Source organism: Kitasatospora sp. NPDC088346 (assembly GCF_044740765.1).
Taxonomy (GTDB): domain Bacteria; phylum Actinomycetota; class Actinomycetes; order Streptomycetales; family Streptomycetaceae; genus Kitasatospora.
This window is the reverse complement of the sequence record NZ_JBIURH010000016.1, coordinates 1-110511: the sequence shown is the minus strand read 5'-3', so window position 1 is coordinate 110511 and position 110511 is coordinate 1. Positions and strand designations below refer to the sequence as shown.

Here is a 110511-nt window from a genome sequence, read left to right as displayed (position 1 = left end):
GTGCTCATACGGGCCTCCGGGGGTCGTCCGGTCACGGCTACCCAGGTTCGGGTGCCGTACGACCCCGGGAGGCGAGGCTTCAGCCGTAAGGCCCTGTGTCCCGCCCGTCCGGCCGCTCCCGGCGCTCCGGAACGCCCCCGGGGTGCCGGGACGTGCGGGCTGCGGGAGTCTGGACGAAACGGCACCGGTTGTCGGACGGAAGGAGTGCGCTGTGGCGGAAGAAACGGACGACGCCAGGGGCGACGACGTCTATCAGCCGGACGGCAGCGAGGTCACGGACGACACGGGCGTGCTCGACGCCGAGGACACCCTGCTCGACCGGGGCGCGGACCCCTACGACGAGGGCTGGTCGCCACCCGAGCGACCACTGGCCGTGGAGCGGTTCGGCACCACCGGCAACGAACAGGCCGAGGGCCAGACCCTGGACCGGCGGCTCGCGGAGGAACTGCCCGACCCCGCCCTCGGCGACCTGACCGAGACCACCGACGGACTCGGGGACGCCTCCGACACCGACGGGGAACTCGTGGACGACGAGGTCGGCGACAGCCGGGCCGGACGGCTGGTCGCGCCGGACGGTCGCCGGGGCGGCATGTTCGCCTCGGACATCGGGATCGACGGCGCCGCCGCCTCGGCGGAGGAGGCCGCCGTCCACGTCGTGCGGGACGGCGAGGACCGGGCCCGCTGACCGGGCCCGCCCGCCCCGCCGGGCACGGCGGCTCGCCCCGGACCTGCCCGGGTTTCCCCGCCCGAGGCGGGAGAATGCCGGAGTGACGCCATCCGACGAGGCCCCCCGCCTGACCGGCCGGACCGCCTGCGCCGGCGCGAACAGGACCCCGCTGCGGGAGTTCCTGCGGACCGAGACCGGCAGCGCCGCCGTCCTGCTGGCCGCCACCCTGGCCGCGCTGGTCTGGGCGAACGCGGCGGCCGACGCGTACGAGACGTTCTGGGAGACGCACCTGTCGGTGACCCTCGGGTCGGCCGGGGTGTCCCTGGACCTGCGCGAGTGGGTCAACAGCGGCCTGATGACCTTCTTCTTCCTGGTGGTCGGCCTGGAGGCGCGTCGCGAGTTCGACATGGGGGAGCTGCGCGAACGCCGCCGCTTCGCGCTGCCGATGGTCGCGGGCCTGAGCGGGATGCTCGTCCCGGTGCTGGTCTACCTCGCCGTCACCGCCGGCCACGGCTCCGGGCACGGCTGGGGCGCCGCGATGTCCACCGACACCGCCTTCGCCCTCGGACTGCTCGCGCTGTTCGGCAGACGCCTCCCCGACGGGCTGCGGATCTTCGTGCTCACCGTGGCCGTGGTCGACGACTTCGTGGCACTGGGCGTCATCGCGGTCTTCTACAGCGGGCACATCTCGCTCCCGGCCCTGGCGGTGGCGGCCGGCATCCTCGGGGTGATCCTGCTGGTCCGGGCCGGCGGCGTCCGCCGGGGCGCCGTCTACGCGCTGCTCGCGGCGGCGATGTGGGTCGCCCTGCTGAAGTCGGGGGTCGACCCGGTGGTGACCGGCCTGGTGATGGGCCTGATGACCTACGCCTACCCCGCGGCCCGCAGCGACCTGGAGCGCGCCAGCGGCCTCTTCCGGCTGTTCCGCGAACAGCCCACCCCCGAACTGGAGCGCTCGCTGCGCGCCGGGCTGGCCACCGCGATCTCGCCCAACGAGCGGCTCCAGCGGATGTACCACCCCTGGACCAGCTACGTCATCGTGCCGCTCTTCGCCCTCGCCAACGCGGGCATCACGCTGGACGGCGACCAGCTGGCGGACGCCTTCGCCTCGCCGCTCACCCTCGGCATCCTGCTCGGCTACACGCTCGGCAAGCCGGTCGGCATCGTCGGGGCCTCCCTGCTGACCACCGCCCTGAGCCGGGGGCGGCTGCGGCCGCCGGTCGGCTGGGGCTCCATCGCGGCCGGCGGGACCATCGCCGGCGTCGGGTTCACGGTGTCGCTGCTGATCGCGACCCTGGCCTTCGAGGGCGACCGGCTGACCGAGGCGAAGGTCGGCATCCTCAGCGCGGTCGTCTGCTCCGCCGCGCTGACCTGGGCGGTGACCGGCGTGATCGGGCTGCTGCCGCGCCGCCGGAAGATCCGGGCGCTGCTCGGCACCGCCGAGGGCCTGATCGACCTGGCCGTCCCGGTCGACGTGGCGCGCGACCACATCCGCGGCCCCCTCCAGGCCCCGGTCACGCTGGTGGAGTACGGCGACTTCGAGTGCCCGTACTGCGGCCAGGCGGAGCCGGTGGTGCGGCAGCTGCTCGCCGGGTTCGCCGACATCCGCTACGTCTGGCGCCACCTCCCGCTGCACGACGTCCACCCGCGGGCCCAGCTCGCCGCGCAGGCCGCCGAGGCGGCGGGGCTGCAGGGCGGCTACTGGGAGATGCACGACCTGCTGCTGAGCCGTCAGGAGGCGCTGCGGCTGGACGACCTGCTCGGCCACGCCGCGCAGATCGGGATCGACGTCGCGCGCTTCCGCCGGGACCTGCACGCGCACTCCTCCGCCGTCCGGGTCGCGGAGGACCTGGAGTCCGCGGACCTCAGCGGGGTCGCCGGGACGCCCACCTTCTTCGTCAACGGCAGGCGCCACCACGGCGCCTACGACCTCGCGACGCTCTCGGCCGCCGTCCGTGAGGCCGGGGCGCGGGCCGCCACCGCACCCTGAGGGGCCGTCGCCGGCCGTTGTCCTGGCATGCACGCGGACGTCACGGGCCCCACACGCCGGGGTCATCCGGGCGCACCAGGGTGGGCGCTTCGCCTCCCCGAGCAACGGAGCTGACGGACGACCATGCGACGCATCCACCGATCCGCCGTGGCCCTGGCCGCCGGTGTCCTGCTGGCCGGCGCGGCCGCCGCCCCCGCCCAGGCCGGACCGGACCGGGACCGCGGTGCCCACGGCGTCTCCGCCACCACCAAGACGCCCTACCGGCCGCAGCAGGACGTCCGTGACTACCAGCGCCCGCCGGCCGGCTTCACCGCGGTCCTCACCGAGACCGCCTCCCGGCACGGCTCCCGGGCGCTGTCCGACAGCGAGGACGGCGACCTGCTGCTGCGGCTGTGGCGGCGGGCCGCCGACGAGGGCGGCCTCACCGCACCGGGCCGCGACTTCGGCCCGGACGTGCAGGCCTTCCTGGACGCCAACGCCGCGGTGGGGTACGGCCAGCTGACCGGCCGCGGCCGGCGCGAGATGGCGGACACGGCCGCGCGGATGGAGCGGCGGCTGCCGGGCCTGTTCCACCGGATCGCCCAGGACGCGCCGAACCCCGCCGGCCGGGAACGGATCGACGTGGTCAGCTCCGGCCAGAAGCGCGCGGCCGACAGCGCCGGCGCCTTCACCGGCGGCCTGGTCGGCGCCGACCCGGCCCTGGCACCGGCCGTGCTGCCGGCCCGCACCGACCCCGGCCTGCTCTACTTCCACAAGGCCGCCGCCAACGCGGACTACCGCGACTACGTCGACCACGACCCGCGGCTCGCCGCGACCCTGGCCGCGATCCGGGACCAGGACCGCACCCACCGGACCGCCCGAAGGGCCCTGGAGCGGGTCTTCACCCCGGCGTTCGTCGAGCGGATCGCCGCCGGCGAGGTCGAGGCCGGTACCGACGAGGTGCGGGCCGCGCAGGCGCTGCACGCCCTGTACAGCGCGGCGCCGGGCCTGAGCGACGAGGGTGACTGGCACTTCGGCCGCTACCTCGGGGCCGAGGAGGCCGACTGGTTCGGCTACCTCGACGACGCCGAGGAGTTCTACACCAAGGGCCCGGGCTTCGCCGGCGCCGACATCACCTACCGGATGGCCGGTGTCCTCCTCGACGACTTCTTCGCCAGGATCGAGGCCGAGCGCGCCGGGACCGGCACCCTGGGCGCCGAACTGCGCTTCACCCACGCCGAGGAGATCATCCCGCTCGCCGCGCTGATGCAGCTGCCCGGCAGCACCGAGCAGGCCCGCCCCGAACGCCCGTACCGCTACGCCGACAACCCGTGGCGCGGCGCCTCGGTGTCGCCGATGGGCGCCAACATCCAGTGGGACCTGTTCCGCAAGGGCGACCGCTACCTGGTGCGGATGGTCTACGACGAGCGGGAGACCGCCTTCCGGCCCGGCTGCCGGCCGGTCGCCCGGGGCAGCTACTTCTACGACCTGGACGAGCTGGAGCGCTGCTTCGGCCGCACCGCGTAGGCACCGGCCGCGGTGCCGGGGATCGCCGAACGCGGCGGTGATGTCGGTGGGGGTGGGTACCGTGGGACACGCGGTGCCAGCACCATCGGCAGGAGGCAGCGAGTGAGTTTCCCGTACCAGGGCCCCAGCGCGGACCCGGCGGCCTGGGTCGCCCGATACTTCCCCCGGCCGCTGCTCGCGGCCCTCGAACAGCGCGGCGGCATCCCGCACACCGTGCGCACGCTGATCACCCGGCAACTGGCCGTCCGCACCCCCGAGCAGCTCCGGGACCGGATCGAGCGCCGCTGGTTCCAGCGGTTCTCCGGCACCGCCGGGCCGGCCCTGCTCGACGGCGCCGACACCATCGCCGCCCGCCTGGTGGAGGAGCCCGGCTGCGAGGTGTCCGTGCGCTGCGAGGACGGCTGGCTGCTGGACGAGGACGCGAACTGCACCTGGTGCCGGCCCAGCGGCACCGAGTTCTACCTGGAGGACCCGGACGCGGGCCGCCGTTCGTCGCCCGAGACGGTGACCCGGATGGCCGGTGAGATCAGGGCCCGGATGCGCCAGGGACGGCGCTCGCTCAGGGCGGCCACCGAGCGCGCCCGCGCCGAGCGGGCCGGCGAGCAGGACCGGCCCTGAGCGGCGCTGTGGCGATCGGGTGCCGCGGCCGCCGAAACGGTTCGAACGGGGTGCGGGCGGGGGAGTGATGCCGGAGCCGTGGTCGAACAGTGGCCGGGGCCGGCGCGCGAGCCGCGCCGCGGTATGGAATGTAGGGACTGGCACAGATGGCAACAGGCAAGGTGAAGTGGTTCAACGCCGACAAGGGCTTCGGTTTCATCGAGCAGGATGATGGAGGCCCGGACGTCTTCGTCCACTTCTCCGCGATCCAGGCCACCGGATTCCGGCAGCTCGACGAGGGAGCCGACGTGGAGTACCAGGTCACGCAGGGTCCCAAGGGCCCGCAGGCCGAGACCGTCGTCGTCCGCTAGGACAGGGCCGAGGGTCCGGACGTGGCCCGGGCGCGCCGGGCGGGGCCCCGCACACCGGTCACCCCGGGGTGCGGGGCCCTTGCGGTCCCGGCCGGCCGGGCGCATGGTGGGAGGTAGCTGGTCAGCAGCCTCCGCGACGGCGGGGACGGCCCGGTGGCCAACAGACGTGCGGACCACCGAGATCGATTGAGGGCTCCGCAGGACGGAGCCGAGGCCGGACGGAGGGCGAGAGCCCCGGAGCGCCGGCAGGGACCGCGGGTACGGCCCCGACGAATGTACCTCCGCAGAGTCGGAGAGGACCGGGGGCCCGGCCGTGAGCGCCGGGCCTTCGGCGTACCCGGGCTTCCGTCGTGCCGCAGTCGTGCGCCGTGCCGCCGTCGTGCCCTCGCGGGAGGCGACGCGCCGGGCGGCGGCTCGCCGTGGTGGGGCGGACCGCCGGTCCGTAGGATCCAGCGCATGCCCGCCTACGCCCTGGCCTTCGCCTTCCTGGTGGCCTTCGCCGTCGGCGTCCGGAGCGACCGGCGCCGCTTCGGCAACGCGGTGCTGCTGGGCCTGGCCGTGCTCTTCCTCGCCGTCGGGGTGCTCGGCGCGCTCGCCGGGCTGCCCGCCGCCGTGACGGACGCCGCCGCCGCCGCGATTCCGCCCGCCGCCGCCCTCGGCCTGCTCGCGGTGGCCGTCTACCTGGTCGCCAACGGCGTCACCGTGGTCCGCCAGGAGGGCGCCCGCACCTCCAACCTGTTCTCGCTGGCGCTCGGCCTCGCCATCCTCGGCCTGATCGCCCTGCTGCTCGCCGCCGAACACCTGGACTCCCGGGCGCTGCGCGCCGCGGCCGGCGGGGTGCTGCTGATCGCGGGCTACCTGGCCTTCCTGTTCCTCTGCTACCTCGGGTACGCGGCTCTGTACGGCAGTCTCACCGTGCGCCGGGACGTCGACTTCGTCGTGGTGCTCGGCGCCGGACTGCTCGACGGCGACCAGGTGCCCCCGCTGCTGGCGAACCGGCTGGACCGGGCCTGGGGCCTGTACCAGGTCCAGGCGGCGCGCGGCCGGCCGCCGACGATGATCGTCTCGGGCGGCAAGGGTACCGACGAGCGCATCCCGGAGTCCCAGGCGATGGCGGACCACCTGGTCGCCCGGGGCTGTCCACCGGGCCGGATCGAGCAGGAGAATCGTTCCCGCACGACGGAGGAGAACCTGGCCTTCAGCCGGGAACTGATGGAGCGCCACGGGCCTGGCTACCGATGCGCCGTCGTCACCAGCACCTTCCACGTCTTCCGCTCCGCCGTGCTCGCCCGCCGCGCGGGGGTGCCCGGCCAGGTGCTCGGCGCGCACACGGCGGCGTACTACTGGCCGAGCGCCGTGATCCGCGAGTTCGTGGCGGTCCTCGCGCTGTACGCGCCGCTCAACGCGGGCGTGGTCGCCCTGCTCGGGATCCTCGGCGCGGTGGCCGGCTGGAGCGCGCCGGTGCCCTGACGGGCGGGTCCTGCGGCGGGCCTCACTTGGCGTGCGGCTGCTTGAGCTTGCGCCAGACGGTCTCCAGGGCCTGGATGTCCTCCTGGTCGAGCAGGTCGGTGAAGACCGGGCGCAGCAGTTCCCGGCGGGTGGCGTCCGCCTCGGCGAACGCGGCGCGGCCCTGCTCGGTCAGGGCGATCCGGACCGACCGGGCGTCGGAGGGCGAGGGGGAGCGGACGACCAGGCCGCGGGCCGCCAGCGCGTCGACGACCCGGGAGACCTGGCTGCGGCTGAGCATGGTGCGGGCGCCGAGATCGGAGGCGGCCACCGGCGCGGCCTGGCCGTCGAGCCAGAGCAGCACCTCGAACCAGGAGATCGGCAGGCCGTGCAGGCGGGTCAGCTCGCGGTCCAGGTGGGCGGCGAGCGTGGTCCCGGCCCAGATCAGGCCGTAGAAGGCGTGGTCCTGCTCCGAGAGGGGGCCCAGGGTCAGGTCGGCGCGCGTCATGCCGGTCATCGTACCGGCTTGCGTGCACGTACACGCAGTCGTAGTGTGTGTGTACACGCAACTGGCATTCCCCGTTGCGCCCCGAGGAGAGGTACCGCCATGTCCGCCACCCCGCACCAGCAGCAGAAGACCGTCCTGATCACCGGCTGCTCCTCCGGCATCGGCCTGGCCGCCGCCGTCGACGCGGCCCGGGCCGGCTGGCTGGTCGTCGCGACCATGCGGGACGTCTCGCGGGCCGGTGCCCTGGAACGGGCCGCCGCCGAGGCCGGCGTCGCCGGGTCCGTCCTGGTCCGGCAGCTGGACGTCACCGACGCCGCCTCCGTCGACGCCTGTCTGGCCGGCGTGATCGCCGAGCACGGGCGACTGGACGCGGTGGTCAACAACGCCGGCGCGGGCCACGTCGGCACCGTGGAGCAGGAGACCATGGCGGAGATCCGCGACGTCCTGGAGGTCAACTTCTTCGGCGTGGTGGCCGTCAGCCGGGCCGCCATGCCGCACCTGCGCGCCACCGGCGGCCGCCTGATCGCCGTGAGCAGCGTCGGCGGCGTGGTCGGCCAGCCGTTCAACGAGGCCTACTGCGCGGCCAAGTTCGCCGTCGAGGGCTTCCTGGAGGCGCTCGCACCGGTCGCCGCCACCGTCGGCGTCACCGTCACGCTGGTCGAACCCGGCGCCGTGGCGAGCGAGTTCGTCGCCAGCCAGGGCATCGACCTGGAGGCCGAGCTGCGTGCCGCCGGCCCGTACGCCCCCGCCCTGAAGAGCTACGCCCAGCGCACCCTGAAGGCCTTCTCCACCGCCGCCCAGACGTCCGCCGGCGCCGCCGCCACGATCACCGAGGCGCTCGACACCGACCGGCCGGTGCTGCGGATGCAGACCTCCGACGCGGCCCGGGCGTTCGTCGGCGCCAAGCTCGCCGACCTGGACGGCTCGGCGGTGCTGGCCACCACCGGCGGCTGGGTGGCCTGACCCGTCCCCGGGGCGGCCCGGGCGGCCGACCCGGACGACCTTGTGACGCGCCGTCGCGGAAGGATACGGTCGAGACCGGTCCGGCCCGCCCACCCGCGGGCACCGGAGGGCCGGGTGAGACGGCGGCTGCCCGGTCCGAAGGGCGCCGGCCAGAACGGGGTCGTGGGGGCCATGGAGACGCTGGGCGGGGAGGATCCGCGGCAGATCGGCGAGTACCGGTTGCTGCGGCGGCTGGGCGCCGGCGGTATGGGCCAGGTCTTCCTGGGACGGACCGCGGGCGGCCGCACGGTCGCCGTGAAGACCGTCCATCGGGAGTACGCCGCCGACCACGAGTTCCGGGTGCGCTTCCGTCAGGAGGTGAACGCCGCCCGCCGGGTCGGCGGCCGGTGGACGGCCCCGGTCCTGGACGCGGACACCGAGGGCGACCAGCCGTGGGTCGCCACCGGCTACATCCCCGGGCCCTCGCTGCACGCCGCGGTGGCGGAGTCCGGCCCGCTTCCGGGGTCGGCCGTCCGGGTGCTCGGCGCCGGCCTGGTCGAGGCGCTGGCCGCGGTGCACGGGCTCGGCCTGGTGCACCGGGACGTCAAACCGTCCAACGTGCTGCTCGCCCTGGACGGTCCGCGCCTGATCGACTTCGGCATCGCCCGCTCGCTCGACGCGGCCACCGCGCTCACCCGGTCCGGGTTCGTGATCGGCTCGCCCGGCTACCTCTCGCCCGAGCAGGCGCAGGGACTGGCCGCCGGACCGCCGAGCGACGTGTTCTCGCTCGGCGCGGTGCTCGCCTTCGCGGCCGGCGGGGCCGCCCCCTTCGGCGCCGGGACCAGTGCCCCCGTGCTGCTCTACCGGGTGGTGCACGAGGCGCCGGACCTCGGCCGCCTCGACTCGCTCGACGCCGGCCTGCGGAAGCTGATTCAGGCCTGTCTGGCCAAGGAGCCCGGCGACCGCCCGACGCCCGGGCAACTGCGCGACGCGCTCGCGGCCGGAGCGGACGGGGGAGCCGTGCGCGCCGGCGGGGACTGGCTGCCGCCGGCCGTGGCCGGCTCGCTGGCCCGGCTGGCGGTCGAACTGCTGGACCTGGACGGCGAGGACGGCGCCCCCGCGCCCGGGCCGGGTGCCGCGCCGCCGGTCGGTGCGCCCGCCGGCCGGTTCGGCCCGCCCGCACCGTGGTCGGCGGCGCCCCCGCCGACGATGACGGCCGCGCCCTCGCCGGGCCCGCCGCCCGCCGAACCGACGTCGCCCACCACCGCCCCGGCGCGCGGCCCGCGGCGCGGGCTGCTGGTGGGCGCTGCCCTCGCGGTGGTGGCGGTCGCGGGCCTGACGGCCTGGCTGGTGAACGCCTGGGGCTCGGCCGACAGCGGTGGTACGGGAGCCGGGGCCGGGCCGACGTCCCGCTCGTCCGCCCCCGCGGCGGCGCCCGTCGGCGAACCGGCCAGCGGCGGGCCCGCCACCGCCGGGGCGAGCGGCGGCGCGTCGCAGCAGCCGTCCGGTCTGGTCCCCGCCGGTTACCTGGGCACCTGGAGCGGTACCCTCGGTGCCCCCGCGTTCCTGGGCAAGGCCGACTTCCGGATCACCATCGGGCAGGGCGCCAAGGGCGACCCGGTGGGCAGCATCCACAACAACACCGGCCCCGGCACGGCGTACTGCGACAGCCTGGCGCTGCTGGTCTCGGCCGACTCCGGGCGGCTGGTGCTCAAGACCGCGCCGACCACCGGGCTCAGCGGCTGCGTCGCAATCCCGTCCGCGCAGGTCTACACCCGCAACGCGGACGGCAGCCTGCACCTGGAGGTCGACGGTCTCACCGGGAACCTGGCCGGCGAGCACTGAGCGTGCTCGGCCGGCCAGTCCGGGCCGGCGTCAGGCCTGGGCGGTCGGGTGTCGGGCCTGCGGGCCGGCGTCAGGCCTGCGCGGCGGGTGGGTCGAGCGCGGCGCGGCGGCGGCCGTCGGTGAAGAACGCCTGGACGGCTTCGGCGTCGGCGGGCCCGTCCATCGGCAGGGTGGCGCCGAACGGCGCGTTCCAGAAGGCACCTTCGCGCCGGGTCCACGGGCCGACGTAGGCGTACGGCGTGGGGGAGTGGGAATCCCCGGGGGAGACACCGTAGTTGACCGCGTCCACCGTGATGCCGAGGTCGAAGTGCTCGGGCCAGAGCACCGGTTCCTGGTCGGGGGCGAACCGGCGCAGCGCGGCGTCCCCCGCCGCGAACCGGGCGAGGAGGTGTTCCGTCGCGTCCGGGTCCAGGGCCAGCCCCTCCTGCGCACCGGCCCCCGAGCCGTCGCTGTAGAGCCCGGTCGGGGGACCGGCCTCGATGCCGAGCTCGCCGGCCAGCGCGGCGCAGCTGGCGCCGCGCAGCGACAGGCGCCGTTCGCCGGCGACCAGGTCGGTGCCGTGGACGGCGAGGGCCGGTTCGGCCACGGTGGCGAACCCGCCGGGGACGACCCGCAGGCGGATCGTGCCGCTCGTCCGGTACTGGGGGCCGGCCAGGAGCAGTTCGGCGACGGCGTGCAGGGAGCGCCGGGTGAATTCGAGCGCTGCGGTGTCCACGGCTCCTCCGAGCGGGGTCGGTCTCGACGGTCGCGGCCCGCCGGATCGAGGGGCCGGGCCGCCGTCGGCCAGCCTACGTGGCCGCCCCCGCCGGAACGGGCGACGGCTCGCGGCGGGCGGTCGTCCGGGAGACGGTCCGGCCGCCGGGTCGCGGTGCGACGGCCGGGGAAACGCGACGGCCGGTCCCGCCTCCGGAGAGAGGCGGGACCGGCCGTCGTCGGGTCAGCGCGCCGCGGGAGCCGAGGCGGCCGGCGAGGTGCCGACGGTCTTCAGCGGCCACTCGCGGTGGAAGACCGGGAACGGGATGCGCTTCTCCGCCACCGGGGTGCCGAAGATCTTCAGGTGGGCCAGCAGCGCGCCGGTCAGGTCGACGCCGCCGTACAGCGCCCAGTTGCCCTCGACCTTCGGCGCCGCGCCGCCGGTCTCCAGCGTCAGCGAGCCGTCGACCTGGCTGCGCAGGTACGGCTCGACGGTCGCCTCGACGCCCACCGCGTCGTACAGGCCCACGCTCACGTCGGCGCCGAGGCCGGCCTTGACGGCGGCGCGGCCCGCGAGGTGGGCGCGCAGCGGCGAGACCTTGGTGTCGGCGGCGTCGGTGGCGGACCGCCAACCCTTGCCACCGGCGTAGTCGGCGTGGACGCTCCAGTTGCCGGTGAACTCCTGCTCGGCGTCGACCGTGACCTTGCCGTCCGCACTGACCTCCAGGAAGGCGGTCAGGCCGAGGTTGACCACGACCGGCAGCCCGGCGACGGTCAGGACCGGGCTGGCGTGCAGCTCGGCGACGGGCACCCGGATCGGGGTGCCGGTCGTCTTCTCCAGCTCGCCGCTGAGCTTCCACTGGCCGTGGGCGCCGAGGTCGAAGCCGATGGACGCCGTGCGGGGCTCGCCCTTGCCCGCGCCGTGGTAGGCGAAGTGCACCGCAGGGTGCAGTTCGAGGGAGGCCGAGGCGCTGGCGTTCACCCCGCCGGGCAGGGCGATCGGCGCGTTGACGTCGAGTCCGAGGGTGCCGGAGGCGTCCGCCTTGGTGGTGCCCGCCTCCTGGCCGAAGGTCAGCTTGAGGTCCTTGACCAGCGGCGTGACCTTGATGGTGTGCGGGTCGACGGGGACCTGCCCGTCGGCCTCGGCGCCGCCGAGCAGCTCGTTGAGGGTCGCCGGGCGGGTGGCGACCTCGACCGTGCCCGGAGTGGCGGGGTGCACCTCGGTGACGGCGAGCAGCGCACCCTTCGGTGCGGCCTCGGTCGGCGGGCTCGCGATGAGCTGGCCGACCTGGACCTGGCCGGTGCCCGGGGCGGTGGCGGACGAGGACGGTGCGGCGGCGGACGACGCCGGCAGCGACGCGGACGGCGAGGCGGCCGAGGCAGACGCCTTGGGGGCGGCCGAGCCGGGCGCCTTCGAGGTGCCCGGGGTGCCCGGGGTGCCCGGGGTGCCCGGGGTGCTGGGGGTCGCCGCGCTCGCGGATGCGGACGTGGACCCGGTGGGGGCGGCCGTCCCGCTGAGCACGGCCTTGCCGGTGCCGGGGTCGTAGGAGGTGAGCCGGACGTTCCCGGTGGCGGGAGCGACCTGCGGGGCCCCGGCCCCGGGGGTGCCTATCGCGACCTGCTGGGCGTCCGGCTGAGCGGCCGTCACCACCAGCGAGCCCGAGACGGCGCGGGCCGCTTCGCCGGGCCGGGCGGCGGTCGCCGAGGCGACGGCGGCCGAGTCCCCCGGGGGTGCGGTCGCCGGAGCCGAGCAGGCGCAACCGCCGATCAGCAGTGCCGCGGCGATCGCGGGCAGGACGAACGTACGTGTGGAGTTGTTCAAAGAGTCCCCTTCGGAGCGGCGGACGAGGACACGACCGCCCGATATGCATGGCGGCAGGTCGAGGTGTCGTCGCTGCCGCCCGCGTCATGTTACTGACGAGTCATCATTTTGTCGAAGACATGCAAACGCAGGCCGGACGGGCTTCCGGCCTGCGGGGGAAGGGGATGCCGCCCCGCCGTGCGGGGGAGCGTGGGCCGTGGGGGCGGATGCGTGGATCCGGCTCAGCCGTCGAGCAGGGAACGGGCGAGCGCGGTCATCGCGGCGCGGGTCTTCGACTGCTGGCGGGCGGGCGGTTCGAGGCCCCGGTCGACCAGGGCGCGGATCAGCATCGCCTGCGCGCCGGAGGCCTCGGCGGGGGAGGTCCGCAGGGAGAGTTCGAGGAAGGTCGGCCCGTCGTCGACGGTCCACAGCTCCGCGGTGACCGGGTGGACCAGGTCCCGCCGCGAGGGCTTCCACTGGACGGAGTCGATCGTGCCGAGCGCGGTGAGGCCGTCGAGCTCCTCGTCCTCGGTGACCGCGCAGGCCAGCAGGGCGCGCTGCTCCTTGGTCAGCCGGGGCTGGGCCGCGTGGCCGTCGTGGCCGGGCGTGGGCCGGTCGAAGCTGCCGTCCAGCTTGAGGGAGGCGGCCCAGACCCGGTTGCGGCCGGTCCAGTCCTCCTCGATCTTGAACTCCTGGTCGCCCTCCGCCCAGTTCGTACGGAACCGGGTGGGCAGGGTGTCCGGGTCGCACGGCCGGAGCTTCGCCGTCAGGTCGTCCTCGTCGTCGCCGTCGTCCCCACCGTCCGCGGCGGCCCGGAGCCGGATCACCACCCCGGCGTCGAGCAGCGGCAGCTCGACATCCTCGCCGCCGCGCCGGCGCGGCCTGTCCCAGAAGATGACGGTGCGGTGGTTCCCGTCGTCGGGATCCAGTTTGAGGGCCTTGCAGGCGTCCTCGGCGGCCTCGCCCGACAGGCTGACCTTGATCTCGACGTCCGGGCTTCCGTTGGTCTGCGACATGGTCCTGTTATCACACGGCCGGTGGGGGGCCGCATCCGCTGCGGGCCGCGCGGGGCCCGCAGCGGATCAGGCCGGTCCGGCCGGACCCTGCCGCTTCGCGAGCTCGGCGAGCAGCGGTCGCAGGGCGGCCGGCACCTGGGGTTCCGTCATCTCGACGGTGCGGTCCCCGGCCGGCCAGTGCACGGTCAGCCGCAGGCGCGGCATCGTCGCGGCCGGGCCGGAGCGCGCCGCAGGCGACCCTTCGAGCGCCTCCAGCGCGCGAAGGGCCTCGGCCGCCCCGGGCTCGGGAAGTTCGTCGGTGTCCAGGGAGGACGTGGTGCGCAGGCCGGTGAAGCCTCCACTGCGTTCCAGCGACACACGCACCACGGTCACTCCTTCGTCGTGCCGGCGGGACCTACCAGAAGCCCTGCTGGCGGGCGGCCGAGCGGACCACCTGGGCGGACTCCGCGGGCACCTGCTTGCCGTCGGCCAGGATCCGCGCCTGCGCGGCGGCCACCACGGCCGCGTCGCTGAACACCGCGGTCGGCCACAGGTTCTGCAGCGCCTGGTACATGATCAGGGTACCCGCGTCGAGGCCGATCTCCCGGCAGATCAGGTAGAACCACCGGTTGGGGATGCCGGACATCAGGTGCGGGTCCGCCGGCTCGAAGTACCCGCTCATGTCCCGGGGCTGAGGGTCGCGACCCATGATCGGATTGTCGTACGCGGAACCGGGTTCGGCCATGCTGCGCAGCGCCTCACCGGCCAGACTGTCCGCCATCACGTCGTCACCGATCAGCCAGTTGTGACTGTCCGCGTCCCGGTGGTTGGCCCAGGCGTCGATGGCCGAGCCGATCATGTCGCTGAACGACTCGTTGAGCGCGCCGGACTGGTCGTCCGAGTAGTTCAGGCCTGCGGTGAACTGCGTCACGCCGTGCGTCAGCTCGTGCCCGGACACGTCGAATCCACAGGTCATGTCCTTGAACACCACGTTGTCGCCGTTGCCGAAGACCATGACCTGTGCGTCGCCGTCCCAGAAGGCGTTGGCGAAGTCGTTGTCGAAGTTGACGTTGCCGACGATGTTCAGGCCCGCGTTGTCGATCGAGTTCCGGCCGAGCTGCTGCCGGTAGAACTCCCGGACGGCGCCGAGGTGGTCGTAGGCCTGGTCGGCGTTCTGCCCGGCCACCGCCGGGTCACCCTCGCCGCGGATCAGCCGCACGTCGTACGTCGACTGGTGCTCGTCGTCGTAGATCAGGCGGCCGGCGCTCCCGGCGGGCGGCGTGGTGAGACCCGCCGCGGCCAGCACCCTCGGCGCCGCCACCAACTGCGCCGTTCCCGGCACGTCCGGGGTCTGCAGCCGCCTCGCCCTGCGGAACTGGGCCGACACGACGGCCGTCCGCTGGGCGGGCGTGGGTTCCAGGGACTCCCGGCCCTGCACGCGGGCGATGTGGTCGAGCACATGGGGCGGAACGAACGAACAGTAGTGCTTCATGACGGGTCCTTCGGATCGACGCTCGCCGGACCTCGCGGGCACACCGAGGCGCCCGCACTGGCCCTGCCGAGCCCTCGCTTCTCTCCCCTCACCGAGTCATTCTTCTCCTCGCCCCGGGTCCTTCCAAGGGGCAGAACGACCCCGTGCCCCCTGGGTAGATCCGGCCCCGGCCACGCCGGCCGCCCCGTCCTCGGCCCCGACCGCGCCCCCGCCGTACCCGGCCCGGCTCAGACGCCGAGGAGCCCGGCGAAGTCGTACCCGAGCCGGGCCAGCGTCGTCAGGTCGCCGAGGTCGGTGACGGCACCGACCGGGATGGCGGTGTGCTCCCGGTGCGCGGGGGTGGCCGCCGCCGGGCCCGCGGCGAGGGCGGCGGTGGCGGCGAGCAGGGCCGCGGTGACGGCCGTACTGACAGTGGTTCGGACCAGAATGCGCATCGGGGCCTCCGGAGACGGGGTCATGCCGGCCTGATAACCGCCGGCGGGCGCCGCGGTTACGGTCCGCTGGGCCGGGCGGTTACGGCCCGATGGGCCTGGCGGGGTCGTCCGCACACGGCCGGGCCGCCGCCGACATGCCCCTTATCGGTGGCCCTGCGGTGGAATCGGCCCCTGGGGGACGAGTTGTCCGAGGCTGCCGCTAGCGTTCCGATCACATCGCGGCGAGGGTGTCTCGACTCCCCTCCGGCGTGCGGACATTCCTGATGACGGCAAGAGCGACGGCAAGAGCAAGAGGTGGGGACCGATGGGCTGGCTGGCTGCGGGCGAGGGGTACGAAGTCTCCCTGGTGGAGGGCCGGGTGACGGCACGGTCGACGGGCGGCCGCTCGGCCGGACGGCAGTTGAAGACGCTGCCGAAGACGGTGCGTGAACACCCCGAGGTGGACCGGCTGCGCCGGTTCGCCGAGTGGCTGGACCGTCATGCGGCCGCCTGCGTCGCCCAGGTGGACACCTGGATGGTCTCCTCGCTGCCCGTCCCGACCGGGCTGGTGGCCCGGGTCTGGCCGGACGAGGCCTGGCAGACCGCGCTGCGCGACCTCGCGGTCGTCGGCGACGACCCCGACGAGGTCGGCTTCCTGCGGGACGCGACGCCCTCCGGCGAGCTCCGGCTGGTCAACCTGGACGGCGAGACGGTGCGCATCTCCCCCGCGACGGTGACCCTGCCCCACCCCGTCCTGCTGCCCGACCTGGAGGACCTGCGCGAGTTCGCCGCCGAGCTCGGCGTCGTGCAGCGGGTCGACCAGATCCACCGCGCCACCTGGCACCGGCCCCAGGGCCTGGCGGCCAACGCCTACGAGGTGTCGGAGTTCTCCGGGGGCAGCTTCCCCTCGCGGTTCCGCCTGGCCGCCCGGGCCACCGCGCTCGGCTACCGGGTGTCCGGCGGCTACGCCACCTGCCGGGTCCGGGACGCGGGCCGCACCACCGAGGCGGCGGTGTGGATCGGCGAACCGTACTGGGACGGCGACTCGGAGACCGGCAGCCTCGTCTGGCGCGACCCGGACGGCCGCGCGCTCGCGCTGCCCGAGGTCGGGCCGGTCGCCTGGTCGGAGGGGATGCGGATGGCCGCGGCGCTGCACGCCGGCCGCACGGTCGAGGAAGGCCGCGGCGCATGAGCGACACGATGACGGCGGACACGCCGGACCAGGACAACGGTGACCGGGCGACAGGAGCGACGGACGTGCAGATGACCGAGGCGGAAGCCGCAGACCTGCTGGGGGCCGGCGGAGTCCTGCCCCCGGGCACGACGGGCGCGGGGGAGCGGGCCGTCCCGCTCACCGCCCGCACCTACCGCCACCCCGCCCTGGACGGCCGGGTCGTCGTGCGGCTGGTCCCCGGCGAGCTCGGCCCGGCCGAGGACCTCGCCGCGGGCTTCCTCGGCCTGCAGCCCGCCGAGCACACCGACGGCCCCGACGCGGCCCCGGTCGAGGTCGGCCTCGGACTGCGCCAGGCCCTCGGCTTCCCCGAGTGGGTGCTGGTGCACCACCCGGCCGACGGCCACCACGCCCTCGGCATCGTGCCCGAGCTCGACCGGGTCGCCAACCTGGCCAAGTCCAAGCCCAAGGCGGCCCTCGACGCCTACCTGGAGATCGCCGACCGCCTGGCCGCGGCCGTCCCGCACTTCCTGCCGACCTTCCTCGAACAGGCCGGCCGGGTCTTCCTCGGCGTGGAGAACGCCACCTACGCCGCGCAGCTGTTCACCCGGGCCCGCAAGGCCGAGGCCCAGCACGGCCTGCGGGTCGACGAGGACCGCCTCGACGCGGTGTTCCTGGAGTACGCGCTGGCCGGCGCCCTGCCCGTCAAGGTGCTCTCCGGGTACGCCAAGGAACTCGCCGCCCGCGTCCCCGCCGCCGAGGCGTTCCGCCGCTTCCGCACCCTCTGCGTCCGCCGCACCGCCGGCGGCCTGCAGCCGTCCGCCCAGATGGCCGCGGACCTGCGCAAGCTCGCCCGCGCCGCCGGCACCGACCCGGACACCGCCGAGGGCGAGTACCTGGCCGAACTGCTCGGCCTGCCCGCCACCCTGCGCGCGGCCCTGGGCTGGTGGAAGGGCCACCGGCAGGCCCTCGCCTCGCTGGCCCGCCGCGACCCCGCGATACGCGGGGTGCTGCTCGACCTGATGCCCGCCGCCGACGACCGCGACCTGCCCGGCCTCTGGCTGGACCTCCTGGAGGAGTGCGGCGCCACCGCCGGCCTGGCCGACCCGGGCCTGCCGGCGCAGGAACGCCCGGCCGACGGCGCGGCCGGCTGGCTGGAGCGCTTCCTCGCCTGGCGCGGCGCCCGCTGGGGCGCCCGCACCCGGATCCCCGCCCTCTACCTCCTCGTCGAGCGGACGGCCGCGCAGCTGCGCGCCGAGTTCGCCGGCACCGAGCGGGCCGTCCCCGTCACCGAGGCCGACGTCGACCTGCTCGACCTGCTGCTCTCCCTCGACGTCCCGGTCGCCGACCCCGGCGACAGCACCTCGCTGCGCCTGGAGCAGTGGGCCGGCGAGGAAACCCGCCGCGACCTGCTCGCACTGGCCGCCGACACCCGGTTCCGCCGGGCGTTCCACAACGGCGCCCACCGCATCGGCGGCAGCCAGGACGGCATCCGGGCACTGCGGACGCTCGCGCAGTCGCCGGGCGGACGCCCGATGCTGGCCGGCTGGATGACGGAGGTGGCCCGCGGCTCCCGCGCCACCGGCCTGCCCGGCCTGCCCGACGCGATCGGCCGGCTCACCTGGCTGCCCGGCGAGGTCCTGGCGCTCGCCGAGGAGGACGTGCGCGGCGCGGCCGCCCTCGACCTCCCCGAGGTGCTCGCCCGCACCCTGCGCGACGGCGTCCTCGACGAGCTCGGCTGGCCCGCCTGGGACGAGGCGGCCGCCGCGCTGGTCGCGCCCAAGGACGTCGACGACATCGTCGTCTCGGACGCCTGGCCGCACCTGATCGTCGCCGGCCCCACCCAGGCCCGGGTGATCGGCGCCGAGGGCACCGTCCTCACCCACGACCTGCGGATCCCGGCCAACGACACCGCCGGCAGCCCCGGGTACCACTTCGTGGACGGCGAACTGCTCGTCTACTGGTACTCGCGCCAGCGCGGCCACAGCGCCGCCGGCTACTGGCACACCGCCGCCGACCGGATCTTCTCCATGCCCGACGGCACCCGCACCCGCGGCACCGACGTCAACTGGCTCGGCACCATGCGCGACTTCAGCCTGCCGCTGCCCGGCGGCGGCCGGACCACCGGCGGCGGCACCGTGCACCCCGGCGACACCGCCGTGCCCACCGAACGTGCGGTGATCAGCGACGGCACCTCCTTCTGGGTCTGGGCCGACGCCGAGCCGCGCAACACCTGGCACGAGTACGACCCGGCCACCGGCACCACCGGCCGCGCCGCCCTGCCCGGCTTCCTCGCCGACGCCCTCAAGCACGCGCCCGCCGGCAGCACCTTCGGCTCCGGCTGGCTGCGGCCCACCGCCGCCACCGAGGCCGGCCCGGCCGACACACCGGTCAACGGCCTCTACGGCTGGCGGACCGTCAACCTTCCCGACGGCTCCCAGCGCGGCGAGGACCTCGCCGGCAACGCCGTCACCGTGCCGTCCGGCGCCAGCACCCCGGTCCGACGGGTGCTGTTCCCCGGTGGCGACCGCGCCCAGGCGGTCTCCCAGGACAGCTACCGCATCAGCCTGTACGACGAGGACCACGTCGTCACCGCCACCGCCCGCACCGACCACGCCCCGGGCACCTTCGCCGAGGGCAGCCTCGCCCTGCCGCCGCTGCGCTACTGGCACCTCCTGCAGCCCCGCGACCCGCAGGGCTCCCGGGCGCTGCGCCGGATCGACCGGGACACCACGGCCGCCCTGATCAAGGCCGCCGCCGCAGCCGACGCCAAGAAGCCCCAGGAACTGCTGGACGCCGTCCGCGCCCTGCTCCCCGAGGTCGGCCACGACGCGCTGGTCGCCGGCATCGCCGGCATCGTCCGCTTCGCCACCGCCCAGCAGCTGGCGCTGGACGCCGTCGCCGAGCGGTTGGAGAAGCAGCTCTCCGGCACCGGAACGGAGCCGGAGGAGGAGCCGGAGGGCCCCACCGACCAGCAGATCCGGGACGCCCTGAACGGCCTCGGCTACCACCGCGGCTGGTACGGCGCCGAGCACAGCCACGACGTCCTGCGCCAGACCCGTGCCCTCGCCCGGGCCGTCCGCGGCGAGGTCGAGCCGACCCCCGCGGGCACCGTGCACGTGGACGCGCCGGCCCTGCCCGGCGAGCGGCTGAACTGGATCGACCTCGGGTCGCTCGCCCCCGCCACCGCCTTCCGCGTCGCGGTCGCCACCACCGCTCCCGAGGAGCGCGGGGCCCTGCACGCCCTCGCCCTGGAACTCGACGCCCTCGGCCTGGCCACCGCCACCGGCAGCGCCCACTGGCGGCAGTCACGTGTCCACCTGGACGGCAGCCACCTGCTCGACACCGACGGCAGCCGGCGCAGCGCCTACGTCGACGCGCTGCTCCCGCAGGGCGACGGCGCGTTCGTGGCCGTCGTGGCCGTCGACACCGCCGACAACGGGGACGCCGAGTGCACGGTCCTGCACCACGACCCGTCCGGCCGCTTCGTGGTCCCGGCCCCGTACGCCCTGCGGTCCACCGGCCCGATCCCCGCCGGCCCGACCCACGACCTGCTGCCCGCCGTGCTCGCCCGGCTGGCCGACCACGGGCCCGCACCCTGGTTCCCGGCCGCCGCCGAGGAGTTCGCCCGGCTCACCGGCGTCACCGAGACCATGGCCCGCCTCGTCGTCGCCGGCCTTCCGGCGGTCGACTCCTACGAGCGCAACTTCCTGGCCCCCGAGGTGCGCACCCTGCTCGGCGTCAAGGTCGCGGACGCCGCCGTCGCCAAGGAGGAACTGCGCGGCCTCGCGGCCGACACCCGGCGCGCCGTCGTCGCGGCCCTGCTGCCCGCCGAGCCGGACCGGCTCTGGACCGAGGGCCCCGACGTGGCGGCCGCCGCCGAGGTGTGGATCGCCAAGGTCGGCCGGCGGGTGGCCGTCCCCGAGGCGCTGCTCGCCGAGGCCGTCCGCGCGGTGCGCACCGACTGGGCGCCGGCCGTCTCGCTGGCTGCCGTCCTCGACCCGGCCGGCACCCCGGAACTGACCCGTGACCTCGCCTGGCAGGTCAAGGGCGACCGGGTGGTGCCCGAGGAGCAGGGGGTCACCGGTTTCACCGCCAGGACCCTGGTCGGCGCCGTCGCCCTCACCGCCTGGCTCGCCCACCGGCTCCCCGCCGGCGACCCGATGCGCGCCGCCCTGCCGTCCGCCCTGGCCGCCGTCCACGACCGCCTGGCCAACCCCGCGCTGATGCTCGACCTCGGCCGGTACGTCAACCTGCCGGAGTTCCGCAAGGTCGCCGGTGCCCCGACCGAGCTCGGCGAGGGCTACGAGCGGTACGGCGCGGTCATCATGGCCACCCACGACGACCAGCCCGCCCCCGGCATCCGCACCGCGCTGCTCGACAGCGCCGGACAGGACCCGTACCTGCCGGCACTGCGGCTCGACGACCAGGAGCCGTTCCCGGCGGAGACGGCGCTGACGGCAGCCCGGGACCCGCGCCTGGCGGCCGCGCTCGCCGACCCCGGCGACCCGGTGGCCGGGGAGCGCGGCAAGGACGGCACCTGGTGGCCGCAGGACCCGTCCCGGTCCGCGCCCGACCTCGTCCGGGCCGTGTCCGAGCAGCACGGCCTCGGTGCCGACGCCGCCACCGTCTACCTGATGCTGCTGGCGATGCCCGACCCGACCGACCGCAACACCGCACGGTGGACCGGCTGGCGCCCGGCCCGGCTCAAGGCCGCCCGGGCCGAACTCGCGGCCACCGACCTGGTCGTCGAGGCCACCCGCAGCCGCGCCGGCCGCTCGCTCTTCCTGCCGGGCGGCTGGACGGAGCTCAGGACCCCGCACCTGCCCCTGGAGACCTGGAAGCTCCCGCTGTTCGACCTGCTCAGCGGCCAGAACACGCTGCTCGGCGTGGCCGTCCCGATCGAACCCGCCGCCGCGCTCTACCGCAGGGCGTGGGCACGGCTCGGCGAAGGCGACCTCCCCCGCTTCCAGGAGTTGAGGACGCGGCGCGGCCGGCGCCGCTGACCCCGCGGCCGGGCCGGGTGCCGCCGCGCACCCGGCCCGCCGCACCGCGCGCCCGCCGCACCTCGTACGCCCGCCGCACCGCGCGCCCGCCGCACCGCGCGCCCGCCGTACCTCGTACGCCCGCAGTCGCTCGCGTTCTCGTCGAGACCACCCACGGTCGGCCCAGGCCGACCCCCATCGGAGGAACCCCCGGATGACCCCGACCACCGACCAGACCACGGCCCCCCAGGCCCCGCCGGCCCGGCAGATCCTGCCCGCCGAGGAGCGCCACGCCGAGGAGCTCGCCTTCCTCGCCGCCCTCGACGACGGCCCCCGCCCGCCCGGCTGGGCGCTCACCCCGAGCGCCGTGGTCACCTTCGTCTGCGGCAGCGGCGGCGAGAGCCTCGCCCTCCCGGCCCGCCGGCGGGCCGCCGGCAAGCTGCCCGCGAAGCTGGTGATCGCCCCGAAGTTCGTCGGCGAACGCGCCCTGGTCGAACGCTGCGTCGTCACCCTCGCGGGCGAGCGCGGCCTGCTGCTCGTCGGCGAGCCCGGCACCGCCAAGTCGATGCTCTCCGAGCTGCTGTCCGCCGCCGTCAGCGGCACCAGCGACCTCACCGTGCAGGGCACCGCCGGTACCACCGAGGACGCCTTCCGCTACGGCTGGAACTACGCCCTGCTGCTGGCCCAGGGCCCGACCCCGCAGGCCCTGGTCGCCTCCCCGGTGCTCACCGCCATGCGTACCGGCCGGGTCGCCCGGATCGAGGAGATCACCCGCTGCCTGCCCGAGGTGCAGGACGCCCTGGTCTCCATCCTGTCCGACCGCAGGGTGAACGTCCCCGAACTCGCCGGCACCCCGGACGCCTCGGTCGCCGCGGCCCCGGGCTTCACCGTCCTCGCCACCGCCAACCTCCGCGACCGCGGCGTCTCGGAGATGTCCGCCGCCCTCAAGCGCCGCTTCAACTTCGAGACCGTTCACCCGATCGCCGACGCCGAGGCCGAGATGACGCTGGTCCGCGGCCAGGCCACCGCCGCCGTCCAGCGCGCCGGTGCCGCCTTCGCCGTCGACGACGCCGTCCTCGACGTCCTGGTCACCGTCTTCCGGGACCTGCGCACCGGCCGCTCCGCCGAGGGCTGGGACCTCGAACGCCCGGGCACCGTGATGTCCACCGCCGAGGCCGTCCACGTGGCCTCCTCGCTCGGCCTCGCCTCCGCCTACCTCGCCGGCGGTGACGTGCTCGACCTCGTCCCCGGGCACCTGCTCGGCGCCGTGCGCAAGGACGACCCGGCCGACCACGCCCGCCTGCTCGGCTACTGGGACGGCCCGGTCCGCCGCCGCGCCGAGGACGGCTCCGCCATGTGGCGCCGCCTCTGGGACCTGCGGGAGAACCTGCGGTGACCGACACCCCGACGACGGCGGGCACCGCCGCACCCACCGACCCCGCACCCGACGACGCCGCACCCACCGACCCCGCACCCACCGACGCCGTGACCACCGACCCCGCACCCACTGACCCCGCGCCCGACGACCCGCGTGCCGTGCTGGAGGCGCTCGCCGGTTCGGCACGCCCCTACCTGATCGGCGTGCGGCACCACAGCCCCGCCCTGGCCGCCGCCGTGCCCGCGCTGCTGGACGCCGCCGGCGCCCAGGTGGTCTGCGTCGAGCTGCCGACCGACTTCCAGCACTGGCTCCCGCACCTGGCCGACCCGCAGACCCTCGCCCCGGTGGCCCTCGCCGGGGCCGGCGAGGACGGGCGGCTCGGCTTCTACCCGTTCGCCGACTTCTCGCCCGAGCTCGCCGCCGTCCGCTGGGCGCGCGAGCACGGCGCCCGGGTGGTCTGCTGCGACCTGCCGATGGCCGACCCGCGCTGGTCCGCCACCGGCCCCGACACCGCGCCCGCCGCGCCCGCCGACGAGTCCGGCAGGCCCGGCACGCCCGCCGACGGGCGTGCCGGAACCGCCTTCGCCGACGCCCTGGCCGCCGCCGGGACCGGCCGCGACGGCGACGACCTGTGGGACCGCTCCGTCGAGGTGCGCGCCCCCGGCTGCCCGCCGGAGGCCGTCCGGCGGGCCGCCCTCGGCGTCGGCTGGGCGCTGCGCCGCGACGCGGCCGGGCGCGGTGGCGTCCCCGCCACCGACCTCGCCCGCGAGGCGCACATGCGCGCGGTGATCGCCGAGGCCGGCGCCGACGGCTCCCGGGTCGCCGCCGTCGTCGGGTCCTTCCACGCGTCCGCCCTGCTCACCGAGGCAGCCGAGGCGGCAGGGGCACCGCAGACCGTCGCCGCCGCCACCGTCGAACCGGCCGGGACCGCCGGGACGGCGATCGCCACCTCGCTCGTCCCGTACACCTTCGGCCTGCTCGACTCCCGGTCCGGTTACCCGGCCGGGATCCGCGACCCGAAGTGGCAGCAGGCCGTCCTCACCGCCGGCGGCGACCCCGAGCAGGTCCGCGCGGCGGCCGCCCGGGCCGTCACCGACCTGTGCCGGGAGATGCGTGCCGCCGGACACACCGCGGGCACCGGCGAGGCCACCGAGACCCTCCGCCTGGCCTGCGACCTCGCCCGGCTGCGCGACCTCCCGGCGCCCGGCCGCGGCGAGGTGCTCGAAGCGGTCACCACCGTGCTCGGACAGGGCGAACCGCTCGGCCGCGGCCGGGCCCTCGCCCAGGCCCTCGAAACCGTGCTGGTCGGCACCGACCGCGGCCGCACCGCCCCCGGCACCCCCCGCTCGGGCCTCGGCCCCGGCGTCGAGGCCGAACTCACCGCGCTGCGCCTGCCCTGCCCGGACGAACCCGACTCCAGGGAACTGCGCCTCGACCCGCTGCGTTCCGCCCTCGACGCCCGCCGCGAGACCCTGCTGCAACGCCTCCAGGTCTGCGGCATCGGCTACGGCGAAGCCGTCGAGGTCACCGCCGCCGGCGACGCGACCGCGCTCACCACCCGCTGGCGCCTGGCCTGGACCCCGTCGGTCGCGGCCCGCCTCGACCTGGCCGGGGTCCGCGGGGTCACCGCGGCGCTCGCCGCCGCCGGCACCCTGCGGGAGACCGCCCGCCGCGAGCGCGCGGACGGCGGCCCCACCAGCAGCCAGCTCCTCGACGGCCTGCGCGCCGCCGCCCGCTGCGACCTGCCCGACCTGGTGGCCGACCGGCTCGCCGAGGCGGAGACCGTCCTGCCGTCCAGCGCCACCCTCCCCGAACTGCTCACCGCCCTCGACCTGATGGAGGCCCTGCGCCGCTCCCACCTGCCCGGCACCACCCCCGCCGGCCGCGAACAGGCCGCCGAACTGGCCGTCACCCTGCTCGAAGCCGCCGTCCGCGCGCTGCCCGGCCTCGCCGGCAGTGACGACCCGCAGGACGCCGCGGCCCTGGTCGCCCTCGCCACCCGCGCCGGCGAGCACCGCCTCGGCCTGCGGATGGACGACGCCCTCGGCACCCTCGCCCGCACCGGCTCCCCGCTCGTCCAGGGCGCCGCGCTGGCGGCCCGCGTCCTGCTCGACCTCGACGGTGCCGACACCCTCGGAGCCCGGGTCGCCGGCTGGGTCGACACGGCCACCCACCCCGAGGCCCGGCACCGGCTCGGCCGGCTGCTGACCGGCCTGCTCACGGCGGGCGGTCCGCTGCTGCAGTCCGCCCCCGACGCCCTCGGCCCGCTGCTCGACCGCGTCGACACCCTCCCCGACCGGGAGTTCCTGGACCGCCTCCCGGCGTTGCGCGGCGGCTTCGACGCCCTCGCACCCGCCGGGCGGGACCGCCTCCTGCGGACCGTCACCGACCGCCTCGGCGACCGGCTCGACCTCACCCTGGCCGCGCCACCCGAGCTGATCGCGCTCTGGACGGCGGCCGACGCGGCCGCCACGGCGGCCCTGGCGGCCCTGCGGCTGCCCGGCCTCACCGCCGCGGCGCCCACCGGGCCGGAGCCCGCTCCCGCCCCTGCACCGGCGGCGGCGGCCGACTCCGGACCCACCGTCCCCGCACCGCGGCCCGCGCACCGCCTCGCCCCCGCCGACCGCTGGCGCCTGCTCCTCGGCCGGGAACCCGAACGGCTCCCCGCCGACGCCCGCCGCTACGCCCACGCCCTCGACGAGCTCTACGGCGCCGGCCGCGGCGAAGGCGCCAACGACCTCGCCGGCGCCACCGGCGGCGACACCGGCGGCCAGGGCGCCTCCTTCCCCAGCGCCCGCGAATGGGCCGACGAACTCGACGCCCTGTTCGGCGCGGACGTCCGCGAGGAGGTGCTCGGCCGGGCCGTCGACGCCGGCCGCACCGACGTCCTCACCGAACTCGACCCCGACTCCGTGCGCCCCTCCGTCGACCTGCTGACCTCGGTGCTCAACCTCGCCGGAGGCATGCCCGAACAGCGCCTGGCCCGGCTGCGCCCCCTGGTGCGCCGCCTCGTCGAGGAACTCTCCCGCGAGCTCGCGACCCGGCTGCGCCCCGCCCTGACCGGCCTCGCCAGTCCGCGACCCACCCGCAGGCCCGGCGGCCGGCTCGACCTGCCGCGCACCCTGCGTGCCAACCTCGCCCACACCCGGCAGCTGCCCGACGGCCGGACGGTCGTCGTCCCGGAGCAGCCGGTGTTCAGCACCCGCTCCCGGAAGGAGGCCGACTGGCGGCTGATCCTGGTCGTGGACGTCTCGGGCTCGATGGAGGCCTCCGTCATCTGGTCCGCCCTCACCGCGGCGGTCCTCGGCGGCGTGCCGACCCTGTCCACCCACTTCCTGGCGTTCTCCACCCAGGTCATCGACCTGACCGACCGGGTGCCCGACCCGCTCTCCCTGCTGCTGGAGGTCAAGGTCGGGGGCGGCACCCACATCGCCGCCGGCCTCGCCCGGGCACGCTCGCTGGTGACGGTGCCGAGCCGCACCCTCGTCGTGGTCGTCAGCGACTTCGAGGAGGGCTACCCGCTGGGCGGCCTGCTCTCCGAGGTGCGCTCGCTGGCCGCCTCCGGCGTGCACCTGATGGGCTGCGCGGCCCTGGACGACACCGGGGCGCCCCGCTACTCGGTGCCCGTCGCGCAGCAGCTCGTCGCGGCCGGCATGCCCGTCGCCGCCCTCAGCCCCCTCGCCCTCGCCCGCTGGGTCGGCGACCGCCTCCGCGGAGAAACCCGATGACACCACCCACCACCCGCCTGCCCCCCGCGGCGCCGGACACCGTCGCGGCCGCCGTCGAGGGCCTCACCTCCCGGCTGCGCAAGAAGCTGGACGCCGCCGTCGAGCAGTACGCGGCGCTGCCCGTCACCGCCGCCGGTGACGGCACGACGGTCACCGTCGCCTGCGGCGAGGACGCCGTGGTCACCCTCACCCCCGGGCCGTCCGGCGCCGTCACCGACCACGAACAGGCACAGTGCAGCTGCCTGTTGGCACCGCGCTGCCTGCACCGGGCCGCCGTGCTGAGCGCCTGCCCGGTCGCCGACCCGGCGGCCGCCCCGGACACCGGCAGCGGCACCGACGCGCCCGCCGCCACCGACACCGGTACGGACCGGGGCACCGACCCGGGTACGGCCGCCGCCGAGCCGGCGGCCGAGACCCCCGCCGAGGCGGCCCGGCCGCTCACCGCGGCCCAGGTCCGCGCCGCGGCCGGACTCTGGTCGGCCACCGCCGCCGTGCTCGCCGCCGGCGTCCCGGCCGCCGGCGCCGTCCCGCAGGCCGAGCTGCTGCGGGCCGCCCACACCGCACGCCTCGCCGACCTGCACCGGGCCGAGGCGGCCGCCCTGCGGGTGGTCCGCGGCCTGCGCGGGGCGCGCGCCCGCCACGACGGCCACCGGTCGGCCGACCTGGTCGCGGCGCTGCGCGAACTCCTGCTCACCACGGGGCTGCTGACGGCCACCGAGGCGGGCTCCGCACCCTCCGACCCCGGCCTGCTCGGGACGGCCCGGCGGGCCTACCGGAGCGGCGGCTCGCTCCGCGTCCACGGTGTCTTCCGGGAGCCGGTGATCAGCGCGACCGGGTACGGCGGCGTGGTCACCCACCTGATCACCGAGGAGGGGAGCTGGTACTCCGTCGCCGACGTCAAGCCCGGCGGTCCGGCCCGGGCCCGGGGTGCCGGCACGGCGACCGTCACCGTGGGCGCCGCCGTGCTCAACCACGCAGAACTCTCCCGCGCCGGGCTGCTGATCGCCGGTGCCACCGTCTCCGAGGACGGCCGCCTGGGCTCCGGCAAGGGCGTCCGGGCGAGCGTCGCCAAGGGGCTGGACTGGACGTCCGGGCCGCTGGCCGCGCTGTTCGCCGTCCCCCTGGCGCGGGCCGCCGCCGACCGGCTCGCCGACGGGCCGGCCGCCGACCCCGAGCAGACCGGCCGCGTCCGGCGCCCGCTCGGCTGCGACCTCGTCGTCCTCGGCGTCGCCGCCGACTGCGTGCTCGCCCGCGAGGTGGACCCCGCCACCTCCACGCCCCACGGGCCGCTGATCCGCCTCGCGGCGGCCAACGGGCACCCGGACTTGGCGCACACCGGCAACCTCCGGCAGCTCGCGGCCCACCCCGGCGTCCGGATCCGGGTGCTGGCCCGGATCGACCCGGACCGCGCCGCCACCCTGTACCCGCTCGCGGTCGGGCCCGTCCCCGGCGCCGAGCGGACCCTGCGCCTGCCCGCCGAGTGGCGGGGCCACGCCGACCTCGGCTACGACACCCTCCAGGGCGCCCACTTCCCCCCGGCCGATGCCGGCGAAACTGTCGCCCCGCCGTACGGAGCCGCGGCCGACCCGCTCGCCGACTCCCCGCTGTGGCGGGTGCGCCGCCTGGTGGAGCTGGCCGTCACCGGAGGCCGCCGGGCCGCCGCCGAGGCCGCCCGCAGCGGGGATCCCCGCACCGACGCCGCCGCGCTGCGCCGCACCGGCTTCCACGGCGCGGCCGACCTGGCCACCGCCCTGGCCGGCGAGGCGGACCGCCGCCACCGCGACGTGTTCGGCCGGCTCGGCGACCCCGGCGCGGACCGGTACGCCTCCGCCTGGCTCGCGGCGGCCGTCCACCTCACCAGCGCCGAACGGGGCGTGGTGCGGGCCACCTGGGAGGCGTGAAAGCGCCGCCCGCGCTGCTCCTGCCCGTCCGCGCCGTCCGCGCCGTCCGCGCTGCCCGCGCCGCCCCGCCCCGGCCGGACGGCGCGGGCCCGCGGGCGGGTCGTGCCCGCGCGGCGGGCCACGGCGGTGGGACCGTGGAGTCATGTGCGGTCGATACGTCTCCACCACCGGTCCGCAGGACCTGGTCGAGCTCTTCGGGGTGACCCGGTGGGATCCGACCGAGGTCCTGGAACCCGACTACAACGTCGCCCCCACGAAGGACGTCTGGGCGGTCCTGGAACGGTCGGACCGGGAGACCGGCACCGTCCACCGGCAGCTGCGGGCGCTGCGCTGGGGCCTGGTGCCGTCCTGGGCGAAGTCCCCGGACGTCGGGTCCCGGCTGATCAACGCACGGGCGGAGACCGTCGCCGACAAGCCGTCGTTCCGCAAGGCCTTCGGCGCCCGCCGCTGCCTGCTGCCCGCCGACGGCTTCTACGAGTGGGCCGCCGTCCCCGCTCCACCCGGCGGTAAGGCCCGCAAGCAGCCGTACTTCATCGCCCCCGCCGACGGCTCCCTGATGGCGATGGCCGGCCTGTACGAGTTCTGGCGCGACGACTCCCGGCCCGACGGCGACCCGCAGGCCTGGTGGACGACCTGCACCGTCATCACCACCGACGCCACCGACGCGGCCGGCCGCGTCCACCCCCGGATGCCGCTCGCCATCGACCCCGGCGACATCGACGCCTGGCTCGACCCCGCGCACACCGACCCCGCCGGGCTGCGCGCGCTGCTCCACACCCCGGCCGGCGGCGAGCTCACCGCCACCGCCGTCACCACCGCCGTCAACAACGTGGCCAACAACGGCCCGCACCTCCTGGACCCGGCCCCGGACCCGGCCTGACGACGCCCGTCGCCGCGGGCCGGTCCGACCGCAGCGACCGGTCCGGACCTAGGGTGGGGTGATGAGAACCGGATACCGCCCCGTCCCCGCCCGGCAGGCCGCGCCGGAGGACGTCGACGCCATGGTGGACGCCCTGACGACCGCGTTCTTCGACGACCCGCTGTGGGGGCCGGCCTTCCCGGACGCCGGACGGCGCGCGGTGCAGGCGGCGGCGATGTGGCGGCTGTACGTGACCTCGGCGCTCCGGTACCCGTGGACGCTGGTGACGCCCGCCGTGGAGTCCGTCGCCGTGCTGATCCCGCCGGGCGGCACCGAGCTGGCGCCCGAGGACGAGGAGGCGCTGGAGCCGCTCCTGACGGAGGTCGCCGGTCCGGAGGTGGCCCGGGCGATCGGGGTCGTCTGCGAGCAGCTCGAAGCCGCGCGGCCGACCGGGCCGCACTTCTACCTCACCCTGCTCGGAACCCACCGGGACCACCGCGGCAAGGGCCTCGGCATGGGCCTGCTGGCGGAGGCGCTCACCAGGGTCGACGCCCTCGGCGCCCCGTGCTACCTGGAGTCGTCCAACCCCGCGAACGACGTCCGCTACGGCCGGCACGGCTTCGTCCCGCACGGCCGGGTCGCCCTCGCCTCCGGCCACGCCGTGACGACCATGTGGCGTCCGGCCCGCTGACCGCGCCCCCGCGGCGGGGAGCCGTCCGGCCCGTTGCTGGAGCGGGACTCGACCCCGGCTCGGGGGCCGCTGGAGCGCACCGTCCGGGGCACCGGCGACGTGGCAGGCTCTGTACCATGAATCGGTCGAATCACATCCCGGGCCCCGACGTGACCGTCCGTGGACTGCGGATCCCGAGCCTGTTGAGCACCCTGATCGCCCAGGGCCGGTGGCGCCACCCCGGCGACGACACGATGTCCCGGCTGATCCCCTGGTTCGAGGACCCGCTCGACTTCCTGACCAGCCTGGAGCGGATCGAGCGGGAGTCGGTCGCGCTGGACCGGATCGCCGACCACGAACCGGCCCAGCTGTTCCGCGAGGTGCGGGGAACCACCCGGGACACCCCCGTCGAACTGCCCTGGCTGGACGTCGAGCAGGCCGTGCTCATCGCGGTCTGCCGCTTCGCCGGCGACGACGTGGCCCTCGCCCTGGACTACCGCACCGACGCCGTCGACCCGCGCGTGGTGGGGACCGACATCTGGACCGACCCGCAGCTGTACGAGTGGCGCACGGTCGCGCCCACGTTCTCGGCCTTCGCCGCCGCGCTCAACCTGGCCGCCTGACGGGCCGTTCGGCAGGCGGCCGGCCCGCGGTCGGCGTGCGGCGGGCCCGCCGCACCGGCCCGGACGAAGCCCTCGACCGGACCGACCGCGGGGCGGCGGCGCGCGGCTGCCCGCGCAGCCGTCCTGACGCCCCGTCGTCCCGCAGGCGCCCCGCCATCCCGGGCACCGCCCGCGCGTCGGCCGACCCCGGCCGGATCGTCACTGGTAGTAGTTGTCCGCAGGCGGTGGGTTCCGGGTGCGGCCGTACGGCGGTGCCGGGGCGCTCCGCCCGGGCGGCGGGTCGAGCGGGCAGGAGCGGATCATGGGTGGCGGACGACGTACGGGCGCCGGGGCGCGGGAGTGCCGGTCCGGGATGTTCCGTCTGGAGGGCTACCTGGCCTGGGAGGCGGAGGTCGCCGCCGCCCGGCGCGAGGCGGCCGGCTTCGTCGAGCGCTTCCCGTGGCTGTCCACCGGCCAGCGCGAGGCGGTCCGGGAGGCCTACGAGGCCGAGCGGCTCGGCTTCGCGGAGGGTGTCTTCGAGCGGGCCGCGAAGCGCTCCCGCGGGGTGGCGGAGTTCTACCGGCGGCGCTGTCTGACGATCTGTACCCGCTGGGCCGGGGCCTGCGTCGCGGTGATGGCCGGCACGGCCCTGCTGGCGGCGCTCCCGGTGCTGCTGCGCGGATGACGCGGTCCGGCGCCGACCCCCGCGGAGGGGGCGGCGCCGGACCGTACAGGACCGGACCTAGTGGTGGCCGCTGCCGATCTTGCGGGCCTCCTCCGCGGTCGGCTTGGCGATCTGCCCGGACGAGCCGAAGTAGCCCACCGACAGGCGGTGCCTGACCCAGGCGAGCCGGTTCGGCTTCCCGTTGGGGCCGGTCGGCTCCGGCACCGGCGCGGGTGCCGGCTGGTCGTGCGCGGTGAGCCGGTGCATCTGGTCCTGCGCCAGCGGGGCGTGCACCTCGATGAACTCGCCGTGCGGAAGCCGCTTGATGACGCCGCTCTCCCGGCCGTGCAGGACCTTCTCCCGGTCCCGGCGCTGGAGGCCGAGGCACCAGCGCTTGGCCACGAAGAACACGATCACCGGGACGATGAAGAAGCCGACCCGCACGGCGTTGGTGATCGAGTTGATCGACAGGTGGAAGTGGGTGGCGATCAGGTCGTTGCCACCGCCGATCAGCAGGACCACGTACTCCGAGACCCACGCCGCGCCGAACGCGGTGCGCACCGGCGCGTTGCGCGGCCGGTCCGCGATGTGGTGCTCGCGCTTGTCGCCGGTGACCCAGGCCTCGAAGAACGGGTACGTCCAGATGGCGACCAGGACCAGCGGGAAGACCATCAGCGGGACGAACACCCCGAGGTTGAGGGTGTGGCCGCCCCACACCGAGATCTCCCAGCCGGGCATCACCCGCACCAGGCCCTCGGAGTAGCCCATGTACCAGTCGGGCTGGGCGTCGGTGGACACCTGGTCCGGCCGGTACGGCCCGTACGCCCAGATCGGGTTGACGGTGGCGATCGCGGACATCACCGCGACGATCCCGAAGACCAGGAAGAAGAAGCCGCCCGCCTTGGCCATGTAGATCGGCATCAGCGGCATGCCGATGACGTTCTTCTGCGTCCGTCCGGCCCCCGCGAACTGCGTGTGCTTGTGGTAGAAGACCAGGATCAGGTGCGCGGTGAGCAGTCCGACCATGATGCCCGGGATCAGCAGGATGTGTACCGTGAACAGCCGGGGGATGATCACCGTCCCGGGGAACTGCCCGCCGAAGATGAACATCTGCAGGTACGTGCCCACGACCGGCACGGACAGCACCGCGCCCTCCATGAACCGGATGCCGGTGCCCGACAGCAGGTCGTCGGGGAGCGAGTAGCCCATGAAGCCGTCGAACATGCCGAGGATCAGCAGCAGCGCACCGAAGATCCAGTTCAGTTCACGCGGCTTGCGGAAGGCACCCGTGAAGAAGACCCGCATCATGTGCACGAGCATCGACGCCACGAAGACGATCGCCGCCCAGTGGTGGATCTGCCGGATCAGCAGCCCGCCGCGGATGTCGAAGCTGATGTTCACGGTGGAGGCGTAGGCGTCCGACATCCGGACGCCGTTCAGCGGCCCGTAGGCGCCCTCGTAGACGACCTCGCTCATGCTGGGCTTGAAGAAGAACGTCAGCCACACGCCCGTCAGCAGGATGATGACGAAGGTGTAGAGCGCGATCTCGCCGAGCATGAACGACCAGTGGTCCGGAAAGACCTTGCGCAGGTTCGCCTTGGCCAGCCCGTAGATGCCCAGGCGCCCGTCCGTCCAGTCCGCGAGCGCCTCCGCGCGGTTGGCCGGCTGCGCCCGGGTCGACGCCGGGGCGGCGGGCGGGGACGACTTCCGGTCAGCGCGCATGGCGGCCCCCTCGCGGTGCGACGGGACGGTGCGCGGCCGGGCCCGGGCGGTGTGGCCGGGCCGGCCGCGAAGCCGGTCGTCGACGGTGGGCATCTGTGGTCATCGAAGCGCCTCTCCGGAAGGAAGGGCACCGCGCGAGGCGCCGTCCTTCGGCCCGGCGTGCTCGGGGTGCCCGCGTCGATGGCGGCCGTCGTGGAGCGGCGGCCGCCTGCGCGCCGGACGTCCGCCACGTTCGCTCGGCCACCGGCGCGACCCCGTCCCCCCGGTTGCCCGGAGTGACGGTTCGGTTACTCCTCTCATGCTGTCGTGTCGTCGTGGCGCACGCACGCTCATCAGGCCGTGTCGACCACCTCCACACCCTCGACCCCCCTCGGGCCGGCCGTCGGGGCCGGCGGCGGGAGCACCCCGACGACCCCGGCCCGGGACCGCCGGCCGCCGGCATCCGCGAAATCCGTACGACCGCTGTCCGACGCCTCTGGCATACTCCGCAGATTCGGGGCCGGGCGAAGATCCGTGTCGTCCGCCGCCCCGGGGATCGTGGAAGGAAGACGGGGATGGATCCGAGGAACGTGCTGCGGCGGTGGCCGCTGGTCGGGCGCGAGGCCCAACTGGGAGAGTTCGAGGCGGTCCTGCGGGACCCGCGCCGGGCGGGGTTCCTGGTCTTCGGGCCGGCCGGCGTCGGCAAGTCCCGGCTGGCGGAGGAGTGCGCCGACCTGGCGGCCGCGGCCGGGCACCCCGTCGGACGGGCCCTGGCCACCGCCGCGGCGGCCTCGGTGCCGCTGGGCGCCATCGCCCACCTGCTCCCCGCCGGCGCCGACCTCTCGGACCCGGTCGCCGGATTCGCCGAGGTCGCCCGGCTGCTGTCCGCCCGCCCGCCGGGCACCCCACCGCGCCGGACGGTGCTGCTGGTCGACGACGTCCACCTGCTCGACGCCACCTCGGCCGTGCTGCTGCGCCAGCTGATGGACGCCGGGGTGGTCCTGCTGCTCGGCTCCGTCCGCGCGGGCGAGGCCGGCGGTGAGGCCGTCGCCGCGCTCGGACACGGCGACGCCGTCCACCAGACGGACCTGGCCGCCTTCGGACTCCGGGAGGTCGAAACCCTGCTGGAGCAGGTGCTGCGGGGCGCCGTCGGACGCAACTCCGCCGGCCAGCTGTTCGCCGCGAGCGGCGGGAACCCGCTCTACCTGCGGGAGTTGGTGGTCGGTGCGGTCACCACCGGGGCGCTCACCAGCGACGGCGAGATCTGGGAGCTCGCCGCGGGCCGCCTGCCCGGCACCCGCCGGCTGACCGACCTGATCCGGGCCCGCCTCGCGGTCGCCCCGCCGGCCGGCCGGTGCGTCCTCGACGTCCTCGCCCTGTGCGAGCCGCTCTCGCTGGCCAGGCTCACCGCGGAGGCCGGCGAGGAGACCCTCGACGGGCTGGAACGCTCCGGGCTGCTCGTCGTCACCCAGGAACGCCGCCGCACCGCCGTACGGCTCGCCCACCCCCTCTACGGCGAGGTGCTGCGCGCCGAGATGACCGCGCTGCGCCGCCGCGAGACCCTCCTGCGGCACGTCGCCCTCACCGAGCGCAGCGGCGCCCGCCGCCGCGAGGACGCCCTCCACCTGGCCACCCACCAGCTGGCCGCCACCGGCACCGCGGACCCCGCGCTGCTCGTGCACGCCGCCGTGCTGGCCGCGCACGCCCGGGAGTACCCGCGCGCGCTGGGCCTGCTGCGGGCGGTGCCGAGGGAGCAGCACGGTTTCGCGATCCGGCTGCTGCTCGGGCGGACCCTGTACGAGGCGGGGGACTTCGAGGAGGCGGAGGCGGAACTGGCCGCCGCCGACGCGCTCGCCGCCGACGAGCAGGACGTGCTGACCGCCGTCCTGATCCGCACCCAGAACCTCGTCTGGGGGCTCGGCGCGCCGTACGCGAGGGTCCTGGCGGTCATCGACGCGGCCCGCGACCGGGTCCGCAGCCCCTTCGGCGTGCGGGCCCTGGTCGTCAACGAGGCCGGTACCGCCTTCGCGGCGGGGGAGTTCGCGCGCAGCCTCTCCCTCTGCGCCGACCTCGAACCCGGGCCGGCGCAGGCGCCGGACGACCGGCTGTGGCTGATGGCGGCGACGGCCCGGTCCGCGGCGCTCGCGTTCCTGGGCCGCGGCGAGGAGGCCGTGGACTGGGCCCGCCGGGTGCTCGCCGCCCACCCGGCCGCCGGCACCGACACCGAGGCGTACGCCGTGGCCACGCACGAGGCGGCCCACCTGTCCGTCCTGGCCCTCGCACTGACCGAGTGCGGGCAACTCGCCGAGGCCCGTGCGGTGGGCGAACGGGCGTACGCGGGCCTCGCCGACGCCGGGGTGTACACCGAACGCCGGCTGCTCGCCTTCCACCTGGGCCGCGGCGCCTGGCTGGCCGGGCACCCCGCCCGGGCCCGCCGCTGGTTCGCGGAGGTCGCCCGGGCGTCGCGCCCGCACACCGCGGTCGCCCTGCCGATGGCCCTGGCCGGGATCGCCGGCTGCGCCGCGCTCCAGGGCGACCTGGCGGCCGCCGAGGCGGCGCTCGCGGAACGCGCGGACCTGCCGGGCGCGACGGTCATGCCCGAGGAGCAGCTCGGCGAGGCCTGGCTGCACGTCGCCCGGGGAGAGTTGACCCGCGCCCGCGCGCTGCTCGCCGAGGCCGCCGAGGAGGCCCGCACGCGCGGGCAGGTCTCCTTCGAGGCCGTCCTGCTGACCGACCTGGCCCGGCTCGGGCAGGCCCGGGAGGTCGCCGACCGGCTGGCGGAGATCGCGGCCGGGTGCAACGGGCCGTTCAACGCGGCGCGCGCCGAACTGGCCGGTGCGCTGGCCGCGCAGGACCCGGACCGGCTGCTCGCCGTCTCGGCGGACCTGGCGGCGATCGGCGCGGACCTGCCCGCGGCCGAGGCCGCCACGGCCGCCGCCGTCCTGCTGCGGGAGGACGGACAGGCCCGCCGGGCCACGGCCGCGGCGGTCCGTGCCGAGGAGCTGGCGGCGCGCTGCGAGGGGGCCAGGACGCCGGCCCTGCGGCTCGGCGAGGAGGCCGCCCGGCTGACCGGGAGGGAGCAGGAGATCGCCCTGCTCGCCTCCCGGGGCATGCTCAGCAAGGACATCGCCGCCCGGCTGACCATCTCCGTCCGGACGGTCGACAACCACCTGCAGCGCATCTACGCCAAACTCGGCGTCACCACGCGCCGGGAGCTCACCGGCCGCTTCGGCTGAGACCGGACCGGGCTGCGCCCGGGGCGCCGGTCGTGTCCGACCCGCCCGGCTCGCCCGGGTCGCCCGTTGCGGCGGCCGGGCGCAGGGCGAGCAGCCCGTACAGGCCGCCGGACACCACCAGCCCCACCGCGAACGAGACGTCGGCCCCGTCCATGGCCCGCGCCACCGGCCCGGTGTAGAGCGTGGTCGACAGGAACGGGAGCATCGCCGCCAGCCCGACCAGGTAGCAGGACAGCCCGCGCCAGGCCCAGCGGCCGTAGCTGCCGCGGTCGTCGAAGATGTCCTCGATCGAGTACCGGCCCCGGCGGACGGCGTAGTAGTCGACCAGGTTGATCGCCGTCCATGGGACCAGCACGTACAGCATCAGCAGGATGAAGGTGTTGAAGCTGCCGAGGTAGTCCTCGGGCAGGACGAGCGCCATCCCGAGCACCACCGCACCGACCGCGAGCACGGCGCCCGCCCGCAGCACGGCCGTCGGCCGCCGGCGCCGGAACGCGTCCACGCCGCTCACCGCCGTCAGCATCGCCCCGTACGTGTTCACGCCCATCACCCCGACCAGGGCCAGCGAGGACACCAGGACGGCCGCCGTGCCGAACCCGGGCAGCATGCCGTCGCCCGCCCGGAGCAGCGCGGTGACGGCGTCGGTGCCCGGCAGCCGGCTGCCGAGGAAGGCACCCAGCGACATCAGCCAGACCGCGGAGGAGGCGGCGCCCGCGTACGTCCACCCGATCACCCGGCGGGCGTCGGCGTCCGCGGGCAGGTAGCGCGAGTAGTCCGACACGTAGACGGCGTAGCTGATCTGGTAGCCGGCCGCGGCCGCGAAGGTGGCCAGGAACGCCGTCCACTGACTGCCGGCCGGCGCCACGTCGACCGGCGCGTCCCACCAGTGGACGACGGCGCCCACCGTCAGCACCCCGAACACCGCGATCAGGATCCAGCTCAACGCCCGCTGCACGGCGTGCAGCAGATCGTGCCCGACCAGGGCCAGCACCACCGCGACCACGGACAGCACGGGGTACCAGAGCGCCGGACCGCCACCGGCGACCTGGCCGAGCCCCTGGGCGGCCAGCACGACGTTGAAGACGTTGAACCCCAGGTAGACGAAGACCACCGCGGCGAACGGCAGCACGGCGCCGCGCACCCCGAACTGCGCCCGGGACTGGATCATCTGCGGCAGCCCCAGCCGGGGCCCCTGATTGGCGTGCACCGCCATGAACACCGTGCCGAAGCAACCGCCCAGGACGACGGCCGCCACCGACCGGCCCACCCCCAGGCCGAGCGACGGACCGATGAAGCCGATGACCAGCGTGGTCAGCACGAAGTTCCCGGAGAACCAGAACGGCCCCTGGTGCCAGACCCGGCCGCGGCGCTCCTCGGGCGGGACGAAGTCGATGGAACGGGTTTCGAGCACGGACGGGGTCGCGCGGCCGTGGCGGGCGGCGGGTGGGTGGTGCACAGGACATCCTCAGGTGTGGGTAAGGGGGACGCCGGCCGGTCACCGGCAGGCGTACGTGAACGTGGTGGCGGAGCGCACCCGGCCCGGCGACAGGACCTCCAACTCGGCGGTGGCGGTCACCGTCCCGGGCCCGTCGAACGACCAGCGCAGGGTGACCTCGGTCTGCCGCACCCCCCGCTCGACCGTCTGCCGCAGCGGGCCGGAGACCCCGCCGTCGCTGCGCAGCCAGCGGTACTCGACGGTGCCGGCGCCGCCGTCCGTCAGCAGGGTCGCCGACACCGTGACGGTGCGGTCGCAGCCCGGCCCGCCGGCGTCGGAGCGGACGGCGACACCGGTCACCGCGAGCGGCGGGTGGGTGCGCTGCCAGAGCAGGCCGCCGAGAACGGCGGCGGCCAGGGCGGCGGCCAGGGCGGCAGGGCGCAGCCGCCGGCGGGCCCCGCGCCCGCGCGGCGCGGGCACCGGTGCGCCGCGGCCGGCACCCGGTGCGCCCCAGACCGCGTCGTCGAGCAGGGTGGCACTGGTGGCCTCCTCGACGGGCTCCCGGTCGCCCCGGAACTGACGGATCGTCACTTCTTCGTGGAGGCGGTCGATCCGGACGGTCGGCTCCTCGGAGCGTCCGTGGGCCTGGCGCGGGTCGGGTCGTGCGGACATGGCTCCCCCCAGGGGCGGCGAGGTCTAGAGAACGGGGCTGCAGTCGTCGGAACGCAGCACCTTGTACGTCCCGTTGCCGGCGGCCGACGCCGGGACGGTCGTCACCTGGACCCCCCAGTAGAGGGAGGTGTCGGCCGAGCCGAAGGCGTGGCTGTAGGTGCCGCTGAACGCCGTCCGCCCCTGGGGCAGCGTGATCCGGTCCGTGGCCACGGTGGTGCCCGGGCCCGGGCTGCTGCCGTGGAACCAGGTGAGGACCAGCGTCCCGGCGGCCGCGCCGTCGGACTTCACGCTCACCACGCCCTGGGCGCCGTACCGGCCGGAGCAGCCGAACTGGGACACCGACAGCGCGAGCACCCGCAGCGCGGCGGGCGCCGGAGCGGTCGGCGTGGTCACCGGGGCGGACGGCCCCGCGGTGGGGGGCGGCGCCACCGGCGTGGCCGCCGCCGTCGGCACCGCGGGGCCCGGAGGGGCGCCGCCGCCGGGTGCCGCGGGACCGGGCACCGGGGCCCCGGGGACGGCCGCCCCACCCGCACCCGGAGCCCCGCCGGGAGCGGACGGGCCACCGGCACCGACCGGGGCTCCCGGCTCCGCGCCCGGGGCCGGGGCGTCGGCGGGCCCCGCGGTGCCCGGCGGCTGCTCCCCGGGCTGCGGGTCGGCCGCCGGCTGATCGGTGGGCTGCGCGTCCGGCGTGCCGGACTGCGGGGCCGCCCGGGACGGCTCGTTGCCGGCCTCGGCGGCCGGCCCGGAGCGTTCGGAGGCGAGCGCGGACACCGTCAGCGCCCCCGCCACCAGCAGCGTCGCGGCGGCCAGCGCCACCGGCCCGCGCCGGAGGCCCCGGCCCCGGCCGCCCGGGTGGTCGCCCCGCGGACCGTCGGAGGGCCGACCGTCGGAGGGCGCGGTCAGGGTGGTGGAGGCGAGCGCGGTCGAGCCGGACGCCCCGCCCGTCCCGGAGGAGCCCAGCAGCAGCGGGAGCGCGGTGAGCAACGCGGCCATCCGCCGGTGCCCGCGCACCTCCCAGTCCTCGCCGTACGCGGCGGTCGCGGCCGCCTCCAGCTCCGCCGCGAACGCGGCCGCGCCGCGCGGCCGTTCGGCCGGACGCTTGGCCAGGCCACGGCGGATCAGCGGGCGCAGCGCCTCCGGTGCCCGGTCGTCCGGGATCGGCGCCTCGACGTGCTGGACCGCCAACTCCAGGGCGGTCGTGCCGGTGTAGGGCTTGGCGCCGGTCAGGCACTCGAAGAAGACGGCGGTCGCCGCGTACACGTCGGTCAGCGGGGTCACCGGCTGCCCGGCCCACTGCTCGGGGGCCATGTACGGCGGCGTGCCCGTCACCGCGCCCGCCGAACCGCTGGCCACCGCGATGCCGAAGTCCACCAGCTTGGAGGCGCCGTCGACACCCACCAGCACGTTCTCGGGCTTGTAGTCCCGGTGGACCACACCGGCGGCGTGTGCGGCGGCCAGGCCCAGCAGCGAGCCCTTGAGCACGGTGAGTGCCGCCTCGGCGCCGGTCGGGCCCTCCTGGTGGAGCAGCGCGCGCAGGGCGACGCCGTCCACCAACTCCATGACGATGGCGGCCCGTTCGTCCTGCTCGACGTAGTCGTACAGCCGCGTCACGTGCGGCGACCTGATGCCCGTCAGCAGCGCGGCCTCGGCCCGGAACGCGTCCGGCGCGCCGTTCGTCAGGTACTTGATCGCGACCAGGCCGCCGGAGGCGTCGTGTGCCGCCTCCACCACCCGCCCGCACGCTCCCCGTCCCAGCTCCCGCCGGGTCGTGTAACCGGGCACCTCCCAGTGCGCGTTCCCGCTCATCGCCTCTGTCGTCCGTTCTTCGTCTTCGTCTTCGTGTTCGTCTTCGTGTTCGTGGTGCTCGTCGCCGCGGTGGCCGCCGCGCGGTACGGCGTCACAGCTGCAGGCGCACGGTGCCGGTGGTGATCTCGACGTCGTCGACCAGGAACGGGTGACGGTTGCCGGCACCCTCGGCGGCGAGGAAGGTCAGCGTCAGTGTCTGCGGCCCGGCGGAGACCGGTCCGTTCGCCACGGTCAGCTCCCGGCGCACGTAGTCGTCGCTCCAGTCCTTGTTGGTGAAGGAGTCCGACGCGTACGTGACCCCGTCCTCGGAGGTGAGGGACACCAGCAGCTCGCGGAAGCCCCGGTCGGCCGCCCGGGCGTCCTCGACGCGCAGCCAGTACGAGACGCGGACGGACGTGAAGGCGGGCACCGTGAACGTCCTGGACACCGTGTCGGCGCCGACGCCGTGCCCGCCCAGCGCGGCCTTCCAGGTGCCGGAGTGCGCCGGGGCCGACGGCCCATCGCCGATCGGCCGGTAGCCGGGGGTGGTCGAGGTCTGGTGCCATCCGGTGGCGCCCAGCTCGAACCCTCCGTTGGCCGGCGGGTCGGTCCGTGCGTGCGCGGACGGGGCCAGGGCCGGCTGTCCCAGCGCCACGACGGCGGCCACGGCGCCGAGGTGTCCCGTCCATCGTCGGTTCTTCATCGGTTCTCCTGTGGGGTGTGCGGGTGCGGCGCGGGCCGGGTGCCGCGCGCCGGTCACAGCAGATCAAGATCGCCCGGGCCCGGTCGTGAGTAGCCGCTACTCATCCCCGCGGGCACCGCCGCGCGGCAGACTCCCGACACCGACCCCTGTCCGAGCCCACTGCGCCCAGCGAGGTACCCGCCGATGACCCACGCCCCCACCGCGACCACCCGGATCGCCTGCCTGCAGATCCCCCTCGCGGTGGGCTCGCCTGACGCCAACCGCGCCCGCGCGGCCCGCGCGATCACGGCCGCGGCCCGGCTGGGCGCCCGGATCGTCGTCCTGCCGGAGCTCACCAACAGCGGCTACCGGCTGGCCGGGCCCGCCGAGGCCGCCGCGCTGGCCGAACCGCTGGACGGCCCGACCGTCACGCAGTGGCGGCACCTGGCCGCACGCCACGGCCTGCTGGTCGTCGGCGGCCTGTGCGAACGCGACCCGGCCGGGCAGCTGCGCAACTCCGCGGTGGCGGTGGACGCCACGGGCCTGCTCGCGGTCTACCGCAAGGCCCACCTGTGGGACCTGGAGAGCACGATCTTCGTGCCCGGCGACGAGGCCCCGCCCGTCGTGGAGACGGTGCACGGACGGATCGCGCTGATGGTCTGCTACGACCTCGAATTCCCGGAGTGGGTCCGGATCCCCGCCCTGAACGGCGCGGACCTGCTCTGCGCGCCGGTGAACTGGCCGGTGCTGTCGCCCGTCGCCGAGGGGACGCCGATGGAGGTGGTCCGGGTGCGTGCGGCGGCGGCCGCCAACCGGATCTTCGTGGCCGCCTGCGACCGGACGGGGAGCGAGCGGGGCACGGAGTGGGTCGGCGGCTCGGTCGTCGTGGACCCGGACGGCATGCCGGTGGCCGGGCCGCCGTACGACGGCGGCCCGGCACTGCTGCTGGCGGACTGCGCGCTGGGGCAGTCCCGTTCCAAGGCCCTCGGCCCGCGCAACGACGTGCACCGGGACCGCCGGCCGGCGCTCTACCGGGCCTGCCGGGCGGACACCGGCTGACCGTCAGTCGTCGCCGCCGTCCGCGCAACCCGTCCGAGGACCGCCCGGATGGGCGACGGTGCAGGTGTCCGCGCCCGGCCCGCCGTTCAGGACGTCGCCCTCGACGGCGGCCCCGTACAGCTGGTCACGGCCGTCCTCGCCGAGGAGGGTGTCCCGGCCGCTGCCGCCCAGGAGGGTGTCGTCCCCGGGCCCGCCGCGCAGGACGTCGTCGCCCGCACCGCCGACGATCACGTCCGCGTCCCGGCCACCCTGGAGGACGTCGTCGCCGGCGTCGCCGAACAGGTTGCTCCGGAGGGCGGTGGCGTTGGAGATCCGGTCCGATCCGGTACCGCCGATCACGGTGATCCAGTGCAGCGAGCTGCCGCCCGGGGTCCCATCGGGCCGGTCGATCAGGACGGTGTCGTCACCGTCCCGGGTGTCGATCCGGATGCCCTGCACCCGATGGTCGGGGTTGTAGCACCTGACGACCGGACCGATCGGCGGGAGGCAGCCGTGCCCGGTGCGGACGAGACCCGATCCGCTGGTACGGATGGTCACGGTGCCCGGGGGGCCGAACCCCCACGACGTGTGGTCGAACACCTGGACGTCGTCGTTCCGGCCCGGCCCGGCCGTGAAGGAGAGCACCCCGTCGGGGTCCACCTCCACGAACGCGGAGGCGAGCACCGGGTCGCCGACCGGAGGTGCCGTCGCGGGTGCCGTCGGAGCTGTCGTTGCGGGGTCCGTGACGGCGGCCTGCGCCGTGGCGCCGCAGAGTGCGGCCTGGGCGAGGACGACGGCCGCGGCCGCCGTCGCGGCCACGGCGGCTCCGGAGCCCGTGCGGTGGAGAGTCATCGTAGGTCTTCCTGGGTGGTCGGTTCGTACCGGTGGTCGTCGAGAACGGCGAAGCGGTCGCCGGCCCGGGAGGTGTCAGCGGTCCCGGCCCGACGGCCGCCAGGAGCAGCGGCGGCGCCGCAAGGGCGGGAGGGGCCAACGGTCAACGCCCGGTGGGGAGATCGGGTCCGGCCGGGATGACGGCGATGCCGGCCGTGGCGTGCGCGTACAGCCGCCCGCCGTCCATGCCCACCAGCTGGGCCTGCGCGGTCGCCAGCGTCCGCCCCAGGTGCACGACCTGCGCGCTGCAGTGCAGCATGCCGAGGCCGACCGGCACGGGCCGGACGAAGTTCACGTTCAGCTGCACCGTCGAGATGCCGGCACCCGGCGGGAGCAGCGTGAGCACCGACGCGCCGAGCACGGAGTCCAGCAGCGTGGCGAGGTAGCCGCCGTGGACCGTCCCGTTGATGTTGCCGAGACCCGGGTCGGTCTCACCGGCCGCCGTGGCATGACCCGGCCGGACGGCGGTCAGCGAGAATCCGAGCGTGGTGGAGATCGCGGGCGGCGCGATCCGGCCGTCGACCACGGCTTGCAGCAGCTCCTCTCCGGACAGGGCCGCCGGGCCGGCAGCCGGCGCGGACGATTCCGGGGAGGAGGATGTTCGGGGGTTGGGTACCGTCATGCCTGAATCCTCGGTACCGCCGGGAGCCGCGCCATGAGTAGCCGCTACTCACCTTTCCGGCCGGTGCCGGGGCGGCCCGGCCGAGCGGACGCGCAGTCACTGCCCGGAGGCCGCGATCTCCCGTCGGCTCTCACGCCGTGCCGTGTGGACCGCCGTCCGCCGGGTCGGCGGCGACGGGCTGCGGACCCGTGCCGGGTGGCCCGTCGGCGGCTTCGGTGTCCTCGGTGTCCTCGGTGTCCTCGGTGCCCGCGGTGCCCTCGGGCCGGTCGGGTCCGTGGACGGCGACCAGGCCCGGGGCGGCGCCGTCGCCGTACGTCATCAGCCCCAGGACGGGGGGCGTGGTGCCGGGGAGCGTCAACCCCCGGTGGCGCCAGCGGTCGAGGAGCGCGTGGTAGATCGGCTCGCTCGTGCAGGTGGTGGCGCCGGGGCAGGTGGGAGCAGGATCGTGGGTGTCCATCTCTCTCCTCTGGGTGCGATTCCGGCTGACTGCGGGGCTTCGGGGCGGTTCGGCGTCGGGCCCGTCGGTGGGGGCGGCGGGAGAGTCGTCGGTGCTCGACCGATCGGTACCCGTGCTCGCAGGATCGTTTCTTCACTCGTCCCGCCCGGGGCCACGCCCGTCCCGTCCGCGCCTGTCCCGCGCGCGCCCACGCCCACGTCTGTCCCGGCCACCCGGCGGGTCCTCGGAACGCGGCGACGGCAGGACGGCCTCCGGGGCGGGGGCCGGTTCGGAGGCCGCCCGCATGCTCATGACGTCGCGGACCAGGCCGTTCCAGTCCTCGGCGAGGTCGGTGTACTCGGCGGACATCTCCGCGATGACCAGTTCGGCCTGGGAGAGGTCGCTGCGGGTCTGCGAGAGCAGACCGATGAGGGAGTGGACGCGCAGTTCGAGCGCTTCCTGCTCGCGCACGCGCCGGTCCAGGAAGGCGAGTTGGCCGGCCAGGGCCTCGCGCTGGATCGTCACCTCGCGCTGTTCCGAGGCCACCACGGCGAGGTGCCCGGAGAGCCGGTCGCTCGTCGTACTGATCCAGCGGTTGACCCGGACCAGGGCTATCTCCGTGACGATCACGCCTGCGAGCAGGCACCCCGCCAGGGCCGGCACCCAGGGCCGGCACCAGCCGCCGACGATGCAGAGCGCAAGGCCGGCAAAGGGAACGGAAAGCCTAGTGATCGGAGCTGCGAACTTTGCCACGCTGACTTTTCACCTCCAGAACGGCACGCTGTCATCCCGCCGCCTCTTTCCGGCTCTCCTGCTGCAGGCTGATCGCTTGCGCGATGGTGGCGAGGAGGAACCGGCGGATGACGGGGTCGGTGATACCCCAGGCGTCGGCTGCTTCCTCGGGGCTGATGGGGTGTGAGCGTACTCGCACGGGAAGATTGTTGGCGGATTCTGCAGAGATAACGCCCCCGCGCACCAGAAGGTCGCGAAGCTCGACCCTGACGGCATCGGCGATGCGTTCGAACTGGGTCGGATGGGGAAGCGTCTCGCCCTTGAGCATGCGGCCCACCGCCGACTGGCTCATGCCCACGTCCTCGGCCAGGGCCTTCCGCCCCCCGGCCCCCGGCCGCAGGTCGTAGCCCGCCCGCTCCGCGGCCGCGTGCACCGCGTCGCCGAACCGGAGGGCGGTCGAGGTCTGCTCCGGGTCCTTGCCCATGCTGGATGCCATGGGGGAAGGCTACCGCGCTGCATGTTCAGGACATGCAGGCGTGCACGCCTGCATGATGATGATCGCCGGTATATACAGGATGATTTGACGCAATATCGGACCGGAATACCTTGCATGCATGCAAGTGCTGCTGTTAGCGTCTCCGATCACCCTGACGAGGGCTTCACGCCGTACGAGGGAGGCAGTCCTGACATCCTGTGAAGTCGACGATCTGATGTCGACCCTGATCGATCACGCCCGGGCGGGCGACCCGGTGGCCTGGAGCGAGTTCTACCTCCGGTACCGCGGCCCGCTGGTGACCTACCTTCTGCGGCGCACGAGAGGCGACCGCGCGCTGGCCGAGGATCTGACCCAGGAGACGTTCGTCCGCGCGATGCGCGCCATTCGCGGTTATCGATGGACCGGGACCGATTTCTCTGCATGGCTGATCACTATTGCTCGAAATCTTCTCAACGATCACTCCAGGCGAGCCATGAACACCGAGATTCCGGTATTCGAGATCCCCGAGCGGGATTCCGGCGTGAGCGTCGAAGGTCTCGTCATCTCTGCGTTCGAATCCGCCGAGAGCGCGGCCCGGCTCGAATTCGCCATGACAAAGCTCACCCGGGCGCAGCGGGAGGCGATCAGGATGCGGTACTGGGACGGCCTCACCGCGCGTCAGATCTCCCAGCGCACGGGCAAGGGCGTGGGGGCGATCAAGACGCTCGGCTACCGGGCCAGGGAACGGCTGCGGCAGGAGCTCACCGAATCCCACTGAACGGCGCACTCCGTGCCGGCCGGCGCCGCTGTCGGTGGTGCGGGGGATGCTGGTCGGCGAGGGCAACGGGAAGAGGGGTGCGCGATGGGGTTCGTCGGTGAGGTCTGGCGGCTGGTCCGGCTCCGGGAGCCGGGGCCCGGCGAGCCGGGATCCGAACCGGGTTCCGCGCAGGGGTCGGAGCCGGTGGGCGAGATCGTGATCGACGATACCGACTTCCCGTGGCTGCACGGCCGGTTCGTGCCGGGTCCCGCGTACCCGGCGGTCGAGCCGCTGTTCGTCCGGTCGGCCGCGCTGTCCGAGGCGGAGGACTGGGAGGCGTTCGACGAGGTCTACCGGCGGATCCGGGCCGCCGTGTCGCTCGGTTCACCGGCCGGGCCGGTGCCCGAGTTCCTGCTGCACATCGAGGGCGACCGCGCCTGGTTCCGGTGGAGCGACGAGCCGTTCGGTGACGACCCGGAATGACCTGCGGGGCGCCGGCCGGCCCGGTCGGGTCCGCCGCGCCCGGTGCCCCGCCGCGCCGCCGTTCGGCGTGTCGGGTGCCGCCCGGTTCCGAGCCCGGCATTGTGGGCGGTATGCGTACTTATGTCCGTTGCGTTCAGTCGGTGCGATGACCGGCCTCCGCCCGGGGCGGCGTGACGTCCTGTCAGGGCTGTGTCTCCTGGCCGCCACGGCCGTCGGCGCGGTCAGGGCGGGGGGACCGGCCGCGGCACGCGGGCCGTCACCGACCGCCCCCGCGCCGGCCGAAGACGCCGGGGAGCAGGCCGGATCCGAGCAGGCCGGATCCGAACAGGTGGGTTCCGAGCAGGTCGGATCCGCGCTGCGCGAGATGCGCGGGATGTGGATCGCCTCGGTGGAGAACCTCGACTGGCCCGCCGCGTCCGGGCTGTCCGCCGACCGGCTGCGCGCGGACTTCGCCGACCTCCTCGACCGGGCCGGGTCGATCGGCCTGAACGCCGTGTTCGTGCAGATCCGGCCCGCGGCCGACGCGTTCTGGCCGTCCCCGTTCGAGCCGTGGTCCCAGTGGCTGACGGGCGTTCAGGGCGTCGACCCCGGTTGGGACCCGCTGGACTTCATGGTGGAGGCCGCCCACCGGCGCGGTCTGGCGTTCCACGCCTGGTTCAACCCGTACCGGGTCTCGACGCAGGCCGATCCCGCCCGGCTGGCCGCCGACCATCCGGCCCGGCTGAACCCGCACTGGGTGGTGCCCTACGGCGGCCGGCTCTACTACGACCCGGGCCTGCCGGAGGTCCGCCGGTTCGTGCAGCGGGCGATGCTGGACGCCGTCACCCGGTACGAGCTCGACGGCGTCCACTTCGACGACTACTTCTACCCCTACCCGGTGGCCGGCGAGGACTTCCCGGACGACGCCGCGTACGCCGCGCACGGCGCCGGCTTCCCGGACCGGGCGGCCTGGCGCCGCAACAACGTGGACCTGCTGGTCTCCGAGATGCGCGAACAGGTGCTCGCGGCCCGCCCCGAAGCCGCCTTCGGGGTCAGCCCGTTCGGCGTGTGGCGCAACGCGCGCACCGACCCGGAGGGCTCCGACACCGCCGCCCTCCAGTCCTTCGACGCGCTGCACGCGGACACCCTGCACTGGATCCGCAGCGGCTGGCTCGACTACGTGGCCCCGCAGTTGTACTGGCCGATCGGCTTCGCCGCCGCGGACTACGCCACCCTGGCGCCCTGGTGGGCGGCCCGGACGGAAGGTACCGACACCCTGCTGTGGACCGGCCAGGCCGCGTACCGGGTCGGCGCGCCCACGCCCCCGGGCTGGCAGGACCCGGCGGAACTGTCGCGCCACCTGGCGCTCGACGCCGGACTGCCGCAGATCGGCGGCACCATCATGTTCAGCGCCCGGCACGTGCTGGCCGACCCGCTCGGCGCGATCAGCCTGCTGGCGGCCGAGCACTGGGCCCGTCCCGCGCTGACGCCCGTGCCGCCGCGTCTCGGCGGTGCTGCCGCGGCGCCGCCGGCCCCGGTGGTGAGCGTCACGGGCAGCGGCCCGGACGGGCTCCACCTCGCCTTCCGTGGCGCGGCGGGCAGCACGCCGTTCCGGTACGCCGTGTACGCCCGGGCGGTACCGGACCCCTCGACGGGCGCGTTCGCGGCGGGGGGCGCGGTCGGCCCGGTCGCCGTCGTGCCCGGCCCGGTGGGCCGGTTCACCGTCGCGGACGTCGGCGACGCCTGGCGCTACGCGGTCACGGCCGTGGACCGCGTCGGGCGGGAGAGCCCGGCCGGCCCGGTGGTCCGCGTGGCGGGCTGATCCGGCATCCGGCGCCCGGTGCCCGGCACCGTGCGGCCACCGTGCGGGCGGGTTCGGTGCGGCTTCGGTGCGGCTTCGGTGGCCGGGGCGCCGGTGTGGGAGGCGCCCCGGCCCCTGGGGGAGGGTGCCGGCCGTGCGCGCGCACGGCCGACCTGCTCGACAGCCCGTCATCGGGGGGTGGCGGAGCTGTCGTGATCAGGGATGCTAGACCCGGCCCAGCCCGAGGGGAAGCCCTTTGACCTGCGGTTTCTGCGGCCGCGAACATGTCAGCGCGAGCGGGTGGCCGGACGGGGACCGAAGGGGGCGGCCCCCGTCCCGCCCCGGTCCGCCCCCGACCGGGCGGTGGGCCGGGCCCGTGACGAGTGCGGAGAGGAAGAACCCATGACCGCCGCGTACGAGACCATCCGCACCAGGCTGGACGGCAACGTCCTGTCCGCCACCTTCGACGCCCCGCCGATCAACCTCATCGGCCCCGAGGTCGTCCGCGACCTGGTCGGCCTGCTCGACGAGCTCTCCCGTCCGGGCGCCGCGCGGGTGGTGGTCTTCGACAGCGCGGATCCCGACTTCTTCCTCCCGCACGTGGACCTGACCAAGGTGGCCGAGTACACCGCCGAGGCCGCGAAGGGCGCCGGCCCGGGGGACGCCTCGCTGGGCATGGTGTTCCGCAGGCTGAGCGAGAGCCCGGCCGTCACGGTGGCCAAGCTGCGCGGCCGCGCGCGGGGGGCGGGCAGCGAGTTCCTCCTCGCGTGCGACATGCGCTTCGCCGCCCGCGAGAGCGCCGTCCTGGGCCAGCCCGAGGTCGCCATCGGTGCCCCGCCCGGTGCGGGTGCGATCCAGCACCTCACCCGTCTGCTCGGCCGGGGTCGGGCCCTCGAAGCCGTGCTGACCTCGGCCGACTTCGACGCCGAACTCGCCGAGCGCTACGGATGGGTCAACCGCGCGGTGCCCGACGCCGAGCTCGACGGCTTCGTGGCCGGCCTCGCCGCGCGGATGGGGGAGTTCCCCCGCGATGCGCTGGTCGCGGCCAAGGCGGCCGTCAACGCCGTCAGCCTGCCGTCGTCGGCCGAGGTGCGGGCGGACGCCGCGCTGTTCCAGCAGTTCGTCCGGGGCGAGCCGATGCGGCGACGCACGGCGGAGCTGTTCGAGCGGGGTCTGCAGACCCGGGGCCGTACCGAACTCGACCTCGGTGCGGTGGTGGGGCGCCTGGAGGCCGTCGACTGACGCGGAGACGGGGGTCGATCAGGACGGGCCGGCCGTGGTGGCGGGGCTCGGCCGTCCGCGCAGGACGCCTATCTTGTCGATGCGGTGTTCCGGGTTGCCGTTGCCGTCGCGCCAGGTGTTGCCGGCCGCGTTGTCCTCCGGGGTGGCGCAGGTGGATATCGTGATCATCGCCTGGGTGGGCTGCGCGCCCGGCGTGCCGGGGACGGCGGCGCGCTGTTCGGCGAGCGACTGCTCGGACCGGAAGGAGGTCGTCCTGGTCCCGGTGATCTCGTACTCGTAGACCAGGCCGCCCGACGTCACCCGGACCACGTCACCGACCCGCAGCGACGGCAGGTCGTGCAGCGGGCCGCCCGCGGAGAGCCGGTGCGCCGTGACGAGGTAGTTGCCGACCTCGCCGGGGCCGACTCCGCCCCGGTCGCCGTACGGGCTGGCGGCCACTCCGCGGTTCTGGATCTCGGTGCCCGGCCGGTCGTCGGTGGTCCCGGCGTACGGCACGACCGGCAGGTCCTTCAGGCCGATCGCGGGTATCGCCAGCGAGGCGGTCTCGGTCCTGGGGCTGATCCGGCCGGGGCCCGGGACCGGCGTGGCCGGCGTCGTCGCGGTCGGTGAGGGGGTGCCCGGCGAAGCAGGGCCCGGCGACGGGGTGCCCGGGGAGGTGGTGGCCGGAGCCGCTGTGGGGGCGGAGGACCCGCTGCCGGCCGCGGCCGAGGAGGGGGCCCCCGCCGCCCGGCTGCCGTCCGAGGAGGCGGAGCAGCCCGCGAGTGCGGCGAGGACGGCGGCGGCGGACGCCGCGGCGAGGGCGGTGGCAACCCTGGGGGATCTGCGCATCGAACAGCCTGGGGGGTGTGGGGGGAGGGGGCGCGCCGCCGTACGGGTGGTGAGCGGCGCGCGGTGCGCCGACGGCGGTGACTTTCCAGCGTACGACGGCGGATCCCCCACGGCTCGGACGCCTGTTCCCGTACCGGTGGGTGCTACTGCACGTCGAACTCGTTGCCCTCCGGGTCGGCCATGGTGACCCACTGCCCGGACGGCTCCCTGACCTGCCGCAGCACCGTGGCGCCCAGGGCTTCGAGGCGGGAGACCTCGGCGTCCCGGCGCTCGGGGCCGGCGTGCAGGTCGAGGTGGAGCCGGTTCTTGACCTGCTTGGCCTCGGGGGCGGCCTGGAACAGGATCCGCCGGCCGAGTCCCATGCCGCTCGCCTCGTCCACCCGGTCCGCCGGGTGCCTGATCGCGGCCAGGTCCTTCCAGGCCTTCCGCCCGTCGACCAGGGTCAGCGCGTCCTGGGTGATCGCACCGGCGCCGAGCAGGTGCTCGATCAGGTCGACGTGTTCCTCCACCGCGTAGCCCAGGGCTGCCGCCCAGAACGCGGCCTGGGCGTGCGGATCGGCGGAGTCGATGACGAGTTTCCAGTCGAGAGTCATGTCACCGGTGATAGCGGCGCGGCGGCGCCACGGCAACCGGAGCCGCGCCGCACCCGAGGCCGGCACCCGGAGGCCGGGCCCGAGCCCGCACCGGAGGCCCGCAGCCGTGCCCGAGCCCGGCCTCGCCTCCTCCGGTCGCCCCGGAGTAAAGAAATCTTGACATCGTGTCGACGTTGCTTAACACTCATCCATGTCAGGTTTTCTTTACATGGGAAGGATGGCCGTGGCCGTCGAAGAGAAACGCGCGTGGATCATGATGGTGGTCGCCGTCGCCGCCTACGGCGGCTACCTGGCCGCCGTGCTCGGTGGCACCGGCGGTGCGCCGCTCGCCGAGGCGCCGTACGTGACGGCCCTGGTCGGATCGGTCGTCGCCGCGATCGTCGCGTCGATCGTCCTCAACATCCTGGTGGCGGTCCTCGGGCCGAAGGAGGCCCACACCAAGGACCAGCGGGACCGCGAGATCCACCGCTCCGGCGAGTACATCGGGCAGTCGTTCCTCGTCATCGGCAGCGTGACCGCCCTGCTGCTGGCGATGGCCGACGCCGACCAGTTCTGGATCGCCAACGCGATCTACCTGGGCTTCACCCTCTCGGCGGTCCTCGGCTCGGCCGCGAAGATCGGCGCCTACCGCGTCGGGTTCCACCCGTGGTGAAGCCGACCAAGGTCACCAACACCATCCGTGCGCTGCGCTTCGCCCACGGGGAGATGACCCAGGCCGAGCTCGCCCGCCGGATCGGCGTGACCCGCCAGACCGTCATCGCCATCGAGCAGGGCCGCTACTCGCCCTCCCTGGAGATGGCCTTCCAGATCGCCCACGTCTTCGCCGTACCGCTCGACGACGTGTTCCAGTACCCCGCCCCCGAAGGAGAAACCCCGTGAAGGCCATCGTCCACGACGTCTACGGACCGCCCTCGGTCCTCCGCCTCGACGAGGTCGAGCGCCCGGCGCCCGGCCCGGGCGAGGTGCTCGTCCGGATCCTGGGGGCCGGCCTCGACCAGGGCGTCTGGCACCTCACCGCCGGCATGCCGTACCTGGTGCGGACGCTGGGCTTCGGCCTGCGGGCACCCAAGGTCCGCATCCGCGGCCTGGACCTGGCCGGCCGGGTGGAGGCGGTCGGCCGTGACGTCACCCGCTTCCAGGTGGGGGACGAGGTGTACGGCACCTGCGACGGCTCCTTCGCCGAGTACGCGTGCACCACCGAGGACCGGCTCGCGCTGAAGCCGGCCAACCTCGACTTCCCCCGGGCGGCCGCCGTCCCGGTCTCCGCCTGCACCGCCCTCCAGGGCCTGCGCGACGCCGGACGGCTGCGGGAGGGGCAGACCGTGCTCGTCCTCGGCGCGGGCGGCGGCGTCGGCACGTACGCCGTCCAGCTCGCCAAGGCGCTGGGCGCCGCCCGGGTCACCGGTGTGTGCAGCACCGCCAAGACGGAGCTGGTCCGCTCGATCGGCGCCGACGAGGTCATCGACCACACCCGGGAGGACCCGGCCTCCGGTGCGCGGCGCTACGACCTGGTGATCGACACCGGCGGCAACCGACCGCTGCGGACGCTGCGCCGCGCCCTCACCCCGCGCGGCACCCTGGTCATCGTCGGCGGCGAGGGCGGCGGCCGGTGGATCGGCGGTTTCGACCGGCCGATGCGGGCGGCCCTGCTGGCCCCGTTCACCGGCCACCGGTTCCCGCTGCTCGCGGGCAAGCCGCGCCACCAGGACCTGCGGGTGCTGGCCGAGCACATCGAGGCGGGCCGGGTGACCCCGGTGGTCGAGCGCTGCTACCCGCTGGCCGAGGTGCCGCAGGCGCTGGCCCACCTGCGGGAGGGCACCGTCCGGGGCAAGCTGGCCGTCACGGTGCAGGCGGACTGACACCCGGTCAGGACGAGTCCGGGCCCTCGGTGGCGGGGTCCGGCCCCTCACCCGGCCCGGGCCCCGGGGCGTCGCCGACCCGCTCGCGCGCCCTGGCGTAGCGGGCGGCCAGCGGACCGTACGTCAGTCCGTGCAGCGCCAGGCTCATCAGCACCGTCATCGTCATCACCTGCCCGACCAGGTCGGCGCCGTGCGGGTCGACGGGGGCGAGGCCGATGAAGGCGAGCAGGCCGAAGACGATCGACGCCAGCCCGCGCGGCCCGAGCCACGCCAGCAGCCACCGGTCGGCCCGGCCCACACCGCTCCCCACCAGGCAGAGCAGGACGGGCGCGATCCGCACCACGGTCAGGGTCAGCACCGCGTACGCCACCACCCAGCCGTCGAACTCGCCGGTGAACGCCTGGGTGACGATCTTGCCGAAGACGAACCAGAGCGCCAGCGAGAGCAGCGTCCCGACGTCCTCGACCAGGTGCAACGCCTTGGGCGGCAGGGCCCGCGAGTCCGGGGTGAACCACAGACCCGCCACGAACGCGGCGACGAAGCCGTTGCCGTGCAGCACGATCGCCAGCCCGTACGCGAGCAGCGGCAGCGCGACGATCCCCAACCGGACGGCGGCGGGCCCGGTCCAGCCCGCCTGCCAGGACCGCCGCAGCAGCAGACCGCCCGGCTTGCCGACCAGCGCGCCCGCCAGCACCGCCCAGAGCATCGCGGCGAGCGCGTCCACCACCGCCTCGGAGGCGTCGCCCGGCCGGGCCCCGTACGTCTGCGCGCCCGCCAGGCAGACCAGGAAGACCGGGGCGATGACGCCGTCGTTCAGCCCGCTCTCCACCGTGAGCACCCCGCGCAGCCAGGACGGCAGCCGGATGTCACGGATCAGCTCCACGGCCGGCGCCAGATCGACCGGTACGGTCACCGCCGCGAACACCGCCACCAGCCACCAGCGACCGAACGGGAAGAACAGGCCGCCGACCAGCACCCCGAGGAAGAAGGTCAGCGGCAGGGCCAGCACCAGCAGCCGGGTCAGCAGCCGGCGCTGGCTGCGGATCACTCCGGCCGGCACGTGGGTGGCGTCGGTGAACAGCAGGACGGCGAGGATGATCTCGACCGCGTGCTCGGCGTCCGCGGTGGTCAGACCGACCTGCACCACCGGGTGCGCGCCCACCGTCAGCGCCACGCCCGCGACCGTCATGGCGACCGGCGCTCCGATGCTCCAGCGCTCCAACCGGCCGGCCACCAGGGCCCAGACGAACAGCGTCCCCATGGTGACGACCAGCGCGATCACGCCCGCACCTGCGCTTTCCCCGGTGCGTCACCGGACGGCGGCCAGAGCCCCCATGATCGTAGGGCCCGGTCCGGTCGGAGGGCGCACCTCGACCCGTCCCGCGTGTCCCGCCCGTCCCGGTCGTCCCGCCCGTCCTGCCCGTCCCGGCCCGTCGTCACCGGGAGCGGCCGGGGAGCCGCCGGGCCCTTCCGCGCAATCCCGTTGACACCCGCCCGTCACCCTGGCGATCATGCTCGGGCCGCCCACCGCCAACGCCGGTGACGGGCGCGCCCACAGGGGGGATCACCACCGTGTCCTTGGACATCACCGCAACCTTCCGGCCGACCGAACGGGAGGTCCGCCGCGCGCTGCGCAACCTCCCGGCGATGCGTTCCTACGCGGTCGTCACCCTCGCTCTGACGGCCCTCGGACTGCTGACCCTGCTGACCGACCGACCCAGCCCGGCGCTGGTGGCGATCGGCCCCGGCATCCTGCTGCTCGCCGAGTTCGGCGTCGTCCGGCTCGGCGCCCGCAGGACCGCACCTCTGCTCACCGAGCCGTGGACGGTACGGATCACCGACCACGCGTACGAACTGACCACGCCCGCCAGCCACGCCACCGTGCGGTGGAGCATGTACCGGCAGGTCACCGGCCGCGCCGGGTTCTGGTACCTGCAGCAGAGCAACCGGGCCTCCGGCTTCCTCCCGCAGCGCGCCTTCGACGAGGGTCAGCGGGCCGAGCTGGCGGCCTTCTTCGCGGCCACCCTGCCCCCCGTGAAGCGGCCCTGGTACCGGCTGGTGTGACGACGCCCGCGCGCGGGGTCCCTCCCTCAGCCGGGTGTGGCCGCCGGGTCCGGGGCCAGCCGCCCGTCCTGCAGCGTCCAGACCGTCTCGCCGCGCCCGCCGGGACAGCAGGTCGGATCCTCCGGGCCGTACCACTGCTCGGTCACCACCACCCGGCCCGTCAGCACCGTGACCTCCCGGATCAGGGTGGTGTGCACCCCCTCCGCCGGCCGGTGCTGCGGCGGGAGGGTGCCCAGCACCCTCGGACCGCTCCGGTCCGGGGTGAGGACGACCGCGGCGTAGGCGAGTTGGCCCGCGGCCGTCCCGCCGCCGTTGTCACAGCCCAGCACGGCGACGGCCTCCTCGCGGCCGTCGCCGTCGAGGTCGCCGTAGTACGCGTCGTGGGCGACACCCAGGTGGACGCGGCCCCAACGGGCGGAGTCGGCCTCGGCCTCACCCCCGTGGAACACCACCGGTGCGCCGATCTCGCAGAAGCCACCCGGCAGGGTGGCCGCCGACCAGTCGACCGTCCGCAGGTCCACCGGGGGCGGTGCGCCGTGCGAACAGGAGACGAGCACGGTGGCCGCCAGCACCGCGCAGAGCGCCGCCGCCGCGGCCCGGGGCGCCGCCATCAGCCGGCCCCCTGTCCCGCGGAGCCGGCCCCGGAGAAACTGAAGGTCCGCGCGTCCTGCGCCGTGAAACGGCCGTCGCGGGACGCCGCCCCGCCGATGTACAGGGCCCCGTAGCCCTCGAACGGCGCTCGCTCGCCCCCTTGTGGCTCGGGGCTGGCGGCCAGGCGGAACGGCCTGCCGTGGTCGTCCACCACCTTCCGCAGCGGTGGCTTGCCCGGGCGCGCCACGGTGAGGCGGAAGACGAAGTCGCAGTCCTGCGAGGCGGCCGACACGAAGGTCTGCACCGTCTCCTGCTCGCCCGGCTTGAGGGTGATGACCCGGCGGGCGAAGTAGCTGTCGCCGTCGGTGGTGCGGGCCAGACCGACGCCCTCCGTCAGCTGGAAGAACATCAGCTCGGTGTCGTCGCCGCCGTTGCCGCCGGTCGGGGCGTAGAACAGGGTGCCCGCCGGGGCGTTCGTCCGGCAGTCGCTCTTCTCCACCTCCAGGCCGGTGATCCGCACGGTGTCCGCACCGCCCCCGCTGAGGGTGATCCGGATCTGGGTGTACCCCATCCACACGGCGTCGTTGCGCGCGAACCAGGCGGCGAACGAGCCGTCGGCGCCGTAGTCGCCCCGGTTGAGCGCGTCCAGCCCGTCCGGCGACAGGTCGAGTGCCGCCGGCAGTCGGAAGCTCGTCCCGGGCATCGGGTTCACCACGTCCACCGCGTCGATCGCGACCGGCTCGCCCGGGAAGTGCAGGGAGAGCGCCCATACGACCGCGACCGCCGCCAGCACCACCCCCACGGTGGCCGGCAGCACGGCCCGCCGGGTGCGGCGGCGCGGTGCGGGGGCCGGCATCGAGATGTGCGCCGTCCCCGCCTGCACCACCGGCCCGTGGAAGGTGCCGCCCTCGATCCCGTTTGCCACCGACCGCACGGCCCGGGCGCTGTCCTCCGGATCCACCCCTGACCCCTCCCCGACGTCCTCGAAAGGGACCAGGGTAGGACGGGAGACCGACCCGGGACCGGGGAACGGCGGAGTCCGTACCCGACCGGGTGAGCAGGGCCCCCGGCACGGCAAGGGCGGGGCCGTCCGGAGGAGTTGGGGCAGCTGCGGGAGGCCGCGCACCGGACGTGCCGCGCCGGGCCGGTCACCGCGGCCCGGTGCCCCGCTCGGCGGTCTTCCGATGGCGGCTCCGGGCCGGCCGCACCACGCTGGGGGAGGGTCTTCCAGAGGCGGGGTCATGTCGGAAGTGATCGTTCAGCTCCGTGTCGCACCGCCCGGAGCAGTGGCCGGCGCACCCGCGTCCCCGGCCGGTGCCGTCGGCGCCGACCTCCTCCGGACGGGGCTGCGCCTGGAACCGCTGCACCCCGGCGCCACGGATCCGGCCTCGGCGACCTGGTACCGCGTCGACGTCCCGGCGGACCGGGACGTCCAGGCGGTGGCCGCGGCGTTGCGCGAGCGCGCGGACGTCCGGGCGGCCTACGTCAAACCCCCAGCAGCCACGCCGTGACCCTGACCCGTCGGAAGGAAACCCGTGTCCCCCAGCAGCAACGACAACGGCACCAGCAGGCCCCAGCGGCGCTCCGACGAGGCGCGGGGGCGGCCGGAACTCATCGCCATCGTCAAGCCGGACGCCGCCGTCCGGATCACCCCCTCGGGGGCGGTCGCCGACCACGGCGTCGACGTCGGCCGTCTCCATGAGCTGGCGGCGGCGTCGGACATCACGATGACCCCGCTGTTCGGCGCGGACGAGGCCCGGCTGCTCGCCCGGATGCGCGGCGGGCCGGCGGCGGCGCTCGGCCGCCGGCCTCCCGAGGAGACCGCGAGCCGGCTGACCCGCTTCTACCACGTCGACGCGCCCGAGGACCGGCTCGCCGAACTCGCAGCCGAGCTGCTCACCCTCGACGTGATCGACAGCGCCTACGTCAAACCGGCCGCCGAGCTCGCCGAGGCCGTGCGGTCCCCGTCGGCCACGGTGGCCGAGCCGATCAACGACATGGCCCCGACCGGGCCGGACGCCCCGCCGGCCACCCCCGACTTCACCGGCCGGCAGACCTACCTGGACCCGGCGCCCGGCGGCGTCGACGCCCGCTACGCCTGGACCCTGCCCGGCGGCCGCGGCGCCGGCGTCCGGGTGGTCGACTGCGAGTGGGGCTGGCGCTTCAGCCACGAGGACCTGCTGCAGAACCAGGGCGGCGTGGTCGCCGGCGCCGGAGGGTCGGACACCAACCACGGCACCGCCGTCCTGGGCGAGATCAGCGGCGACGCCAACGCCTCCGGCATCACCGGCATCGCGGCCGACGCGGTGATCAGCGCGTCCTCCTTCTCGCAGCCCACCGCCACCGCCATCCAGGCCGCCGCCGACCGCCTCGGCGCGGGCGACGTCATCCTGCTGGAGATCCACCGGCCGGGACCCAACAGCGGCGGCGGCGGCCAGCAGGGCTTCATCGCGGTCGAGTGGTGGCCGGACGACTACGAGGCCATCCGGTACGCCGTGGACAAGGGCGTCATCGTGGTCGAGGCGGCGGGCAACGGCGCCGAGAACCTCGACGACGCGACGTACGACACCCCGCAGCCGGGCTTCCCCTCGTGGTGGCACAACCCGTTCCGGCGGCGCGAACTGGACTCCGGCGCCGTGCTGGTCGGCGCCGGGGCGCCGCCGCCCGGCACCCACGACCGCAACGTCTGGGGACCCGACCGCTCGCGCCTCGACTTCTCCAACTACGGTTCCTGCGTGGACACCCAGGGCTGGGGCCGGGAGGTCACCAGCACCGGCTACGGCGACCTCCAGGCCGGCTCCGACCCGGACTTCTGGTACACCGACACGTTCAGCGGCACGTCGAGCGCCTCGCCGATCGTCGTCGGCGTCCTCGCCTGCGTCCAGGGCGTCCTGCGCGAGCAGGGCCGCAGTCTGCTGTCCCCGGCCCGCGCCCGGGAGGTGCTGCGGGCCACCGGTTCGCCGCAGCAGGACGCCCCCGGCCGGCCCGCCACCCAGCGCATCGGCAACCGGCCGGACCTGCGGCAGCTCATCCCCGCCGCGCTCGCCACGGCGAGCTGGACCGGAGTGCAGTTCCGCGACACCGTCGCCGCCGGCCGCACCGACAGCTGGTTCACCCACAGCTGGCCCGCGCACTGGCACGTGCTGTGGACGGTGGTGCCCACCTCGCCGCAGCCGGGCGCACCGCAACTGCGGTGGAACGTACGGGTCGAGCGGGCGAACGACGCCACCGCGACGTACTGGATCGACGTGACCAACCTGGTCGGCGACCCCGTCGACTTCGAGGCCCGCTACGCGGTCCTCGGCTGGTGAGAACGCCGCGAACCCCGGCCGGCGAGAGAGGAACGACCCATGCGGGTAGGAACGCAGTTCACCGCGGCGCTGGCTCCGGGCGAGACCGGGCAGTGGTTCAGCCACAGCTGGCCCGCGGACTGGCAGGTGGCGTGGACCTTCATGCCCATCACACCGCAGCCCGGTGTGCCGCAGATCGAGTGGGACGTCGAGGTCGAGCGGGCCTCGGAGTCCACCGTCACGTACTGGCTGACCGTCACCAACCTGGGCGGCGCGGCCCTGGACTTCGAAGGCCGCTACGCGGTTCTCAACTAGGAAGGGCCCGAACACGATGAAGATGCAGATCACCGTCACCGACGAGACGCCCGAGCGCGCCGTCGTCCGGGCCGGCGCCCGCACGACGGGGGGCGCCGCCGACGCCGGGCGCGCCCCGGGCGCCGCCGGCGCTCCCACTCCCACTCCCGCGGCCGACGCCCCGACGGCGCCGTCCGCCCTGGACGGGGGCGCCGCCCCCGCGTGGCTGGTCGAACAGGCCCTTCAGGCCGGCGGGAATCCCGCTCAGACCCGGGCCCGGGACGCGGGCGGCCCGGGCACCGCCTGAGCGGCGGGCGGAACCCGCCCACGGTGGATACCGTGGCCCATGTCAGGGGCCGGTGGCGGCCGCACTGCGCCGCCACCGGCCCGGTTAACCGAAGGGGTGACAGTCATGGCGGGAAACGACCTCGGAAGTCTGCTGGGCGGGCTGCTCGGCGGCGGACGCGGCGCGGGTGCCGGCAACCTCCTGGGCGCTCTGCTCGGCGCGCTCGGCAGCGGCGGCGGCGACTCGTTGAGCGGTCTGCTGCAGCAGCTCCAGGAAGGCGGCCTGGGGGCGAAGGCCCGGTCCTGGGTCGGTACGGGCGAGAACGAGGCCGTGACCGGAGCGGAGGTCGCGCAGGCGCTGCCCTACCAGGAGCTGGACCTCGTCGCGCGGCAGGCCGGCCTCTCCCCGGAGCAGGCCGCCGACCAGCTCGCCGTCGCCCTTCCGGAGGCGGTCGACCGGCTCACTCCGCAGGGCGAGGTCCCGGCCGGGTCCTGGGAGGACGTGATCGCCCAGGCCGGCCGGCGCTGATCCGCCGTCCCCCGGGCGGCCCCCGCGCGCACCGCCGCGGCCGGCGGTCACTCCGGCCCGTTCGTGAGCACCCCGCCGGCCCGGGATGATGTACTGCCCGGCATGGGAAGTTCTTACGTGGGGTACCGGAACGGTGGTTTCTGGGCGCGCGACTTCCAGGCGGAGGTGTGGCTGTACCTCCTGGCGCAGGAGGCCGGTGCCGCGGCCGAGCGGCCGGACTGGATCGCGGTGGCCGGCGAGGACTGGCAACTCCAGGCGACCGCGAACGGGTCGCGGCGGTCCTCGCTCTCTCGGAGCGGGTCCGGGAACGCCTCGCGGCGTGGGCCCCGGCGATCCCCGCGGCCGTCGTCGACGGCTTCCGGACGGGTGGCGAGGACTCCTCGTTCGGCGGCGACCTCGACACGGACGTCCTGCTGCGCTTCGGTGACGCCTTCGACGGACTGCTGCGCGGCGAGATCGAGGGGGAGGGCTTCCTGGCGGTGTACTGACGCCCTGCGGCAGTGGCGAGGCGCCGCCCCGCCGACCGGAGGCGCGGGTCGGCGGGGCGGCACGGTGGGGCGGCGCCGGGCTCAGCGGGTGACGCGCCAGCTGAGGGTGTCGGTGAGGGTGGTGCGCAGGTCCGGGTCGATGACGGCGCTCGTCGGGTCGGTCGCGACGGCGGTGAGGCGGTGGTGCAGCCAGCGGGGGCCGAGGAGGGGGAGGGCGGAGACGTCGATCGTGGTGCGGCCGTTCAGGGCGCGCAGCTCCCAGCCGTCGAGGTACCAGCGCAGGCGGGTGCCGGCGACGGGCAGGTCGACGGTGAGGCGGTCGGTGCGGGTCAGCAGGGTGTCGGCGGGGGTGGCGCTGCTGAGCGTCGACGCGTACCGGTAGAAGCCCGCGATCATCGCCTCTCGGCCGGGCAGGTTGAACTCCCGTCCCAGCGACCGCATGATCGAGTTGTCGGTGGGCCGGTAGATCCCGTGCGGGTAGTAGCCGCCGCCCTCGTACGCGCCGACGGTGCCGCCGTCGGGCGAGGTGCGGCCGAGCCAGCGGTACCACTTGGTGTGGGTGCGCCGCAGCTGGGTCGCGGTGAGCGTGGTGGTGTTGGCCTCGGCCGGCTCGTCCCCGTCGTAGGTGCCGTACCCGTCGTAGAAGTACTCGTCGGCGAGCTTGCCCAGGGAGTGGCCGGTCTCGTGGACGGCTATCTGGCCGGAGCGGGCGTTGCCGCCGGCCACGGTGGCGATGCCGGAGTAGCCGAGCGGGGAGACGACGTCGTTGTAGCCGGCGCCGCCGTACTTCGCGCTGTTGGCGACCACGATGACCAGGTCGGCCTGCGGGGCCTTGGCGGCGTACCGGTCCACGGCGTCGGTGTCGACGCAGAGCAGGCGTTCGATGTCCTCGCACCAGAAGGACGATCCGAGGGCCGTGTCGCGGACGGTGGCCCGGTCGGGGTCGCCGGTGACGCCGGACTGGGCGGAGTGGGCGTCCACGGCCCAGACGTTGAACAGCGAGCGGTAGGTCGCGTAGGGCTCGACGGCGGTGATCTCCTGCCACTTGGTGGCGGCGTCGGCGTGGAACCTGTCCTGTTCGGCCGCGGTGTAGCCGTCGCCGACGATCACCACGTCGAGCTTGGCGGCGGTGCTTCCGTTGCGGACGATCGGGGTGACCGTGCCGTCACCGGCCGGGAGTTCGCCGCGCAGCCGCGGGCCGGGGGCCCTTGAGGTGGCGGACACGTGGGTGCGGCTGATCGCGCCGTCCTCCGCGAAGACCTCGACCTGGTGACCGCCCGGCTGCGCCGTGCCGCCGACCGGGGCGGGTGCGGCCGTGGCGGCGGGCGCGGCGCCGAGCACCGCCAGGGTGGTGGTGCCGGCCAGGATCAGGGTGGTGAGTCTGCCTCTGCGCACTGTGCAACCCTTCGGGGCTGATGTTAAGTTGATGATTAATCAGACTTAATTGCTGAGTTAATGTAGGGCACCCTCCCGGATCGGGCAATGGGGCGGGGAGCGGCCGGGCGCACGGCGGAAGGAAGCAGGCCATGACCGAGCAGAACGAGCCCACCGCGATCGGGCGGCGGATCCAGCGGCTGCGCCGGGAGCGCGGCCTGACGCAGCGCAGACTCGCCGAACCCGCCTACACCGCCGCCTACGTGTCCACAGTGGAGTCCGGCCGGGTGCGCCCGTCCGAAACCGCGCTGCGCCACTTCGCCGAACGGCTCGGCGTCAGCACCGACGAGCTCGCCACCGGCCGCCCGGCCCACCTCGCCACCGAACTGCACCTCGCGCTGACCGAGGCGCAGAGCTCGCTCGCCGCGGGCGACACCAACGGCGCGGCCGAACGCTTCGCGGCCTGCCTGGAGCGGGCCACCCGGTACGAACTCGCCTCCGCCCGCCCCGCCGCCCTGCTCGGCCTCGGCGACTGCGCGCTGGAGACCGGGCGCCTCGACGAGGCCCGCACCCACTACGAGGCGGCCGAGCGGCTGCTGGCCGGGGAACCGCTGCCCCGCCGCGCCGCCGCGATCCGCGGACGCGCCGTCGCCCACCTGCTCGCCGGTGAACTCCGGTACGCCTGCTACCTGCTGGAGTCCACCATCGACCAGCTCAACGCGGGCGGGCTGCACGACCCGGACGCGCTGCTGCTGCTCTACTCCGCCGCGATCGGCCCCTACATGGACATGGGCGCGCACGCCCGCGCCGCCCAGGCCGCCGAACTGGCCCTCGCCCTCGCCCCCGGGGCCACCGACCCCGCGCTGGTGGCCGGCCTGCACCGAAGCGTCGCCCGGACGCTGATCGCCGAGGGCCGCACCGCCGAGGCCGACGCCTCGCTGGCCAAGGCCCAGGCGCTCTACCAGCAGCTGCGGCTCCACTCCGACCTCGCCAAGTGCCACTGGATGCGCGGCTACGTCCACGCCCAGGCCGGCGACCTGGAGCGCGCGGAGGGCGAACTGCGCACCGCCCGCACCATGCTGGCCTCCCGGCAGGCCGTGCTCTTCACCCAGCAGGTGGAGGTCGAACTCGCGGACGTGCTGCGCCGCCGGGGCGCCCACCGGGAGGCCGGGGAACTGCTCGGCAGCCTGCTCGACCGGATCGGCCCGGACCGCGGCGCCGTCCACGCGGCCGGGGCGCACCGCCTGCTCGGCCTCATCGCCGAGGACCGCGGCGATGCGGAGGCCGCCGAGGAGCACTACGTCAGAGCCCTGTCCCTGCTGGAACGCGCCGGGGCGGCCGGGGACCTGGCCGACCTGTGCCGCCTGCTGGGCGACCTGTTGCGCCGCGGCGGACGGGTCGAGGCGGCCCTGGACATCTACCGCACCGGCCTCGGCCACCGGGCGGCACCCGGCACGACGACCCTCGGCCCGGCCCCCGCGCATCCGCCGGTCGAGGCGGGATGGTGAGGGGCCGTCCGGCCGCGGCGCCCCGGCCGGCTCGTCTTGGGGAAAGGTTGACCAGTTTGGTGAAACGTTGACCACTTCGCGGGAGAGGCGTGGGCGGGGGCGTCGGTAGCGTCGGCGGCATGCCGCCCTCGTCGCGCCGGATCCCGGCTCTCCCCGTGCTGCCTTACCGCAAGCCGACTCCAGGCCGCGACTACTGGGTGCTGGACGACGCCCTGCCCGAGGTCGACGCGGTGCGCGCCCGCTGCCTGGCCAAGGACGACTGGGTCGAGGGGTACCCGTACAAGCCGGAGAGCTGGCCCGGGCTGCGGACGATGCCCGGGCTGGAGCCCGAGGAACTGGCCCGGGTCGAACGGCTGGTCAGGAAGGCCACGGGCGCCCGGAAGATCTGGCGGGAGAGCGCCCCCGGCGGCGCGACCCTCAACCACAACTGCGTCCAGGTCGTCGGCGAGGGGGAGTGCGAGGTCCGGCCGCACGCGGACTCCCGCACCCTGTGCCGCTACGCCGCGGTGCTGTTCCTCAACCCGACCGTTCCCGACGAGTACGGCACCAGCTTCTTCCGGCAGAACCTGCCCGGCGGGGTGCTCGGCGGCAACCTCGTCGCGGCCCCGCACAACAACCTGGTGGACGCGCTCGGCACCCGCTACGTCCCGCCGGACTCCTTCACCGAGGACCTGCGGGTGCCGCACCGCTACAACCGGCTGCTGCTCTACAAGGCCAACCTGATCCACAGCGCCACCGGGTACTACGGAACGACCCTGGCGGACAAGCGGATGACGGCGGTCTTCTTCTGGATGGCCTGACCGGCGGCCCGCTCCGGAGCCACCGGGTCCGGCCGTCTCAGCGTGCCCCGGTCCGGTCGGCGGCGGCCCGGGCGACCGCCTGCGCCACGGGCTCGGTCCCCTCGGCCAGTTCGAGGACCAGGCCGGCCGTCTCCGGCGCGTCCAGCAGCGCCGCCAGCACGGCCGCGACGTCGTCGCGGGTGACCTCACCGACGCTGCGCCCGGCGGTCAGCCGTACCGTGCCCGTGCCCGGCCCGTCGGTGAGCGCGGCGGGCCGCAGCACCGTCCAGTCCAGGTCCTGTGCCATGACGTACTCGTCGGCGGCGGTCTTGGCCGTGACGTAGGCGGTCCAGATCTCGTCGGCGCCGGCCGGCGGCGGGCTGCCGGCACCCCGGGTGGAGACCATCAGGTAGCGCCGGACCCCGGCCAGCACGGCGGCGTCGGCGAGCAGTTGTGCGGCAGCCCGGTCCACGGTGTCCTTGCGGGCCGCACCGCTGCCCGGCCCGGCACCGGCGGCGAACACCACCGCGTCCGCCCCCGCCAGGTGGACCGCGAGGTCGGCCGGGGTGAGCGTCTCCAGGTCGCACACCAGCGGGCTGGTGCCGTCGGCGAGCAGGTCCTCGCGGTGCGCGGGGTTGCGCACCAGGCCGGTGACGGTGTCGCCGCGGGCCGCGAGCAGCCGGCCGAGGCGGCGGGCGATCTTGCCGTGGCCGCCGGCGATGACGACGTACATGTGGTCCTCCGTCGATAGTCGATGGGAGCGGGGGCGCCCCGGGAGGCGCCGGCGGGCCCGGGGGCTCAGAAGGAGATCAGCGCCTTCAGGGCACGCCGCCCGTCCATCGCAGCGTAGGCCTCCGGGACCTCCGAGAGGCCGACCGTCAGGTCGAACACGGGCGACGGGTCGAGCCGGCCGGCCAGGACGTCGGCGAGCAGCTCGGGTATGTAGGCGCGGGCCGGGGCGACGCCGCCGCGCAGCGCGATGTTGCGGTTGAACATCTGGCCGATGTCGACGCCCGCGCTGCCGCCGTGCGGGACACCGACGAACCCGACCGCGCCACCGTCCCGGGCGATCGAGATCGCGGTGCGCATCGACTCCTCGGTGCCGACCGCCTCCAGCACGGCCGCCGCGCCCTGGCCGTCGGTCAGCTCCCTGACGGCGGCGACCGCGTCCTCGCCGCGGGCCGCGACCACGTCGGTCGCGCCGAACCGCCGCGCGACGGCGGTCCGGTCCTGGTGCCGGCCGAGGATCACGATCCGCTCGGCGCCCAGCCGGTGCGCGGCGAGCACCCCGCACAGCCCGACCGCACCGTCGCCCACCACCGCGACGGTGGCACCCGGACGCGCCCCGGCAGCCAGGGCGGCGTGGTGCCCGGTGGACATCACGTCCGACAGCGCCAGCACGGCGGGCATCAGCGTCTCGTCCAGGTCGCGCGGCAGCCGGACCAGCGTGCCGTCGGCGAACGGCACCCGGACCGCCTCGCCCTGACCGCCGTCCGAACCCACCTCGCCCCAGAACCCGCCCTGCGGACACGAGGTGTGCAGCCCCTCCAGGCAGTACGAGCAGGTGCCGTCCGACCACACGAACGGCGCCAGCACCCGGTCGCCGGGGCGCAGCCCGGTGACGCCCGCGCCTACCTCCTCGACCACGCCGACGAACTCGTGCCCGATCCGCTGCCCGGCCTGTCGGGCCGCCACACCCCGGTACGCCCACAGGTCGCTGCCGCACACGCAGGCGTGCGTCACCCGCACCACCGCGTCCGTGGACCGCTCGACCCGCGGGTCCGCAACCTCCTCGACGCGGATGTCCTGGGGGCCGTGGATGACGGTGGCGCGCACGAGAGCTCCTCGATCGGGAAGGTGGAGGTACGCACTCTCACCCGCCTGCCAGCCCGGCGTCCAGCTACATCGTCTACAGAAGTGGTTAAGCTGGACTTATGCTCGACATTCGCCGTCTGATCCTGCTGCGCGACCTGGCGGAGCACGGCACCGTCACCGCGGTCGCCGAGCTGCACCGCGTCACCGCCTCGGCCGTCTCCCAGCAGCTGAAACAGCTGGAGACCGAGACCGGGGTCCGGCTGCTCGACCGCGACGGCCGCAGCGTCCGGCTCACCGCCGCCGGCCACGCCCTGGCCGCCGACACCGAACCCGTGCTCGCCGCTCTCGAACAGGCCCGGGCCCGGATGAGCGCCCTGGCCGGCCGGGCCGCCGGCCCGTTCCGGCTGGCCTGCTTCACCAGCGCCCTGGCCCCGCTGGCGGCGCCCCTGAGCGTCCTGCTGGAACACGACCATCCCGAGCTGCGGGTGCACATCACCGAAGCCGAACCGGAGACCAGCCTGCCGCTGCTGCGCCACCGCCGCACCGACCTCGCGGTCACCTACCGCTACACCAACCTCGCCACCCCCGACCCGGCGGGCATCGAGACCCGGCCGCTGCTGCACGACCCGCTGCTCGCCGTCCTGCACGCGGACCACCCCGCCGCCCGCGCCGCCGTCGGTGGGGGGCCGATGCCGCTGGCCGCCCTGGCCGGCACGCCGTGGATCACCGCGGCCGAGGGCACCGCCTGCCGGGAGGCGGTCCTGCACGCCTGCCGGGCGGCGGGCTTCAGCCCCCAGGTCCGGCACGTCTGCACCGACTTCGCCGCGATGCTCGCCCTCGCCGCGGCCGGCGGCCAGGTCGCCCTGGTACCGCGGCTCGCCCTCGCCGCCCTGCCGCCCGGGCTGGTGGCCCGGCCGCTGGCGGATCCGGCTCCCGCGCGGAGTGTCGAGGTGGCGCTGCGCCGGGGCAGCGCCGGGGAACCGGCGGTCGCGGCGTGCCTCACGGCGCTGGAGCTGGTGGCGGGAGCCGTCCGGCCCGGCGCCGACTCCGCTGCCGCCGGTGCTTCCTGACGGAGGGTCAGTGGCGGCGCAGGCGCGGGATCCGGTCGAGGACGGCGGCCAGCCTGGCGGCCTGGTCGAAGAGCTGGGCGGGCCGGGAGCGGTCGCCGTCCAGGTGCGTCAGGGTCTCCATGCCGAGGTAGAACGCGACGGCGGCGCTCGCCACCACCGGCACGTTGACCAGCGACGCCAGCGGCTTGCCGCGCAGCACCGTGGTCAGCACCTCCCCGGCCAGCTCCTCCCAGCGGCGCGTCTCCAGCATCAGCCGCTCGGCCGCCCGGGAGCCGGGACGGGCGCCCGCGTAGATCTCCTGGACGGCGGCGATGTGCCCGCTCTCGGTGTCCTCCCGGTACAGCTCGCGGAGCAGCTCGACCACCCGTGCCCCCCGTTCGACCCCGGTCAGTTCGGAGCGGTACCGGTGGGCCCGCGCGTCGCAGGTGTGGGCCAGCGTCGCCAGCACCAGGTCGTCGAGGTCGGCGAAGTGGTAGTAGATGACGCCCGGCGCGAAACCACCGCCCTGGGCGATCGCCCGGGCGGTGGTGCCGCCGTAGCCGTTGCGGACCAGGCTGGCGAGGGTGGCGTCGAGGATCCGTGTCCTGGTCTCGGCGCTCCGGCTGTCGGCGCCGCGCTTGTCAGACAACGCGCACCGGCCGCACGCCGTTGGCGGTGAGGTACGGGTCCAGCCTGCGGGACAGCTCCGGCAGGTGGTGGCTGGGGACTTGCGGGTACAGGTGGTGCTCCAGGTGGTAGGTGAGTTCCAGGAAGAGCGCCGGGACGACCCGCCCGCGCAGCGTCCTGGTCCGGGTCAGCGGCGTGTCGCCGTAGTCGTGGTGCGGCAGATGTACCGTCAGCAGCGGGTACACCCAGCTCCCCACGATCACCGTCACCGCGTACGTCAACACCCCAGGAGCATAGGGCCACAGCAGTGCGCCGCCCACCAGCGCGGTGACCGGGGACGCCGCCTCGGCGAGCAGCCAGCCCCGGTCCCGCCCGCGCCGGAACGACCACCACCACAGCCGGACCAGGAAGACCGGGCCGTGCAGCAGCGCACCGAGGAACGACAGGTCGGCGGGGTGCCCCTCGGGGTCGTCGGGGTGCGGGAAGTACCGGTGGTGCTGGGTGTGGGTGGCCCGGTACGCGTGGCCGCTCTCCAGCAGGACCAGACCGGTGGCGAACAGGGCCCAGTCGGTGGCCCGCGGGGACAGCCCGATGGTGCGGTGCACCACGTCGTGGGTGACGTTGACGACCGCGACGAAGACCAGGAAGGCGATCGGCGGGGTGAGCCACCACCAGCCCGCCCACGCCGCGGCCGCGTAGAGCAGCACGCCGGCGAACGGGCGGGCCAGCGCCACCGCGCGTCGGCGCCGCGAGGTCACCAGCAGGTCGGTGCCGAGTTCGGCCAGGGTGGGTGCCTTCACCGGCGGTACCCCCGCTCGCGCAGCACGCCCTCGGCGACGATCCGGCTGCCCAGGACGCACGCCACCGTGCCCAGTCCCGGCCAGGTCGAGTCACCGACCAGCCACAGCCCCGGTCCGCCGAGGTCGTGCGGGACGGCGTGCTGGTTGGTGTTGTCCAGCCGCTGGCGCGGCCCGCCGACCGCCCCGCCGGGCCGGAACCCGAACCGCTGGTAGCTGCGCGGCGTACCGGTCTGGGCGAGGACCGCCCGGTCCGCCAGTCGCGGGTAGGCGCGCCGGGCGTGGCCGATCAGCCGCTCACCGATCTCCTTCTTGCGCAGCGCGTACGCGTCCTCGTCGAGCCCGTTCCAGGAGGCGAGTTCGGTGTGGGTGGAGATCATCACGGCCCGGTGGCCGGGCGGGGCGCTGACCTCGTCCCCGGGTGCGGACACGGAGACGAACATGTTGTTGCCGTCGCCCAGCGGCCGGTCGTAGGAGTGCAGCAGCTGGTGGTGGGTGAGCTCCTGCCCGCCGACCTCCTCCTCGGGGACGCCGAGGAAGACCACGCAGGCGCCGCCCTGCGCCGCCTGGTCGCGGGTCAGGTACGGCCGCAGCCGGCCGGCGACCGGGAGTCGGGCGCAGATCCGGGCGGTGGTGGCGGCGGGCACGGCGCTGACCACCCGCCGTGCCGCGAAGACGCCCTGACGGGTGGTCAGCAGGTACTCGCCGGGGCCGCCGTCCACCCGGGAGACCGCGCAGCCCGTCCGGAGCGTGCCGCCGAGCGCCCTGTAGCGCGCCACCAGCACCCGCCAGAAGCCGTGCATCCCGCCGACGTGCCGGCTCAGCCCGGCGCCCCGGATCGTCACGCCGAGCGCCGAGTTGATCAGCGGTGCGTCGTCGATCCCGGCGTGCACGGTGTCCTCGACCAGCATGGACAGCAGGCCGACCAGCGGCGCGTCGCCCCGCAGGCCGTGGCCGCGCAGCGCGTCCCCGAGCGTCCGGTTCAGGTGGCGGGCGAGCGGCAGGCCCGCGAACCCGACCGCCCGCAGGTCCCGCAGCGCGGTGCCGGGCCCGCGCACCGGCAGCCTGGCGCCCGCGCGGCTGGCTTGCCAGAAGGTCGCCGCGAGGCGGTCCAGCAGCCTCCAGAACCGCCGGTGCCGCTCGGTGTCGCCGAGCATCCGCAGCCGTTCGGCGTGCCAGGCGGCCGGGTCGCGGTGCAGGACGACCTCGCGGTCCGGCAGGAAGGCCCGGTATCCCGGCAGGAGTTCGGCCTCCAGCGAGCCGATGCCGACACCGTCCAGCAGCTCGGCGCCGACCCCGCCGGGCTCGAAGTCGACCAGGGTGGTTGCCCCCACGTCGAAGGAGAAGCCCCGCTTGCGGTAGTAGCCGGCGCACCCGCCGGCGTGTCCGTGCGCCTCCAGGACCACCGTGGACAGCCCGGCGGCCTGGAGTCGGAGCGCGGTGGCCATCCCCGCCATGCCGCCGCCGACCACCGCCACGTCGACGGGCGGCTCGATCTGAACGTTCGTTCTGAACATGCGTTCAGAATGGTCGCAGGTCTGAGCATCCGTCAATGGGTCGGACGGTGTTCGCAGTTCATGGCGGTGCCCGGAGGTCGCGGGTCGGGCCCGGGGACGCGCCGCGCCGCGCGACTCCCCGGGGCGGTCGGTGACTGACCGCCCGGATGGTGGTAGCCATGGTCGAGGACCGGCGGGGGAGCGGCAGCGGCACCTGCCCCGAGCCGGACGCGACGTCGACAGGAAAGGGATGCCATGCCTCTGCAGGGCGACTACCAGCCGAGCCCCGAACAGTGGGTCCGCGAGCAGGTTGAGCAGTACGAGGGCTCGGGCGGGACCGAGGGAACGACGATGCGGGGCATGCCGGTCATCATCCTGACCACCCGCGGAGCCAGGTCCGGCAAGATCCGCAAGACCCCGCTGATGCGGGTGGAGTACGACGGGTCCTACGCCGTGGTGGCCTCCAAGGGCGGCGCCGCGGAGCACCCCGTCTGGTACCACAACGTGGTGGCCGACCCGCGGGTCGAGCTCCAGGACGGGCCGGTCCGGCAGGACATGACGGCCCGCCAGGTCACCGGCGCCGAGAAGGACCTGTGGTGGGGGCGGGCCGTCGAGGCCTACCCGGACTACGCCGACTACCAGACCAAGACCGACCGCGAGATCCCGGTCTTCGTGCTGACCCCGTCGGGCACCCCGCACTGAACCGGCCGGCGCACCGACCCTGCCCGGGGCACCGAAGCCGCCGGGACGGCGGCGGCCCCGGTTCAGCGCACGCCGGGGACCGCGTCGTCGGGCCCCGGCGGCTCGGGGTCCGGCGGCTGCGGCTCGGGTGACCGTGGGTCGGGCGACCGTGGGTCCGGGTCGGGCGGCGGCGGGAAGGGTGGCACGGGTGGTGCGGGCGGTGCGGGCCGCGGGTCGCCCGGGCGAGGCGGCGACGGCGGCGCGGGTGGCAATGGGCCCGGGTCGGGCGGCAGTGGCCCGATGTCGGGGTCGGGGGGTACCGGGACGGAATCCATCGTCCGTGCCTCCTGTTCGGTTGCCGCGCTCCGCGAACCTCGCGACGGCGGGTGCCCGTGCACTCAGAGCTCCCGGCCGAGCGCGTGGGCGAGTTGCCTCTTGTCCATGGTCGACCGGCCCTTGATGTTGCGCTGCCTGGCCTCGTTGTAGAGCTGCTCGTAGGTGGGCCCCCGGGCCCCGCTGTGCGACCTGAGCCCACCGCGCCGCCCGGAGGAGATGTCCTGGACCGAGGTGCGGCCGGCGGTCCTCGCCTCGCCGTGGCGGGCGCGCTCCTTGTTGACCGTCCGGGCCGCGATCTCCCCTCCTTGATGTGCTCGTACTGGCGCTCCCGCCTGGGGCTCGATCCTCGGGGCATGGTGACCGCTCCTCTCGCGACGGCGGGCCTTCCTCCCCGGGCTCCGCGCCTACCCGGACAGGGGTGGACGACACCGCCGAGTGGGGGATAAATGGGATCAAAGGTGACGATTAGCCCTCGGGGCCCCGGGTAGGTGCCAGGTCAGGACGGCGCCGTTTGCGCCTGTCCGCTGACGGTCGGCGGGCCCCGAGGGCTCCCGGCCGCACACACGGCGCCCTCCGTGCCGGGGTGTCCCGTCCGGAGCGGCCGGGCGGAGCGTCTCCCCGTCGGCCCCCTCGGGCCGCCACCGGGTCCGCCACCGGAACCGCTCGGGCCGCGAAACCCCGGAAAGTCCAGGGAGATGACCACAGTGCCCACCCTTCGTGCCGAACCGATCACCGACCGCCGCACCCGGGCCGACCCGACCGCAGTGGCGCCGGCCCCTGTGCCGGAGCCGCACTTCACCCGCGAGCAGCTGCGGTCGATGGGCAAGGCGGAGGCGCGCACCCTCAGCGACGAGCTGTTCCACCGGCTCGCCGGGCTGGACCGCGAGTCCCACGCGTACAGCTACGTCCGAGGCACGATCATCGAGCTCAACATGCCCCTGGTCCGCTTCGTCGCCTCCCGCTTCCGCAACCGCGCGGCGGAGATGGACGACATCCTCCAGGTGGGCACGGTCGGCCTGATCAAGGCCGTCGACGGCTACGACCCGGACCGCGGCGTGGAGTTCCTCACGTACGCCATCCCGACCATCACCGGCGAGGTCAAGCGGTTCTTCCGGGACACCTCCTGGCCGGTGCGGGTCCCGCGCGGCATGCAGGAGCTCTATCTGCTGGTCGCCCGCGGCTCCGACCGGCTGGAACAGGACCTGGGGCGCCGGCCCACCCCGGAGGAACTGGCCGACCGGCTGCACCTCACCCCGGAACAGGTGGACGAAGGGCTGACCGCCGGCCGGCTGCACCGCTCGCACTCCCTCGACGCGGCGGGCGGCGGCGACAACCCGGACGAGCCCGCCGGCGCCCTGCTGGACCGCCTCGGCTGCTGCGACCACAACCTGGAGCTGGTGGAGTTCCGCGAAGCCGTCCGACCGCTCCTGAACGAGCTCGCGCCGCGCGAACGCACCGTGCTGCTCTCCCGCTTCTGGGGCAACCGCACCCAGTCCGAGATCGCCGAGGAGATCGGGGTCTCGCAGATGCAGGTGTCCAGACTGCTCGCCGCCACCCTCGGCCGGCTGCGTGAGCGGCTGGACGACCGGGAGTCGGACGCCTGAGCGCCCGGGAACCGGCGCACCCCGCTCGGCCCGGGGTCCGGGTCAGTGGTGGAGCCCCTGGTAGACGCGGTCCAGCCGGGCCGCGACCACCGGCCACGCGTGCAGTGACCTGACCCGGTCCAGCCCCGCGATCCCGAGCGCCTGGCACTGCGCGGGGTCGGCGAGCAGGCGCCGCACCGCCTCGGCGAGCAGCTCGGGGTGGTCGGGCGGGACCAGCACTCCGGTGACGTCGTCCACGACCAGGCTGCGCAGCGCCCCCACGGCGCCGGCCACCACCGGCACGCCACAGGCCATCGCCTCCAGCGCGACGGTGCCGGACGGGTCGGTCTGCGGAGCGGTCACCAGGATGTCGCTGGAACGCAGCAGCTCCGGGACGGCCTCGTGGGGCACCTCCGGCACCTGCCTGACCTCCGGCCCCCCGGCCGTCGGTGCGGACTCCGCCTCGCCGCCGACCACCACCAGCCGGGCATCCGGCACCTCGGCCGCCGCGCGTACCGCCGCGCCCACGCTCGCGGCCGACCGGCCCCCGTCCAGGCAGAGCAGTTGGGCCGGCTCGTGCGGCGGATGGTGCGCCGCCGGGCTGAACTGCCGGGTGTCCACGCCCTGCGGGACCAGCAGCACCCGCCCGTGCCGCGCCCCCAGCCGCCGCAGCACCCGCGCCTCCTCGGGCGAGCGGGCGATCACGGCGTCCGCGCTGCGCGCCACGGCGCTCTGCAGCCGGTGCGCTCGGCCGGCCAGCGAAGCCGGCAGGGCCCCCTCGTCGGGGAGGACGGCGATCCGCTCGTGCACGGTGCAGAGCCCGGGGGCGCCGCGGGCCGCCACCAGGACGGCGAGCCCCGCGTCCAGCCCGATCGCGTGCGCCACCCGTGGCGGGTCCGCCCGCCAGCTCTGCTCCAGCTCCTCGGCCATCGCCGGGACCAGGCCGAGCAGGGCCTCGGTGCCGGCGGTGTCCGGCGGTGAGCTGGCGAGCGGTCGCACCACGACCTCGGACGGGAGGTCGAAGTGGGCCGGCAGGGCCGCCTTCCACCGGCCGTGCAGCGAGACCCGGTGGCCGATCGCGGCGAGGGCCTCAGCCATGGCGACAAGCCGCTCGGGAACCGCCTCGTCGGTCGGACGGCGCCCGCCGGCGACGATGGCGATGTGCATCGGTCACTCCGCTCGACAGACGGTATGTCCGGCTCTTGACCGTTTTGGCACCCTCTGAAACCCCTCCGCCGCTGCGGACCGGCGCACCACGGGACGAGCGGTCCTATGGTGGAGGAGCACGCCCGGAGCGACGCCAGGCAGGCGGGAGTCCGACGACCGCCCCCAGGGCTCGTCCGACCCTTCCCGCCGCGCGCGACGCTCCCCCGGCCTTCGGCCCGGGAGGTGCCCCCGGGCATCCCGCACGCCCAACCGGGCGCCGTGGGGACGCCCCCGGCCGGAGGCCGGGGGAGCCGCGCGCCGATGCGCCGCGAACGGTCAGACAAGCCCTAGGGAGCGCGGCCGATGGACGGTGACACTGCCGGTGCGAACGGACGCCTGACGGTCTCGGTCCAGCCCTGGACGCACGGCGTGGTGATCAGGCCGGACGGCGACCTGGACCACGACACCGCCGGCCCGCTGCGCGAGGCGCTGGACGCCGTCCTCGCCGATCCGCCCGCCCGCGTGGTCGTCGACTGCGGCGGACTGGAGTTCTGCGACTCCACCGGGCTCAACCTGCTGCTCCGCTCCCAGGCCACGGCGGAGGCCGGCGGCGGGCGGCTGGTCATCGCCGCGCCCCGCGAGATGGTCGCCCGGATGCTGACGGTCACCGGAGTCGGGGAGGTGCTCCAGGTCTACCCGAGCCTGGACGAGGCGCTCGCCGGGCAGGCTGACGACTGATGGACGGCGCCTCCCATCCGCTCCTGACGCCGCCGCCCGGCCAGATCCGCAGACTCCGGCTGTTCGAGTCCCGCGGGTCCGTCGGCCGGTGCCGCGCCTTCGCGATGGAGGCCCTGCACGACTGGGGCTGGCTCCCCGCCGAGGACGAGGAGGGACGCGAGGTCGCCGGCGACGTCCTCCTGCTGGTCACCGAGCTCGTCACCAACGCCTGCCTGCACGCCGGGGGACCGCGCGAGCTGGTGCTGAGCCTCGCCGGGCCCGCGATCCGGGTCGAGGTCTCGGACGCCAGCCCGGTCGAGCCGGCCATCCGCACCGGCCAGCACCCGGCCGTGCCGAGCGGTCACGGCCTCAAGGTCGTCGACCGGCTGGCCGCCGCCTGGGGGTTCGCCCACCACGAGCAGGGCAAGACCGTCTGGCTGGAGGTGGCGCGCCGGGACCCTTGAGGCTGCCCGGAGCGCCGAGGCCGGCTCCGAGGCCGTGCCGCGGCGCTCAGCCTGCCAGCAGGGCGGCCAGCGCCCGTGCGTACTGCTGCTCGTCGGTGACCAGGGACTCCATCAGCCGGCGGCTGTCCGCGTCCCGGTCACCGAGCCAGCGGGTGATCTCGCGGTAGGCGGCGACGGCGATCTGCGACGCCTGGGCGTTCTGCTCCAGCATCCGCCTGATCTCCGGGTCGTCGGCCACCGAGTAGTCGGTGTGGGCGCGCTGCGCGAGGGTGTCGGGGTCGAAGGCCGGGCGGCCGCCCAGCCGGGTGATCCGCTCCGCCACCGCCGTGGCGTGCCGCATCGCCTGCTCGGCCCGCAGATCGAACAGTTCCCGCACCTCCGGCCGGTCGATCCGCCCGGCCGTGATCGCGTGCCGGGTGTAGCGCAGCCAGCCGACCACCTCGGTCGCCACCACGTCGTTGAGCACGCTGATCACGCGCTCGGTGTCGAGCCCGGACGCACCGGCCACCGGACCGGCGGCCATCGTTTGCAGGGCCTCCTTGCTGATCCGGTCGACGTCGTGTGCCAGGCTCTCGCCCATCCGTGCCTCCTCGGTCGTCCCCCCGCCACCGAGCGTATGCCCGGACCGAACCCGTCCGACCCATGCTCGCACCGAAGGGTTGGGACCGCCGCCCACGGGGCACTCGCCGAAGAAGAGACACCCGTCGCCGGCGAAGCGCGGAGGTGGCGACGATGGACGGACCTGCGATGTCCGGGCACGAGCGACAGATCCTGGCGTCGATCGAGGCCGACCTGCGGACCGACACCCGCCTCGAAAAACGGCTGCGCACCATGCGCGCGGGATGGCTGGTCCGCAGCCGTCTCGCGGTCTGCGCGGTCCGGCTGTCCACCCTGGTCTGGCTGCTGGCCTGGGCGGCCGGCTTCCTTGTGGTCAGCATCCGGGAGCCGTCGGTGGCGGGCCTGGTGGTGCTCGGCCTGAGCTGGGCGGCGGTCCTGGTCGCGGCGGGCGGCCTGATCGCCCGGCGACGGCGGGTGGACCGCTGAGCCGGTCCTGACGTCCCGGCGCGGTTCCGGCGCGCTCCTGGCGCGGCCTGCCGCGGGCCGGCGACCGTGCGCGGTCAGGCCTGCCGACGCAGCCGGTCGGCCTCGGTACGGGCCCGGGTGGCCTGCCGTTCGGCGTCGGCGAGGGCGTCGGCGCGTTCGGCCTCCTCCCGTTCGGCCTCGCGGTGGGCCCGTTCGGCGAGGGCCAGCCGCCGGGCGCTGCGGCGGACCTGTTCGACGGCGCGGCGGTGCTCGGCCGCCCGGAGCTCCCGGGCGTCGGCGGCCTGCGCGGCCTCGTGGTCGGCGGCCTCCCGCTCTGCGGCCCGCGCGGCCTCCCGCTCTGCCGCCCTCCGGTCCACGGCTCTCCGGTCCGCGGCTTTCCCGTCCGCGGCTTTGCGGCCCGCGACGACGCTCGGGCCGTCGGAGGCGCCGGGCTCGGGGAGGGGCGCGGTGGTGTCGAGGGCCGTGGCGAGGCGGCCCGCGGCGAAGGCCCCGGCCGCGTCGCGGTCCGCCAGGACGGCCCGCAGGGTCTGCTCCAGGTCGCGCAGCGCGGGCTCGCCGGGAGCGTGCCCGGCTTCGGCGGCCGTCCGGCGGGCCCGCTCGGTGAGCGCCGTGACCAGGTGGTGGCGACGGGTGGAGAGCTCGCGCAGACGGGCGCCCGCCTGGTCGCGTTGGGCGGCGCGCAGGGCCTCGCCCAGCTCCAGCAGCGGGCCGATCTGCTCGGGGTGGGAGCGGACCAGGAGATTGGCCAGCCAGGCCCCCCGGGTGGGCCGCCGCAGGCCGTGCACCCGGGCGGCGAGCGCCCGGTCGCCCTGTCGGCGGGCCAGCGCCGCGGCGGTGTCACGCCTGGCGGTGAACTCCTCCGGCGGGAGCGCGTACAGCTCGTCCGCCACGGTGTCGAAGTCCATGCGGCAGCTCCCCGGAGGAGGCCTGGGCCGCGGGGGAGACCGGGCCCGGGCGGTGGGGCCACCGCCCACTCGCAGGGTAGGGGCTGCGAGGCCGGCCTGTTTGGCCGTGGGCCGGCCGGGCAGGCGAGGCCGCATGACGCTGTTCGTCCACGTCGCGGCCGGCCGGCCGCCGGAAGGAGTCGGCACCAGATGACTACGCGCACCCGGGTGACCACCGCCGTCCCCGCCGAACTCCTGCTCCCGGACGCGGGCCGGATGCCCGTCCGGTCGACCTGGCACTACGACTGCGGCGACCCGTTCGCCGTGCACGTGGACTTCGACGTCGAACCCGGCGTCTCGGAGCACTGGACCTTCGCCCGCGACCTGCTCGCCGAGGGCCTGGACGTGCCGGCCGGCTACGGCGACGTGCTGATCGAACCCGAGGCGGGCCACCAGCACGTCCTGCTGATCCTGCGCGGTGTCGACGGCTCGACCGCCCTGCTGCGGGCCGGGTGCGCGGGCCTGGAGGAGTTCCTGCGGCGCAGTTTCGCCGGCGTGCCGGCCGGGTGCGAGCAGTACCGGGCGGACCTCGACGACTGGATCCGTGCCGCGCTGGAGGGCGACGGTCCGGACGGCGACGGTCTGGAGGGCGACGGTCTGGACAGCGGCGGGCAGAGGCCCAGCGGTCACCGGTAGGAGCGGGGAGGTCCGGTCGGGACGGATCTCACCGGCTCCCGGCGGGTCGAACGGCCCGGACCGGGCATACGCGGCGGGACGAACTCCCGGAAGGAGACTCCCGCATGCTGATCCTCGGAGTCCTGCTGCTGGCCGCGACCGGTGCGTTCACCGCACTGCTGGTCGCCGGCAACCTCGACGGCGGAGCCGACTACACGGTGACGATCCTCGGCAGTGATCTCGCCACCATGAGCAGCCTCGCGATCTTCCTCGCCGGCATCGCCCTGACCCTGCTGTTCGGCCTCGGATGCCTGCTCGCCCTCGCCGGTGCCCGTCGGACCCGTCGCCGGTCGACGGAGCTGCGCTCGGCCCGGGCGTCGGCCGGGGTCCGCGCTCCGGCCCGCGCCCGGACGTACGACCGGACGGTGGACCCGGTGGCCGGTGCGGTTGGTCCGGCCGCGCGGCCGCCCGCGGACCTGACGCCGGACCGGGAACCGGGCCGCGCACCGGACGCGTCGCAGGTCGCCGGACCGGACGCCGACGCTGCCGCGCAGCAGCCCGCGCACCAGCCGACGCCCGACCCGGTCCGGCGGCGGCACGGCATCGTCCACCGGCTCGGGCGCTGACGGGCCCGCCGCCCGCCGGGCGCGTTCCACCGGATCGGTTCGGCGCCGGCGGGACACCCGACCGGTGTGTCCCTCATCAGAACCTGCGCCCGTCCCCTGCCGGCCACGGTGTCCCCTTGCGACGGCGCCGGGGCGCTGCGGCGGCCGGAACGCGCCGAGCCCGGCGCCGAACCGGTGGTCCGCTCGCCGACCCGCCTGCCGGGACTCCCCGGCCGTGGCGCCCGGCAGGTCGGCGGGGCCGGTCAGTCGGTGGGCGCGGTGACCGTCTCGGCGGGGCCGAACTCGCTGAAGGCGGCGCTGTTGACGAACGGGGTGCCGCGGAGTTCGCCGCGCTGCTCGAAACGCAGGACGTGGTTCTCCCCGTCGAGCCAGAGGTCGCACCGGAAGGACTGGACACCCTTCCCGCCCATGGACTTGGCGGTCCGGGCGTCGACGGTGGTGATCTGCTCGGTGGTCAGCTCCCCGGCGAGGTGGTACACCGGGCCCTCCGTCCGCTGTTCGACGTCCTTGAGCGCGGCCGGGCCACCGGCGGCGATCAGCCTGGCGTAGCCGGCGTAGTCGGCGGCCGGGGCCTCCGCGGCGCGCGGCAGCTTGACCCACCCGGTGGTGCCGGGGACGCCCCTGCTGTACATGGCGTCGGCGGTCATCACGCTGTCCACGGAGAGCGCCCGGCCGGCGCCGCCGGCGTCGGCCGCCTCGATGTGCAGGCGCCCGGTGGCCGGACCGTTGACGTTCATCCGACCCGTCATCAGGACCCCGGACGCGCCGCCGATCGTGGTCTCGGCCTTCATCGTGGTGGCGTAGGGCTTCCCCGGGGTCGTCGTGAGCGCGGAGACCCGCTCGAACGCGGCCTGGTCCACGGCCGTGGTGGACGCCGTGGACGCGGTGGACGCCGCCGCGCTGGACCCTGCCGGTGGGGCGGGCGGGGCCGAGGGGGCGGTCGAACAGCCCGCCAGGGCGGCGAACAGCACGGCCCCGGCGAGGGCGGCGGTGGCGGAGGTGATGCGGCGCTGTGGCGCGGACATGGTGCGGTGGACTCCGATGATCTTCGAGGTGATCACGGCAGCCTGCCACATTCGATCATGCGACCGCAGCTCGAATGAACGTGCGCCGAGGCGGGCTCAGCCAAAGGTTCGGGTCAGGAGAACCTTAGGGCTTCCTTAGACGGGCCGTCGGCCGGCCTCCCGGCCCCGAGGCTGCTCGTACGCTCTCCGTTGTCGGCCCAGGCCGGCGGTGGTCGTCGCCGATCAGCACGCTCTCGATTCGGAGGATCCCATGACGTTCCCGCTTGAGTACGAACAGCCCCGGCCGGGCCTCCGGCGCCGCCGGGTCACCCTGCTGACCGTGGCCGGTGGGTTCGTGCTCGCCGCGGCCGCGCTGATCGGCAGGTCCGGCGCTCCCGCCCGGGCCGCGGCCGTCGGCCCCGCCGCCGGCTGAGCCGCCGTCGGACAGGCCGCGGTCGAAGCCGTGCGGGGCGGCGAAACGCTCCGAGGCGACGGTCACAGCAACCCGAACACGATCCGGGCGCCGGTCCGCGTGCTGGTTCTGGCTCCCGTCACGCCCGGCCCGGGGCGGCGGCGGTGCCTCCGGCACGGTCCTGCCGGCTCCTTCCGCCCGACCGGGCCAGGGCGGTGGACCGGTCGGCGGACGCGGTCGTCCCGACGGTCACCGCCGCGAGCTCCGCGACGACGTCGGTGAGCGAGCCCCGGCAGGCGAAGGCGGCCCGCTGCCGGTCGGCGCCGGTGCCGGCCGCCACCGTGCGGGCGGCGAGCCGCCGGGCCAGGCCCAGGTCGCCGAGGGCGTCCAGCCCGGGTGCGGCGTGCTCCAGCAGGTCTGCCAGCAGGAGCGGAGCGGGCCGCGACCGCCCGGTGAACGCGTCGACGCCGTCCGCGGACAGACCCACCCGGGCGGCCCGCCGGTGCGCCCTGCACAGGGCGTCCTCCGCGACGGGCCGCATCGGCGCTCCCGCCGCCTCCTCGCGCAGCGACATCTCGACGAGCGCGCGGACGAGTACGGCGAGCAGCACGGTGACGTCCAGGTCGGCGTTGACGTCCGCCACCCGCACCTCCAGCGTCGGCAGGTGCTCGGACGGGCGGGAGTACCAGTAGACCATCCGCCGGTCCAGCAGCACGCCGGAGGAGACCAGCGCCTCGACGGTCCGCTCGTAGCCGCTCTCGTCCAGCAGCGGCGCCGGTCCGACGGTCGGCCACCGGCCGTAGCAGAGTGTCCGGGAACTCGCGACGCCCCGGTCCCGTCCCTCGCAGAAGGGGGAGTTGGTGGTGACGGCGTGCAGCACCGGCAGCCAGGGCCGCAGCCGGTTGCCCACCGCGAGCGCCTCGCGGCGGCTGAGGTCGCCGACGTGCACGTGGCAGCCGCACATCTCACCGCCGGGCTGGTCCGCCACCGGCCCCATGTGCCGGGAGATCCGGTGGTAGCGGGCGCCGTCCGAGACCGGCAGCGGGTGGGGGCTCGGCAGGACCGGCGTGCCGGAGGCCACCAGCAGGCAGCCGGCCCGGCCGGCCGCCGCGGCGAGGGCGTGCCGCATCGAGGCCAGCTCGGCGCGGAGCTGCTCGGGGGTCTCGACCGGCGGGGTGCAGCCCTCGACCTGGGTGGCGCAGAACTCCGCTTGCGCCCGGTCCCCGAGGGTCATGGCCGCGTCGGCGAGGACCTGCCCGGCGCGCGGGACGCAGACCCCGGTGACCGCGTCCACCAGGACGAACTCCTCCTCGACCCCGAAGCGCAGGGGCCGGGTCGGGTCGGGCCGCGACGCAGGCCGGGCTGGTGCGACCAAGGGTCCGGTCCTCCTCGTCCGCTCGGCGCCGGCTGGATGGGGCGAGTCCGCTGCCTGGAGCGCCGTTCCGGCCGGCGCGGCCGGGACGCCCACGGGTGCATCGCCGCGGATCGGGTGTGGGCCCACGTCTGGCGCGTGCCCACCCGGGCGGCGGTCGAAACGGTCAGCCGGGCCGGTTGACCGTCCGGGGTCGTACGTGCGGCGGTTCCAGAACGTGGCAGCCGTGTGCGGCCAGCCGGCCGCGGACCCGGTGCGCCTGCGCGTCGTCCAGGCTGAACACCCACGAACCGGGGACCAGCACGACGCCGAAGTGGCCCGCGGCCGCGTGCTGCACCAGCTCCTCCAGCCGTGGCAGGGGGTCGAACGACCGGCACCCGTTGTCGATGAAGACCACCGGCTCGGGAAGTCCGATCCGGACGGCGTGCCGGCTGAGCATCTCCCGGTGCGCGCGCATCTGCCAGGCGTCGGCGGGATAACAGCGCAGGTAGGAGGCGGACCTCGTGCCGGTCGGATAGGGGTGGGCGATCCTCATGGATGGGCTCCTCGTGGAGCGGGGACCGCTAGGGTGCGGGCCTCCGCAGGCTCCGTCCGGGACCGTTTCCGTCGGCGGTGTGGGCGCGCGAGAGCGGGTGGGCGGAGTTCCGGCTCGCCGGTCCGGTGCGCGGGGGAGAGCACCTGCGGTTGCTGCCGGGGGCGCGACCTGGACCTCCTCGCGGCCCGCCGGAGGCGGGGAGCAGGTCACGTTGCGTGCGGTGCCCGGTCGGGGCGGGGCCGCCGCGGATGGCGCTGGCCCGTCGCTGCCGGGTGGTGTCCACGCGGGGCAGCGGCGGCCGGGGACGGAGGTGACCGGGGGTGGCGGTCGATGCCGGCGTGGGGCCGGCAGCCGTCGTCCAGAGCCTCAGTGTGAACCGGCCCCCGGTTCGTGTCCAGACCGGATTGCGGAGCACCCGGTCACCCAGCGTGTCCCCACCCGGCTCCGATCAGCCCTGGTCAGCCGCCAGGGGCCGGGTTGAAACCTGTGGCGGGGCGCCGATTCTCACCCGTCTCGGTCGTCACGCTCTCGGAGCCGTCACCCTCCTGGGCGGACCGGCCCGCGCGGGCGAGCTCGCCCGCCGGGTACGGCGTCCGCTTGCTCCCGTCGCGGAGACGGCGGTGGAAGTCGCCCAGCACCACGGCGGTCGGGCCGTGGCTGCCCAGGAGCTCGGCGGCGGCCGCCGGGACGCCGTCCGGCCGGACGCCCTCCGTCCAGCCGCGCACGAACCGGCGGCGGTCCGGGGCGGCGGCGTCGCCGAGCGGCAGGTGGTGCAGGAGCTGGTGGGCCGCCATGTGGACGCGGTCGTAGTGGCGGTGCCGGGCGAAGAACTCCGCCTCGTCCGGCGAGAGTTCGAAGTGCGAGCTGAGGGCCAGACCGAAGTCGGAGAAGTAGATCCGGTGGCCGTCGGTGAGCAGGTTGCGGAAGTGCGCGTCGAAGTGCAGCATCCCGTTGGCCCGCAGGAAGGCGGCGCCCTCGGCGAGCTCGCGGTCGACCCGCAGGTGGACGGCGGGCTCCTGCCCGGCCAGCCAGGCGTCCAGGGTCTGCGGCAGGTGTTCGAGGAAGAGGACGATGCTCGCCGTGGAGTCGCGGATCGCCTCCAGCCGGCCGCGCACCGCCGGCGAGCCGTCCCAGTACGCCACCGCCTCGTCCAGGCCGCCGAACATGCCGTACGGGTCGGCCTCGGCGGGGCAGTCGGGCAGGACGCGCCAGTGGTGGAGCAGCGGGAAGCCCTGGTACCGGTCGGCGAGCACCCAGTTGGTGGTCATGGTGTGCGCGGCCAGCTCGCGCCAGGCGCCGAAACCCGCGGAGCCCACGCCGTACTGGTAGTAGCCGGGCAGGCCGAAGAGGTTGGCCGTGGACATCACGTGCTCCGGCCGCCGCTCCAGATGGGTGAGCGCGACCTTCTTCGCGAACACCGTCACCCCCGCGACCTCCAGCACCGCGGTGGTGCCGCCGAGGCCGGAGCCGGCCGAGGCCGCGTCGTCGAGCAGCCCGGCCAGCCGGCGGTCGCTCAGCAGGGCGAGCCCGGTGGCGGCCGCCGCGTGGGCGTCGAGCCGGGCGGTGCGGTCGAGGGACGGGGGCATCGGGGTCCTTCGGGCCGGGGATGGGCGTTCGGCCCACCCTGCCAGCTGACGGCCGCGGACGGGCGGAATATCGGGGTCGCGCGGTCCGGCGGAGCGGGTGCCGCCGCCCGGCCCGGCCCGGTCCGGACGGGGTGCGGGTGCGGGCGGACCTGGCGGCCGGCCCGGTGGCCGGGAGCTCAGGGATCGCCGCCGGTGCGCCGGAGCCGCTCGGTGAGGAACGCACGCTCGACGGTGTTCTCGGTGAGCAGCAGGGCCTCCTGGTAGCCGGCCCGTGCCTCGGCGGTGCGGCCGAGGCGGCGCAGGAAGTCGGCCCGGGCCGCCGCCAGGTAGCCGTAGCCGGCGAGTTGGGGTTCGGCGGCCAGGGCGTCGAGGGCGCTGAGCCCGGCCTCCGGTCCGTCCGCGAAGCCGACCGCGACGGCCCGGTTCAGGGCGACCACCGGGGACGGCCACAGCTGGACCAGCAGGTCGTACAGGGCCCGCAGCTCCCGCCAGTCGGTCTCCGGCCAGCTGGGGGACTCGGTGTGCACGGCGGCGATCGCCGCCATCAGCGCGAACCGGCCCGGCGGGCGGCGGCGCAGGGCCTCGCGGACCAGGGCGACGCCCTCCTCGACGGCGGGGCGGTCCCACCGGGTGCGGTCCTGCTCGGCGAGCAGCAGCAGGCGCCCGTCGTCGGCGACCCGGGCCGGGCTCCGGGCGTCGGTCAGCAGGATCAGGGCCAGCAGGCCGGCCACGTCGGCGTCGGCGGGCAGCAGGGCGCGGAGCATCCGGGCCAGGTCGAGCGAGCGTTCGACCAGGTCGCGGCGGACGAGGTCGTCGCCGCGGGGCGCGGTGTGCCCGGTGGTGAAGAGCAGGTGCACCACCGTCAGGACCGCGTCGACGCGCTCGGGGAGCTCGTCCTGCTCCGGCACCCGGTAGGGGATCCGGGCGGTGGCGATCTTCTTCTTGGCGCGGGTGATCCGGGCCGCCATGGTCGGTTCGGCGACCAGGAACGCCCGGGCCACCTCCGCCGTGGTCAGCCCGCACAGCAAGCGCAGGGTGAGCGCCACCCGGGCCTCGGGGGAGAGCGCCGGGTGGCAGCAGGTGAAGATCAGGCGCAGCCGGTCGTCGGCGACCACCCCGCTCCCGGGCCCCGCCGGGGGCTGCCCGCCGATCGGCTCGCCGGTCCGCTCGAAGGTCCCTTCGCCGATCAGCAGCGGCAGCGAGCGGCGCAGCGCCTGCTCCCGGCGCAGCCCGTCCAGCGCGCACCGGCGGGCGACCGTGGTGAGCCACGCCCCGGGGTTGCGCGGGATGCCGCGCGCCCCCCAGGTCGCCAGCGCCCGGGCGTACGCCTCCTGGACGCACTCCTCGGCCAGGTCGAGGTCGCGCGTCACGCGCACCGTCGCGGCGAGCACGAAGGCCCACTCGCGGCGGTGCGCCTCGGCGACGGCGGCGACGACCGGCGGGTCGGGCCTCACGGGGTGCTCCTCGGCCGGGTGCCAGCCGTCAGTCCAGGACCCGCACCGGGCGGACCTCGACGCCGCCGAACGGCGCCGGGACCTGCCTGGCGACGGCGATCGCCTCGTCGAGGCCGTCCGCCTCGATCAGGTAGAAACCGCCGAGCGCCTCCTTCGTCTCGGCGAAGGCGCCGTCGGTGACGGTGACCGTGCCGACCGCGTCCGTCCGGACCGAGGTGGCGGTGGAGGTGGGGTGCAGGGCGTTGCCGCCGCGCAGCGCGGCGGCGTTCGCCTCCCCGAACGCCCGGTGCTCCTTGAGCATGCGGTCCGCCAGCTCCTGGCCGCCGTCGGCCCAGGCCGACTCGTCCTCGTAGATCAGGATCAGGTACTGCGCCATGACGCGCTCCCATCTCGCCCGGCCCGCGGATCGGGCCGCCTACTGATACCGACGGGCGGCGGGCGGCCGGATCGACAACGGGCGCACAGCAATTCTCGCGCCGCGGGGCGGACGCCGGCTCCCCGGCCGGTCCGCGTCCCCTCCCGTGTCCCCGGGCCAACCCGTGACATCCGTGTCCCCGGGGCGTCACGGGTGGCCCGGGGTGTCACGGCCGGGCGGGGGCCTGGGCGCGGAGGCCGTCGATGATCAGGCGCAGCCCGTACGCGAAGTGCGTGGCGTAGTCGGAGCCGGTCAGGACGGGCTCGGCGGCGGCGAGGTGGGGGTAGCGGTCGGGGGTGATCGCGGCGCGGAGGCGTTCGGCGTCGGGGGGCTGCTGCTGCGCGCCGTGCGGCAGGGCGGCCTGCTCCTCCAGCGTGTGGCCGATCGTGAAGTGGACGATCGCGTAGGCGGAGCGGGCCGCGTCGGCGGCGCCGAAGCCGGCCCCGCGCAGGGTGCCCACCAGGGCGTCGGCGAAGCCCAGGGTGTTCGCGCCGGTGGAGTGGGTGCCCGCGTAGACCCGGGCTCCGTCGCGGTGGCGGAGCAGGGCGGTGCGCATGCGGTGGGCGAGCGCGGTGAGCTGCGCGGGCCAGTCGGGGTGTTCGGCGCGGCCGGTTCCGGGGGACGGGGGGTCGGCGCAGCCGGCCAGCATCCGGTCGGCGAGCTCGGCCAGCAGGTCCTGCTTGGTGGCGAAGTAGCGGTAGAGCGCCCCGGCCTGGACGTCCATCGCGTCGGCGAGGCGGCGCATGGTCAGGGCGTCGAGGCCGACCTCGTCGAGCAGGGCGAGGGCGACCTCGACGGTGCGGGCGCGGTCCAGGCGGGGCGGACGGCCGCGGGTACGGGCGCCGGAGGCGGCGGGGTCGGGGCTTGCGGGAGAGCTCATATCCATGACTATAGTGAACAACGTTCACGTGAACGGCGTTCACTTAATCCCGAACGGAGGACAGATGGTGACGGACACCGACGTGGCGGTGATCGGCGCGGGCCCGACCGGGCTCATGCTCGCCACCGAGCTCGCCCGGGCCGGCGTACGGGTCGAGCTCATCGACCGCCGCACCGAGCGGCACCCCCACTCACGGGCGCTCACCCTGCACCCGCGCAGCCTGGAACTCCTGGACCAGCGCGGCTGGGTCGACCGCTTCCTCGCCCACGGCCGCACCCTCCCCGGCTGGCACTTCGCCGGCCTCGACACCCCGCTCGACTTCACCGCCCTGGACACCAGCCACCCGCACACCCTGTTCCTCGCGCAGAGCAGGACCGAGGCCGTGCTGGAGGAGCGGGCCCGCGACCTGGGCGTCCCGGTCCGGCGCGGACACACCTTCCTGGGCCTGCGGCAGCACGCCGACGACGGAGTGGAGGTCGACGTGCGCGGCCCGGAGGGAGGCGCGCGGACCGTCCGCGCCCGCTACGTGGTCGGCTGCGACGGCGGGCGCAGTCCCGTCCGGGAGGCCGCCGGCATCGGCTTCCCCGGCCGGGCCGAGACCCTCACCGGCATGCTCGGCGACTTCGCCACCGTCGCCCCGGACGCCGTCGACCGGGCGAAGGCCGGCGGCGTCCTCGCCGTCCCCCTGGAGGCCGGGCTGACCCGGATCGTCCTGCTGGACCCCGAACGGATGCGGGTGCCCGGCACCGAGCCGGTCACCGAGGACGAGCTGCGCGCCGCCCTGGTCCGCGCCTGCGGCAGCGACCTCGGGATCGCCGAGCCGCGCTGGCTCTCCCGCTTCGGCAACGCCACCCGGCTCGCCGACCGCTACCGGGCGGGCCGGGTGCTGCTCGCCGGGGACGCCGCGCACATCCACTTCCCCGCGGCCGGGCAGGGCCTCAACGCCGGACTCCAGGACGCCGTCAACCTCGGCTGGAAGCTCGCCGCCGAGATCGCCGGCTGGGCGCCGCCGGGCCTGCTCGACTCGTACCACGACGAGCGCCACCCGGTCGGCCTGGCGCTCACCGCCGACACCGAGGTGCAGACCCTGCTCTGGGAGCTGACCCTGGTGCCCCGCTACCAGCGGCCCGCGGCGGCCCTGCGGGAGCTGCTGGACGGACTGCTCGGCATCGCGGAGGTCAACCGGCGGCTGGCCGGGGCGGTCAGCGCCGTCGACACCCGGTACCCGCCGGCCGACTCGCCCGCCGACTCGCCGGCCGACGCGCTGGTCGGCCGGCGGATCCCGGACGTGCCGCTGACGGCACCCGGCTCACCGGCGACCCGCGTCCACGAACTGCTGCGCGCCGGTCGATTCGTCCTGCTCGGTCTCGGCGCCGACCCGCGGCCGGCCCGCGGTCCGGGGCCGCGACCGGACCTGGCCGAGGAGGTCCGCCGGCAGGGCTGGGCCGACCGGGTCGACACCCTCACGCCCGTCTCGTACGGCGGGCACCCGCTGCTGGACGGCGTCACCGAGGTCCTGGTGCGCCCGGACGGCCATGTCGGCTGGGCGACCAGGACCGCCGATCCGCTGCGCCGCCGCGCCGAGCGGACCCGCGCGCTGACCGCCTGGGCGGGGACGCCCTCGGCGGGCGGGGCTCGCAGCGCCCGGACGGCCGCCGCGACCGGCTGAGACCGGTCAGCGCGGCGTCCCGAGGTCCAGCGTCCACATCGGGCCCGCGGCCCCGGTCGCCGTGCCGAGCCCGGCGGCGGTGAACCGGCAGTCGAGCAGGTTGGCCTGGTGGATCGCGCCGTCCATCCAGTCGTTCACCAGGTCGCCCGGGGACTTCTTGCCGCGGTCGAGGTTCTCGCCCCAGCGACTCCACTGGTACCCGGCGGCGCTCAGCCGGTCGTCGGGCTCGTCGCCGTCGGGCCCGGTGTGGTCGAAGTAGCCGCGCGCGGCCATGTCCTCGGAGTGCTTCTGCGCGGCCGCGTGCACCTTGGGGTCGACCCGCAGTGCGGGGCAGCCGTTCTGCGACCGCTTGGCGTTGACGAGGTCGAGGAACTGCTGCTCGACGCTGCGCTGGGTCGGGCTGGGGCTCGGGCTCGCGCTCGGGCTGGCGGAGGCGCTCGGCGTCGCCGTCGGGCTGGGCGTGGGGGAGGGGCTCGGGGTCGGCGAGGGCTCGACCGGCGTCTCGACGGCGCTGGTGGCGACCGCCGGTGCCGAGGGGGCGGGCGGGGCCGGCCGCGGGTCCGGGCCGTCCTTGCCGTCGGGCAGGACGAGGACGGCCACGGTGACGGCGAGCGCACCCGCGATCACCACCGGCTTGACGGCCCGCGGCAGGCGCGGGTGCGGCACCGCCCCGGACGTCCCCGGATCGCCGGGCCCGGCGCCGGAGCCGGACGCGGACCCGGAGCCGGGCGCCGGCCCGGACCCGCTGCCGCCGGCACCGCCCGCGCTCGTGCCGGCGCTCGCACCGGCGCCCGGGTCACCGCCCGGCGGCAGTGACCACGCTGTGGGCAGGTGCCCCGGCCACAGGTCGTGCGTCGGTATCACCAGGCCGATGCCCGCGAGGAGGCCCTCGGCCGGCATCAGGTCCCGCTGGTGGCCGGAACAGATCGCGCAGGTGCGGGTGTGCCGGGCTATGCGCTTGCGCCACAGGGCGCTGGGGCTGCCGTCCCAGGGGGTGACGAGCGAGGTGAGCTCCGGGCAGCGCGGGTCGGCCGCGAGTGCCCGGACCACCACCCGGCCGAGCTCCAGCTGCTCCTTCATCCGCTGCACCCGGACGGCGGCGTGCTGGCGGGACAGATCGAGGGCGGAGGCCAGTTCCTCCCGGGTGAGCTCGCCGGCGGTCTCCAGCCACCAGAGCGAGAGCAGGTCGCGGTCGCCGTCGTCCAGCCAGCGGGTGGCCTCGGCGACCTCCTTGCGCTGACCGGAGAGGCCCAGCCGCAGGATCGTGAGCCCGACGAAGTCGGAGCCCGGGTCGGCGACCTCGCGGGTGCCCTCCAGGGTGTCCAGGGGCGCGGCGGCGGTGCTCTGACGGGTCGTCCAGCGGCGCCGGACCTCGTTCATGGCGACGGCGACCAGCCAGGACCGGAAGGAGTCGGGGTCGCGCAGCCCGGGGAGTCCGCTGACCACCCGGACCATGGTCTCCTGCACCACGTCGTCGACCTCGCTGTGGCCGTTCATCGCCCGGCCGACGACGTTGTAGAGCAGCGGGAGGCAGGCGGCGAGCAGCCTGTCCCGCGCGTCCTCGTCACCGGACTGCGCGGCGACGACCACCGCCGTCCCGACCTCAGTGTCCACGTACATCCGCTGTCCTCACTCGTCCGGCCGTCGAGTCCCCGTGAGCCGGAGACCCGGGCGGGCCGGGAGGATCACAGAAATTGCGCGGCGGATTCCTCGACCGGATCGGGAGGGCCCCGACCCGCCGGTCACGCGGGTCGCAGCCCGCGTTCGGGTCGTGGCCGGGCCGTTCCGGCTGGATGACGAGGGTAGCGGTGGCGTCGTCGCAGGTCGCAGGGGGCTACCCCGGTGGGGCGCGGTCGGCGTCCGGGCCCGTGCGGCGGGCGGACCGTACGAGTGCCGACCGATCCGGTGGGGCACCCGGACGGATCGGAGCAGGATCGACGGACCGGAGCAGGGCGGACGAACCGGACCGGTGTGGACGGAGGACGCGCGGGACGGGAGGGGAGCGCGGCTCAGGTGCCGGCGGTGTGGTCCAGCCAGCGCAGCAGCGCGGCCCGCTCGCCCGGGGTGGCCGGGTGGGCGGCCGGTCCGGCGGCCCAGTCACGCAGGCGCTCGACGGTGGCCGGGGTGAGGTCGAGGTAGAGCCGCCAGTGCGACCGGTCGTGGCAGCCGGGGTCCTCGGGCTCCTGACAGTGGTGGCAGTGCGTGAAGTACGCGTCCACCAGGCGGAGCGCGGTGGCCTCATCCGTCATGAACTGGGACTCCTCGGTCGCATCGCGGCACCTCCGGTCACCCGGGGGCGGGACGCCCCCGGTCCCTCCAGCCTGCGTGAACGGTCCGCAGTTCCGCGCGGGACCGACGGCCCGCGTCGGCGGGACCAAGGGCCCGGACGGGGTACGGTCCCCCGGCCCGCCGCGCCGCGCGGCTCACCCCGGAGGGACACCCCGCGCACGCCACCCGCGCCCGAGCCGGGCCGCCCAGAGCGCGTGCCCGGCCAGCGCTCCCGCGAAGACCGAGAACCCCACCCCGATCAGCCAGGACTGCACCACCAGGACCGTCCCGATCGACCCGTACGAGAGCGCGCTGGAGACGATCAGCGGCGAGAACACCAGCCGGGAGAAGACCCGAAGCCCCACCAGCGCGCCGACGGTCGCCAGCGCTCCAGGGAACAGCGAGCCCCACGGCACCCGGCCGCCCAGCAGCAGCCACTGGATCCACCAGAAGAACGCCACCCCGCCGCCGATCGTGACGGCCAGCCGCAGCGACGGCTGACCACCGGTGTGTTCCAGCGGCACCGCGCTCCAGGCGGCGGCCAGCAGGAAGCCGATCAGCCCCGCCAGGCCGACCGCCTGCCGCCACACCGAGTGCCAGGCGGCCGCGCCCAGCCCCCAGATCCGCTCGTAGCCGGCCTGGAGGCACGACATGAAGGAGACGCCGAAGACCGCGGCGACGGCGAGGCTCAGCGCCGTCGCGGTGCCCAGGACCCGGCGCGGCGAGGAGAACAGCTGCCGGACGGCGTCGGCCGACCGCCCGGACAGGCCGAGCCCGTCGACCACCCAGCCCGCGAAGCCCGTACCGTGCACCGGGGAGGCCGCCGCGACCACGATCAGCAGCGGGACCAGCGTCACGAAGCCCAGGGCGGCGAACCCCATCGCCCGCCGCATCAGTTCGACCTCGCGCCCGCTCTGCCAGACGACCGACAGCAGGATCCGCACCCGCATCCGCATCCGCGCCCGGGTGGGCGGCACGCCGGTGGGAGTGTCCGTCACCATCTGCCTCACCACCTCCCGCTCGACCGGGCCTCCCGACCGGTCCGGCCGGGCGACCGGGCGGGCCGTCCGGAGTCGGGCGGCCCCGGTTCCGAGGGCGCCCTCGCGCGGCGCCTGCCCGAAGCCGTGGCGTTCATGTACGCCCGTGGCCCGGCCGTTCGCCGAGGTGGGGCGCCGACGGGCACGGGCCGACGCTTGGCCGGACGGCCGTCACCCTACCCAGGCCCCCCGCCCGACCGCGCCCGGCTCGCCGGGCGGGGCGCCGCCGGAAACCGGTACCGGGGGGCGTACGGGAGTGAACGGCGGGCCGAGCGGACGACCCACCCCCCTGCCCGACGGGGTGACCGTCGGGCAGGGGGGCGGGGTCGTCCGGGGGCCGGCACCGGACCCTCGCGGGGCTGGTCCGCGAAGGGCCGGGCGGGCCCGGGCGGTCACCCTTCGGGCGCCAGCCGCGGGGCGGTCCGGGGGAGGAGCGCCCCGGCGCCCTCGACGAAGCGTCCGAGCCGCGCCAGCCGTACCAGCCCGGCGGACCCCGCCCGTACCCGCCGGCGGGAGGCACGGACCAGGGCGACCCCGCCGCCGCGCTGCGGTGCCGCGGCGACCGGTCGGCGGCGTACCGCGGCGGTCGGCGCGGCCGACGGCTCGGCGGACCGGGGGGCGGGCACCAGGCCGGTGGGGAGGTCACGAAGCGTCATCAAGGTCTCCGTCTGCTGGACCTGGGAGCAGCGGGCGATGCTCCCGCGACCAGCAAACGCGCCGCGCTCCGCGCGATCAATGCGTACCCGTCACCCATTGCCGCGCCGGAACCCTAGGTACCGGCCTGCCGGCGGAGCCGGGGGAGGGGCTCGCGGGTCCGTCGCCGGGAGGCGAGTCTGCCCGGTTTCGGAGGCCCGGTCTGCGAGGATTCCCGGGCACCGCGGCCCGGACGTCGTGGTCCGGGCACGTCTGGTCGAAGGAGGGTTCATGGCGGGTCAGTTCGAGGCCACGGTCGAGGTCGACCGGCCCATCGAGGAGGTCTTCGCGTTCCTCGCCGACGGGGGGAACGACCCGAAGTTCAGTCCGCGCGTGCTGCGGATCGAGAAGGCGCCGCCCGGCCCGACGGCCGTCGGCACCGTGTTCACCAGCACGGTCAAGGACGCCGGGATGAAGACCGGACGGCAGTTCCGGATCACCGACCTGGTGGCGCCGACCACCGTGCGCTGGGCCGAGATCTCCAAGAACATCGTGACGGCCACCGCCGGCGGCTACGACCTGGAGGCGCTGGGCGGAAACCGCACCCGGGTGCGGATCTTCAACACACTGGAGGGCCACGGCCTCGGGAAGCTGCTGGTCGGCTTCGCGCTGAGCGCCGCGCGCAAGGACGCCGACGCCTTCGGGCAGCGGATCAAGGCGGCGGTCGAGGCCTCCTGACCCGGCGGAGGGGCGGGGTTCAGCGTCCGAGGACCTCGTCCGCGGACATCCAGCCGCTCTCGCTCCGGCCGTCGGCGACCCACTGCCGGTGGGCGGCCGCGGCGAGCGCGTGCGCCCGGGCCGCGCGTTCCACCGGGCTTCCCGCAGCGGCCAGTTGATCGGCCGTCAGCACCCGGACGACGTAGTCGTCGACGCTGAGCCCCGCCTCGGCGGCGGCCGAGCGGACGGCTTCCTCCAGCTGCTCCGGCAGCTCCACGCGGGTGGACATGACGCTCACGATAGCCGCTGCCCGGGGCCGCCAACACTGCCTCGTAGCGGATCGGACCGCCGGGCGGCGGTGCCCGCGAGCGGCTTCGAACGGACGGTCGGGCGGATCGCGGGTGTTCGGGGTGCGACACTGAGGCATGATCGACGATCGCACCCCGCCAGGGCTGCACTTCTCCGAACCCTCCGCCGACGTCCCCGTGGCGGCGACGGCTCCCCGGCCGCTCCCGGTCGACCGGGCCGTCTTCCAGCCGCCGGAGGAGGACGCGCCGCCGCCGGGCCCGGCCGCCCGGGTGCCGGCGGCCCGGGGCCTGACCTTCTCCGCCCCCGGTACGCAGGACTGATCCGGGCCGGCATCCGCATCCGCCCGCGACGGGCGGATGCGGATGCCGGCTCGCCCACATCCGGCCCGCCGAGGCGCCTCCGCCCGGCCCGCCGCCGAGGCCGTTCCGCCCGGCCAGGCCGCGGCCCCTGAACGCCGCCCGGCGGGCGGCTTCCTGACGGTGTGCCGGCCACCGCGTCCGAACATCCACAAAAAATCTTGGTCCTATGGCTACCCGCGGGTAACCCAGGTGCACCATCCTGCTCCCGACCCTCGACATGAAGGAGCACGGACATGCAGCACCCCCGCCACCGCCGCAGGACCCTCGCCGCCGCGGCCGCCGCCGGCGCGACGCTCGCCCTGACGGCCACCGCCCCCGCCGTCGCCGCGCAGCCCGCCGCGGCGCCGGCCGCCTCGGTGCAGGCGCTCGGCAAGCCCGACGTGCCGTACACCACCTGGCTGAAGGACGTCCGGGCGGTGGCCGACCAGGCCGACGCCTACCTCAAGGCGCGGGTGCCGTCCGCCCCCGCGGGTGAGCACCCGGCGATCGTCCTGGACATCGACAACACCTCGCTGGAGACCGACTACTCGTTCGCCCTGCCGACCCCCGCGGTGCAGGCCGTCCGCGACGTGGTCAGATCCGCCAGTGCCCGCGGTGTGAAGGTCTTCTTCGTCACCGCCCGTCCGGGCTTCATCGACTGCATCACCCGCCACAACCTGACGACCGTCGGGTACCCCGTCGACGGCCTGTACGGCCGATCCTTCCTGGACCTGTTCCAGGAGACCTCGACCTTCAAGACCGCCAAGCGCGCGGAGATCGAGCGGAACGGCTACACGATCGTCGCGAACATCGGCAACAACACCACGGACCTGGTCGGTGGTCACGCCGAGCGGACCTTCAAGCTCCCGGACTACGGCGGCCAGCTGTCCTGACCCGGCGTCGAACGCGGCCGTGCCGACGGGTGGACCCCGCCGGCACGGCCGCGCGCCCCGGCCGACCCGCCGGTGCGGGCCGCCCCTTGCGCCGGCAGGCCGGCCTGGCGGAAGCTTCACTGCGGCAGCCGCGCCCGCTCGCCGGACCGGACCGCCGCCTCCCGGTGAAGCGGGGTGCACCCAACTCCGACCCGCTGGGAAGGGGGCCGCCGTGGCGGTCTACGAATCGGTCGACGACGCGATCGGCGGGACGCCGCTGTTCCGGCTCGCCCGGCTGGGCGAGGGCATCGCCGCGCCGGTCTACGCCAAGGCGGAGTTCCTGAGCATCGGCGGCAGCGTCAAGGACCGCGCCGCGCTGTCGATGGTGCTGGCCGCCGAACGCGACGGGCTGCTGCGCCCGGGCGGCACGATCATCGAGGCGACCTCCGGCAACACCGGGATCGGTCTGACGATCGTCGGCCGCCGGCGCGGCTACCGGGTGATCGTCGGCGTCTCCGACCGCTCCTCCCGGGAGAAGTCGGACATCCTGCGGGCCTACGGCGCCGAGGTCGTCGTCGCGCCCGCCGCCCTGCCCAGGCAGCACCCCGACCACCTGTTCAACGTCGTACGGCGGCTCGCCGCGGAGATCCCCGGCGCCTGGCTGGCCAACCAGTACGACAACCCGGCCAACCCCGACGCGCACGTCCGCACCACCGGCCCGGAGATCTGGGAGCAGACCCGCGGCCGGGTGACCCACTTCGTGGCCGGGATCGGCACCGGCGGCACCATCAGCGGCACCGGGGCCCACCTGCGCAAGGTGTCCGGCGGCCGGGTCACCGTGGTCGGCGCGGACCCGGAGGCCTCGGTCTACGCCGGAGGCGACGGCAGCCCCTACTTCGTCGAGAGCATCGGCCACTTCGTCCACCCGGAGACCACCGAGGACCTCTGGCCGCAGTCGTACCACCCCGGGGTGGTGGACCGCTTCGAACGGATCCCCGACCGGGAGTCGCTGCTCACCGTCCGCCGGCTGGCCCGCGAGGAGGGCCTGCTGGCCGGTCCGTCCTCCGGCACCGCCGTGGCGGCCGCCCTGCGGGTGGCGCGCGAACTCGGGCCCGACGACCTGGTGGTGGTGCTGCTCCCGGACTCCGGACGCTCCTACCTCTCGAAGGTGTTCAGCGACGACTGGATGCGGGACTGGGGCTTCCTGGAGGAGCCGCGCACCCCCGGCGACACCGAACCGACCCTGCGCAGCCTGCTCGACGCACCGCCCGGCCCGGGAGCCCCGGCCCTGCCGGCGCCGAGCGAGGACATCCCGCTCGGTGCGGCGCTCGCCCTGCTGCGCGGCTCCGGCTGCGCGGTCGCGCCGGTCGTCGCCGCGCGGCCGGAGCGCCCGTACGGGACCAGCGCCACCGAGATCGTCGGATCCGTGGCCGCCGCCGCGATCGAGGCGGCCCTCGCCGAGGGCCGGGCCCGCCCCGGGGACCCGCTCCGCGACCACCTCGCCCGGCCGCTGCCGGCCGTCGGCATCGGCCGGACGGTCGCCGAGGCGTACCGGGCACTCGGCCCGGACCAGCCCGCCGCGGTCGTCGTGCTCGACGGCCGGGCCGTCGCGGTCGTCCCCCGCGAACGGCTGCGGGCCGCCGCGGAAGCCTGACAGCCGCTCAGCCCGATCGCGTCCGAAGGGCATTGCGCGGTCCGGCACCGGCGGGATAGCGTCGGGGCAGGTGACGAGCGTCAGCGACAAGCCCTGGCTGGCTGACCGGCAACCCTCCCACGCGGCGGGGTGCTCCAGGTGATGACCAGGCGGGGCCGCACCGGCTCCGCAAGCGCGAACCGTGACGCGGCCGATGCCCGTCCGGGCCCGGGGAGGTGACCACCGTGCGTGCCGTACCCGACCGCACCGCCCCCGTCACCCTCGACCCCCGCGGGCCCCGCGTCCACCTCTACGGACGCCAGCACATCGACCTGCAGAGGGTGGCCGGCACGCTCTGTCCCCGCTGACCTGACTCCCCGCCGACGCGGCCCCGCCCGGGGTTGACCGCGTCCGTTCCCGGTCGATCAGGAAGGCCCGCTCCGCCATGCCCGCAGCCGTACCCGCCCCCCTCCCGCCGCTCCACCTGGCCGTCGCGCTCGACGGCACCGGCTGGCACCCCGCCTCCTGGCGGGAGCCGGACGCCCGCCCGCGCGAACTGTTCACCGCCGGCTACTGGGCCGACGCCGTCCTGGAGGCCGAACGCGGCCTGCTCGACCTCGTCACCTTCGAGGACTCGCTGACCCTGCAGAGCACCCGCCACGGTGAGCCCGACGGCCGCACCGACCGGGTCCGCGGCCGGCTCGACGCCGTCCTCACCGCGGCCCGGGTCGCCCCGCTGACCAGGCACATCGGGCTGGTGCCGACGGTGGTCACCACCCACACCGAGCCGTTCCACATCTCCAAGGCGATCGCCACCCTCGACTACGTCAGCACCGGCCGGGCCGGCGTCCGCGTCCAGGCCTCGCTGCGCGCCGACGAGGCCGCGCACTTCGGGCGCCGCTCCTTCCCGGTGATCCGGCCCGACCGGCCCCACGACCCGCAGGTCCGGGAGCTGGTCGCGGACACCTTCGACGAGGCCGCCGACCACGTCGAGGTGGTCCGGCGGCTGTGGGACAGCTGGGAGGACGACGCCGAGATCCGCGACGCCGCCACCGGCCGCTTCGTCGACCGGACCAGACTGCACCACATCGACTTCGCGAGCCGGCACTTCGCCGTCCGCGGCCCGTCCATCACCCCGCGGCCGCCGCAGGGCCAGCCGATCGTCGCCGCGCTCGCCCACGCCACCGTCCCCTACCGGCTGATCGCCCGCTCGGCCGACCTCGGCTTCGTCACCCCGCACGACACCGAGCAGGCCGCGGCGATCGTCGCCGAGGTCCGCGCCGAGCAGCAGGCGGCCGGACGGGCGGGGGAGCACCTCCACCTCTTCGGCGACCTGCTGGTCCTCCTCGACGACGACCCGGCCGCCGCCCGCGCCCGCCGCGCCCGTCTCGACGCCCGCCTCGACGAGCCGTTCACCGGCGACGCCGAGATCTTCGCCGGCACCCCCGCCCAACTCGCCGACCTGCTCCAGGAACGCCAACGGGCCGGCCTGACCGGATTCCGGCTGCGCCCCGCCGTGACCGGCCACGACCTCCGGGCGATCACCCGCGGCCTCGTCCCCGAACTCCAGGCCCGCGGCGCCTTCCGCCGGGCCTACGAGGCCGACACCCTGCGGGGCCTGCTGGGCCTCGGCCGCCCCGCCAACCGCTACGCCGCCCGCACCGCAAGCGCCTGAGCCGGAGGGAACGCACCACCATGACCGGGCCCCGCAAGCAGATCCACCTCGCCGCGCACTTCCCCGGCGTCAACAACACCACCGTCTGGAGCGACCCGCAGGCCGGCAGCCACATCGAGTTCGACTCCTTCGCCCACTTCGCCCGCACCGCCGAACGCGCCAAGTTCGACTTCCTGTTCCTCGCCGAGGGGCTGCGCCTGCGCGAGCAGGGCGGCCTGATCCACGACCTGGACGTGGTCGGCCGCCCCGACACCTTCACCGTGCTCGCCGCGCTGGCCGCGGTGACCGACCGGATCGGGCTGGCCGGCACCATCAACTCCACCTTCAACGAGCCCTACGAGGTGGCCCGGCAGTTCGCCTCCCTCGACCACCTCTCGGCCGGCCGCGCCGCCTGGAACGTGGTCACCTCCTGGGACGCCTTCACCGGCGAGAACTTCCGGCGCGGCGGCTTCCTCGCCGAGCCGGACCGCTACACCCGGGCCGAGCGGTTCCTGCGCACCGCAGGGGAGTTGTTCGACTCCTGGCACGACGACGAGATCGTCGCCGACCAGGAGTCCGGGGTGTTCCTGCCGGACCCGGAGGCCGGCCGTTTCCGCCACCGCGACCGGCACTTCGACATCGCGGGCCGGTTCAACGTCCCGCGCGGGCCCCAGGGCCGGCCCGTGATCTTCCAGGCCGGCGACTCCGAGGAGGGCCGCGAGTTCGCCGCGGCCACCGCCGACGCCATCTTCAGCCGGCACAGCACCTTCGACGCGGGCCGGGCCTTCTACACCGACGTCAAGGGCCGCCTCGCCCGGCACGGCCGCACCCCGCACGACCTGCTGATCCTCCCCGCGGCCACCTTCGTGCTCGGCGACACCGACGCCGAGGCCCGCGAGCGGGCGCACGAGGTACGGCTCAGCCAGGTCAGCGGACAGACCGCGATCAAGACCCTGGAGCAGGTCTGGAACCGCGACCTCTCCGGGTACGACCCCGACGGCCCGCTCCCCGCGATCGACCCCGACCCGGGCGAACACACCGTCGCCCGCGGCCGGGCCAGCGTCCGGATGGTCCGGGACCCGGTGGCCACCGCCAAGGAGTGGCGCCAACTGGCCGAGGCCGAAGGGCTGTCGATCCGCGAGCTGGTCATCCGCACCAGCGGCCGGCAGACCTTCGTCGGCTCCCCGGCCACCGTCGCGGACGCCATCGACACCTTCGTCCAGGCCGACGCCGGCGACGGCTTCATCCTCGTGCCGCACCTCACCCCCGGCGGGCTCGACGAGTTCGCCGACACCGTCGTCCCCCTGCTCCAGGAACGCGGCGCCTTCCGGCGCGAGTACCGGGGCAGCACGCTCCGCGACCACCTCGGCCTGGCCCGCCCGTCCGCGACCCTCGCCACCAGGACCCCGGAAGGGGCAACGCTGTGAAGTTCCTCGCCATCACCCTGATCGTGCACGCCCCCCACCCCGTCACGGGCATCCGCAAGCCCACCACCGAGCGCTTCCGGGAGGTGATCGACAACGCCGTACTGGCAGAGCAGCTCGGCTTCGACGGCTTCGGCGTGGGCGAGCGCCACGAACGCCCCTTCATCTCCTCCTCACCGCCGGTGGTGCTCAGCCACATCGCCGCCCTGACCTCCCGGATCCGGCTGTTCACGGCGGTCACCACGCTCAGCCTGCTCGACCCGGTGCGCGCCGCCGAGGACTACGCCACCCTGGACCACCTCGCCGGCGGCCGCCTCGACCTGATCATCGGCAAGGGCAACGGCACCGCGCAGCGCGAGCTCTTCCAGGTCAGCCCCGAGGACCAGTGGGACCGCAACGCCGAGAGCTACGAGCTGTTCCGGCAGATCTGGCGCCAGGACCGGGTCACCGCGAAGGCCCGGTTCCGCCCGGAACTCACCGACGCCGAGGTGTGGCCGCGTCCGCTCCAGCAGCCGATCCGGGTCTGGCACGGCAGCGCGACCAGCAGGGAGTCGGTCGACCTCGCCGCCCGCTACGGCGACCCGCTGTTCTCCGCCAACGTCACCAACCCGATCGAGCCGTACGCCGAGCTCGTCCGCCACTACCGGGAGCGCTGGGAGCACTACGGCCACGACCCGGCGCTCGCCACCGTCGGCGCCGGGTCGGCCGGCTTCCACACCGCCCGCACCTCGCAACGGGCGGTGGCCGCGTACCGGCCGGTCTTCGAGGGCTACCTCGCCTTCCACCGGCGGGCGGGGCTGGAACCGGTCTTCCCCACCCTGGAGGACTTCGTCGAGCGCAGCTCCGCGCTGATCGGCAGCCCGCAGCAGATCATCGAGAAGGTCCACCGCTACCACGAGCAGTTCGGCCACACCGTGCTGCACCTCCAGGCCGAGGCCGGCGGGCTGGAGGACGCCGACCACCGGGCCTCGCTGGAGCTGTTCCAGGCGGAGGTCGCCCCGGTGCTGCGCCGGGACATCCCCGACCCGCCGTGGCCCTGGGAGCCCATGGGAGTGGCCCCGACCGAGGCCGACTCCGCGCCTGCTTCCGCTTCCGCTTCCGCTGCCGTCTCCGCGACGGGCGGCACCGCGTTCGACGGGGGGCTCACCGGATGACCGGCCGCGTCCCCCTCTCCGTCCTCGACCTGGCCCCGATCAGCTCGGGCTCCACCGCCGGCCAGGCCCTGCGCAACACCGTCGATCTGGCGCAGCGGGCCGAGGCCGCCGGCTACCGCCGGTACTGGCTGGCCGAGCACCACCTGACCACCGGCGTCGCCGGGGTGGCCCCGGCCCTGCTCATCCAGCTGGTGGCAGCGGCCACCGAGCACATCCGGGTCGGTGCAGGCGCCGTCCAACTGGGCCACCGCACCGCGCTGTCGGTGGTCGAGGAGTTCGGCGTGCTGGACGCCCTGCACCCGGGCCGGATCGATCTGGGCCTCGGCCGTTCCGGCTTCCGGGCGCCCCGGCCCGGAGCCGCCGGCACGACGTCCGCACCGACGTCCGCACCGGCGCCCGCACCCGTGACCCGCCCGACCGGGCCCCGGTACACCCCCGAGGGCCTGCTCGTCCCGGCGCCGTACGACTTCAGCAGCCTGATCGGCTCGCCGCTGTTCGCCCGCTACACCGGTCTGGTCCAGTTCCCGGGCGCCGAACCGGTGGAGTACGGCGAGCAGTTGGACACGATCCTCGCCCTGCTGCGCGGCGACCACCGCACCCCGGAGGGGATCGAGGCGCACGCCGTCCCCGGCGAGGGGGCGGACCTGGAGGTGTGGGTGCTGGGCAGCAGCGCCGGGGTCAGCGCCGGGGCGGCGGGTGCGCTCGGTCTGCCGTTCGCCGCGAACTACCACGTCAGCCCCGCGACCGTGGTGGAGGCCGTGGACGCCTACCGCAAGGCCTTCCGGCCGTCCGCGCGGCTGGCCGAACCGTACGTGCTGGTCTCCGCCGACGTCGTGGTGGCGGAGGACGACGAGACGGCCCGGCACCTCGCCTCGCCGTACGGGCTGTGGGTGCACAGCATCCGCTCCGGGCAGGGTGCGATCCCCTTCCCCAGCCCCGAGGAGGCCGCCGCCCACCCGTGGACGGACGGCCAGCGCGCCTTGGTCGAGGACCGGACCACGACCCAGTTCGCCGGATCCGCGGGGACCGTCGTCGAGCGGCTGGAGGTGCTGCGGGAGGCCACCGGAGCCGACGAGCTGCTGGTCACCACGATCACCCACGACCACCGGGACCGGGTCCGCTCCTTCGATCTGCTCGCCGAGGCCTGGCGGCGCGGCTGACCGGCACCGACCGCAGGCGGTCCGCCGGAGAGAACCCGCAGCCGGGTGGTGTGAGATCCGGACATCGGGGCAGGCGCGGTGCGTGAGGCCGCCGGGACCGGCCCGCGGCGGCGGAAGCCGGCCGGTGGTCCCACCCCTCACCCCGACGGACGACGAAAGGATGACCGGATGAGCGCGCAGGTCTGGAACTACCACGAGACGGCCGGCCGTTTCGACGGCGTCGACCTGGTGGGCTACCGGGTCGAGGCCACCGACGGGCACATCGGCAAGGTCGACCGGCACTCGGCCGAGGTCGACTCCTCGTACGTGGTGGTCGACACCGGGGCATGGATCTTCGGACGACAGGTCCTGCTCCCGGCGGGCACCGTCACCCGGATCGACACCGAGGCGCAGAAGGTCTGGGTCGACCGGACCAAGGACCAGATCAAGGACTCACCGGAGTTCCAGCCGGAGACCCACACCGAGGACCCCGACTACTTCAACCTGGTCGGCGGCTACTACTTCGGCGGGTACCCGCCGGTCCGGTGAACCACCGGAGCCGACCGCACCCGCCGAACGACACCGAACCTGGAGGATCCCATGGGCACGACCGACAAGGCCGCGAACACCGCAGACAAGATCAAGGGCAAGGCCAAGGAGACCGCCGGCCGCGCCGTCGGCAACGAGCGTCTGGAGGCCGAGGGCCGGGCCGACCAGGTCAAGGGCGACGCCAAGCAGGCCGGGGAGAAGGTCAAGGACGCCGCCAAGGACGTCCTGGGGCACTGACCCCCGCCACCCACCCCGGGGCCGGGGCCGACTCGCACCGCGAGCCGGCCCCGGCCCCCGTTTGCCGCCCGGCCGCCGGGGCAGGCGAGCCGCATGAACCCCCAGCAGGCCGCGGGCCCGGACCAGGTGCCCGACATCGCGTCCCGCGAGGCCGTCCAGGGCGAGTCCGAGAGCACCCGGACGGTGCTCGTCGCCACCGCCGCCAACCTGGTGATCGCCGTCGCGAAGTTCTTCGTCGGCCTGCTGGGAGGCTCGGCCGCGATGCTCTCCGAGGCGGCCCACTCGGTCGCCGACACCGTCACCGAGCTGTTGCTGCTGACGGCGCTGCGCCGGGCCGACCGGCCGGCGGACGAGGAACACCCCTTCGGCTACGGCCACGAGGCGTACTTCTGGGCCTTCCTCGCCGCACTGGCCACCTTCCTGGCCGGCGCGCTGGTCTCGATCGTGCACGGCCTCCAGGAGATCACCGGCGGTGAGGAGCCGGGCCACTACGCGCTGTCGTACGCGGTGCTGGCGCTGGCCGCGCTGTGCGAGGGGATCTCGTGGCGGCAGGCGGCCCGGCAGGTCCGCTCGGAGGCGGCCCGCCGCCGGGTGTCGGCGCTGCGGCTGCTGCGGATCACCCCCGACACCACCGTCAAGGCGGTCGCCCTGGAGGACACCGCCGCGCTGATCGGCCTGACCGTCGCGGCGGCCGGCCTGGCCGGCTCCCAGCTGAGCGGCTCCGCCGTCTGGGACGGGCTCGCCTCGGTGGTCATCGGGGTGCTGCTGGTGGCCGTCTCGGTGGTGCTGACCCGGGCCAACAAGTCCCTGCTGATCGGCGAGGCGGTGCCGCCCGCGATGCGGGAGGCGCTGCGCGACGAACTGCGGGCGCTGCCGGAGACGGCCCGGGTGATGACCCTGTTCACCATGGTGCTCGGCCCGCGCGAGGTCCTGCTCGCGGCCCGCGTCGACTTCCACGACGCGCACGGCTCGGCGGCCGTCGAGGCCGCCTGCGAGCGGGCGGAGCGACGCATCCGCGCACGGTTCCCCACCGTCCGCCAGATCTTCATCGACCCCACCCCGCCCTGGTCGGACGCGGTCGTCGGCCCGGCCCACGAGGAGGAGCGGCACGGTGATGCGTGACGGAGCGCGGAGCGGGGTCCGCGCCGCCGCGGACGTGGCCCGGGCGCACGACCGGATCCGGGACACCGAGGACGGCGCCCGGCGCCGGGGAGCCCTGGCGGCCTACCGCTGGGCGCTGGGCCGGGCGCACTCGGCACCGCTGACCGGCGCCGCGGCCGGTGACGTGCCCAGCCTGGAGGCCCTCACCGCCGAGGTGGACGCCTCGCTCGTCCAGCTGGAGGCCACCACCCGCCCGTCGGTGGGCCGCGAGTACATCCAGGGCGTGCACGACGCGCTGGCCTGGGTGTGCGGCCACAGCGACACCCCGCCCTGAGCCCCGGGCCCGGACGCGCTCCGAGGGGCGGGACGTGAACGGCGGCGCCCGACGCGGGAGTGCGTCGGGCGCCGCCGTCCAGGCGTGCGGACCGGGCCCGGGCCTCAGGGCCGGGCGCCGCCGGCCGTCATCGCAGGCTCGGGGCCGGGCAACGGGGGCTGCGGCGCGGGCGGCCACGGGTCGGGCTCGGAGGGTCCGGGGCCGGGCGGCACCGGATCGGGGCCGCCCGGGGTCGGCACCGGACCGGGCAGCGGCCCGGGTTCGGGCCCTCCCGGGCCGGGAGCGGGCGTCGGCGTCGGCGGGACGGGGTCGGTGGGACGGTTCACGGTGCCTCTCCTCAGGTCGAACTGCTGGTGCGGTGGCCGCGGTTCAGCGCCGGCGCCGCAGGACGGCCCAGGTGACCAGCGCACCGGCCGCCAGCCCCGCGGCGAGCAGGTACGGTCGCGGGCGGGCGGACGGCCGGAACGTCTCCCGGCCGTCGTCGACGTCCCCGGTCGGCGGCTGCCCGGCCCCGGCCCGTTCCGCCGCCTGCCGGACCCGGTTCAGGCCCGCGTCACCGGCGTGGACCGCCGCGGTCGTGACCCGCTCGACCGAACCACGGGCCCGCTCCAGCAGCGAGGGGCCGTCGGCGGTGGGCTGCGGCCGGCCGATGCCCAGCAGGTCCTGGGCGGCCAGGGCGTCCCCGAGCAGCAGCTCCGGGTCGTCCGGTACGGGGGTGCCGAGCCCCGGGTGCGCGGCGGTGGCGCCCGCCTCGGGGCCGCTGTGCCGGTCGTCGTCTTCGGGCTTCATCGCTACCAGCCTCCGGTCGGTGCGGAAGGGACTCGGGCGCGGCGCGGTCACCCGGCGCCGCCGCTGCTCGCCTTGCCCGGGAACGTCCCGGCAAACCCGTGGGCACCGGGCTGTTTGAACCGGCCCGCAGCGGTCACACGAGGTGGTGAGGCCGAATCCCCACCCCCCCGGGTTCCGGCCTCGGCAGCCGGCTCCCGGGCCTGACGACGACCGACGGCCCGGGGGCGGTGCTGCCCCAACCGGGGCACCGGACGATTCACCGGCCGGAGCAGGGGTAGTCGCAGCCCCATGTTGACCTTCGGAGTCGAGGAAGAGTACCTGCTGGTCGATCCGGGCACCGGCGCGCCGGTTCCGCGCGCCGAGGAGGTCCTGCTCGCCGCCGACCTGCGCCCCGCGCTGCTGCCGAGCGAGGCCCAGCACGAACTGCTGCAGGTCCAGCTGGAGGTCGCCACCCCCGTCTGCCACGACCTGGCGGCCGCCGCCCGGCACCTGCGCCGGATGCGGGCCGCCCTGAACGCGTCCGCCGCCCAGTGGGGCTGCCGGATCGTCGCGGTCGGTGGCGCGCCGTTCGCCGCCGACGGCCCGGTCCCGGTCACCGACCAGGACCGTTACCGCACCGCCCGCGCCCAGGCCCCGCAACTGGTCGACGACCTGATGCTGAACGGCATGCACGTCCACGTCGGCGTCGAGGACGAGGACGAACGGGTCGCCGCGCTCGATCGGATCCGCCCCTGGCTGCCGGTACTGGTCGCGATGACGGGGAACTCCCCGCTGTGGTCCGGTGCCGACACCGAGTTCGCCAGCTGGCGCACCATCCACTTCGACCGCTGGCCGGTCAGCGGCCCTCCGCCGTCCTTCCGGGACGCCGCCGACTACCGGCACCGGGTCCGCGCCCTGCTGGACACCGGGGTGATCCGCGACGCCGGCCGGCTCTACTGGATGGCCAGGCTCTCCGAGCGGTACCCCACCGTCGAGGTGCGCGCCGCCGACGTCCAGCTGACGGTGGCCGACGCCGAGCTGGTCGCCGGGGTGATCCGGGGCCTGGTCGCCTCCGCCGTGCTGGCCGAGCGCCGTGGCGACCCGCGCCCGGAACCGCCCGAGGAGCTCCTGCGGGCCGCCGTCTGGCACGCCGCCCACGACGGTCTCGCCACCACCCTGGTCTCCGCCCGCGACGGAGTCGCCCGCCCCGCCGGCGCCGTGCTGGAGGAGCTCCGGGAGTACCTCGCACCCGGGTTGGACCTCACCGGTGACACCCGCGCCGTGGACCGGCTCTGGCGGGACTTCACCGCCGCCGGCACCGGCGCCGACCGCCAGCGCCGCTGGTTCCGCGAGTCCGGCCGGGAGGGCCTGACCAAGCACCTGCTGGACTGCGCCGTCGCGGGCTGACGGCGCGGGCCCGGCCCGCCGTACCGCGGTCAGCGCCGGCCGGGCAGCACGTACCGGTGCTCGGGCCGGCCGGTGTCCCCGTACCGCAGGCTGAGCCGCAGCCGGCTGTCGCGCTCCAGCTGCTTGAGGCAGCGCTGCGCGGTCGAGCGGCTCAGCCCGGTCTCGTCCGCGACCTCCTGCGCGGACAGCGGGCGTCCCGCCCGCCGCAGGGCGCCCAGGACCAGGTCCGTCGTGGGCGCCGAGTGCCCCTTGGGCAGGTGCGCGACGGGGGAGGCGGCGCTGCGCATGGTGGCGAACAGCCGGTCCACCTCGTCCTGCCCGGCCTCCCGCGCGGCCGGCCCGGCGAGCGCGTGCCGCAGCTGTGCGTACGAGACCAGCTTCTCCCGCAGTCCGGCGAACGCGAACGGCTTGACCAGGTACTGCAGGGCGCCGTGCTGCATGGCCGCGTGCACGGTGGAGACGTCCCGGGCGGCCGTCACCATCATCACGTCGCAGCCGATGCCGGCCGCCCGCATCCGGCGGACCAGTGCGAGCCCGGTCTCGTCCGGCAGGTGGTGGTCCAGCAGCAGGAGGTCCACCGGGCGGCGCTCCAGGGCGGCCAGCGCCTCGGCGGCGCTGTGCGCCGTGCCGGTCACCCGGAAGCCGGGGACCTTGGCCACGTACGCGGCGTGCACCTCGGCGACCCGGAAGTCGTCGTCCACCACCAGCACGTCGATCACGATGCCTCCAGCCGGGCGAGGGGACGGTCCGCGAGGGGGCGGTCCGCAAGATGGCGGTCCGCGAGGGGGCGGTCAGGGTGCAGGGCCTCGGGCAGCTCGACGCTGAACCGGGCGCCACCGAGCGGGCCGCGGTCGACGGTGATCCGTCCGCCGGCCCGCTCCACCAGGCGGCGGACCAGCGCCAGGCCGAGCCCGCGCGGACGGTGCGCCGGGGCCGTCTTGCTGCTCCAGCCCTCCTCGAAGATCCTCTCCCGCAGCTCGGGCGGAACGCCCGGCCCGCTGTCGGCGACCTCGATCAGCAGCGTGCCGCCGCTCGCCCGCAGCCCCACCTCGACCTCGCCGCCGCCGAGCGCGTCCAGCGCGTTGTCGACCAGGTTGCCGACCACGGTGACCAGCGCGCGCGGATCCACCGCCGCGTCCGGCAGATGGGTGTCGGCGGCGATCAGCAGCCGGACGCCGCGCTCGGCCGCCACCGCCGCCTTGCCCGCCAGCAGCGCGGCGACGTGCGGGTCCTGCACCTGCCCGGCGATCGCGGCGGCGACGGCCGCGTGCGAGCCGGACTGCTCGGAGATGAACTCCGCGGCCTGCTCGTGGCGGCCGAGCTCCAGCAGGCCGAGCAGGGTGTGCATCCGGTTGGCGTGCTCGTGGTCCTGTGCGCGCAGGGCCTCGGTCAGGCTCCGGGTGGTGTCCAACTCCCGCACCAGTGACTCCAGTTCTGTTCGGTCCCGGAGGGTCACCACCGCTCCGCCGTCGGCGGTCGCCATCCGGTTGACCACCAGCACCCGGTCGTCCCGGACGGCCGGCAGGTCCGTCCCCGCGATCCGGCCGGCCAGGATCTCCGTCAGCCGGCCGGCCGGCAGCGCCTGCTCGATCGGTCGGCCGGTGCTGTCCTCGGGCAGCGCCAGCAGCCGCACCGCCTCGTCGTTCGCCAGCCGGATCCGGCCCCGGGCGTCGAGCGCGACCATGCCCTCCCGGATGCCGTGCAGCATCGCCTCCCGCTCCACCAGCAGCGCGGAGATGTCGGCCACCGCGATGTTGTGCGTCCGCCGCTTCAGCCGCCGGGCCAGCACCAGGGTCGCCACCGTGCCGGCGGCCAGGCCCGCGCCGGCGCACAGCAGGATGCCCGTCGCCATGCCGAGCAGCCGGTGCCGGATCGAGTCGTCGCTGATCCCCACCGAGACCTCGCCGACGATCCGGCCGTCCGCCAGCCGGAGCGGCACCTTGCCGCGCGCCGTCCGGCCGAGCGTGCCCAGCTCGATCGCGGTCACGCTGCGTCCCTTCAGGGCCGGCCCGGGGTCGGTGCTGACCCGGAAGCCGATCTTCGCCGGGTCGGTGTGCGACAGCCGGATCCCGTCCAGGTCGGTGACCACCACGAAGCTGGCGCCGGTCGCCAGCCGGATCTGCTCGGCGTTGCGCTGCGCGGTGGCGGTGTCCCGGGCCGCCGCCGCCCGGGCGAGGACCTCGTCCGTGGCGGTCGCCTGGGCGATGGACAGCGCGCGCTGCATCGCGTCCCGGTCCAGCTCGCGGCTGACGGGCGCCAGGAAGAGCCCAGCGGTCACCGCGGTCACCCCCACGGTCACCACGGTCTGGCTCAGCAGCAGCTGGGCGAAGACCCGACGGGGCCAGTGCGGTCGCCTCATCGCGGGACTCCTTCCTGTTCCTGCTCGCCCGGCGGGGCGGACGGCCACCCGGGTCCGTACGGTCACCAGGGTCCGTACGGCCACCCGGGCTGTGGACGGTGACCCGGGGTGGACGGTCACCCTATGTTTCCGCCGTGTTTCTGTCACCGCCCCCGCTGTTGTAGCGGAAGCAAAACGAGCAGAACAGCCCTCAACGCGCGCAAGCCGCACTACGCCGACAAGGCTGCCGCCCCGCCGCCCGCCGCTCCTAACCTCCGGAGCACGGAACGGACCCCGGCGACGACGCCGGGCGGGCAGAGGTGGTGGTGCACATGAGCGTGCCGGACAAGACGGCCCCGGCGATCGAGTTGGCCGGTGCGACCAAGCGGTTCAGGACCCCGTCGGGTGACCTGCACACCGCCGTACGGGATCTCGACCTGACCGTGGCCCCGGGCGAGTTCGTCGCCGTGGTCGGCCCCACCGGCTGCGGCAAGTCCACCACACTGACCCTGGTCAGCGGCCTGGAGGAGCCCACCGAGGGCGAGGTGCGGGTGCACGGCGAGGCGGTGGCCGGGATCAACCGGCACGTCGGCTTCGTCTTCCAGCAGGACGCCGTCTTCCCGTGGCGCACCGTGCTCTCGAACGTGATGGCCGGACCGCGCTTCCGCGGGGTCCCCGCCGCCGAGGCCCGGGAGCGGGCCCGTGACTGGCTGGCCCGGGTCGGCCTGGGAGCGTTCGAGGACCGCTACCCGCACCAGCTCTCCGGCGGCATGCGCAAGCGCGTCGCCCTCGCCCAGACCTTCGTCAACGACCCCCGGATCCTGCTGATGGACGAGCCCTTCTCGGCGCTCGACGTCCAGACCCGGGCGCTGATGTCGGACCAGCTGCTGGAGCTGTGGGCCGGCACCGGCTCCTCGGTCGTCTTCGTCACCCACGACCTGGACGAGGCCATCGCCCTCGCCGACCGGGTCGTGGTGATGACGGCCGGGCCGGCCACCGTCAAGGAGATCTTCACCGTCGACCTGCCGCGACCGCGCACGGTCGAGGCCGTCCGCCTGGAACCCCGTTTCGTCGAGCTCTACCGCGAGATCTGGGGCTCGCTCGGCGAAGAGGTCCGGATCACCCGTGAGAGAGGAGCGGGTCGTGCCGCTTGAGACCGCCGTACCCGCAGTCGCCGCCCCCGCTCCGGCCGGACGCACCGAGGCCCGCCGGCTCGCCGCCCGCAGGAGGAGGATCGGGGTCCTCGGGGCCCGGGCCGCCGTCCTGGTGGCCTTCCTCGGCCTGTGGGAGCTGGCCGCCCGCACCGAGGTCGTGGACCCGTTCAACTTCTCCCAGCCGTCACGGATCTGGGCGCAGATCTGGCAGTGGACCACCCACGGCACCGCGCAGGGCTCGCTCGGCGAGCAGATCGGCTACACCCTCTACGAGGCGCTCACCGGCTGGGTCATCGGCGTCACCGCCGGTGTCCTGCTGGGCATCGCGCTGGGTCGGATCCGCTTCCTGGCCGACGTGTTCGGCCCGTACATCAAGGTGCTCAACGCCATCCCGCGGATCGTGCTGGCGCCGATCTTCCTGATCTGGTTCGGCCTCGGCCCGGCCTCCAAGGTGGCCTCCGCCGTCGTCCTGGTGTTCTTCCCGGTCTTCTTCAACGCCTTCCAGGGCGCCCGCGAGGTGGACCGCAACCTGGTCGCCAACGCCCGGATCCTCGGCGCGGACAACCGCAGGGTCACCCTCCAGGTGGTCATTCCCGCCGCGACCACCTGGATCTTCACCAGCCTGCACGTCAGCTTCGGCTTCGCCCTGATCGGCGCCATCGTCGGCGAGTACATCGGCGCCACCAAGGGCCTCGGCCTGCTGGTCGCCGCGGCCCAGGGCACCTTCAACGCCGCCGGGGTCTACGCCGCGATGACCATCCTCGCCGTGGTCGCCCTGCTCACCGAAGGCCTGCTCACCCTCGCCGAGAAACGGCTCTTCCGCTGGAAGCCGGCCGCCGCCGGCGACGGCCGCTGAACCCCGACCACCCGCTCGGAACCCCCGACCACCCCCTCGGAACCCACCCGCCGGGAACCCCGTCCCCGGGAACCCCACCCGCCCGGAAAGGCCACCCCCATGCGCAGAACCCTCGCAGCCGCCGTAGCCGCCGCGCTGCTCCTCCCGCTCACCGCCTGTGCCAACGACGCCTCCTCCACCGCGCACGGCGGCGCCGCCCCGGCGGGCCGTGCGGTCGACGGGCCGACCGTCAAGATCATGGTCGGCGGGCTCGACAAGGTCATCTACCTGCCCGCGATGCTCACCCAGCGGCTCGGCTTCTTCGCCGAGGCCGGTGTCAACGTGGAACTGCTGAGCGAGCCGGCCGGCGTCAACGCCACCACCGCCCTGCTCGCCGGGGACGTCCAGGGCGCGGTCGGCTTCTACGACCACACGATCGACCTCCAGGCCAAGGGCAAGAACGTCGAGTCGGTGGTGCAGTTCTCGCAGGCCCCGGGCGAGGTGGAGGTGGTCTCCGCCAAGCAGGCCGCCGCCATCCGGACCGGCGCCGACTTCAAGGGCAAGAAGCTGGGTGTCACCAGCATCGGTTCCTCCACCGACTTCCTGACCAAGTACCTGGCGGTCAAGAACGGCGTCCCGGTCAGCGAGTTCAGCCCGATCGCGGTCGGCGCGGGCCAGACCTTCATCGCCGCCATGCAGCAGGGCAGCATCGACGCCGGGATGACCACCGACCCCACGGTGGCGACCATCCTCTCCAAGCAGATCGGCACCGTGCTGTACGACATGCGCACCCCGGAGGGCTCGCGGGCTGCGCTCGGCGGTCTCTACCCGTCCTCCTCGCTGTACATGAACACCGAGTGGGTCGAGAAGAACAAGGACACCACCCAGAAGCTGGCCAACGCCCTGGTGAAGACCCTCAAGTGGATGTCCACCCACTCGCCCGCGGAGATCGCCGCCCAGATGCCGGCCGACTACGCGCAGGGCGGCGCCGACCAGTACGCCGAGGCGATCAAGGCCACCCTGCCGATGTTCACCACGGACGGGGTGATGCCCGCGGAGGGCCCGAGGACCGTGCTGGCCGTGCTCGGCGCCTTCCATCCGGACGTGAAGGGCAAGGAGGGCACCATCGACCTCGCCCGGACCTACACCAGCGAGTTCGTCGGCAAGGCCGCCACCGGCTGACCCCGGTCGGGTGTCAGCCGCTGAAGGCCGGAGCCCCGGAGGCTCCGGCCTTCAGCGGTGGGTGGTCGGGGGGTGGCGGTGGGTGGTGGGTGTGGTGCGGGCCACCCGGTGGGGTGGGTGGGTGGTCCGGTTGTTGGGCGGACGGTCGGGTGGTGGTGACGCTGGGTCGACGGTGTGCGGGGGCTCACAGGGGTTTCGGGGTGACCGGCGCCACGTTCGGGTGGGTCGGTGGGGCGGGATCGGCTCAACCGTGGCGGCGCCGGGTGCCGGGTACGGCCGGTAACCGGGGCCTGAGCTGGGAGTTCGTGGGATTCCTTGATGTGCCGGTCGGGGTTCCGTAGCTTCGAAACCAGTGCAGCGAGCACCCCGGTCCGTGGATCGGGTGGTGACGACGAAGCTGCGCTCCCTGACCGACAGGCCCCTTGTCCGGGGTCTGGTTCCGTGTGCCCCGTGCCCGGGGTGACCGAGAGGATCCGCATGACGTTCCGTGA

109 protein-coding genes, 1 pseudogene and 1 riboswitch (1 of these 111 only partly in view) are annotated in these 110511 nt (G+C 75.4%); of the genes and pseudogenes, 62 read left to right on the top strand and 48 right to left on the bottom strand.

Annotation, left to right across the window (positions count from 1 at the left end; translation table 11 throughout):
* Positions 1 to 8, bottom strand: partial view of an amino acid permease gene (locus ACIOFR_RS21890; RefSeq protein WP_400999732.1) — the 5' portion only. The gene continues 1507 nt to the left of window position 1, outside the view; only the first 8 of its 1515 coding nucleotides appear in the window; its start codon is at positions 6 to 8; its stop codon lies beyond the left edge, outside the window.
* A gap of 203 nt (positions 9 to 211) precedes the next feature.
* Here ACIOFR_RS21890 and ACIOFR_RS21885 point away from each other — a divergent pair, with 203 nt between their 5' ends.
* The 6 genes from ACIOFR_RS21885 (at position 212) to ACIOFR_RS21860 (ending at position 6598) form a co-directional block, all read left to right on the top strand.
* Positions 212 to 685, top strand: coding sequence for a DUF5709 domain-containing protein (locus tag ACIOFR_RS21885; RefSeq protein ID WP_400999730.1), 474 nt, complete (start codon positions 212 to 214; stop codon positions 683 to 685).
* 82 nt (positions 686 to 767) lie between these two features.
* Positions 768 to 2654 (top strand): Na+/H+ antiporter NhaA, encoded by a 1887-nt coding sequence (nhaA, locus tag ACIOFR_RS21880; RefSeq protein ID WP_400999728.1) that lies wholly within the window; start codon positions 768 to 770, stop codon positions 2652 to 2654.
* Between the two features lie 123 nt (positions 2655 to 2777).
* Positions 2778 to 4160, top strand: coding sequence for a histidine-type phosphatase (locus ACIOFR_RS21875; protein WP_400999726.1), 1383 nt, complete (start codon positions 2778 to 2780; stop codon positions 4158 to 4160).
* Between the two features lie 102 nt (positions 4161 to 4262).
* On the top strand, positions 4263 to 4778 hold the full coding sequence (locus tag ACIOFR_RS21870; RefSeq protein ID WP_400999724.1) for a hypothetical protein: 516 nt from the start codon (positions 4263 to 4265) through the stop codon (positions 4776 to 4778).
* 146 nt (positions 4779 to 4924) lie between these two features.
* Positions 4925 to 5128 carry a cold-shock protein gene (locus tag ACIOFR_RS21865; protein ID WP_400999722.1) on the top strand — a complete coding sequence of 68 codons (204 nt, stop codon included), beginning with the start codon at positions 4925 to 4927 and terminating at the stop codon, positions 5126 to 5128.
* 456 nt (positions 5129 to 5584) lie between these two features.
* Positions 5585 to 6598, top strand: a complete 1014-nt coding sequence (locus ACIOFR_RS21860) for a YdcF family protein (protein ID WP_400999720.1) — start codon at positions 5585 to 5587, stop codon at positions 6596 to 6598.
* A 22-nt stretch (positions 6599 to 6620) separates the two neighbouring features.
* Here ACIOFR_RS21860 and ACIOFR_RS21855 read toward each other — a convergent pair whose 3' ends face one another.
* On the bottom strand, positions 6621 to 7082 hold the full coding sequence (locus ACIOFR_RS21855) for a MarR family winged helix-turn-helix transcriptional regulator (protein WP_400999718.1): 462 nt from the start codon (positions 7080 to 7082) through the stop codon (positions 6621 to 6623).
* Between the two features lie 99 nt (positions 7083 to 7181).
* Between ACIOFR_RS21855 and ACIOFR_RS21850 the strand changes: the two genes are divergently transcribed.
* Together ACIOFR_RS21850 and ACIOFR_RS21845 are read left to right on the top strand one after the other, a co-directional pair.
* Positions 7182 to 8045, top strand: coding sequence for an SDR family NAD(P)-dependent oxidoreductase (locus tag ACIOFR_RS21850; RefSeq protein ID WP_400999716.1), 864 nt, complete (start codon positions 7182 to 7184; stop codon positions 8043 to 8045).
* Between the two features lie 171 nt (positions 8046 to 8216).
* Positions 8217 to 9869, top strand: coding sequence for a serine/threonine-protein kinase (locus ACIOFR_RS21845; protein ID WP_400999809.1), 1653 nt, complete (start codon positions 8217 to 8219; stop codon positions 9867 to 9869).
* Positions 9870 to 9939: 70 nt separating this feature from the next.
* Here the strand turns inward: ACIOFR_RS21845 and ACIOFR_RS21840 are convergent, their stop codons facing one another.
* The 6 genes from ACIOFR_RS21840 to ACIOFR_RS21815 all read right to left on the bottom strand — a co-directional run bounded on the left by ACIOFR_RS21840 (position 9940) and on the right by ACIOFR_RS21815 (position 15284).
* Positions 9940 to 10584, bottom strand: a complete 645-nt coding sequence (locus ACIOFR_RS21840) for a hypothetical protein (RefSeq protein WP_400999714.1) — start codon at positions 10582 to 10584, stop codon at positions 9940 to 9942.
* A 222-nt stretch (positions 10585 to 10806) separates the two neighbouring features.
* Positions 10807 to 12384: a hypothetical protein gene (locus ACIOFR_RS21835; RefSeq protein WP_400999712.1), complete on the bottom strand. Its 1578-nt coding sequence runs from the start codon at positions 12382 to 12384 to the stop codon at positions 10807 to 10809.
* A 221-nt stretch (positions 12385 to 12605) separates the two neighbouring features.
* Positions 12606 to 13379, bottom strand: a complete 774-nt coding sequence (locus ACIOFR_RS21830) for a hypothetical protein (protein WP_400999710.1) — start codon at positions 13377 to 13379, stop codon at positions 12606 to 12608.
* 66 nt (positions 13380 to 13445) lie between these two features.
* Positions 13446 to 13745: a protealysin inhibitor emfourin gene (locus tag ACIOFR_RS21825; protein WP_400999708.1), complete on the bottom strand. Its 300-nt coding sequence runs from the start codon at positions 13743 to 13745 to the stop codon at positions 13446 to 13448.
* A 28-nt stretch (positions 13746 to 13773) separates the two neighbouring features.
* Complete coding sequence (locus ACIOFR_RS21820; protein WP_400999706.1) at positions 13774 to 14850, bottom strand: M4 family metallopeptidase; 1077 nt, start codon at positions 14848 to 14850, stop codon at positions 13774 to 13776.
* Between the two features lie 227 nt (positions 14851 to 15077).
* A complete protein-coding gene (locus ACIOFR_RS21815; protein WP_400999704.1) occupies positions 15078 to 15284 on the bottom strand; it encodes a hypothetical protein in 207 nt (68 codons plus the stop codon).
* Between the two features lie 304 nt (positions 15285 to 15588).
* Here ACIOFR_RS21815 and ACIOFR_RS21810 point away from each other — a divergent pair, with 304 nt between their 5' ends.
* The 9 genes from ACIOFR_RS21810 to ACIOFR_RS21770 all read left to right on the top strand — a co-directional run bounded on the left by ACIOFR_RS21810 (position 15589) and on the right by ACIOFR_RS21770 (position 31242).
* A complete protein-coding gene (locus ACIOFR_RS21810; RefSeq protein WP_400999702.1) occupies positions 15589 to 16455 on the top strand; it encodes a DUF4132 domain-containing protein in 867 nt (288 codons plus the stop codon).
* A gap of 71 nt (positions 16456 to 16526) precedes the next feature.
* Positions 16527 to 21440, top strand: a complete 4914-nt coding sequence (locus ACIOFR_RS21805; protein ID WP_400999807.1) for a DNA-binding protein — start codon at positions 16527 to 16529, stop codon at positions 21438 to 21440.
* Positions 21441 to 21633: 193 nt separating this feature from the next.
* The gene (locus ACIOFR_RS21800) at positions 21634 to 22815 is read left to right on the top strand and encodes an AAA family ATPase (RefSeq protein WP_400999700.1); all 1182 of its coding nucleotides are present in this window, start codon (positions 21634 to 21636) and stop codon (positions 22813 to 22815) included.
* A gap of 140 nt (positions 22816 to 22955) precedes the next feature.
* On the top strand, positions 22956 to 26525 hold the full coding sequence (locus tag ACIOFR_RS21795) for a DUF5682 family protein (RefSeq protein ID WP_400999805.1): 3570 nt from the start codon (positions 22956 to 22958) through the stop codon (positions 26523 to 26525).
* Positions 26522 to 28426 carry a hypothetical protein gene (locus ACIOFR_RS21790; protein WP_400999698.1) on the top strand — a complete coding sequence of 635 codons (1905 nt, stop codon included), beginning with the start codon at positions 26522 to 26524 and terminating at the stop codon, positions 28424 to 28426. Before ACIOFR_RS21795 ends, ACIOFR_RS21790 begins: the two co-directional genes overlap by 4 nt.
* A 142-nt stretch (positions 28427 to 28568) precedes the next feature.
* Positions 28569 to 29306 carry an SOS response-associated peptidase gene (locus ACIOFR_RS21785; protein ID WP_400999696.1) on the top strand — a complete coding sequence of 246 codons (738 nt, stop codon included), beginning with the start codon at positions 28569 to 28571 and terminating at the stop codon, positions 29304 to 29306.
* A gap of 61 nt (positions 29307 to 29367) precedes the next feature.
* Positions 29368 to 29976, top strand: a complete 609-nt coding sequence (locus ACIOFR_RS21780) for a GNAT family N-acetyltransferase (protein WP_400999694.1) — start codon at positions 29368 to 29370, stop codon at positions 29974 to 29976.
* A gap of 116 nt (positions 29977 to 30092) precedes the next feature.
* Positions 30093 to 30578 carry a hypothetical protein gene (locus ACIOFR_RS21775; protein WP_400999692.1) on the top strand — a complete coding sequence of 162 codons (486 nt, stop codon included), beginning with the start codon at positions 30093 to 30095 and terminating at the stop codon, positions 30576 to 30578.
* A 352-nt stretch (positions 30579 to 30930) separates the two neighbouring features.
* Complete coding sequence (locus tag ACIOFR_RS21770) at positions 30931 to 31242, top strand: cytochrome C oxidase subunit I (protein ID WP_400999690.1); 312 nt, start codon at positions 30931 to 30933, stop codon at positions 31240 to 31242.
* Between the two features lie 57 nt (positions 31243 to 31299).
* Here the strand turns inward: ACIOFR_RS21770 and ACIOFR_RS21765 are convergent, their stop codons facing one another.
* Positions 31300 to 32943, bottom strand: a complete 1644-nt coding sequence (locus ACIOFR_RS21765) for a cytochrome bc complex cytochrome b subunit (RefSeq protein WP_400999803.1) — start codon at positions 32941 to 32943, stop codon at positions 31300 to 31302.
* 554 nt (positions 32944 to 33497) lie between these two features.
* Here ACIOFR_RS21765 and ACIOFR_RS21760 point away from each other — a divergent pair.
* Positions 33498 to 36158, top strand: coding sequence for a LuxR C-terminal-related transcriptional regulator (locus ACIOFR_RS21760; protein WP_400999688.1), 2661 nt, complete (start codon positions 33498 to 33500; stop codon positions 36156 to 36158).
* Here the strand turns inward: ACIOFR_RS21760 and ACIOFR_RS21755 are convergent.
* The 4 genes from ACIOFR_RS21755 to ACIOFR_RS21740 form a co-directional block, all read right to left on the bottom strand.
* Positions 36139 to 37614: a purine-cytosine permease family protein gene (locus ACIOFR_RS21755; protein ID WP_400999686.1), complete on the bottom strand. Its 1476-nt coding sequence runs from the start codon at positions 37612 to 37614 to the stop codon at positions 36139 to 36141. The genes ACIOFR_RS21760 and ACIOFR_RS21755 overlap by 20 nt on opposite strands.
* Positions 37615 to 37653: 39 nt before the next feature.
* On the bottom strand, positions 37654 to 38265 hold the full coding sequence (locus ACIOFR_RS21750; RefSeq protein WP_400999684.1) for a hypothetical protein: 612 nt from the start codon (positions 38263 to 38265) through the stop codon (positions 37654 to 37656).
* Between the two features lie 24 nt (positions 38266 to 38289).
* Positions 38290 to 40071 carry a protein kinase gene (locus ACIOFR_RS21745; RefSeq protein WP_400999682.1) on the bottom strand — a complete coding sequence of 594 codons (1782 nt, stop codon included), beginning with the start codon at positions 40069 to 40071 and terminating at the stop codon, positions 38290 to 38292.
* Positions 40072 to 40162: 91 nt separating this feature from the next.
* Positions 40163 to 40753 carry a hypothetical protein gene (locus tag ACIOFR_RS21740; RefSeq protein WP_400999680.1) on the bottom strand — a complete coding sequence of 197 codons (591 nt, stop codon included), beginning with the start codon at positions 40751 to 40753 and terminating at the stop codon, positions 40163 to 40165.
* 183 nt (positions 40754 to 40936) lie between these two features.
* Here ACIOFR_RS21740 and ACIOFR_RS21735 point away from each other — a divergent pair, with 183 nt between their 5' ends.
* Positions 40937 to 41791, top strand: a complete 855-nt coding sequence (locus ACIOFR_RS21735) for a nitrilase-related carbon-nitrogen hydrolase (protein WP_400999678.1) — start codon at positions 40937 to 40939, stop codon at positions 41789 to 41791.
* Positions 41792 to 41794: 3 nt separating this feature from the next.
* Here the strand turns inward: ACIOFR_RS21735 and ACIOFR_RS21730 are convergent, their stop codons facing one another.
* The 5 genes from ACIOFR_RS21730 to ACIOFR_RS21710 form a co-directional block, all read right to left on the bottom strand.
* Positions 41795 to 42622 carry a calcium-binding protein gene (locus tag ACIOFR_RS21730; RefSeq protein WP_400999676.1) on the bottom strand — a complete coding sequence of 276 codons (828 nt, stop codon included), beginning with the start codon at positions 42620 to 42622 and terminating at the stop codon, positions 41795 to 41797.
* A gap of 142 nt (positions 42623 to 42764) precedes the next feature.
* Positions 42765 to 43283: a PaaI family thioesterase gene (locus tag ACIOFR_RS21725; protein WP_400999674.1), complete on the bottom strand. Its 519-nt coding sequence runs from the start codon at positions 43281 to 43283 to the stop codon at positions 42765 to 42767.
* A gap of 130 nt (positions 43284 to 43413) precedes the next feature.
* Positions 43414 to 43740 (bottom strand): hypothetical protein, encoded by a 327-nt coding sequence (locus tag ACIOFR_RS21720; protein WP_400999672.1) that lies wholly within the window; start codon positions 43738 to 43740, stop codon positions 43414 to 43416.
* Positions 43741 to 43872: 132 nt separating this feature from the next.
* A complete protein-coding gene (locus tag ACIOFR_RS21715; protein WP_400999670.1) occupies positions 43873 to 44349 on the bottom strand; it encodes a hypothetical protein in 477 nt (158 codons plus the stop codon).
* 154 nt (positions 44350 to 44503) lie between these two features.
* Positions 44504 to 44947: a helix-turn-helix domain-containing protein gene (locus ACIOFR_RS21710; RefSeq protein WP_400999668.1), complete on the bottom strand. Its 444-nt coding sequence runs from the start codon at positions 44945 to 44947 to the stop codon at positions 44504 to 44506.
* Positions 44948 to 45161: 214 nt separating this feature from the next.
* Here ACIOFR_RS21710 and ACIOFR_RS21705 point away from each other — a divergent pair, with 214 nt between their 5' ends.
* The 4 genes from ACIOFR_RS21705 (at position 45162) to ACIOFR_RS21690 (ending at position 49188) form a co-directional block, all read left to right on the top strand.
* On the top strand, positions 45162 to 45704 hold the full coding sequence (locus tag ACIOFR_RS21705; RefSeq protein ID WP_400999666.1) for an RNA polymerase sigma factor: 543 nt from the start codon (positions 45162 to 45164) through the stop codon (positions 45702 to 45704).
* An 84-nt stretch (positions 45705 to 45788) separates the two neighbouring features.
* Positions 45789 to 46166 carry a hypothetical protein gene (locus ACIOFR_RS21700; RefSeq protein ID WP_400999664.1) on the top strand — a complete coding sequence of 126 codons (378 nt, stop codon included), beginning with the start codon at positions 45789 to 45791 and terminating at the stop codon, positions 46164 to 46166.
* Positions 46167 to 46494: 328 nt separating this feature from the next.
* A complete protein-coding gene (locus ACIOFR_RS21695; protein ID WP_400999662.1) occupies positions 46495 to 47967 on the top strand; it encodes a glycoside hydrolase family 10 protein in 1473 nt (490 codons plus the stop codon).
* Positions 47968 to 48348: 381 nt separating this feature from the next.
* On the top strand, positions 48349 to 49188 hold the full coding sequence (locus ACIOFR_RS21690; RefSeq protein WP_400999660.1) for an enoyl-CoA hydratase/isomerase family protein: 840 nt from the start codon (positions 48349 to 48351) through the stop codon (positions 49186 to 49188).
* 18 nt (positions 49189 to 49206) lie between these two features.
* On the opposite strand, the gene ACIOFR_RS21685 is transcribed toward ACIOFR_RS21690, so the two are convergent.
* Complete coding sequence (locus ACIOFR_RS21685) at positions 49207 to 50016, bottom strand: class E sortase (protein ID WP_400999658.1); 810 nt, start codon at positions 50014 to 50016, stop codon at positions 49207 to 49209.
* A gap of 143 nt (positions 50017 to 50159) precedes the next feature.
* On the bottom strand, positions 50160 to 50609 hold the full coding sequence (locus ACIOFR_RS21680) for a VOC family protein (protein ID WP_400999656.1): 450 nt from the start codon (positions 50607 to 50609) through the stop codon (positions 50160 to 50162).
* Between the two features lie 223 nt (positions 50610 to 50832).
* Here ACIOFR_RS21680 and ACIOFR_RS21675 point away from each other — a divergent pair, with 223 nt between their 5' ends.
* The 3 genes from ACIOFR_RS21675 to ACIOFR_RS21665 are packed head-to-tail and all read left to right on the top strand — an operon-like array spanning position 50833 to position 52468.
* Positions 50833 to 51261, top strand: a complete 429-nt coding sequence (locus ACIOFR_RS21675; protein WP_400999654.1) for a hypothetical protein — start codon at positions 50833 to 50835, stop codon at positions 51259 to 51261.
* A 23-nt stretch (positions 51262 to 51284) separates the two neighbouring features.
* Positions 51285 to 51488, top strand: coding sequence for a helix-turn-helix transcriptional regulator (locus tag ACIOFR_RS21670; RefSeq protein WP_400999801.1), 204 nt, complete (start codon positions 51285 to 51287; stop codon positions 51486 to 51488).
* Positions 51485 to 52468 carry an NAD(P)-dependent alcohol dehydrogenase gene (locus ACIOFR_RS21665; RefSeq protein WP_400999652.1) on the top strand — a complete coding sequence of 328 codons (984 nt, stop codon included), beginning with the start codon at positions 51485 to 51487 and terminating at the stop codon, positions 52466 to 52468. The genes ACIOFR_RS21670 and ACIOFR_RS21665 overlap by 4 nt, the downstream gene beginning before the upstream one ends.
* A gap of 7 nt (positions 52469 to 52475) precedes the next feature.
* Here the strand turns inward: ACIOFR_RS21665 and ACIOFR_RS21660 are convergent, their stop codons facing one another.
* Positions 52476 to 53750 carry a cation:proton antiporter gene (locus ACIOFR_RS21660; RefSeq protein WP_400999650.1) on the bottom strand — a complete coding sequence of 425 codons (1275 nt, stop codon included), beginning with the start codon at positions 53748 to 53750 and terminating at the stop codon, positions 52476 to 52478.
* 296 nt (positions 53751 to 54046) lie between these two features.
* Between ACIOFR_RS21660 and ACIOFR_RS21655 the strand changes: the two genes are divergently transcribed.
* A complete protein-coding gene (locus ACIOFR_RS21655; protein ID WP_400999648.1) occupies positions 54047 to 54532 on the top strand; it encodes a YcxB family protein in 486 nt (161 codons plus the stop codon).
* A gap of 26 nt (positions 54533 to 54558) precedes the next feature.
* Here the strand turns inward: ACIOFR_RS21655 and ACIOFR_RS21650 are convergent, their stop codons facing one another.
* On the bottom strand, positions 54559 to 55143 hold the full coding sequence (locus tag ACIOFR_RS21650; RefSeq protein ID WP_400999646.1) for a hypothetical protein: 585 nt from the start codon (positions 55141 to 55143) through the stop codon (positions 54559 to 54561).
* Positions 55143 to 56048 (bottom strand): hypothetical protein, encoded by a 906-nt coding sequence (locus ACIOFR_RS21645; RefSeq protein ID WP_400999644.1) that lies wholly within the window; start codon positions 56046 to 56048, stop codon positions 55143 to 55145. The genes ACIOFR_RS21650 and ACIOFR_RS21645 overlap by 1 nt, the downstream gene beginning before the upstream one ends.
* A 316-nt stretch (positions 56049 to 56364) precedes the next feature.
* Between ACIOFR_RS21645 and ACIOFR_RS21640 the strand changes: the two genes are divergently transcribed.
* The 6 genes from ACIOFR_RS21640 (at position 56365) to ACIOFR_RS21615 (ending at position 60009) form a co-directional block, all read left to right on the top strand.
* Positions 56365 to 56634, top strand: a complete 270-nt coding sequence (locus ACIOFR_RS21640; protein ID WP_400999642.1) for a hypothetical protein — start codon at positions 56365 to 56367, stop codon at positions 56632 to 56634.
* A gap of 24 nt (positions 56635 to 56658) precedes the next feature.
* Positions 56659 to 58434, top strand: a complete 1776-nt coding sequence (locus ACIOFR_RS21635; protein WP_400999640.1) for a S8 family peptidase — start codon at positions 56659 to 56661, stop codon at positions 58432 to 58434.
* 39 nt (positions 58435 to 58473) lie between these two features.
* The gene (locus ACIOFR_RS21630) at positions 58474 to 58728 is read left to right on the top strand and encodes a hypothetical protein (protein WP_400999638.1); all 255 of its coding nucleotides are present in this window, start codon (positions 58474 to 58476) and stop codon (positions 58726 to 58728) included.
* Between the two features lie 16 nt (positions 58729 to 58744).
* The gene (locus ACIOFR_RS21625; RefSeq protein WP_400999636.1) at positions 58745 to 59014 is read left to right on the top strand and encodes a hypothetical protein; all 270 of its coding nucleotides are present in this window, start codon (positions 58745 to 58747) and stop codon (positions 59012 to 59014) included.
* 39 nt (positions 59015 to 59053) lie between these two features.
* The gene (locus ACIOFR_RS21620) at positions 59054 to 59521 is read left to right on the top strand and encodes a YidB family protein (RefSeq protein WP_400999634.1); all 468 of its coding nucleotides are present in this window, start codon (positions 59054 to 59056) and stop codon (positions 59519 to 59521) included.
* A gap of 167 nt (positions 59522 to 59688) precedes the next feature.
* Positions 59689 to 60009 carry a hypothetical protein gene (locus ACIOFR_RS21615; protein WP_400999632.1) on the top strand — a complete coding sequence of 107 codons (321 nt, stop codon included), beginning with the start codon at positions 59689 to 59691 and terminating at the stop codon, positions 60007 to 60009.
* An 81-nt stretch (positions 60010 to 60090) separates the two neighbouring features.
* Here ACIOFR_RS21615 and ACIOFR_RS21610 read toward each other — a convergent pair whose 3' ends face one another.
* Positions 60091 to 61404 (bottom strand): M64 family metallopeptidase, encoded by a 1314-nt coding sequence (locus tag ACIOFR_RS21610; RefSeq protein WP_400999630.1) that lies wholly within the window; start codon positions 61402 to 61404, stop codon positions 60091 to 60093.
* Positions 61405 to 61535: 131 nt separating this feature from the next.
* Here ACIOFR_RS21610 and ACIOFR_RS21605 point away from each other — a divergent pair, with 131 nt between their 5' ends.
* A complete protein-coding gene (locus ACIOFR_RS21605) occupies positions 61536 to 62891 on the top strand; it encodes a helix-turn-helix domain-containing protein (RefSeq protein WP_400999628.1) in 1356 nt (451 codons plus the stop codon).
* 119 nt (positions 62892 to 63010) lie between these two features.
* On the top strand, positions 63011 to 63691 hold the full coding sequence (locus tag ACIOFR_RS21600; RefSeq protein WP_400999626.1) for a DUF6445 family protein: 681 nt from the start codon (positions 63011 to 63013) through the stop codon (positions 63689 to 63691).
* A 37-nt stretch (positions 63692 to 63728) separates the two neighbouring features.
* On the opposite strand, the gene ACIOFR_RS21595 is transcribed toward ACIOFR_RS21600, so the two are convergent.
* Both ACIOFR_RS21595 and ACIOFR_RS21590 read right to left on the bottom strand, forming a co-directional pair.
* Positions 63729 to 64403: an NAD(P)H-binding protein gene (locus ACIOFR_RS21595; protein WP_400999624.1), complete on the bottom strand. Its 675-nt coding sequence runs from the start codon at positions 64401 to 64403 to the stop codon at positions 63729 to 63731.
* A 65-nt stretch (positions 64404 to 64468) separates the two neighbouring features.
* Entirely contained in the window at positions 64469 to 65506 is a 1038-nt protein-coding gene (locus tag ACIOFR_RS21590) for a zinc-dependent alcohol dehydrogenase family protein (protein ID WP_400999622.1), read from the bottom strand.
* A 98-nt stretch (positions 65507 to 65604) separates the two neighbouring features.
* Between ACIOFR_RS21590 and ACIOFR_RS21585 the strand changes: the two genes are divergently transcribed.
* Entirely contained in the window at positions 65605 to 66555 is a 951-nt protein-coding gene (locus ACIOFR_RS21585; protein WP_400999620.1) for a LysR family transcriptional regulator, read from the top strand.
* Between the two features lie 7 nt (positions 66556 to 66562).
* Here ACIOFR_RS21585 and ACIOFR_RS21580 read toward each other — a convergent pair whose 3' ends face one another.
* Genes ACIOFR_RS21580 through ACIOFR_RS21570 form a run of 3 tightly spaced genes read right to left on the bottom strand, consistent with a single transcriptional unit; the run spans position 66563 to position 69475 of the window.
* Positions 66563 to 67183 carry a TetR/AcrR family transcriptional regulator gene (locus ACIOFR_RS21580; protein WP_400999618.1) on the bottom strand — a complete coding sequence of 207 codons (621 nt, stop codon included), beginning with the start codon at positions 67181 to 67183 and terminating at the stop codon, positions 66563 to 66565.
* Complete coding sequence (locus tag ACIOFR_RS21575; RefSeq protein WP_400999616.1) at positions 67176 to 67961, bottom strand: fatty acid desaturase family protein; 786 nt, start codon at positions 67959 to 67961, stop codon at positions 67176 to 67178. Before ACIOFR_RS21575 ends, ACIOFR_RS21580 begins: the two co-directional genes overlap by 8 nt.
* Positions 67958 to 69475 (bottom strand): phytoene desaturase family protein, encoded by a 1518-nt coding sequence (locus tag ACIOFR_RS21570; RefSeq protein WP_400999614.1) that lies wholly within the window; start codon positions 69473 to 69475, stop codon positions 67958 to 67960. The genes ACIOFR_RS21575 and ACIOFR_RS21570 overlap by 4 nt, the downstream gene beginning before the upstream one ends.
* Before the next feature lie 234 nt (positions 69476 to 69709).
* Here ACIOFR_RS21570 and ACIOFR_RS21565 point away from each other — a divergent pair, with 234 nt between their 5' ends.
* Positions 69710 to 70156 carry a nitroreductase family deazaflavin-dependent oxidoreductase gene (locus ACIOFR_RS21565; protein ID WP_400999612.1) on the top strand — a complete coding sequence of 149 codons (447 nt, stop codon included), beginning with the start codon at positions 69710 to 69712 and terminating at the stop codon, positions 70154 to 70156.
* 377 nt (positions 70157 to 70533) lie between these two features.
* Here ACIOFR_RS21565 and ACIOFR_RS21560 read toward each other — a convergent pair.
* Positions 70534 to 70826, bottom strand: a pseudogene (locus tag ACIOFR_RS21560) (plasmid stabilization protein).
* A gap of 340 nt (positions 70827 to 71166) precedes the next feature.
* Here ACIOFR_RS21560 and ACIOFR_RS21555 point away from each other — a divergent pair.
* The gene (locus tag ACIOFR_RS21555) at positions 71167 to 72075 is read left to right on the top strand and encodes a SigB/SigF/SigG family RNA polymerase sigma factor (protein ID WP_400999610.1); all 909 of its coding nucleotides are present in this window, start codon (positions 71167 to 71169) and stop codon (positions 72073 to 72075) included.
* Between the two features lie 42 nt (positions 72076 to 72117).
* On the opposite strand, the gene ACIOFR_RS21550 is transcribed toward ACIOFR_RS21555, so the two are convergent.
* Positions 72118 to 73221 carry a glycosyltransferase gene (locus ACIOFR_RS21550; RefSeq protein ID WP_400999608.1) on the bottom strand — a complete coding sequence of 368 codons (1104 nt, stop codon included), beginning with the start codon at positions 73219 to 73221 and terminating at the stop codon, positions 72118 to 72120.
* A 342-nt stretch (positions 73222 to 73563) separates the two neighbouring features.
* On the opposite strand from ACIOFR_RS21550, the gene ACIOFR_RS21545 reads away from it, so the two are divergent.
* Both ACIOFR_RS21545 and ACIOFR_RS21540 read left to right on the top strand, forming a co-directional pair.
* Positions 73564 to 73938 (top strand): STAS domain-containing protein, encoded by a 375-nt coding sequence (locus ACIOFR_RS21545; protein ID WP_400999606.1) that lies wholly within the window; start codon positions 73564 to 73566, stop codon positions 73936 to 73938.
* Complete coding sequence (locus tag ACIOFR_RS21540; protein ID WP_400999604.1) at positions 73938 to 74381, top strand: ATP-binding protein; 444 nt, start codon at positions 73938 to 73940, stop codon at positions 74379 to 74381. The genes ACIOFR_RS21545 and ACIOFR_RS21540 overlap by 1 nt, the downstream gene beginning before the upstream one ends.
* Before the next feature lie 46 nt (positions 74382 to 74427).
* Here the strand turns inward: ACIOFR_RS21540 and ACIOFR_RS21535 are convergent, their stop codons facing one another.
* Entirely contained in the window at positions 74428 to 74961 is a 534-nt protein-coding gene (locus ACIOFR_RS21535; protein WP_400999602.1) for a ferritin-like domain-containing protein, read from the bottom strand.
* A gap of 152 nt (positions 74962 to 75113) precedes the next feature.
* Between ACIOFR_RS21535 and ACIOFR_RS21530 the strand changes: the two genes are divergently transcribed.
* Positions 75114 to 75425 carry a hypothetical protein gene (locus ACIOFR_RS21530; RefSeq protein ID WP_400999600.1) on the top strand — a complete coding sequence of 104 codons (312 nt, stop codon included), beginning with the start codon at positions 75114 to 75116 and terminating at the stop codon, positions 75423 to 75425.
* A gap of 74 nt (positions 75426 to 75499) precedes the next feature.
* On the opposite strand, the gene ACIOFR_RS21525 is transcribed toward ACIOFR_RS21530, so the two are convergent.
* Positions 75500 to 76330 (bottom strand): hypothetical protein, encoded by an 831-nt coding sequence (locus ACIOFR_RS21525; protein WP_400999598.1) that lies wholly within the window; start codon positions 76328 to 76330, stop codon positions 75500 to 75502.
* 189 nt (positions 76331 to 76519) lie between these two features.
* On the opposite strand from ACIOFR_RS21525, the gene ACIOFR_RS21520 reads away from it, so the two are divergent.
* Both ACIOFR_RS21520 and ACIOFR_RS21515 read left to right on the top strand, forming a co-directional pair.
* Complete coding sequence (locus tag ACIOFR_RS21520) at positions 76520 to 77005, top strand: SsgA family sporulation/cell division regulator (RefSeq protein ID WP_400999596.1); 486 nt, start codon at positions 76520 to 76522, stop codon at positions 77003 to 77005.
* 104 nt (positions 77006 to 77109) lie between these two features.
* The gene (locus ACIOFR_RS21515; RefSeq protein WP_400999594.1) at positions 77110 to 77610 is read left to right on the top strand and encodes a hypothetical protein; all 501 of its coding nucleotides are present in this window, start codon (positions 77110 to 77112) and stop codon (positions 77608 to 77610) included.
* Positions 77611 to 77852: 242 nt separating this feature from the next.
* Here ACIOFR_RS21515 and ACIOFR_RS21510 read toward each other — a convergent pair whose 3' ends face one another.
* A complete protein-coding gene (locus ACIOFR_RS21510) occupies positions 77853 to 78686 on the bottom strand; it encodes a hypothetical protein (RefSeq protein ID WP_400999592.1) in 834 nt (277 codons plus the stop codon).
* A 199-nt stretch (positions 78687 to 78885) separates the two neighbouring features.
* Here ACIOFR_RS21510 and ACIOFR_RS21505 point away from each other — a divergent pair, with 199 nt between their 5' ends.
* A complete protein-coding gene (locus tag ACIOFR_RS21505; RefSeq protein WP_400999590.1) occupies positions 78886 to 79047 on the top strand; it encodes a hypothetical protein in 162 nt (53 codons plus the stop codon).
* Positions 79048 to 79165: 118 nt separating this feature from the next.
* Here the strand turns inward: ACIOFR_RS21505 and ACIOFR_RS21500 are convergent, their stop codons facing one another.
* From ACIOFR_RS21500 to ACIOFR_RS21475, 6 genes are all read right to left on the bottom strand, one after another.
* Positions 79166 to 80401 carry a glutamate--cysteine ligase gene (locus ACIOFR_RS21500; protein ID WP_400999588.1) on the bottom strand — a complete coding sequence of 412 codons (1236 nt, stop codon included), beginning with the start codon at positions 80399 to 80401 and terminating at the stop codon, positions 79166 to 79168.
* A gap of 163 nt (positions 80402 to 80564) precedes the next feature.
* Positions 80565 to 80933: a hypothetical protein gene (locus ACIOFR_RS21495; RefSeq protein ID WP_400999586.1), complete on the bottom strand. Its 369-nt coding sequence runs from the start codon at positions 80931 to 80933 to the stop codon at positions 80565 to 80567.
* Between the two features lie 458 nt (positions 80934 to 81391).
* The gene (locus tag ACIOFR_RS21490) at positions 81392 to 82519 is read right to left on the bottom strand and encodes a protein kinase family protein (protein WP_400999584.1); all 1128 of its coding nucleotides are present in this window, start codon (positions 82517 to 82519) and stop codon (positions 81392 to 81394) included.
* Positions 82520 to 82695: 176 nt separating this feature from the next.
* Complete coding sequence (locus ACIOFR_RS21485) at positions 82696 to 83973, bottom strand: RNA polymerase sigma factor (RefSeq protein WP_400999582.1); 1278 nt, start codon at positions 83971 to 83973, stop codon at positions 82696 to 82698.
* A gap of 28 nt (positions 83974 to 84001) precedes the next feature.
* On the bottom strand, positions 84002 to 84349 hold the full coding sequence (locus ACIOFR_RS21480) for a YciI family protein (RefSeq protein WP_400999580.1): 348 nt from the start codon (positions 84347 to 84349) through the stop codon (positions 84002 to 84004).
* A gap of 205 nt (positions 84350 to 84554) precedes the next feature.
* Positions 84555 to 85268, bottom strand: a complete 714-nt coding sequence (locus ACIOFR_RS21475) for a TetR/AcrR family transcriptional regulator (protein ID WP_400999578.1) — start codon at positions 85266 to 85268, stop codon at positions 84555 to 84557.
* Between the two features lie 64 nt (positions 85269 to 85332).
* Between ACIOFR_RS21475 and ACIOFR_RS21470 the strand changes: the two genes are divergently transcribed.
* Complete coding sequence (locus tag ACIOFR_RS21470; protein ID WP_400999576.1) at positions 85333 to 86937, top strand: FAD-dependent monooxygenase; 1605 nt, start codon at positions 85333 to 85335, stop codon at positions 86935 to 86937.
* Between the two features lie 6 nt (positions 86938 to 86943).
* On the opposite strand, the gene ACIOFR_RS21465 is transcribed toward ACIOFR_RS21470, so the two are convergent.
* The 4 genes from ACIOFR_RS21465 to ACIOFR_RS21450 form a co-directional block, all read right to left on the bottom strand.
* The gene (locus ACIOFR_RS21465) at positions 86944 to 88557 is read right to left on the bottom strand and encodes a sigma-70 family RNA polymerase sigma factor (RefSeq protein ID WP_400999574.1); all 1614 of its coding nucleotides are present in this window, start codon (positions 88555 to 88557) and stop codon (positions 86944 to 86946) included.
* A gap of 389 nt (positions 88558 to 88946) precedes the next feature.
* Positions 88947 to 89186 carry a hypothetical protein gene (locus ACIOFR_RS21460; protein WP_400999572.1) on the bottom strand — a complete coding sequence of 80 codons (240 nt, stop codon included), beginning with the start codon at positions 89184 to 89186 and terminating at the stop codon, positions 88947 to 88949.
* A 174-nt stretch (positions 89187 to 89360) separates the two neighbouring features.
* Positions 89361 to 90206 carry a ribonuclease BN gene (locus ACIOFR_RS21455; protein WP_400999570.1) on the bottom strand — a complete coding sequence of 282 codons (846 nt, stop codon included), beginning with the start codon at positions 90204 to 90206 and terminating at the stop codon, positions 89361 to 89363.
* A 428-nt stretch (positions 90207 to 90634) separates the two neighbouring features.
* On the bottom strand, positions 90635 to 90898 hold the full coding sequence (locus tag ACIOFR_RS21450; RefSeq protein ID WP_400999568.1) for a hypothetical protein: 264 nt from the start codon (positions 90896 to 90898) through the stop codon (positions 90635 to 90637).
* A gap of 268 nt (positions 90899 to 91166) precedes the next feature.
* Here ACIOFR_RS21450 and ACIOFR_RS21445 point away from each other — a divergent pair, with 268 nt between their 5' ends.
* The gene (locus ACIOFR_RS21445; RefSeq protein ID WP_400999566.1) at positions 91167 to 91613 is read left to right on the top strand and encodes an SRPBCC family protein; all 447 of its coding nucleotides are present in this window, start codon (positions 91167 to 91169) and stop codon (positions 91611 to 91613) included.
* Between the two features lie 19 nt (positions 91614 to 91632).
* Here ACIOFR_RS21445 and ACIOFR_RS21440 read toward each other — a convergent pair whose 3' ends face one another.
* Positions 91633 to 91881: a hypothetical protein gene (locus ACIOFR_RS21440; protein WP_400999564.1), complete on the bottom strand. Its 249-nt coding sequence runs from the start codon at positions 91879 to 91881 to the stop codon at positions 91633 to 91635.
* Between the two features lie 136 nt (positions 91882 to 92017).
* Between ACIOFR_RS21440 and ACIOFR_RS21435 the strand changes: the two genes are divergently transcribed.
* The 12 genes from ACIOFR_RS21435 (at position 92018) to ACIOFR_RS21380 (ending at position 102336) form a co-directional block, all read left to right on the top strand.
* Complete coding sequence (locus tag ACIOFR_RS21435) at positions 92018 to 92221, top strand: hypothetical protein (protein WP_400999562.1); 204 nt, start codon at positions 92018 to 92020, stop codon at positions 92219 to 92221.
* Between the two features lie 272 nt (positions 92222 to 92493).
* Entirely contained in the window at positions 92494 to 93132 is a 639-nt protein-coding gene (locus ACIOFR_RS21430; RefSeq protein ID WP_400999560.1) for an HAD family acid phosphatase, read from the top strand.
* A gap of 211 nt (positions 93133 to 93343) precedes the next feature.
* Positions 93344 to 94765 carry a pyridoxal-phosphate dependent enzyme gene (locus tag ACIOFR_RS21425; protein ID WP_400999558.1) on the top strand — a complete coding sequence of 474 codons (1422 nt, stop codon included), beginning with the start codon at positions 93344 to 93346 and terminating at the stop codon, positions 94763 to 94765.
* Between the two features lie 69 nt (positions 94766 to 94834).
* Positions 94835 to 94946: riboswitch (SAM riboswitch) on the top strand.
* 43 nt (positions 94947 to 94989) lie between these two features.
* Positions 94990 to 95112, top strand: coding sequence for a putative leader peptide (locus ACIOFR_RS21420; protein WP_400999556.1), 123 nt, complete (start codon positions 94990 to 94992; stop codon positions 95110 to 95112).
* Positions 95113 to 95189: 77 nt separating this feature from the next.
* Positions 95190 to 96419 carry an LLM class flavin-dependent oxidoreductase gene (locus ACIOFR_RS21415; RefSeq protein WP_400999554.1) on the top strand — a complete coding sequence of 410 codons (1230 nt, stop codon included), beginning with the start codon at positions 95190 to 95192 and terminating at the stop codon, positions 96417 to 96419.
* A gap of 20 nt (positions 96420 to 96439) precedes the next feature.
* Entirely contained in the window at positions 96440 to 97825 is a 1386-nt protein-coding gene (locus tag ACIOFR_RS21410) for an NtaA/DmoA family FMN-dependent monooxygenase (protein WP_400999552.1), read from the top strand.
* Entirely contained in the window at positions 97822 to 98976 is a 1155-nt protein-coding gene (locus ACIOFR_RS21405) for an LLM class flavin-dependent oxidoreductase (protein ID WP_400999550.1), read from the top strand. The genes ACIOFR_RS21410 and ACIOFR_RS21405 overlap by 4 nt, the downstream gene beginning before the upstream one ends.
* Positions 98973 to 100136, top strand: a complete 1164-nt coding sequence (locus ACIOFR_RS21400) for an LLM class flavin-dependent oxidoreductase (RefSeq protein WP_400999548.1) — start codon at positions 98973 to 98975, stop codon at positions 100134 to 100136. The genes ACIOFR_RS21405 and ACIOFR_RS21400 overlap by 4 nt, the downstream gene beginning before the upstream one ends.
* Before the next feature lie 168 nt (positions 100137 to 100304).
* Positions 100305 to 100664, top strand: coding sequence for a PRC-barrel domain containing protein (locus ACIOFR_RS21395; RefSeq protein ID WP_400999546.1), 360 nt, complete (start codon positions 100305 to 100307; stop codon positions 100662 to 100664).
* A 51-nt stretch (positions 100665 to 100715) separates the two neighbouring features.
* Positions 100716 to 100901, top strand: a complete 186-nt coding sequence (locus ACIOFR_RS21390; RefSeq protein ID WP_400999544.1) for a CsbD family protein — start codon at positions 100716 to 100718, stop codon at positions 100899 to 100901.
* 93 nt (positions 100902 to 100994) lie between these two features.
* Positions 100995 to 102023 (top strand): cation diffusion facilitator family transporter, encoded by a 1029-nt coding sequence (locus ACIOFR_RS21385; RefSeq protein ID WP_400999542.1) that lies wholly within the window; start codon positions 100995 to 100997, stop codon positions 102021 to 102023.
* Positions 102016 to 102336, top strand: a complete 321-nt coding sequence (locus tag ACIOFR_RS21380; protein WP_400999540.1) for a hypothetical protein — start codon at positions 102016 to 102018, stop codon at positions 102334 to 102336. Before ACIOFR_RS21385 ends, ACIOFR_RS21380 begins: the two co-directional genes overlap by 8 nt.
* A 369-nt stretch (positions 102337 to 102705) precedes the next feature.
* Here ACIOFR_RS21380 and ACIOFR_RS21375 read toward each other — a convergent pair whose 3' ends face one another.
* A complete protein-coding gene (locus ACIOFR_RS21375) occupies positions 102706 to 103125 on the bottom strand; it encodes a hypothetical protein (protein WP_400999538.1) in 420 nt (139 codons plus the stop codon).
* A gap of 288 nt (positions 103126 to 103413) precedes the next feature.
* Between ACIOFR_RS21375 and ACIOFR_RS21370 the strand changes: the two genes are divergently transcribed.
* Positions 103414 to 104511: a glutamate--cysteine ligase gene (locus ACIOFR_RS21370; protein ID WP_400999536.1), complete on the top strand. Its 1098-nt coding sequence runs from the start codon at positions 103414 to 103416 to the stop codon at positions 104509 to 104511.
* Between the two features lie 29 nt (positions 104512 to 104540).
* Here the strand turns inward: ACIOFR_RS21370 and ACIOFR_RS21365 are convergent, their stop codons facing one another.
* Both ACIOFR_RS21365 and ACIOFR_RS21360 read right to left on the bottom strand, forming a co-directional pair.
* Entirely contained in the window at positions 104541 to 105230 is a 690-nt protein-coding gene (locus ACIOFR_RS21365; RefSeq protein ID WP_400999534.1) for a response regulator, read from the bottom strand.
* A complete protein-coding gene (locus tag ACIOFR_RS21360; RefSeq protein WP_400999532.1) occupies positions 105227 to 106870 on the bottom strand; it encodes an ATP-binding protein in 1644 nt (547 codons plus the stop codon). The genes ACIOFR_RS21365 and ACIOFR_RS21360 overlap by 4 nt, the downstream gene beginning before the upstream one ends.
* A gap of 311 nt (positions 106871 to 107181) precedes the next feature.
* On the opposite strand from ACIOFR_RS21360, the gene ACIOFR_RS21355 reads away from it, so the two are divergent.
* The 3 genes from ACIOFR_RS21355 (at position 107182) to ACIOFR_RS21345 (ending at position 110020) form a co-directional block, all read left to right on the top strand.
* Positions 107182 to 108003 carry an ABC transporter ATP-binding protein gene (locus ACIOFR_RS21355; protein WP_400999530.1) on the top strand — a complete coding sequence of 274 codons (822 nt, stop codon included), beginning with the start codon at positions 107182 to 107184 and terminating at the stop codon, positions 108001 to 108003.
* Positions 107993 to 108859: an ABC transporter permease gene (locus ACIOFR_RS21350; protein WP_400999528.1), complete on the top strand. Its 867-nt coding sequence runs from the start codon at positions 107993 to 107995 to the stop codon at positions 108857 to 108859. The genes ACIOFR_RS21355 and ACIOFR_RS21350 overlap by 11 nt, the downstream gene beginning before the upstream one ends.
* A 99-nt stretch (positions 108860 to 108958) precedes the next feature.
* Positions 108959 to 110020: an ABC transporter substrate-binding protein gene (locus ACIOFR_RS21345; RefSeq protein ID WP_400999526.1), complete on the top strand. Its 1062-nt coding sequence runs from the start codon at positions 108959 to 108961 to the stop codon at positions 110018 to 110020.
* Positions 110021 to 110511: the final 491 nt, after the last annotated feature.

Bases quoted from the DNA above. Each gene is read 5' to 3' on its own strand.
- ACIOFR_RS21875 (WP_400999726.1), top strand. From the start codon at position 2,778: ATGCGACGCATCCACCGATCCGCCGTGGCCCTGGCCGCCGGTGTCCTG.
- ACIOFR_RS21865 (WP_400999722.1), top strand. From the start codon at position 4,925: ATGGCAACAGGCAAGGTGAAGTGGTTCAACGCCGACAAGGGCTTCGGT.
- ACIOFR_RS21860 (WP_400999720.1), top strand. From the start codon at position 5,585: ATGCCCGCCTACGCCCTGGCCTTCGCCTTCCTGGTGGCCTTCGCCGTC.
- ACIOFR_RS21855 (WP_400999718.1), bottom strand. From the start codon at position 7,082: ATGACGCGCGCCGACCTGACCCTGGGCCCCCTCTCGGAGCAGGACCAC.
- ACIOFR_RS21850 (WP_400999716.1), top strand. From the start codon at position 7,182: ATGTCCGCCACCCCGCACCAGCAGCAGAAGACCGTCCTGATCACCGGC.
- ACIOFR_RS21845 (WP_400999809.1), top strand. From the start codon at position 8,217: ATGGAGACGCTGGGCGGGGAGGATCCGCGGCAGATCGGCGAGTACCGG.
- ACIOFR_RS21830 (WP_400999710.1), bottom strand. From the start codon at position 13,379: ATGTCGCAGACCAACGGAAGCCCGGACGTCGAGATCAAGGTCAGCCTG.
- ACIOFR_RS21820 (WP_400999706.1), bottom strand. From the start codon at position 14,850: ATGAAGCACTACTGTTCGTTCGTTCCGCCCCATGTGCTCGACCACATC.
- ACIOFR_RS21815 (WP_400999704.1), bottom strand. From the start codon at position 15,284: ATGCGCATTCTGGTCCGAACCACTGTCAGTACGGCCGTCACCGCGGCC.
- ACIOFR_RS21810 (WP_400999702.1), top strand. From the start codon at position 15,589: ATGGGCTGGCTGGCTGCGGGCGAGGGGTACGAAGTCTCCCTGGTGGAG.
- ACIOFR_RS21805 (WP_400999807.1), top strand. From the start codon at position 16,527: ATGACCGAGGCGGAAGCCGCAGACCTGCTGGGGGCCGGCGGAGTCCTG.
- ACIOFR_RS21800 (WP_400999700.1), top strand. From the start codon at position 21,634: ATGACCCCGACCACCGACCAGACCACGGCCCCCCAGGCCCCGCCGGCC.
- ACIOFR_RS21790 (WP_400999698.1), top strand. From the start codon at position 26,522: ATGACACCACCCACCACCCGCCTGCCCCCCGCGGCGCCGGACACCGTC.
- ACIOFR_RS21785 (WP_400999696.1), top strand. From the start codon at position 28,569: ATGTGCGGTCGATACGTCTCCACCACCGGTCCGCAGGACCTGGTCGAG.
- ACIOFR_RS21780 (WP_400999694.1), top strand. From the start codon at position 29,368: ATGAGAACCGGATACCGCCCCGTCCCCGCCCGGCAGGCCGCGCCGGAG.
- ACIOFR_RS21775 (WP_400999692.1), top strand. From the start codon at position 30,093: ATGAATCGGTCGAATCACATCCCGGGCCCCGACGTGACCGTCCGTGGA.
- ACIOFR_RS21770 (WP_400999690.1), top strand. From the start codon at position 30,931: ATGTTCCGTCTGGAGGGCTACCTGGCCTGGGAGGCGGAGGTCGCCGCC.
- ACIOFR_RS21765 (WP_400999803.1), bottom strand. From the start codon at position 32,943: ATGCGCGCTGACCGGAAGTCGTCCCCGCCCGCCGCCCCGGCGTCGACC.
- ACIOFR_RS21760 (WP_400999688.1), top strand. From the start codon at position 33,498: ATGGATCCGAGGAACGTGCTGCGGCGGTGGCCGCTGGTCGGGCGCGAG.
- ACIOFR_RS21750 (WP_400999684.1), bottom strand. From the start codon at position 38,265: ATGTCCGCACGACCCGACCCGCGCCAGGCCCACGGACGCTCCGAGGAG.
- ACIOFR_RS21745 (WP_400999682.1), bottom strand. From the start codon at position 40,071: ATGAGCGGGAACGCGCACTGGGAGGTGCCCGGTTACACGACCCGGCGG.
- ACIOFR_RS21740 (WP_400999680.1), bottom strand. From the start codon at position 40,753: ATGAAGAACCGACGATGGACGGGACACCTCGGCGCCGTGGCCGCCGTC.
- ACIOFR_RS21735 (WP_400999678.1), top strand. From the start codon at position 40,937: ATGACCCACGCCCCCACCGCGACCACCCGGATCGCCTGCCTGCAGATC.
- ACIOFR_RS21730 (WP_400999676.1), bottom strand. From the start codon at position 42,622: ATGACTCTCCACCGCACGGGCTCCGGAGCCGCCGTGGCCGCGACGGCG.
- ACIOFR_RS21725 (WP_400999674.1), bottom strand. From the start codon at position 43,283: ATGACGGTACCCAACCCCCGAACATCCTCCTCCCCGGAATCGTCCGCG.
- ACIOFR_RS21720 (WP_400999672.1), bottom strand. From the start codon at position 43,740: ATGGACACCCACGATCCTGCTCCCACCTGCCCCGGCGCCACCACCTGC.
- ACIOFR_RS21710 (WP_400999668.1), bottom strand. From the start codon at position 44,947: ATGGCATCCAGCATGGGCAAGGACCCGGAGCAGACCTCGACCGCCCTC.
- ACIOFR_RS21705 (WP_400999666.1), top strand. From the start codon at position 45,162: ATGTCGACCCTGATCGATCACGCCCGGGCGGGCGACCCGGTGGCCTGG.
- ACIOFR_RS21700 (WP_400999664.1), top strand. From the start codon at position 45,789: ATGGGGTTCGTCGGTGAGGTCTGGCGGCTGGTCCGGCTCCGGGAGCCG.
- ACIOFR_RS21690 (WP_400999660.1), top strand. From the start codon at position 48,349: ATGACCGCCGCGTACGAGACCATCCGCACCAGGCTGGACGGCAACGTC.
- ACIOFR_RS21685 (WP_400999658.1), bottom strand. From the start codon at position 50,016: ATGCGCAGATCCCCCAGGGTTGCCACCGCCCTCGCCGCGGCGTCCGCC.
- ACIOFR_RS21680 (WP_400999656.1), bottom strand. From the start codon at position 50,609: ATGACTCTCGACTGGAAACTCGTCATCGACTCCGCCGATCCGCACGCC.
- ACIOFR_RS21650 (WP_400999646.1), bottom strand. From the start codon at position 55,143: ATGGCGGCGCCCCGGGCCGCGGCGGCGGCGCTCTGCGCGGTGCTGGCG.
- ACIOFR_RS21640 (WP_400999642.1), top strand. From the start codon at position 56,365: ATGTCGGAAGTGATCGTTCAGCTCCGTGTCGCACCGCCCGGAGCAGTG.
- ACIOFR_RS21630 (WP_400999638.1), top strand. From the start codon at position 58,474: ATGCGGGTAGGAACGCAGTTCACCGCGGCGCTGGCTCCGGGCGAGACC.
- ACIOFR_RS21625 (WP_400999636.1), top strand. From the start codon at position 58,745: ATGAAGATGCAGATCACCGTCACCGACGAGACGCCCGAGCGCGCCGTC.
- ACIOFR_RS21620 (WP_400999634.1), top strand. From the start codon at position 59,054: ATGTCAGGGGCCGGTGGCGGCCGCACTGCGCCGCCACCGGCCCGGTTA.
- ACIOFR_RS21605 (WP_400999628.1), top strand. From the start codon at position 61,536: ATGACCGAGCAGAACGAGCCCACCGCGATCGGGCGGCGGATCCAGCGG.
- ACIOFR_RS21600 (WP_400999626.1), top strand. From the start codon at position 63,011: ATGCCGCCCTCGTCGCGCCGGATCCCGGCTCTCCCCGTGCTGCCTTAC.
- ACIOFR_RS21595 (WP_400999624.1), bottom strand. From the start codon at position 64,403: ATGTACGTCGTCATCGCCGGCGGCCACGGCAAGATCGCCCGCCGCCTC.
- ACIOFR_RS21585 (WP_400999620.1), top strand. From the start codon at position 65,605: ATGCTCGACATTCGCCGTCTGATCCTGCTGCGCGACCTGGCGGAGCAC.
- ACIOFR_RS21570 (WP_400999614.1), bottom strand. From the start codon at position 69,475: ATGTTCAGAACGAACGTTCAGATCGAGCCGCCCGTCGACGTGGCGGTG.
- ACIOFR_RS21565 (WP_400999612.1), top strand. From the start codon at position 69,710: ATGCCTCTGCAGGGCGACTACCAGCCGAGCCCCGAACAGTGGGTCCGC.
- ACIOFR_RS21555 (WP_400999610.1), top strand. From the start codon at position 71,167: ATGACCACAGTGCCCACCCTTCGTGCCGAACCGATCACCGACCGCCGC.
- ACIOFR_RS21550 (WP_400999608.1), bottom strand. From the start codon at position 73,221: ATGCACATCGCCATCGTCGCCGGCGGGCGCCGTCCGACCGACGAGGCG.
- ACIOFR_RS21545 (WP_400999606.1), top strand. From the start codon at position 73,564: ATGGACGGTGACACTGCCGGTGCGAACGGACGCCTGACGGTCTCGGTC.
- ACIOFR_RS21540 (WP_400999604.1), top strand. From the start codon at position 73,938: ATGGACGGCGCCTCCCATCCGCTCCTGACGCCGCCGCCCGGCCAGATC.
- ACIOFR_RS21535 (WP_400999602.1), bottom strand. From the start codon at position 74,961: ATGGGCGAGAGCCTGGCACACGACGTCGACCGGATCAGCAAGGAGGCC.
- ACIOFR_RS21530 (WP_400999600.1), top strand. From the start codon at position 75,114: ATGGACGGACCTGCGATGTCCGGGCACGAGCGACAGATCCTGGCGTCG.
- ACIOFR_RS21525 (WP_400999598.1), bottom strand. From the start codon at position 76,330: ATGGACTTCGACACCGTGGCGGACGAGCTGTACGCGCTCCCGCCGGAG.
- ACIOFR_RS21520 (WP_400999596.1), top strand. From the start codon at position 76,520: ATGACTACGCGCACCCGGGTGACCACCGCCGTCCCCGCCGAACTCCTG.
- ACIOFR_RS21515 (WP_400999594.1), top strand. From the start codon at position 77,110: ATGCTGATCCTCGGAGTCCTGCTGCTGGCCGCGACCGGTGCGTTCACC.
- ACIOFR_RS21510 (WP_400999592.1), bottom strand. From the start codon at position 78,686: ATGTGGCAGGCTGCCGTGATCACCTCGAAGATCATCGGAGTCCACCGC.
- ACIOFR_RS21505 (WP_400999590.1), top strand. From the start codon at position 78,886: ATGACGTTCCCGCTTGAGTACGAACAGCCCCGGCCGGGCCTCCGGCGC.
- ACIOFR_RS21495 (WP_400999586.1), bottom strand. From the start codon at position 80,933: ATGAGGATCGCCCACCCCTATCCGACCGGCACGAGGTCCGCCTCCTAC.
- ACIOFR_RS21490 (WP_400999584.1), bottom strand. From the start codon at position 82,519: ATGCCCCCGTCCCTCGACCGCACCGCCCGGCTCGACGCCCACGCGGCG.
- ACIOFR_RS21480 (WP_400999580.1), bottom strand. From the start codon at position 84,349: ATGGCGCAGTACCTGATCCTGATCTACGAGGACGAGTCGGCCTGGGCC.
- ACIOFR_RS21475 (WP_400999578.1), bottom strand. From the start codon at position 85,268: ATGAGCTCTCCCGCAAGCCCCGACCCCGCCGCCTCCGGCGCCCGTACC.
- ACIOFR_RS21470 (WP_400999576.1), top strand. From the start codon at position 85,333: ATGGTGACGGACACCGACGTGGCGGTGATCGGCGCGGGCCCGACCGGG.
- ACIOFR_RS21465 (WP_400999574.1), bottom strand. From the start codon at position 88,557: ATGTACGTGGACACTGAGGTCGGGACGGCGGTGGTCGTCGCCGCGCAG.
- ACIOFR_RS21460 (WP_400999572.1), bottom strand. From the start codon at position 89,186: ATGACGGATGAGGCCACCGCGCTCCGCCTGGTGGACGCGTACTTCACG.
- ACIOFR_RS21455 (WP_400999570.1), bottom strand. From the start codon at position 90,206: ATGGTGACGGACACTCCCACCGGCGTGCCGCCCACCCGGGCGCGGATG.
- ACIOFR_RS21450 (WP_400999568.1), bottom strand. From the start codon at position 90,898: ATGACGCTTCGTGACCTCCCCACCGGCCTGGTGCCCGCCCCCCGGTCC.
- ACIOFR_RS21445 (WP_400999566.1), top strand. From the start codon at position 91,167: ATGGCGGGTCAGTTCGAGGCCACGGTCGAGGTCGACCGGCCCATCGAG.
- ACIOFR_RS21440 (WP_400999564.1), bottom strand. From the start codon at position 91,881: ATGTCCACCCGCGTGGAGCTGCCGGAGCAGCTGGAGGAAGCCGTCCGC.
- ACIOFR_RS21435 (WP_400999562.1), top strand. From the start codon at position 92,018: ATGATCGACGATCGCACCCCGCCAGGGCTGCACTTCTCCGAACCCTCC.
- ACIOFR_RS21430 (WP_400999560.1), top strand. From the start codon at position 92,494: ATGCAGCACCCCCGCCACCGCCGCAGGACCCTCGCCGCCGCGGCCGCC.
- ACIOFR_RS21415 (WP_400999554.1), top strand. From the start codon at position 95,190: ATGCCCGCAGCCGTACCCGCCCCCCTCCCGCCGCTCCACCTGGCCGTC.
- ACIOFR_RS21410 (WP_400999552.1), top strand. From the start codon at position 96,440: ATGACCGGGCCCCGCAAGCAGATCCACCTCGCCGCGCACTTCCCCGGC.
- ACIOFR_RS21400 (WP_400999548.1), top strand. From the start codon at position 98,973: ATGACCGGCCGCGTCCCCCTCTCCGTCCTCGACCTGGCCCCGATCAGC.
- ACIOFR_RS21395 (WP_400999546.1), top strand. From the start codon at position 100,305: ATGAGCGCGCAGGTCTGGAACTACCACGAGACGGCCGGCCGTTTCGAC.
- ACIOFR_RS21390 (WP_400999544.1), top strand. From the start codon at position 100,716: ATGGGCACGACCGACAAGGCCGCGAACACCGCAGACAAGATCAAGGGC.
- ACIOFR_RS21385 (WP_400999542.1), top strand. From the start codon at position 100,995: ATGAACCCCCAGCAGGCCGCGGGCCCGGACCAGGTGCCCGACATCGCG.
- ACIOFR_RS21380 (WP_400999540.1), top strand. From the start codon at position 102,016: ATGCGTGACGGAGCGCGGAGCGGGGTCCGCGCCGCCGCGGACGTGGCC.
- ACIOFR_RS21375 (WP_400999538.1), bottom strand. From the start codon at position 103,125: ATGAAGCCCGAAGACGACGACCGGCACAGCGGCCCCGAGGCGGGCGCC.
- ACIOFR_RS21370 (WP_400999536.1), top strand. From the start codon at position 103,414: ATGTTGACCTTCGGAGTCGAGGAAGAGTACCTGCTGGTCGATCCGGGC.
- ACIOFR_RS21360 (WP_400999532.1), bottom strand. From the start codon at position 106,870: ATGAGGCGACCGCACTGGCCCCGTCGGGTCTTCGCCCAGCTGCTGCTG.
- ACIOFR_RS21355 (WP_400999530.1), top strand. From the start codon at position 107,182: ATGAGCGTGCCGGACAAGACGGCCCCGGCGATCGAGTTGGCCGGTGCG.
- ACIOFR_RS21345 (WP_400999526.1), top strand. From the start codon at position 108,959: ATGCGCAGAACCCTCGCAGCCGCCGTAGCCGCCGCGCTGCTCCTCCCG.